The 115,343-nt window shown below is 41.5% G+C and carries 90 protein-coding genes and 3 pseudogenes (1 of these 93 cut by a window edge); 51 read left to right on the top strand and 42 right to left on the bottom strand.

The annotated features are described in order from the left end of the window. The first annotated feature begins 359 nt into the window (after positions 1–359). Positions 360–668 (top strand): NIL domain-containing protein, encoded by a 309-nt coding sequence (locus ACFG4S_RS22595; RefSeq protein WP_392531233.1) that lies wholly within the window; start codon positions 360–362, stop codon positions 666–668. A gap of 77 nt (positions 669–745) precedes the next feature. Here the strand turns inward: ACFG4S_RS22595 and ACFG4S_RS22600 are convergent, their stop codons facing one another. Together ACFG4S_RS22600 and ACFG4S_RS22605 are read right to left on the bottom strand one after the other, a co-directional pair. Continuing rightward, complete coding sequence (locus tag ACFG4S_RS22600; protein WP_012407592.1) at positions 746–1,423, bottom strand: response regulator transcription factor; 678 nt, start codon at positions 1,421–1,423, stop codon at positions 746–748. A 173-nt stretch (positions 1,424–1,596) separates the two neighbouring features. Continuing rightward, positions 1,597–2,238 (bottom strand): ferredoxin, encoded by a 642-nt coding sequence (locus tag ACFG4S_RS22605; protein WP_392531234.1) that lies wholly within the window; start codon positions 2,236–2,238, stop codon positions 1,597–1,599. A gap of 247 nt (positions 2,239–2,485) precedes the next feature. Between ACFG4S_RS22605 and groES the strand changes: the two genes are divergently transcribed. The 4 genes from groES to ACFG4S_RS22625 all read left to right on the top strand — a co-directional run bounded on the left by groES (position 2,486) and on the right by ACFG4S_RS22625 (position 6,158). Continuing rightward, entirely contained in the window at positions 2,486–2,797 is a 312-nt protein-coding gene (gene groES / locus ACFG4S_RS22610) for a co-chaperone GroES (RefSeq protein ID WP_392531235.1), read from the top strand. Positions 2,798–2,877: 80 nt separating this feature from the next. After that, complete coding sequence (gene groL / locus ACFG4S_RS22615; RefSeq protein WP_392536057.1) at positions 2,878–4,515, top strand: chaperonin GroEL; 1,638 nt, start codon at positions 2,878–2,880, stop codon at positions 4,513–4,515. 92 nt (positions 4,516–4,607) lie between these two features. Beyond that, positions 4,608–5,411, top strand: coding sequence for an Rpn family recombination-promoting nuclease/putative transposase (locus ACFG4S_RS22620; protein WP_392531236.1), 804 nt, complete (start codon positions 4,608–4,610; stop codon positions 5,409–5,411). Positions 5,412–5,537: 126 nt separating this feature from the next. Continuing rightward, positions 5,538–6,158 carry an SMI1/KNR4 family protein gene (locus ACFG4S_RS22625; protein WP_392531237.1) on the top strand — a complete coding sequence of 207 codons (621 nt, stop codon included), beginning with the start codon at positions 5,538–5,540 and terminating at the stop codon, positions 6,156–6,158. 133 nt (positions 6,159–6,291) lie between these two features. Here the strand turns inward: ACFG4S_RS22625 and ACFG4S_RS22630 are convergent, their stop codons facing one another. After that, a complete protein-coding gene (locus ACFG4S_RS22630) occupies positions 6,292–6,522 on the bottom strand; it encodes a type II toxin-antitoxin system HicB family antitoxin (RefSeq protein ID WP_100898366.1) in 231 nt (76 codons plus the stop codon). 122 nt (positions 6,523–6,644) lie between these two features. Between ACFG4S_RS22630 and ACFG4S_RS22635 the strand changes: the two genes are divergently transcribed. From ACFG4S_RS22635 to ACFG4S_RS22650, 4 genes are read left to right on the top strand one after another with little or no spacing between them, the layout of a single operon-like run. Next, the gene (locus ACFG4S_RS22635) at positions 6,645–7,427 is read left to right on the top strand and encodes a methyltransferase domain-containing protein (RefSeq protein WP_392536058.1); all 783 of its coding nucleotides are present in this window, start codon (positions 6,645–6,647) and stop codon (positions 7,425–7,427) included. Then, a complete protein-coding gene (locus ACFG4S_RS22640) occupies positions 7,428–8,267 on the top strand; it encodes an urease accessory protein UreD (protein WP_392531238.1) in 840 nt (279 codons plus the stop codon). Between the two features lie 42 nt (positions 8,268–8,309). Further along, positions 8,310–8,612, top strand: a complete 303-nt coding sequence (gene ureA / locus ACFG4S_RS22645) for an urease subunit gamma (RefSeq protein ID WP_392531239.1) — start codon at positions 8,310–8,312, stop codon at positions 8,610–8,612. A 14-nt stretch (positions 8,613–8,626) separates the two neighbouring features. Further along, positions 8,627–8,932, top strand: coding sequence for an urease subunit beta (locus tag ACFG4S_RS22650; protein WP_392531240.1), 306 nt, complete (start codon positions 8,627–8,629; stop codon positions 8,930–8,932). Positions 8,933–9,060: 128 nt separating this feature from the next. On the opposite strand, the gene ACFG4S_RS22655 is transcribed toward ACFG4S_RS22650, so the two are convergent. The 3 genes from ACFG4S_RS22655 to ACFG4S_RS22665 form a co-directional block, all read right to left on the bottom strand. Beyond that, complete coding sequence (locus tag ACFG4S_RS22655) at positions 9,061–9,948, bottom strand: IS982 family transposase (RefSeq protein ID WP_392535975.1); 888 nt, start codon at positions 9,946–9,948, stop codon at positions 9,061–9,063. A gap of 81 nt (positions 9,949–10,029) precedes the next feature. Beyond that, complete coding sequence (locus ACFG4S_RS22660; protein WP_392531241.1) at positions 10,030–10,431, bottom strand: hypothetical protein; 402 nt, start codon at positions 10,429–10,431, stop codon at positions 10,030–10,032. A gap of 9 nt (positions 10,432–10,440) precedes the next feature. Further along, positions 10,441–10,680 carry a hypothetical protein gene (locus ACFG4S_RS22665; RefSeq protein WP_392531242.1) on the bottom strand — a complete coding sequence of 80 codons (240 nt, stop codon included), beginning with the start codon at positions 10,678–10,680 and terminating at the stop codon, positions 10,441–10,443. A 65-nt stretch (positions 10,681–10,745) separates the two neighbouring features. Between ACFG4S_RS22665 and ureC the strand changes: the two genes are divergently transcribed. After that, on the top strand, positions 10,746–12,461 hold the full coding sequence (gene ureC, locus ACFG4S_RS22670) for an urease subunit alpha (RefSeq protein ID WP_392531243.1): 1,716 nt from the start codon (positions 10,746–10,748) through the stop codon (positions 12,459–12,461). 235 nt (positions 12,462–12,696) lie between these two features. Here ureC and ACFG4S_RS22675 read toward each other — a convergent pair whose 3' ends face one another. From ACFG4S_RS22675 to ACFG4S_RS22690, 4 genes are all read right to left on the bottom strand, one after another. Next, entirely contained in the window at positions 12,697–13,677 is a 981-nt protein-coding gene (locus ACFG4S_RS22675) for a magnesium transporter CorA family protein (RefSeq protein ID WP_392531244.1), read from the bottom strand. A gap of 230 nt (positions 13,678–13,907) precedes the next feature. Next, positions 13,908–14,990, bottom strand: a complete 1,083-nt coding sequence (gene psbA, locus ACFG4S_RS22680) for a photosystem II q(b) protein (RefSeq protein ID WP_392531245.1) — start codon at positions 14,988–14,990, stop codon at positions 13,908–13,910. Between the two features lie 336 nt (positions 14,991–15,326). Then, complete coding sequence (locus ACFG4S_RS22685) at positions 15,327–16,826, bottom strand: MBOAT family O-acyltransferase (protein WP_392531246.1); 1,500 nt, start codon at positions 16,824–16,826, stop codon at positions 15,327–15,329. 139 nt (positions 16,827–16,965) lie between these two features. Continuing rightward, positions 16,966–19,980 carry a D-alanyl-lipoteichoic acid biosynthesis protein DltD gene (locus ACFG4S_RS22690; RefSeq protein WP_392531247.1) on the bottom strand — a complete coding sequence of 1,005 codons (3,015 nt, stop codon included), beginning with the start codon at positions 19,978–19,980 and terminating at the stop codon, positions 16,966–16,968. Positions 19,981–20,459: 479 nt separating this feature from the next. Between ACFG4S_RS22690 and ACFG4S_RS22695 the strand changes: the two genes are divergently transcribed. The 4 genes from ACFG4S_RS22695 (at position 20,460) to ACFG4S_RS22710 (ending at position 24,706) form a co-directional block, all read left to right on the top strand. Continuing rightward, a complete protein-coding gene (locus ACFG4S_RS22695; protein ID WP_392531248.1) occupies positions 20,460–20,696 on the top strand; it encodes a hypothetical protein in 237 nt (78 codons plus the stop codon). A gap of 102 nt (positions 20,697–20,798) precedes the next feature. Then, entirely contained in the window at positions 20,799–23,876 is a 3,078-nt protein-coding gene (ppc, locus tag ACFG4S_RS22700) for a phosphoenolpyruvate carboxylase (RefSeq protein ID WP_392531249.1), read from the top strand. A 129-nt stretch (positions 23,877–24,005) separates the two neighbouring features. Beyond that, positions 24,006–24,260, top strand: coding sequence for a hypothetical protein (locus tag ACFG4S_RS22705; RefSeq protein WP_392531250.1), 255 nt, complete (start codon positions 24,006–24,008; stop codon positions 24,258–24,260). A 140-nt stretch (positions 24,261–24,400) separates the two neighbouring features. Next, the gene (locus ACFG4S_RS22710; protein ID WP_392531251.1) at positions 24,401–24,706 is read left to right on the top strand and encodes a DUF4090 family protein; all 306 of its coding nucleotides are present in this window, start codon (positions 24,401–24,403) and stop codon (positions 24,704–24,706) included. A 57-nt stretch (positions 24,707–24,763) separates the two neighbouring features. On the opposite strand, the gene ACFG4S_RS22715 is transcribed toward ACFG4S_RS22710, so the two are convergent. The 7 genes from ACFG4S_RS22715 to ACFG4S_RS22745 all read right to left on the bottom strand — a co-directional run bounded on the left by ACFG4S_RS22715 (position 24,764) and on the right by ACFG4S_RS22745 (position 29,877). Continuing rightward, complete coding sequence (locus tag ACFG4S_RS22715) at positions 24,764–25,228, bottom strand: hypothetical protein (protein WP_392531252.1); 465 nt, start codon at positions 25,226–25,228, stop codon at positions 24,764–24,766. Between the two features lie 153 nt (positions 25,229–25,381). Then, positions 25,382–25,873 carry a DUF3368 domain-containing protein gene (locus ACFG4S_RS22720; protein WP_392531253.1) on the bottom strand — a complete coding sequence of 164 codons (492 nt, stop codon included), beginning with the start codon at positions 25,871–25,873 and terminating at the stop codon, positions 25,382–25,384. Further along, entirely contained in the window at positions 25,870–26,130 is a 261-nt protein-coding gene (locus tag ACFG4S_RS22725; RefSeq protein ID WP_392531254.1) for a UPF0175 family protein, read from the bottom strand. The genes ACFG4S_RS22720 and ACFG4S_RS22725 overlap by 4 nt, the downstream gene beginning before the upstream one ends. Before the next feature lie 72 nt (positions 26,131–26,202). After that, positions 26,203–27,609, bottom strand: a complete 1,407-nt coding sequence (locus ACFG4S_RS22730) for a DUF3370 domain-containing protein (protein WP_392531255.1) — start codon at positions 27,607–27,609, stop codon at positions 26,203–26,205. 195 nt (positions 27,610–27,804) lie between these two features. Continuing rightward, positions 27,805–28,236 (bottom strand): NUDIX hydrolase, encoded by a 432-nt coding sequence (locus tag ACFG4S_RS22735; protein ID WP_392531256.1) that lies wholly within the window; start codon positions 28,234–28,236, stop codon positions 27,805–27,807. Between the two features lie 8 nt (positions 28,237–28,244). After that, positions 28,245–28,706, bottom strand: a complete 462-nt coding sequence (locus ACFG4S_RS22740; RefSeq protein ID WP_392531257.1) for a DUF3531 family protein — start codon at positions 28,704–28,706, stop codon at positions 28,245–28,247. A 235-nt stretch (positions 28,707–28,941) separates the two neighbouring features. Then, on the bottom strand, positions 28,942–29,877 hold the full coding sequence (locus ACFG4S_RS22745; RefSeq protein ID WP_392531258.1) for a Sll0314/Alr1548 family TPR repeat-containing protein: 936 nt from the start codon (positions 29,875–29,877) through the stop codon (positions 28,942–28,944). Positions 29,878–30,235: 358 nt separating this feature from the next. Here ACFG4S_RS22745 and ACFG4S_RS22750 point away from each other — a divergent pair, with 358 nt between their 5' ends. Both ACFG4S_RS22750 and rsmG read left to right on the top strand, forming a co-directional pair. After that, the gene (locus tag ACFG4S_RS22750; RefSeq protein WP_392531259.1) at positions 30,236–30,910 is read left to right on the top strand and encodes an ABC transporter ATP-binding protein; all 675 of its coding nucleotides are present in this window, start codon (positions 30,236–30,238) and stop codon (positions 30,908–30,910) included. 70 nt (positions 30,911–30,980) lie between these two features. Then, positions 30,981–31,718 carry a 16S rRNA (guanine(527)-N(7))-methyltransferase RsmG gene (gene rsmG, locus ACFG4S_RS22755; RefSeq protein WP_392531260.1) on the top strand — a complete coding sequence of 246 codons (738 nt, stop codon included), beginning with the start codon at positions 30,981–30,983 and terminating at the stop codon, positions 31,716–31,718. 149 nt (positions 31,719–31,867) lie between these two features. Here rsmG and ACFG4S_RS22760 read toward each other — a convergent pair whose 3' ends face one another. Both ACFG4S_RS22760 and ACFG4S_RS22765 read right to left on the bottom strand, forming a co-directional pair. Further along, positions 31,868–32,629 (bottom strand): superoxide dismutase, encoded by a 762-nt coding sequence (locus ACFG4S_RS22760; protein WP_392531261.1) that lies wholly within the window; start codon positions 32,627–32,629, stop codon positions 31,868–31,870. 218 nt (positions 32,630–32,847) lie between these two features. After that, the gene (locus tag ACFG4S_RS22765) at positions 32,848–34,269 is read right to left on the bottom strand and encodes an NADP-dependent isocitrate dehydrogenase (protein ID WP_392531262.1); all 1,422 of its coding nucleotides are present in this window, start codon (positions 34,267–34,269) and stop codon (positions 32,848–32,850) included. 328 nt (positions 34,270–34,597) lie between these two features. On the opposite strand from ACFG4S_RS22765, the gene ACFG4S_RS22770 reads away from it, so the two are divergent. The 3 genes from ACFG4S_RS22770 (at position 34,598) to ACFG4S_RS22780 (ending at position 37,750) form a co-directional block, all read left to right on the top strand. Further along, positions 34,598–35,326 carry a GUN4 N-terminal ARM-like repeat domain-containing protein gene (locus ACFG4S_RS22770; protein WP_392531263.1) on the top strand — a complete coding sequence of 243 codons (729 nt, stop codon included), beginning with the start codon at positions 34,598–34,600 and terminating at the stop codon, positions 35,324–35,326. A gap of 58 nt (positions 35,327–35,384) precedes the next feature. Next, complete coding sequence (locus ACFG4S_RS22775) at positions 35,385–36,491, top strand: ABC transporter ATP-binding protein (protein ID WP_392531264.1); 1,107 nt, start codon at positions 35,385–35,387, stop codon at positions 36,489–36,491. A gap of 287 nt (positions 36,492–36,778) precedes the next feature. Then, positions 36,779–37,750: a hypothetical protein gene (locus ACFG4S_RS22780; protein WP_392531265.1), complete on the top strand. Its 972-nt coding sequence runs from the start codon at positions 36,779–36,781 to the stop codon at positions 37,748–37,750. A 191-nt stretch (positions 37,751–37,941) separates the two neighbouring features. On the opposite strand, the gene ACFG4S_RS22785 is transcribed toward ACFG4S_RS22780, so the two are convergent. After that, a complete protein-coding gene (locus ACFG4S_RS22785; protein ID WP_392531266.1) occupies positions 37,942–41,550 on the bottom strand; it encodes an NB-ARC domain-containing protein in 3,609 nt (1,202 codons plus the stop codon). A gap of 335 nt (positions 41,551–41,885) precedes the next feature. Between ACFG4S_RS22785 and ACFG4S_RS22790 the strand changes: the two genes are divergently transcribed. Together ACFG4S_RS22790 and ACFG4S_RS22795 are read left to right on the top strand one after the other, a co-directional pair. Beyond that, positions 41,886–42,623, top strand: coding sequence for a CHAP domain-containing protein (locus tag ACFG4S_RS22790; RefSeq protein WP_392531267.1), 738 nt, complete (start codon positions 41,886–41,888; stop codon positions 42,621–42,623). Between the two features lie 206 nt (positions 42,624–42,829). Then, positions 42,830–43,417: a hypothetical protein gene (locus ACFG4S_RS22795; protein WP_392531268.1), complete on the top strand. Its 588-nt coding sequence runs from the start codon at positions 42,830–42,832 to the stop codon at positions 43,415–43,417. 95 nt (positions 43,418–43,512) lie between these two features. Here the strand turns inward: ACFG4S_RS22795 and ACFG4S_RS22800 are convergent, their stop codons facing one another. The 8 genes from ACFG4S_RS22800 to ffh all read right to left on the bottom strand — a co-directional run bounded on the left by ACFG4S_RS22800 (position 43,513) and on the right by ffh (position 50,780). Then, entirely contained in the window at positions 43,513–45,333 is a 1,821-nt protein-coding gene (locus tag ACFG4S_RS22800) for an ABC transporter ATP-binding protein (protein WP_392531269.1), read from the bottom strand. An 88-nt stretch (positions 45,334–45,421) separates the two neighbouring features. Beyond that, on the bottom strand, positions 45,422–46,222 hold the full coding sequence (locus tag ACFG4S_RS22805) for a DUF6816 family protein (RefSeq protein WP_392531270.1): 801 nt from the start codon (positions 46,220–46,222) through the stop codon (positions 45,422–45,424). A gap of 242 nt (positions 46,223–46,464) precedes the next feature. Next, positions 46,465–46,869 (bottom strand): ChuX/HutX family heme-like substrate-binding protein, encoded by a 405-nt coding sequence (locus tag ACFG4S_RS22810; protein ID WP_392531271.1) that lies wholly within the window; start codon positions 46,867–46,869, stop codon positions 46,465–46,467. 84 nt (positions 46,870–46,953) lie between these two features. Beyond that, positions 46,954–47,907: a PhoH family protein gene (locus ACFG4S_RS22815; RefSeq protein ID WP_392536059.1), complete on the bottom strand. Its 954-nt coding sequence runs from the start codon at positions 47,905–47,907 to the stop codon at positions 46,954–46,956. A gap of 266 nt (positions 47,908–48,173) precedes the next feature. Beyond that, positions 48,174–48,347, bottom strand: a complete 174-nt coding sequence (gene rpsU / locus ACFG4S_RS22820; RefSeq protein ID WP_392531272.1) for a 30S ribosomal protein S21 — start codon at positions 48,345–48,347, stop codon at positions 48,174–48,176. Positions 48,348–48,533: 186 nt separating this feature from the next. Continuing rightward, on the bottom strand, positions 48,534–48,968 hold the full coding sequence (locus tag ACFG4S_RS22825) for a KH domain-containing protein (protein WP_392531273.1): 435 nt from the start codon (positions 48,966–48,968) through the stop codon (positions 48,534–48,536). Beyond that, positions 48,931–49,191 carry a 30S ribosomal protein S16 gene (gene rpsP, locus ACFG4S_RS22830; RefSeq protein WP_392531274.1) on the bottom strand — a complete coding sequence of 87 codons (261 nt, stop codon included), beginning with the start codon at positions 49,189–49,191 and terminating at the stop codon, positions 48,931–48,933. Before rpsP ends, ACFG4S_RS22825 begins: the two co-directional genes overlap by 38 nt. 125 nt (positions 49,192–49,316) lie before the next feature. Further along, the gene (gene ffh, locus ACFG4S_RS22835) at positions 49,317–50,780 is read right to left on the bottom strand and encodes a signal recognition particle protein (protein WP_392531275.1); all 1,464 of its coding nucleotides are present in this window, start codon (positions 50,778–50,780) and stop codon (positions 49,317–49,319) included. A 321-nt stretch (positions 50,781–51,101) separates the two neighbouring features. On the opposite strand from ffh, the gene psb34 (ACFG4S_RS22840) reads away from it, so the two are divergent. The 8 genes from psb34 (ACFG4S_RS22840) (at position 51,102) to ACFG4S_RS22875 (ending at position 62,557) form a co-directional block, all read left to right on the top strand. Continuing rightward, a complete protein-coding gene (psb34, locus tag ACFG4S_RS22840; protein WP_392531276.1) occupies positions 51,102–51,272 on the top strand; it encodes a photosystem II assembly protein Psb34 in 171 nt (56 codons plus the stop codon). Positions 51,273–51,493: 221 nt separating this feature from the next. Continuing rightward, positions 51,494–51,664: a photosystem II assembly protein Psb34 gene (psb34, locus tag ACFG4S_RS22845; protein WP_392531277.1), complete on the top strand. Its 171-nt coding sequence runs from the start codon at positions 51,494–51,496 to the stop codon at positions 51,662–51,664. Between the two features lie 193 nt (positions 51,665–51,857). Continuing rightward, positions 51,858–52,655 carry a COP23 domain-containing protein gene (locus ACFG4S_RS22850; RefSeq protein ID WP_392531278.1) on the top strand — a complete coding sequence of 266 codons (798 nt, stop codon included), beginning with the start codon at positions 51,858–51,860 and terminating at the stop codon, positions 52,653–52,655. 639 nt (positions 52,656–53,294) lie between these two features. Further along, complete coding sequence (locus ACFG4S_RS22855; RefSeq protein ID WP_392531279.1) at positions 53,295–53,432, top strand: hypothetical protein; 138 nt, start codon at positions 53,295–53,297, stop codon at positions 53,430–53,432. 177 nt (positions 53,433–53,609) lie between these two features. Continuing rightward, on the top strand, positions 53,610–54,056 hold the full coding sequence (locus ACFG4S_RS22860) for a tellurite resistance TerB family protein (RefSeq protein ID WP_392531280.1): 447 nt from the start codon (positions 53,610–53,612) through the stop codon (positions 54,054–54,056). A 147-nt stretch (positions 54,057–54,203) separates the two neighbouring features. Then, a complete protein-coding gene (gene murF / locus ACFG4S_RS22865; protein WP_392531281.1) occupies positions 54,204–55,559 on the top strand; it encodes a UDP-N-acetylmuramoyl-tripeptide--D-alanyl-D-alanine ligase in 1,356 nt (451 codons plus the stop codon). Further along, positions 55,556–56,095 carry a GNAT family N-acetyltransferase gene (locus tag ACFG4S_RS22870; protein WP_392531282.1) on the top strand — a complete coding sequence of 180 codons (540 nt, stop codon included), beginning with the start codon at positions 55,556–55,558 and terminating at the stop codon, positions 56,093–56,095. Before murF ends, ACFG4S_RS22870 begins: the two co-directional genes overlap by 4 nt. A 396-nt stretch (positions 56,096–56,491) precedes the next feature. Further along, entirely contained in the window at positions 56,492–62,557 is a 6,066-nt protein-coding gene (locus ACFG4S_RS22875) for a lamin tail domain-containing protein (RefSeq protein ID WP_392531283.1), read from the top strand. 7 nt (positions 62,558–62,564) lie between these two features. On the opposite strand, the gene ACFG4S_RS22880 is transcribed toward ACFG4S_RS22875, so the two are convergent. Next, a complete protein-coding gene (locus tag ACFG4S_RS22880; protein ID WP_392531284.1) occupies positions 62,565–62,741 on the bottom strand; it encodes a hypothetical protein in 177 nt (58 codons plus the stop codon). 117 nt (positions 62,742–62,858) lie between these two features. Between ACFG4S_RS22880 and ACFG4S_RS22885 the strand changes: the two are divergent. The 4 genes and pseudogenes from ACFG4S_RS22885 to ACFG4S_RS22900 form a co-directional block, all read left to right on the top strand. Continuing rightward, positions 62,859–63,836: pseudogene (locus tag ACFG4S_RS22885) on the top strand (endonuclease/exonuclease/phosphatase family protein); the annotation flags it as partial. Positions 63,837–63,917: 81 nt separating this feature from the next. Beyond that, a complete protein-coding gene (locus tag ACFG4S_RS22890; RefSeq protein WP_392530294.1) occupies positions 63,918–65,246 on the top strand; it encodes an IS701 family transposase in 1,329 nt (442 codons plus the stop codon). 61 nt (positions 65,247–65,307) lie between these two features. Then, positions 65,308–68,562, top strand: a pseudogene (locus ACFG4S_RS22895) (phytase); the annotation flags it as partial. Positions 68,563–69,137: 575 nt separating this feature from the next. Next, positions 69,138–75,344: an esterase-like activity of phytase family protein gene (locus tag ACFG4S_RS22900; protein ID WP_392531285.1), complete on the top strand. Its 6,207-nt coding sequence runs from the start codon at positions 69,138–69,140 to the stop codon at positions 75,342–75,344. 207 nt (positions 75,345–75,551) lie between these two features. On the opposite strand, the gene tkt is transcribed toward ACFG4S_RS22900, so the two are convergent. The 3 genes from tkt to acpP form a co-directional block, all read right to left on the bottom strand. After that, a complete protein-coding gene (tkt, locus tag ACFG4S_RS22905; protein ID WP_392531286.1) occupies positions 75,552–77,564 on the bottom strand; it encodes a transketolase in 2,013 nt (670 codons plus the stop codon). Positions 77,565–78,079: 515 nt separating this feature from the next. Continuing rightward, positions 78,080–79,330, bottom strand: a complete 1,251-nt coding sequence (gene fabF / locus ACFG4S_RS22910; RefSeq protein ID WP_392531287.1) for a beta-ketoacyl-ACP synthase II — start codon at positions 79,328–79,330, stop codon at positions 78,080–78,082. A 292-nt stretch (positions 79,331–79,622) separates the two neighbouring features. Then, positions 79,623–79,877: an acyl carrier protein gene (gene acpP / locus ACFG4S_RS22915; RefSeq protein ID WP_392531288.1), complete on the bottom strand. Its 255-nt coding sequence runs from the start codon at positions 79,875–79,877 to the stop codon at positions 79,623–79,625. A 272-nt stretch (positions 79,878–80,149) separates the two neighbouring features. On the opposite strand from acpP, the gene ACFG4S_RS22920 reads away from it, so the two are divergent. Next, positions 80,150–81,055, top strand: coding sequence for a CoB--CoM heterodisulfide reductase iron-sulfur subunit B family protein (locus tag ACFG4S_RS22920; protein WP_392531289.1), 906 nt, complete (start codon positions 80,150–80,152; stop codon positions 81,053–81,055). A gap of 305 nt (positions 81,056–81,360) precedes the next feature. On the opposite strand, the gene msrA is transcribed toward ACFG4S_RS22920, so the two are convergent. Beyond that, positions 81,361–82,029, bottom strand: a complete 669-nt coding sequence (gene msrA / locus ACFG4S_RS22925) for a peptide-methionine (S)-S-oxide reductase MsrA (RefSeq protein WP_392531290.1) — start codon at positions 82,027–82,029, stop codon at positions 81,361–81,363. A gap of 139 nt (positions 82,030–82,168) precedes the next feature. On the opposite strand from msrA, the pseudogene ACFG4S_RS22930 reads away from it, so the two are divergent. Continuing rightward, positions 82,169–82,600 (top strand): annotated as a pseudogene (locus tag ACFG4S_RS22930) (YidH family protein); the annotation flags it as partial. A gap of 387 nt (positions 82,601–82,987) precedes the next feature. Here ACFG4S_RS22930 and ACFG4S_RS22935 read toward each other — a convergent pair. Then, positions 82,988–85,195: a recombinase family protein gene (locus ACFG4S_RS22935; protein ID WP_392531291.1), complete on the bottom strand. Its 2,208-nt coding sequence runs from the start codon at positions 85,193–85,195 to the stop codon at positions 82,988–82,990. 78 nt (positions 85,196–85,273) lie between these two features. Between ACFG4S_RS22935 and ACFG4S_RS22940 the strand changes: the two genes are divergently transcribed. Both ACFG4S_RS22940 and ACFG4S_RS22945 read left to right on the top strand, forming a co-directional pair. Beyond that, on the top strand, positions 85,274–86,608 hold the full coding sequence (locus tag ACFG4S_RS22940; RefSeq protein WP_392531292.1) for a proton extrusion protein PcxA: 1,335 nt from the start codon (positions 85,274–85,276) through the stop codon (positions 86,606–86,608). A gap of 59 nt (positions 86,609–86,667) precedes the next feature. Continuing rightward, complete coding sequence (locus ACFG4S_RS22945) at positions 86,668–87,999, top strand: murein transglycosylase A (protein WP_392531293.1); 1,332 nt, start codon at positions 86,668–86,670, stop codon at positions 87,997–87,999. Between the two features lie 170 nt (positions 88,000–88,169). Here the strand turns inward: ACFG4S_RS22945 and ACFG4S_RS22950 are convergent, their stop codons facing one another. The 4 genes from ACFG4S_RS22950 to ACFG4S_RS22965 all read right to left on the bottom strand — a co-directional run bounded on the left by ACFG4S_RS22950 (position 88,170) and on the right by ACFG4S_RS22965 (position 95,790). Continuing rightward, positions 88,170–88,403, bottom strand: coding sequence for a DUF3134 domain-containing protein (locus tag ACFG4S_RS22950; protein WP_392531294.1), 234 nt, complete (start codon positions 88,401–88,403; stop codon positions 88,170–88,172). Between the two features lie 127 nt (positions 88,404–88,530). Then, positions 88,531–88,953 carry a hypothetical protein gene (locus tag ACFG4S_RS22955; protein ID WP_392531295.1) on the bottom strand — a complete coding sequence of 141 codons (423 nt, stop codon included), beginning with the start codon at positions 88,951–88,953 and terminating at the stop codon, positions 88,531–88,533. Between the two features lie 727 nt (positions 88,954–89,680). Continuing rightward, positions 89,681–93,628, bottom strand: coding sequence for a DUF4114 domain-containing protein (locus tag ACFG4S_RS22960; RefSeq protein ID WP_392531296.1), 3,948 nt, complete (start codon positions 93,626–93,628; stop codon positions 89,681–89,683). 698 nt (positions 93,629–94,326) lie between these two features. Beyond that, positions 94,327–95,790 carry a substrate-binding domain-containing protein gene (locus tag ACFG4S_RS22965; protein WP_392531297.1) on the bottom strand — a complete coding sequence of 488 codons (1,464 nt, stop codon included), beginning with the start codon at positions 95,788–95,790 and terminating at the stop codon, positions 94,327–94,329. 1,070 nt (positions 95,791–96,860) lie between these two features. Between ACFG4S_RS22965 and ACFG4S_RS22970 the strand changes: the two genes are divergently transcribed. From ACFG4S_RS22970 to ACFG4S_RS23020, 11 genes are all read left to right on the top strand, one after another. Beyond that, complete coding sequence (locus ACFG4S_RS22970; RefSeq protein WP_392531298.1) at positions 96,861–97,487, top strand: hypothetical protein; 627 nt, start codon at positions 96,861–96,863, stop codon at positions 97,485–97,487. A 14-nt stretch (positions 97,488–97,501) separates the two neighbouring features. Then, a complete protein-coding gene (locus tag ACFG4S_RS22975; RefSeq protein WP_392531299.1) occupies positions 97,502–97,873 on the top strand; it encodes a hypothetical protein in 372 nt (123 codons plus the stop codon). Then, the gene (locus tag ACFG4S_RS22980) at positions 97,827–100,574 is read left to right on the top strand and encodes a hypothetical protein (RefSeq protein ID WP_392531300.1); all 2,748 of its coding nucleotides are present in this window, start codon (positions 97,827–97,829) and stop codon (positions 100,572–100,574) included. Before ACFG4S_RS22975 ends, ACFG4S_RS22980 begins: the two co-directional genes overlap by 47 nt. A gap of 367 nt (positions 100,575–100,941) precedes the next feature. Next, positions 100,942–101,724: a hypothetical protein gene (locus ACFG4S_RS22985; RefSeq protein ID WP_392531301.1), complete on the top strand. Its 783-nt coding sequence runs from the start codon at positions 100,942–100,944 to the stop codon at positions 101,722–101,724. A 242-nt stretch (positions 101,725–101,966) separates the two neighbouring features. Continuing rightward, positions 101,967–103,016: a hypothetical protein gene (locus tag ACFG4S_RS22990; RefSeq protein WP_392531302.1), complete on the top strand. Its 1,050-nt coding sequence runs from the start codon at positions 101,967–101,969 to the stop codon at positions 103,014–103,016. A 105-nt stretch (positions 103,017–103,121) separates the two neighbouring features. Then, complete coding sequence (locus ACFG4S_RS22995; RefSeq protein ID WP_392531303.1) at positions 103,122–103,946, top strand: hypothetical protein; 825 nt, start codon at positions 103,122–103,124, stop codon at positions 103,944–103,946. 81 nt (positions 103,947–104,027) lie between these two features. Beyond that, positions 104,028–104,720: a hypothetical protein gene (locus ACFG4S_RS23000; RefSeq protein WP_392531304.1), complete on the top strand. Its 693-nt coding sequence runs from the start codon at positions 104,028–104,030 to the stop codon at positions 104,718–104,720. A gap of 8 nt (positions 104,721–104,728) precedes the next feature. After that, positions 104,729–106,306, top strand: a complete 1,578-nt coding sequence (locus tag ACFG4S_RS23005) for a hypothetical protein (RefSeq protein ID WP_392531305.1) — start codon at positions 104,729–104,731, stop codon at positions 106,304–106,306. Positions 106,307–106,488: 182 nt separating this feature from the next. After that, positions 106,489–107,073 carry a hypothetical protein gene (locus ACFG4S_RS23010; protein WP_392531306.1) on the top strand — a complete coding sequence of 195 codons (585 nt, stop codon included), beginning with the start codon at positions 106,489–106,491 and terminating at the stop codon, positions 107,071–107,073. 110 nt (positions 107,074–107,183) lie between these two features. Then, a complete protein-coding gene (locus ACFG4S_RS23015) occupies positions 107,184–107,423 on the top strand; it encodes a hypothetical protein (protein ID WP_392531307.1) in 240 nt (79 codons plus the stop codon). A gap of 64 nt (positions 107,424–107,487) precedes the next feature. Next, positions 107,488–107,745, top strand: a complete 258-nt coding sequence (locus ACFG4S_RS23020) for a hypothetical protein (protein ID WP_392531308.1) — start codon at positions 107,488–107,490, stop codon at positions 107,743–107,745. A 76-nt stretch (positions 107,746–107,821) separates the two neighbouring features. Here the strand turns inward: ACFG4S_RS23020 and map are convergent, their stop codons facing one another. The 3 genes from map to ACFG4S_RS23035 all read right to left on the bottom strand — a co-directional run bounded on the left by map (position 107,822) and on the right by ACFG4S_RS23035 (position 110,215). Then, positions 107,822–108,649 carry a type I methionyl aminopeptidase gene (map, locus tag ACFG4S_RS23025; protein WP_392531309.1) on the bottom strand — a complete coding sequence of 276 codons (828 nt, stop codon included), beginning with the start codon at positions 108,647–108,649 and terminating at the stop codon, positions 107,822–107,824. 256 nt (positions 108,650–108,905) lie between these two features. Continuing rightward, on the bottom strand, positions 108,906–109,700 hold the full coding sequence (locus ACFG4S_RS23030; RefSeq protein ID WP_392531310.1) for a TIGR01548 family HAD-type hydrolase: 795 nt from the start codon (positions 109,698–109,700) through the stop codon (positions 108,906–108,908). Between the two features lie 47 nt (positions 109,701–109,747). Then, positions 109,748–110,215 (bottom strand): DUF29 domain-containing protein, encoded by a 468-nt coding sequence (locus ACFG4S_RS23035; RefSeq protein WP_392531311.1) that lies wholly within the window; start codon positions 110,213–110,215, stop codon positions 109,748–109,750. 352 nt (positions 110,216–110,567) lie between these two features. Between ACFG4S_RS23035 and ACFG4S_RS23040 the strand changes: the two genes are divergently transcribed. After that, positions 110,568–110,867 carry a 30S ribosomal protein PSRP-3 gene (locus ACFG4S_RS23040; RefSeq protein WP_392531312.1) on the top strand — a complete coding sequence of 100 codons (300 nt, stop codon included), beginning with the start codon at positions 110,568–110,570 and terminating at the stop codon, positions 110,865–110,867. Between the two features lie 10 nt (positions 110,868–110,877). Here the strand turns inward: ACFG4S_RS23040 and ACFG4S_RS23045 are convergent, their stop codons facing one another. Then, positions 110,878–112,659 (bottom strand): protein kinase, encoded by a 1,782-nt coding sequence (locus ACFG4S_RS23045; protein WP_392531313.1) that lies wholly within the window; start codon positions 112,657–112,659, stop codon positions 110,878–110,880. A 536-nt stretch (positions 112,660–113,195) separates the two neighbouring features. Between ACFG4S_RS23045 and infC the strand changes: the two genes are divergently transcribed. Beyond that, a complete protein-coding gene (infC, locus tag ACFG4S_RS23050) occupies positions 113,196–113,729 on the top strand; it encodes a translation initiation factor IF-3 (RefSeq protein WP_392531314.1) in 534 nt (177 codons plus the stop codon). A gap of 303 nt (positions 113,730–114,032) precedes the next feature. Further along, on the top strand, positions 114,033–115,343 hold the 5' end (the start) of the coding sequence (locus ACFG4S_RS23055) for an MFS transporter (RefSeq protein WP_392531315.1). 1,722 nt of this gene lie beyond the right edge of the window; the window shows 1,311 of its 3,033 coding nt (coding positions 1–1,311); the start codon lies at positions 114,033–114,035; the stop codon falls past the right edge of the window.

Raw genomic sequence — 115,343 nt, forward strand, 5'->3', positions numbered from 1 at the left:
CAACAGACCAAAGACCACCAATTTTTCTTGTTTTGTGCGGTGTTTTACTGTTTATTTGTTCACAAATCACTAACAGGACTTCTGAATCTTGAGGATTGACGCCTTTATCGTAAATAAAAAGGTTTAAAACAATTGCGTTCAGTCGAGGTTTAAATCACCATCTGAACGCCAAGAGAGACCGTAGGTAAAATGTCTTTAACTTTGAATTATAAATTATGAATTATTATTCTGCTGTATATCACAGAATCTTGATTATGAATCATTTGCTACCGCTTGCCTGTATGGGATGAGTAACGCTAGTCTTAAAAGAAATCTTGCTCAGCAAAACCCTCATCCAAGAAGTCTAATAGGAAGCTACAATGGCAATTCCAAATAAACATGTAAAATCTAATATTGATATTTTAGATAATAGACGCACCCAAACTCGCATCCAAGTTCGCATCCCTAAAGAGTTACATGAGGAACCAGTCATTTCACGACTGGTTTCTCACTATGGTATTACTGTAATTATTGCTGATGCTCAGGTAAGCGGAAACGTCCCAGAATATAGTTGTTTCGACTTGGAACTACGAGGAACAACTTCCCAGATTGAAAGCGCCTTAACCTACTTAGATGAACTGGATTTAGAAGTTTTGCATCAATCCATACCTGAAGAAGATGGTTGGTAAAATTGAGTGCTGAGTTCTGAGTACCGAGTGCTGAGTAAAAACACTCAGCACTCAGCACTCAGCACTCGGTACTGAGTTTATGCCATTTGATTTTCAATCGCCCACCGCGCTAGTTCAGTGCGGTTATGGAGATTGGTTTTGCCCAACATATTGGACACATGGCTTTCAACTGTACGCTGACTAACATTTAGTTCTTCAGCAATTTCACGATTAGCTAAACCCCTAGCAACAAACTGGACTACTTTCAGTTCAGTTGGAGTTAACTGCACATCAAAGGGAACTTGGATGCGGGAACCGTTTTCGCCTCCTTTTGCTTGGTGTTCTTTCCAACGGATAGTTTGTTTCAGCGAGGATTCAACTTGGGCTACGAGTTCTTCTGGTTCAAAGGGCTTGACCATATAAACATCAGCACCTTTGTTCAGACCCTTAACTCGGTCTGCACTTTGTCCCTTAGCTGAAAGGAAAAGAACCGGAATCCAACTGGTGCGTTCGTTTTGCCGGACTTGTTCCACAAAAGTATATCCGTCCATTTCCGGCATCATCACATCGCAGATGATCATGTCTGGAACATCTTGCTCTAAAATTTCCAGAGCTTCACGTCCATTTTCGGCGGTGATGACTTCATATCCCCGGAATTCTAAGTAATCCTTCACCAGCAAGATGAGGTTAGGGTCATCATCAATCAATAGAAGTCGTTTGTGATCTTTCATGCTGGGCTCTTTCATAGCAGTGGCACTTGTCGCGCTTCGGTCCATCAAGGTCTTGAATATTTATCCTCTATGGTGGTTTATTTCGAGATGTTGTCCTTTTTTGCTTTTTCCTACTTAACTTGCCTTTGCTGTCTCGAAGCCTCAAAAATGCCGGGCATTTTCAAGAGACTAGTAGCTCGATAGCAAAAGTCCAGCAAGGATACGTATAGCAGTAGTATCTATAATGCGCTATTATATATCGCTTTGAAAGTGGTGGGGTAAAAAACACCGATTAAATAATAATCCTTCTGACTTACAAGTAAGTATTGGCTTAAAGATGACCCTACCTCAAAACCAACCCGCACTTTCTTAAAGCTTACTGCCATACCATATCCTTCGGTTGTTAAGCCTCTATTGAGATGTTCACAAGAAACCAGGGATGTTTCTGGCAAAGGGTGGGTTAAAAATGCATATTCTTCTACCACCTTATTGCCTATTATGTGTTCTTGGACGATCCGCTCAATGACTTCTGGGTTTGCTTGGCGATACCAGACCCCATCAGGGTAGACCACCATTATGGGTCTAGAACAACAAATCTGCAAGCAATTGACTTTAGTTTTAAAGATGCAAATGGGATAACTAGTTTCTTGCTGCTTGTGGAGTTTTAACTCTTTAAGTCGCTTTTTTAAGTATTCCCAGGATTCCAGACTAGCTTTTTTTGAGCAGCAGTTAGCAATTGTCTGGTCAGCACAAATAGAAATATGCCGCTGAATTTTTGCCAGTTCTAAAATTTGTACACAATTACTCGGGGCTTCATGTTCAACAGACTTGGTAGTTTTGGGGATTTGATGGCTAGATTTGATTGCTGTATTGTTAGTCATCGAGCGGCTCCCTGATTACAGTTCTATAACAATTTCCAAGCTTTGCAAATAAATTTGACCATATAAAAATATTCGTAACTTCCGGAACAAAACCTGAAAAATAAAAATAAATAAGCATTTATACTTAAGTACACCGATGATCTGCTAGTTCGGGAACCCGTACTCAAGGAATTCTTGCCATTGGATGCTGTTTTTCGGTAAATTAGCACTCAGGAGTCGAGAGTGCTAAAGTCCGGAGAAAAACATTATGGCAGCTTTATCTCTAAGCGTTTCTACAGTAAAACCTTTGGGCGATCGCGTTTTTGTAAAAGTGAGTGCCTCTGAGGAAAAGACCGCAGGTGGTCTGTATTTGCCCGATACCGCCAAGGAAAAGCCCCAAGTAGGGGAAGTAGTCGCCCTTGGTCCTGGTAAGCGTAATGACGATGGTGGCCGTCAGGAATTGGAAATTAAAGTCGGCGATAAGGTGCTGTACTCCAAGTACGCTGGCACCGACATCAAGCTCGGCACAGAAGAATATGTACTGCTTTCTGAGAAAGATATTTTAGCAGTCGTTATCTAATGGTCATTGGTCATTAGTCATTAGCCAATGACAAAGGACAAATGACGAAGAATAAAAGACACAAAGGACAACTAACAATTATGGCAAAGCGCATTATCTATAACGAAAACGCCCGTCGCGCCTTGGAACGAGGCATTGACATTCTGGCTGAGGCTGTAGCTGTTACCCTCGGTCCCAAAGGTCGTAACGTAGTCCTAGAAAAGAAATTTGGCGCACCGCAAATCGTCAATGACGGTGTAACCATTGCTAAAGAAATCGAATTAGAAGACCATATTGAAAACACTGGTGTAGCTCTGATTCGTCAAGCAGCTTCTAAGACCAATGATGCTGCGGGCGATGGCACCACAACTGCTACCGTTTTAGCTCATGCGATCGTCAAAGAAGGCTTGCGGAACGTTGCAGCTGGTGCTAATGCAATTTCCCTCAAGCGCGGTATTGACAAAGCTACTGGCTTCCTCGTAGAAAAAATTGCTGAACACGCTCGTCCAGTGGAAGATTCCAAAGCTATTGCCCAAGTTGGTGCCATCTCGGCTGGTAATGACGAAGAAGTCGGTCAGATGATTGCTCAAGCAATGGACAAAGTGGGCAAGGAAGGCGTTATTTCCCTAGAAGAAGGGAAATCTATGTTCACCGAGTTGGAAATCACTGAAGGGATGCGCTTTGACAAAGGCTACATCTCTCCTTATTTCGCTACTGACGCTGAGCGGATGGAAGCGGTTTTTGATGAGCCTTTCCTACTGCTGACCGATAAGAAAATCGCTTTGGTACAAGACCTCGTACCAGTGTTAGAGCAAGTAGCTCGTGCTGGCCGTCCTTTGGTGATTATCGCCGAAGATATTGAAAAAGAAGCTTTAGCAACCTTAGTAGTAAACCGTTTACGTGGTGTACTCAACGTGGCTGCTGTTAAGGCTCCTGGTTTTGGCGATCGCCGCAAAGCACTACTAGAAGACATCGCTGTTTTAACTGGTGGTCAACTAATCACCGAAGATGCTGGTTTGAAGCTAGATAACACCAAGCTGGATAGCCTGGGTAAAGCTCGCCGCGTCACCATTACCAAGGACAGCACCACAATTGTTGCCGAAGGTAACGAAGCTGCCGTTAAGGCTCGTGTGGAACAGATTCGTCGTCAAATCGAAGAAACCGAATCTTCTTACGACAAAGAGAAATTACAAGAGCGTCTTGCTAAACTCTCTGGTGGTGTTGCTGTAGTGAAAGTTGGTGCAGCAACCGAAACCGAAATGAAAGACAAGAAACTGCGCCTAGAAGACGCTATCAACGCTACTAAAGCTGCTGTGGAAGAAGGTATCGTTCCTGGCGGTGGTACAACTCTGGCTCACCTGGCTCCTGAATTGGAAGTTTGGGCGAAGAGCAATCTTAAGGATGAAGAGTTGATTGGTGCTTTGATTGTCGTTCGCGCCTTACCTGCACCACTGAAGCGGATTGCTGAAAACGCTGGTCAGAATGGTGCTGTGATTGCTGAACGCGTGAAAGAGAAAGAATTCAACGTTGGTTACAACGCTGCAACAAACGAATTCGTCGATTTGTTAGAAGCTGGTATTGTTGACCCTGCGAAAGTGACTCGTTCTGCTCTGCAAAACGCTGCTTCGATCGCTGGCATGGTGTTGACAACCGAATGTATCATAGTTGACAAGCCTGAGCCTAAGGATGGCGCTCCTGCTGGCGCTGGTGCTGGCGGCGGCGGCGACTTCGATTACTAATACTTTGTAGTTACATAATTTGTTAAAACGGCTGCTTCCTTTATGGAGGCGGCTGTTTTTTTGTCACGCAGAGGCGCGGAGGGGAGGAAGAGGTGAGTTATGACAACGCTTGTAAGTATTTAGCTGAACAGTATCCGGCTGATTTTGTGCGTTGGTTACTTGGGATAGAGGTGCAAGAAATTGAAGTCTTAAAAACGGAACTCACGCTTGAACTAATTCGCGCGGATTCTGTGACATTTTTGCAAGCAGCTAACCAAATTTTGCACATTGAATTTCAAACTTTGGCGAAATCTAATCCGGCGCTTAATTTCCGAATGCTCGATTATTCTGTGAGGTTGAAGCGTCAATACCGTTGTCCTGTAGTGCAAGTGGTAATATTTTTGCAGGAAACTACAAACGAAATTGCTTTTATTCAAGAATATCGGGACAATACGACGATTCACCAATATCAAGTTGTTCGTCTTTGGGAGCAAGATTCAACACTATTTTTAGCTAATCCGGCGCTGTTACCTTTAGCAAGTTTGACGCGAACTGAGTCGCCGCAAACTTTACTGGCACAAGTCGCTGAACAAGTCGCTACAATTCCAGATAGGGAGGAGCGACAAAATATCGCGGGTTGTGTAGAAATTCTAGCGGGTTTGCGGTTTGACAAAGATTTAGTTCGGCAATTTTTACGGGAGGATATTATGAAAGAATCTGTAATTTATCAAGATATCGTTCAAAAGGAAGCGTTCAAATTGATAAGTCGTCAGCTTAAACGGCGTTTTGGTGATATTGATGAATCGTTAGTTGAGCAGGTTCGGAATTTATCTGCTGAACAGTTGGAAAATTTGGGAGAGGGGTTGTTAGATTTTTCCGAAGTTGCTGATTTAGTAGCTTGGTTAGAGCAGCATTAATAAGCTTAATGAAATTGTGAAAGCTACTATTTTATGGAGCGGTTGTTTTTATTTTAATTGCACCCTAAGTATAAAGAGAAGTTAATCTAGAGACAACTGTTTATAAAAGTAAAAATCTCTGGATCTATGTCACTGTTAACAGATGCTTTAGACAGAATTCTAAATTGGTTGCAGCAAAACAAACCCTCTTATGCTTTTTCTCTGCAACCAGGATTAGCTTATGAAGAAATTGAAGAAAAAGTTAAAAACTTGCCCTTTACCTTGCCAAGAGAAGTTTATGAACTTTACCAATGGCGGGATGGTATGCGTATATGTAAAGGAGAAAAAATAGCGCAGTTTTTTCATGGATACACTTTTCTTTCCCTAGAAGATGCAATTGATGAATACAACCAGCTAATAGGGTTGTGGGATGATCCTGAACTTGATTATGAGTGGGATAAAGATTTAAATGAAGAATTAGCTGAAATGGTTGATATGACAAATGGATTTATTATTCCAGAACTAAATAAAGAAGAAAATGAATTACAAGTAGAAATTCTTAATGCTGATATTTGGAAATCAGATTGGTTTCCTATTTTTTATCATGACCCTCAGTCATATATAATTGTTGCTTGTAAACATCAAGATTTTGCATTCATTTCACAAATATATCTACAGACGATGGAACATGGAGAACCAAAAACTATTTTTAATAGCCTCACAAACATGATGTTAGATATAGCAGAACGCTGTGATACAAGTAAATAAAATAGGGTTACTTTCAGAATTAAACCAGATTTCCTGACTCCCTGCGGCTTGACGATGAAACACAAAGCCAAAGGTTTTTAAGATTTTGATAATTTGTCTGTAGCTAAACCCAGCTAGCCGTCCCATGAATTGACTACTGACCTACAACTAAAGGATAGTTAAATTGTTCAGCTATTGGTTGCAAATAATCTAGTTCTTGATCCTGAGATTGTGCTTCTAATAACTTACGCGCTACATCACGAGCAATTTCTAAAGTTTCAGCAACAGTCCTTCCTTGAGCTACTAAACCTTGAAGCTCATCAGATGTTGCTAAATAAACGCCTTCAGGTAATTTCTCAATGTGGATGTTTAGCAATCTTTCCATTATTGTATGTAGATGTTACTGTTTAGAGCGGTTTAATTGTTATGATATCGCTTTTCTGAACTACAGCGATGTCTACGACGGGCTACGCCTACGCACTCACTTCTACTTTTCCATCAAAACCCATGAGCCAAATTAATCCTGAAACAACTCCCTTACATACCTTAAACCCACTCAATCGATTTTCTGATAGAGCAGAGGCTTATGTAAAATATCGACCAAGTTACCCCGCAGATGCAATTGATATTGTCTTGGAAGGATTAGGTGAAAGTTCACAAATCGTAGCAGCAGATATTGGTGCAGGTACGGGAATTTCTTCAAGATTGTTAGCTGAACGAGGAGTTAATGTTATCGCCATAGAACAGAATGCAGCGATGCGAGAAGCTGCTAAACCACATCCTTTAATAGAGTTTCGTGATGGAACAGCAGAATTTACCCAACTACCTGATAATTTCGTTGATTTAGTTACTTGTTTTCAAGCTTTCCACTGGTTCAATCCCGAACCAACTTTATTGGAATTCCACCGTATTTTAAAACCATCAGCACGCTTGGCTGTAGTGTGGAATAACCGAGATAAAGAAGATACGTTAACTACAGAATATAGCCGAATAGTCCGCGAAGCATCCAACAATCACCCAGCAGAATCACGGATGCAGTCAGTAGAGCCACTGTTAGTAACTCCCTATTTTATTAACATCCGCGAATATACTTTTACTTATAGACAACAGTTAGATTTAACTGGACTGATTGGTAGAGCAAAAAGTGTTTCTTATCTACCTAATGAAGGCTTGGCATACAAAAAACTTATTGACAATTTTCAGGAATTGTATCAGCGATTTCGTGATGAAAGTGGTTTTGTGTACCTAGTTTATTCCACTAGCGTACATCTGGGTGAAGCAATTAATTAAATGATCTCCAACTCACAAGCAGTAGAAGGTTGGCATGGAAAACTTAATTTAGTCTATGCCGATCGCCACGATAAAACCCAATTAATTTACGATCGCCAACAAGCACCCCTGAAGGTACAACGCCCATTTTATCCAGAAGGGAAAAAGGTTTGTCATAGCGTCATTTTACACACAGCTGGGGGAATGGTGGGAGGCGATCGCCTTTCCTCTAATATCCACCTCCAAACCCAAGCCCAAGCCTTAATCACCACGGCTGCTGCAAGCAAGATATATCGCAGCAACGGCTTACAAGCTAGACAAACCATTGAAATGCAAGTTGATGCTGGTGCTTGTTTAGAATGGTTACCGCAAGAGACAATTTTATTTAACGGTGCGATTTATCGGCAAGATTTACGGGTAGAATTAGCAACCGAGGCTAGCTTTTTAGGCTGGGAAATTACCCGGTTTGGTCGCAGTGCTAGGGGAGAAAAATTTTACCTTGGAGAATGGCGATCGCACACAGAAATTTGGCAGCAAGGTGTTCCTTTGTGGATTGATCGCCAATATTTACCAGGTAGTGAAGATGTTTTTCATAGTTCTCACGGCTTGGCGGGAAAACCAATAGCAGGTAGTCTAGTTTGGGTTGGTGGTGCAATTTCGGCAGAAATTGTAGAAAAAACGCGCAATTTATGGCATGGGGAAGGAGAAGTGGGTGTTAGCCGATTACAACATGGATTATTGTGTCGATATCGCGGTACTTCTACATCTGAGGTGAGAAACTGGTTTATTGATGTTTGGCAGCTGCTGCGAGTTTCTTTTTTGAATCGTGGTAATTGTATACCAAGAGTGTGGCAGGTTTAAACGAACCGCAGAGGCGCAGAGAACACAGAGGAGGAGGTAAGAATGCAACTTACGCCGCAGGAAAAAGATAAGCTATTAATTTTTACTGCTGCTTTATTAGCAGAAAGACGGAAAGCAAGGGGTTTAAAACTGAATTATCCGGAAGCGATCGCTTATATTTCTGCTGCTATTTTAGAAGGTGCAAGGGATGGGCAAACTGTAGCTGAATTGATGAGTTATGGTACAACACTATTGACGCGGGATGATGTCATGGAAGGGATAGCAGAAATGGTACATGAAGTGCAAGTTGAAGCAACTTTTCCTGATGGTACAAAGTTAGTGACAGTACATAATCCAATTCGTTAATTTTTGAATTTATTATGATTCCTGGAGAAATTATCACACCAGCAGGTGAAATAGAACTAAATGTTGGTCGTCCAACTGTAAAATTGCAAGTGTCAAATACAGGCGATCGCCCCATACAAGTCGGTTCTCACTTTCACTTTTATGAAGTCAACACCGCCTTAAACTTTGACAGAGAACAAGCACGAGGAATGCGCCTTGATATCCCCGCAGGAACCGCAGTTCGCTTTGAACCAGGCGACGAAAAAGAAATAACTCTAATCCCCCTCGTTGGTACTCGCCAAGTCTACGGCTTCAACGCCAAAATCAACGGAAACCTCTAAAAACCTCCGCGTACCTCTGCACTTCCCTCAGCGTCCCTACCCTGCGGGAAGGCGAAACGCCTATGCGTTTAAAAAAATTTATTGAATAGGTTTAATTTCAAACTCTAATTTACGTGAGTTCGACGAACCTAAAAAGCCGCAGCAGGCAAAGCAGGTAAACCTTTAGGGTTAATATCTAAAGAAGGTTTTTTCTCTTGGTAGGTGTAAGCGACCAGTCCAGCTAAAAGGTTAACCATAAAATTGAGTACACTGCGGTGTCTTGAGTGTTCGACTTGGCAAATGTTCTTAAGTTGGTCATTGACCGACTCAATTACAGCCCGCTTACGGAGCAAGATTTTATCCATCAAGGGAACCAACTTATTTTTCATATTTTTTTTGAGCTTTGTGATTAGCTGTAAACCTCGCTCGTAAAGCTCCTCAAAAAGTTTGTGTGAAATATAACCTCGATCACCGAACAATTTACCAACAATATTTTGTGTCATATCTGGAACTGGCGCACGGTCGTCAACATTAGCTGAGGTCAGTTTAAAAGCGATTAATTCCCCCTGTTCATTGATAATTAGGTGTAATTTGAAACCAAAATACCAATCAACAGAATTCTTACCCCAATGAGCATATTCCTTAAATACCTTGTGTGAGGTTGCACGACACTTATGGCAAACACTAATCGGAGTTGAATCAATGAAACTAATCCCAGTAGTATTTCCTCGACGGCTGTGTAGATAACAACACAATGCCATTAGACTCCAAGGCATGATTTCAACAAATCGGTTGTAGCTGACTAGATTCGGGAAGGCATTCTTCCAATGAGGTAGAACTTGCAATGTATAAAAATCTTTAAATGTGCGATACCCAGATCCATGAAATGCAATGACGATAGTCATGATCTCGCTCAAACACATTCGACACTTGCTTAATTTCTCTCCTGCCATCTGCGGTAGGTGTGCTTCCTTCCATCCTGATTCAAAAATTTGGCAGAAGTCGTCTAAGTCGCAAAAAACGTTTGTGATATCCAAGCGAGATTGTAGATACGCCATAACAGTATTACACGATCGCCACCTCTTTTATTGAAGCCCTAACCAGTAACTATGGTCAATTCAGCCCGTCGAACTCACGTTAATTTGGAACGATAAATAAAAACAAACATCGAATTCCAAGAAAAAATTTGTTTCTCCAAGAATTAAAGGAGCATTAAGACTGCTTACCCATGCAAATACTAACTCCACAGGTGGAAAATTGCTAATTTCAGCCCTTGCGAAAAATGGTATGGCAGGTTGATTGCGGAGATTTCCTGCCAATTGAATAATAGCTTTACGCTCATCCCAAATCCCACCCAACTGAAGCCCTAGTTCATAGGGCATAAAATTGACAGTAGCACTGCTATCAACTAAACCGCTTACTTCTATGCTGTGATTTTCTCGACTTAAAACTAGGGGAATTCGGGGTAAACTATCAAATTCGTTTTGAGTGGAATTTGTAGTGGAATAATTAAACCGCATCCAGGTTAGTTAATGACTGGAATCCTGTGATTTGAGTGCTTCCATCATGACTGCACCAGCCCCAAAGCTATTATAAGGAGTAGGTAAATCGTAGGTTTTGAAGGCTTCCAATGGAGAAATATCTTCGACTGTATCTAAATCTTCGGCAAGGATGCGAATTAGCTTGAGCTTTTTTGATGGAGAAAGCTTTCGAGCTATGGGAATTAGGTCTGCTAGGGTCATTCTGTCTAAGCCTCCAACAACGCTCATTTACAGCATAAACCCAAAGATTGCTGAAAAATATTAAAATCAACACCATCGTCAGGAGTAGCATTATGCCTTACAGAATGGATCGCCGCGCCTACGCCGAAACCTACGGGCCAACAGTAGGCGATCGCATCCGACTTGCAGATACAGAATTATTTATTGAAGTTGAACAAGATTTCACCACGTACGGCGATGAAGTGAAATTCGGCGGCGGTAAAGTCATCCGAGATGGGATGGGACAATCCCCCATTTCTAACGCCGACGGTACGGTAGATTTAGTTATTACTAATGCCTTAATTCTCGATTGGTGGGGTATTGTCAAAGCGGATATCGGCATTAAAGATGGCAAGATTTTTAAAATTGGTAAAGCCGGAAATCCTTATATTCAAGACAATGTAGATATTATTATTGGCCCCGGAACCGAAGCCTTAGCCGGTGAAGGAATGATTCTCACTGCTGGCGGTATTGATGCCCATATTCATTTTATTTGTCCCCAACAAATTGAAGTGGCGATCGCTTCCGGGATTACCACCATGATCGGCGGTGGTACTGGCCCCGCTACAGGTACAAATGCCACTACCTGCACCCCCGGACCTTGGAATATTTACCGAATGCTGCAAGCCGCTGATGCTTTTCCCGTCAACTTAGGATTTTTGGGTAAAGGGAACGCCAGTCAACCCCAAGGACTTGTAGAACAACTAGATGCAGGTGCAATGGGGTTAAAACTACATGAAGACTGGGGAACCACACCCGCAACAATTGATACTTGTCTCAGCGTTGCTGATGAGTATGATGTCCAAGTAGCGATTCATACTGATACCCTGAACGAAGCCGGATTTGTGGAAGATACGATCGCCGCTTTCAAGAATCGTACCATCCACACCTACCACACCGAAGGCGCAGGCGGTGGACACGCACCAGATATCATCAAAGTTTGCAGCCAAACCAATGTTTTGCCATCTTCCACCAACCCGACACGTCCTTACACCCTCAACACCTTAGACGAACACCTAGATATGTTGATGGTATGTCATCATCTCGATCCAGCGATCGCTGAAGATGTCGCTTTTGCCGAATCTCGCATCCGTCGGGAAACCATTGCTGCGGAAGACATTTTGCACGACTTAGGCGCATTTAGCATGATTTCTTCTGATTCCCAGGCGATGGGAAGGGTCGGCGAAGTGATAATTCGCACCTGGCAGACATCTCACAAAATGAAGGTGCAACAAGGAACTCTTAACCCATTTGGAACAGAGCAAAAAGCAGACAATTTTCGTGCCAAAAGATATGTTGCTAAGTATACAATCAACCCCGCGATCGCTCATGGAATTGCTCAATATGTGGGTTCAGTGGAAGAGGGAAAATTAGCAGATTTATGCTTGTGGCGTCCGGCATTTTTTGGCGTCAAGCCAGAGATAGTGATTAAAGGTGGAATGATTGCATGGGCGCAAATGGGCGATGCTAACGCCAGTATTCCCACACCGCAACCAGTGCATATGCGATCGATGTTTGGTAGTTTTGCTGGGGCGCGTCATGCCACATCATTAACTTTTGTTTCGCAAGCAGCTTTAGAGAAAGAAATTCCCAGCCAGCTAGGTTTACAAAAGTCAGCAGTTGCAGTTTCTGGAACACGCCAATTGAGTAAGCGCGATATGAAGCTGAATGATGCACTACCCCACATTGAAGTAGATCCAGAAACCTATGAAGTCAGGGCTGATGGTGAGTTGCTGATTTGTGAACCTGCGACAGTTTTACCAATGGCACAGAGGTACTTTTTGTTTTAATTCACAATCAATAACACACAAGTTATCCAATTACCCAATACGGTTTGGTTAAGACAACAGACGCGATAAATCGCCGTCTCTACGGTCTAGAATTTTTTCATCAAAAAACCTTAACCAACCCTATTGCACCCTCTCCTATCTTCAATCCCTCTCCTTATTAAGGAGAGGGACAGATTTTGCATAGCAAAATCAGGGTGAGGTATCTCAGGATCTGCGCGATAAATCTTAAATTGGGCTACAACCAACGTTGTTGTTTAGCATAGACAATACTACCAATCACAATTAATGCCATAACTGCGATCGCCGCAGGATAACCCCAAGGTTGCTCTAATTCCGGCATATATTTGAAGTTCATGCCATACAGACCAGCAATGAAGGTGATTGGTAAGAATACTGCCGATAGAATAGTTAGGCGGTTAATTCGTTCACTAGTTTCACTGGCAATATTATCACGTTGAATTTCCATTAATTCTGACATCCAGGCTCTTAGAGATTGATACTCTTGCCAGAGATTATCCACATGATGAATCAATTCTTGATTGAATAATACCTTCACTGGCTCGGAGATCCATTGGAAATCTTCGTAATTCATCATCGCTATAAGAGACTTAATGGTTTGAAAATTACGACGACCAAAACGAGTAGATTGCCTCATGCTAGCAATTTTATAGTAAGTTGATTCATTACCAAAATTTCCTAAAACTTCATCTTCTAAATCATCAAGTTGTCTAGAAATATATTCAAATACAGTATGGTAATTATTTAAAATATCTTTAAAAATGAGATATATAAGATAGTCAATTCCCCACTTTTGAAAGTCTATATTTCGCTTTTGAAGATTGTTAGTTAGTATACTAAATATTTTTACTTCAATTATTTCAAAGGTTATGATAAAGTTACTCCCCAGTAAAATACTCCCACGCGCTACCTCAAACTCGTGATTTTTTATTTGATTAGTTAAAATTTCATAGTTGTCAAATAAACAATCTTCTGTATCTTCATCCATTCCTATAGGGGTATGGTTGAAAATCATGTTCACACGAGATGGATTGAGTTCAAAGTGCTTGATAATTTTCGCCGTTCCAGTGCGGTCGCGAAAATGAACACAGCGCAACCAAATATTCTGAGAACGATCGATCCTTTTGAGTATCGTATCAACATCCCTACTAGTGAATAAATCTAGTTGATTCTCAGAAAAGGTCAGAAGAATTAGCATATAGCAATCCTGATTGAGTCGGTAGAAAAGACGGTGACTCAAAGTAATTGTATAGTTTTATTTCGCGTATTTTACTTATTTAAAACTCTTGCGTTTTTCTCTGCGCCGGTCACTGAGTTTATGGTGAACGCAGTCGAACTGAGTAGCCGAAGTGCTGCGCCTCTGTATGAGATAACAAAAAAGCGCCCTCCAACAATGGGGGGCGCTTTTTTATTTAGCTAGCTTCAGAATTAACCGTTGATAGCAGGAGCAGTCAAAGCTACAGGAGCAACATCACCAGCAGCCAAATCTAAGGGGAAGTTGTGAGCGTTGCGCTCGTGCATTACTTCCATACCCAAGTTAGCGCGGTTGATTACGTCAGCCCAAGTATTGATGACGCGACCTTGAGAATCAATTACTGATTGGTTGAAGTTGAAACCGTTCAGGTTGAAAGCCATTGTGCTTACACCCAAAGCGGTAAACCAGATACCAACTACAGGCCATGCTGCTAAGAAGAAGTGCAGTGAACGGCTGTTGTTGAAGGAAGCATATTGGAAGATTAAACGACCGAAGTAGCCGTGTGCCGCAACGATGTTGTAGGTTTCTTCTTCTTGACCGAACTTGTAACCGTAGTTTTGTGATTCGGTTTCGGTTGTTTCACGAACCAAAGAAGAGGTTACTAGAGAACCGTGCATTGCGGAGAACAAAGAACCGCCGAATACACCAGCCACACCTAACATGTGGAAGGGGTGCATCAAGATGTTATGTTCTGCTTGGAACACGATCATGAAGTTGAAGGTGCCGGAGATACCCAAAGGCATACCATCAGAGAAAGAACCTTGACCGATTGGGTAGATCAAGAATACTGCGGTAGCGGAAGCCAAAGGTGCGCTATAAGCTACACAGATCCAAGGACGCATACCTAAGCGGTAAGAAAGTTCCCACTGACGACCGAGGTAGCAAGCGCAACCGATCAAGAAGTGGAATATTACCAATTGGTAAGGACCGCCGTTGTACAACCACTCATCTAAGGAAGCAGCTTCCCAGATTGGGTAGAAGTGTAAGCCAATCGCATTTGAAGAAGGAACAACTGCACCAGAGATGATGTTGTTTCCGTAGATCAAAGAACCTGCAACTGGTTCGCGGATACCATCGATGTCTACTGGAGGAGCAGCGATGAAAGCGATTGTGAAGCAGACAGTAGCGGCTAACAGGGTAGGAATCATCAATACACCGAACCAACCCACATAGATGCGGTTTTCAGTGCTGGTGATCCACTCGCAAAAGCGATCCCATACGTTAGCGCCAGAGCGCCGTTGTAAGGTTGTGGTCATTGTTTTATGAGTGCTTTATGTTGTTAATAATTTAACAGGTAAATTTTGTTTTGCCTGTTGAAATATAGTCTACATGGATTTATTTGGATGCGACATGTAGCTTCATATTCTGTAACATTATTCTTGAATAAACTCATCGAAGTGTAAAGTTTATCTACTGAAAATAGCAGTAATCAAAAGACCTGCATTCATTGGCTATAAGCCTTTTGAACCGACAATCAACTAGTCTTTTAATCGTGATGAAAATGATGCGTTCGCCTAGTTAATTAGCTTTACACTTCTTTACAAAGAGTCTCAAAACTCTTCAATAAAAAATATTTAGTTACCGCCATTATCTTAAAAATCAAAGTATATGTAGGGCAAGCTACCTTCAGGAGCTAATAACCAAACGGCGTAGAAGCATAACGGCACGAAAACAAGCTTTACAGGCCAGTTGAACTCTAACTTCAACATCCGGTTGAAGCTATAGACTATAGCCATAAGAGAACCTAAAATCGCCAGTACCCAAGCGAGTTGATATTGGCTCATATTTAAAGCTTCCACATATACCTTTTGGGCAAACTGGGCGTCCGCAGGATAACCCCAAAGGTGTCGAGTTACCAAAAAAGAGTCTTGGAGATTGGGTAGGCGGAACCAAATCCAAGAAGTAAAAACCATCAGTTGGGTTAAAAGCCAAGCGACAAATATCCCCAAAGGATTTTGCCAGAAATGTTCTAGTTTTTCAAAGCGATCGCTAATAACATCTGTAAGTCGATGAACCACCAAAGCTAATCCGTGGAATATACCCCAAACAACATAACCTAAAGCAGCTCCGTGCCAGATACCAGCGATTAGCATCACAATAAATAAATTCCAACAGGTGCGAGTCAAACCCTGACGCGAACCACCCAAAGGAAAGTAAACATAGTTACGCAGCCAATCTCCTAAAGTCATGTGCCAGCGCCGCCAAAATTCCGCAATACTAGTACTGAAGTAGGGAAAGTCAAAATTTTCCGGGAGAACCAAACCAAAAAGCAAAGCACTACCACGAGCAATGTCTACATAACCGTTGAAATCTAGATATAACTGCAAACCGTAGGCAAATGTAGCTAACCAAAGATCTGTACTACCTGCTCTCTGGAGATTACCAAAACATAAATCTACAAAAACTCCCAGATGGTCTGCCAAAATACCTTTTTTGACTGCACCTCTAGCAATTAACCACAACGCTTCCGCAACTCTACTGGTAGTGGGTAATTGTAATGTATTGAATTGATTTGCTAAGTTGTGATAGCGCGTAATTGGGCCGGAAATCAGTTTGGCGAAAAATAATTTGTAGGCAGCAAATTTGAGAAACTGATCGGTAGCAGGGGCACCGCGATAGACATCTATTAAATAGGCAATACACTCAAAGGTGAAAAATGAAATCCCCAAGGGTGCAATTAATTTAAAAGAGTTATCTGGGGAGTTTGTTTGCACATGAAAAACAAACTTATAGAAAGGAGTGATATACTTAAAAGCTAATAACAGTAAAAGATTTAAAATTATACCTAACCACAAAACCTTTAGACGACGACGATTCCAATCAGTTTGGACAAATTGCCACTCTTCATTAGAAATTCGCCAGTCCAGAGAATGTTTTCCAGGTGATGTGTTTTTTCCAATCTCTAATCCCAAACGAAAATTAATAAAAGTCAATGCTAATAGCAATGGTATGTACTGGAGATGCAAAGAAGCGTAGAAAACCAAACTAGCAATTAGTAGTGTCCATAGCCGCAATTTTTGTTGTGCTAAAGACCAGTAAATTCCCAGTACACTCAACAAGAAAAGCCCATAGAAAATTGATATAAAGTTCATTTTTTAGTCATTTTTCATTTGTTATTGGGTATGGGACAAAAGAGTGCTGAGTTAGGAGTTTTGTATGTATCCTTGTCCCCTTGTCCCCTTGTCCCCTTGTCCCCTTGTCCCCTTGTCCCCACTCTCCACTTCCCACTCCCTACTTCACTATCCAAGGAATCATCGGGTCATTAGCTAGCTTTTTCGAGACTTCGTATGCGCCAAAACGGTTGAGGTGGCTGGGATCAGAAAAGTAATCATTTACTTTCAGCCACTGTTGGCTTAAATCACGATAAATAAAGTTGGGATTAGTTGCTAAACGCAACATATATTGCTGAAATTGTTGCTCATATTTTCTACGTACTGGATCTAAATATTCTCCTGTCAGAGGCATGTTGACAAACACTAAAGAAATTTTCTGAGATTGGGTAAAATTAAGGACTTGTTGAAAAGCAGCATCTTGTTCTCCTTCTACTTGGAAAGATTTATAGTCGTTGTCATAATTTCCTGGAACTCTAGAATATTTTTGATAATATCTAGCGGGATGGAAACGAACAGACAAAGCGAGGAATCCATCAAAGTCAACTGCTTGCTTGGAAGCATCTTCTTGTGAGCTACCATCTGTTAACTGTTTTTGCGATTCAACTGTCTCATTAGGACTAAGTTTTAGCAGTTGTTTTTGCAGTAAGCTTTTAATTTGGTCGCGGTTTTGATAGCTCGTAGAAACAGATGCTAGACTTTGATTCAACCAATCATTGACAGCTTGATAACCGTTAAGTTCCGGTTTTTCTTCTTTTATCTTTTGTTCTGGGGAATTTTTGTGATTTTCAGGCAAATCACTGCTATTAGGAGTTGTTAAGGTTTTCTGCAATGCTTGTTTATAGCCAGCTGATGAGGCGATCGATTTAAAGGTAATATCCTCGCGTCCACTATTGAAAGCACGGGCACCATCTGCCCAGATAATTATTTTGGGCAGTTCTGATGGTTCTAGAACTTCGCAGATCACGAAGTTGACAACTTGTGCAGTAGCACCATTAATTCCAAAGTTAAACACGTCAAGATTTGGATACCCCTGAGTTGCCAAAGCTTTAGAAAGTTCTGCTGGATCAACTCCTCTGAGGGCACGAGAGGAACCAATTATCAATATATCTGGTGGGCTACCAGTTCTCGCTAAACGTTGTTTATACAAAGCTAGTTGCTCGTCTAGCTGTCTAACATTGAAACTTGGGATTTGCGATCGCGCTGCTAAAAGAATAGCGGTAGCAGTTGCCTTTTCTTTCAGTGGTGCAGCTGCTAAATTTCCATTCTGGGTTTCATCAGTTTGGGTGAATTCAGAAGCATTAAATACAGAATTTTGATTTGACGAAGATTTTCTTTTGGAAGTAGTAGCAAATAATGTCGTTTTTTGACTCTGATTTTTACCAGAAATCAATGAGACTTTTTGCCCAGAAGATGATGCAGGGGAGACGCTGGCGACTGTTGGCGAATTCGGTGTATTTCGGGCAATAATTTGACCTAATACCCAATCACTTTGCAGGGTAAGTAATAAGCCCAGTGTTCCCCAAACTAAAGCAATCTTCATTCCTTGAGGATCGGAGTTTCCCTCGGCTGGCTGTTGGGTTTCGCTAAATAGCTGAGTTGCCAATAGGAATTTTTTGGCTGTTGTATTCGCCGTTACTAGCCAATTCCGTGCTATTTCGGTAACAAAAGTTTGAACTTCTTCTGTGGTTAAGTCTGGGCGTAAAATTGGTTCGCTAGTTTCAGAAGTAACCAAATCGTTAATGTATTGAGAAGTAGCAGCAAACTCTGGGGTCGCTTCTGGTACTAAACGCTGGCGAGAGCCTAAATCAATGCCATGATGCCAAAAAGGCTCCTTGTTGCCAGCACGGCGTCCATAGACACGTACACCTTTAATACCGGGAATTTTTAACTGGCGGATAAACTGCGTAACTTTGTTGGCTACTTGTGTCCGTGCTGGACAAACAGGTGCATCACACATGATATGCAATAAATCACCTTTGTTTAGGAGAAGTACGCGGATTCCACCTGTGAGCAAACGCCAATCGAGATCGGGATTAAGTAAGCGCTCTAGGAGAAAAACGATCGCTGGTTCATCGCCACTATTTGCTAAATCCAGCGCTGATGTCGCAAAAACAGGATATTTTTTCGCAGGTAAATCTAGCCAATCAATCCAAGTTGGATCGTTATCACCTGCTTTTTGTCCGTAGATAGTGGCGGCGAGAATGCCTTGGGGAGCGATCGCTTCTAACTGAGGTAAAATTGCCTCCAAGCACACTGTCTTATCTGGTACTGGGGCTGTGCCTAAGGCATCAAAAGCTGGCGTACAAAAAATATGTAGCGTTGATTCTTTGAGAGAAGCTTGAACAGCAACTTTTAACCCTGACAATACCTCAGTTAGTAATCTGGCGATCGCTTGCACATCGCCCCAACGCGCCCATTCTTTCAGCATTACCTCTGGCGGTGTCAAATCCACCCGCAGCAGCCAATCAGGCGCAGTTTCACCGCTTACCTGGGAAACAATCACTGCATCTTGGTAGCCAGAAAGCTTCAGATAACGCAACTTTTGGGCTATTGGTTCAGCCAGCAACGATGGATCGGGACTATAGCTGGACTGGCAAAATATCCACAGACGATTTTCTTCAGGTTGAGAATTTTTTGGCTTATGTAGCTTAATCTTTGCCTGTACTGACACACCCAACATACTTAGAGTTTCGCTGAGATAGCGAGCAATGGCATCTGGGTTTCCTTGCCGTGCCAAACTTTCATTAGAGACAATCAGCGCTCCACCCGGTTGTTTTGAGTTTTCCGAGTCTGCTAGCAAAGCTTGTTCTACTTGCTCTAGATGCTTTTCTATTTGATTCAAGTAAACTCGATGGCACCATTTGGGGCGCTGTTCGCCTTTTCTTCGACCATAGACAAATACTTGGTATATTGAGGGTTGTTCGTTGTTTGTGAGGTGATCCAAATCTGTTTGCTGTAGTGCTTGCAACAAATCAGACAGAGTACGCCAACGCTCCGGACATTCTGTCCCCTCACAAAGAATATGAAGGTCATTTCCCCGTAACCGGACTTTCACCCCGAAAGTGTTAATCCCTGTTGCTTGGCTTACCCATTGCACTAAGGATTGCTGGCGATCTAGTAATACTGTTTTCATGGGAAATTAACTTTACAGTCAACGATTATTGGGGAATAGTGCCTGCACTTGTAAACTAGAACCATAGGTCTATCACAGTTTGACGTTTTTTTTTAACAATTTTGTTACCTTTGAAGCTTGTAAAATCGGCAAAGATAGTCTTATACGGTTGCAAGTCAGACGAATGTTGAGTTTTGCGTTTATTTTACTCAGAGGTAGTCAGAATTCAGAAGTAGAGACGCGATTAATCGCATCTGTACAGGAGTCAAAATAATTTTATGTGACTAGCTGATAAATGTCTTCTCAAGCCATAAATCGTGTCTCACTGTGCTAACGCTCCTTGTAGGCAAAACAAATAACAAATCTTATCCAATTTAAACTCCATCTCTTTATATGTGAAGTCATCTTGACTTCTGAACTCCTGTACAAACACGATTAATCGGATCTCTTCTGAATTTTGACTCCTTTTGACTCATCTTTCCACAACCAAAGAATTAGCAATGTCAACACCCAACCAACAGCCCTCAGATAACCCCCCATCCAATTTGGATTTTTTTAGCATTCCCCAATCGTTCCTTTTGCAAATAGGTACAGCGTCTATAGTACTGCTGCTGATTACAGAAAAAGCTACAGTAAAAGCATTAGAAGCTATAGGGGAAGCAAGTGAAGAATTATTTCGAGGCAATCGCTTACCCATTCTTGACTTCCCAGACGATAACGAAACTAAACAAACTTAGAAAATATACGTCGAACATTTATTTGCTCAGGAAAAACATCGTGAGCATTTAGTGAAAACCCCAGAAGTGTAAACAGTAATTGGCTTTACAAGAATCGAGAATATGAGTTCCCTTTTATACTCTTCGTCTCAAACTGCGGATATATACCCGGTGTCGGAATTATTTTTGCGTCATCGTCTACAGGTAGTGGAGGAATTGTGGGAGTCAGTTCTGAGGCAAGAATGCGGACAAAACATGGTAGATTTGTTGCGGGAGTTGCGCGATCTGTGTTCGCCAGAAGGACAAGCAACAAATGACCAAGCCTCCTCAGCTGTCAAATTGATTGAACAACTGAATATCAACGAAGCAATCCGCGCAGCTCGTGCTTTCGCTCTATATTTTCAGTTGATTAACATCATAGAGCAGGAATACGAACAACGGCAGCAATTGAGTCGCTATGAAGCAGAAACGGAGTCAATAGAGCCGGAAACGCCACCAAATGTCAATTATTCGTCCAATCAAAGAGAAGACGACGCGCCTGTTAATCGGGGACTAGTAGCAGACTTGCTGACAAAGAATTATGTCCAAAAAGGGCAAGTCAAGCTAAAAGGTACTTTTGCCGCTTTATTTCCCTATTTATTTAAGCTGAATGTCCCACCCCAGCAAATTCAACGTTTGATAGCGCAGTTGGATGTCCGCTTAGTCTTCACCGCGCATCCAACAGAAATTGTGCGTCATACTATCCGCGATAAGCAGCGACAGGTGGTAGAACTGCTGCAAAAACTTGACGCCTTGGAAAATGGCTCTGGTAGCACCGGAGTAGGACATCCTTGGGAAGCAGTAGATATCCGCGAACAATTGCTCGAAGAAATTCGCTTGTGGTGGCGTACAGACGAACTCCACCAATTCAAACCCACGGTGTTGGATGAAGTAGATTATGCTCTACACTACTTCCAAGAAGTGTTATTTGATGGTATTCCCCAACTCTACAAACGTTTCAAATACACACTATCTGAGACTTTTCCTTGGCTAGAGCCGCCGAGTAAGAATTTTTGCTCATTTGGCTCTTGGGTGGGTTCAGATAGAGATGGTAATCCATCGGTTACACCCGAAATTACCTGGCAAACAGCTTGTTATCAGCGCAAAATGGTGCTAGGAAAATATATTCAGTCCGTGAAACACCTGATTGAATTATTGAGTGTATCGATGCACTGGAGTGATGTTTTACCAGACTTGCTTGAATCTCTGGAATTGGATCAGTCTCAGTTGAGTGAGGTATACGACGCACTGGCGCTGCGTTATCGCCAAGAACCCTATCGATTGAAACTGGCTTATGTCTTGAAACGACTAGAAAATACCCGCGATCGCAATTTAGCTTTATACAATCGGGAAACGCCAAAAAATCAAGATAGTCCCATGTATCGTTCGGGAGACGATTTTTTAGCAGAATTGCGGATGATTCAGCGGAACTTGAGCGAAACAGGTTTAAGCTGTCGAGAACTAGAAAATCTGATTTGTCAGGTAGAAATTTTTGGCTTTAACTTGACACAGCTAGATATTCGTCAAGAATCATCCCGCCACGCCGATACACTCAATGAAATTCTCGAATACCTGCAAGTACTACCCCAACCTTACAACGAACTTTCCGAGTCAGAAAGAGTAGCTTGGCTAACTGGAGAACTGCAAACTCGCCGGCCACTAATTCCTGCAGAATTGCCCTTTTCTGAAAAAACCAACGATGTGATTGAAACATTTCGCGTCGTGCGATCGCTACAACAAGAATTTGGCATCAACATCTGTAAAACTTACATTATCAGCATGTGCCGCGAAGTCAGCGACGTGCTAGAAGTCTTGCTATTAGCCAAAGAAGCCAGACTTTTTGACCCCGCCATTGCTGTCGGAAATATTCAAGTTGTCCCCCTATTTGAGACAGTAGAAGATTTGCAACGCTCTAGAAGCGTGATGCGACAACTATTTGAACTCCCCTTATATCGCGCTTTGTTAGCAGGTGGCTACGAACAGAAAAAAGCAGAGGATGCTGATGAAAATTCATTCTCCCCTACTCCCGCTACCTCACCTTCCCCCCTTACCCCTAACCTGCAAGAAGTAATGCTGGGGTATTCTGACAGCAACAAAGATTCTGGTTTTTTAAGTAGCAACTGGGAAATTCATAAAGCCCAAAAATCGCTGCAACAAATAGCAGAAGGATATGGCGTGGATTTGCGGATTTTCCACGGACGCGGCGGTTCTGTGGGACGAGGAGGTGGCCCAGCTTACGAAGCGATTTTGGCTCAACCAGGTCACAGCATCAATGGAAGAATTAAGATTACCGAACAAGGGGAAGTTTTGGCTTCCAAATATTCCTTGTTGGACTTGGCTTTGTATCACATGGAAACCATCACTACTGCTGTGATTCAAGCTAGTCTGCTGCGAACGGGGTTTGATGATATTGAACCCTGGAATGAAATTATGGAAGAATTAGCAGCGCGATCGCGTCAACATTATCGTGCCTTAATTTACGAACAGCCTGATTTTGTAGACTTTTTTCACCAAGTAACCCCAATTGAAGAAATTAGTCAACTGCAAATTAGTTCTCGTCCAGCGCGGCGTCCATCTGGTAAGAAAGATTTAAGCAGTCTTCGAGCTATTCCTTGGGTATTTAGCTGGACACAAACCCGCTTTTTGCTACCTTCTTGGTACGGTGTTGGCACTGCTTTGCAAGAATTCTTGAATGAAGAACCAGAAGAACACTTAAAATTGCTGCGCTATTTTTATATCAAGTGGCCTTTCTTCAAAATGGTGATTTCCAAAGCAGAAATGACCTTGGCAAAAGTAGATATGCAAATGGCACAGCACTACGTTCAAGAATTGTCAAAACCAGAAGATAAAGAGCGCTTTGCTAAAGTTTTTGACCAAATTGCTAGTGAATTCTATCTAACAAGAGATTTGGTCTTAAAAATCACCGATCACACGCGATTGTTAGATGGCGATCCTGTATTGCAACGATCTGTACAGTTACGCAATGGCACAATTGTACCCTTAGGATTTATCCAAGTTTCCCTACTCAAACGCCTACGCCAGTCCTTGAATACAAATGCTACTTCTGGAGTAATCCATTCCCGTTACAGCAAAGGCGAATTATTGCGAGGGGCATTGTTAACCATTAATGGTATTGCTGCCGGTATGAGAAATACTGGTTAATTGGGAATGGAAAATAGGGGAATGGAGTTAAAATCCTCGTTCACGAGTATTAAAAACTCATTGGCAAGTATCAAAGACTCATGCCCAATGCCCCATTCCCCATTCCTAATATCCCATTCCGAATAAAAAATGACTAAAAACAGAATTTTAATTTGCACATTTTTAGCATTATCATCAGGTTTTTTTGGTGCTTATACAAGTGGACAAATCACCCTGATGTTGCATAACCAGAAGTGTCAAAACCAATCTTGGGGTTTCAAGGTGATGTGCAACGTTTGGGTGACACCGGGAGCAATGTGGCAAGGTAGCACAACAGGACTATGGACAGGTACGATTTTAGGGGCGTTTGTTGGCGGTTTGGTGACGCGCCAAACTCAGAATTAACTATAAATTTTTCACGCAAAGACGCAAAGAATTGCAATTGATAATATTAAGCACCCAAAAAATGATCATAAAAGCCAGTAGATAGCTTGGGTGTCTGCAAGGCTGGTAAAATCTACCCATAGCCTTGAGACTAAATCGCCATGACTACTGAAACTAACCCAGGTAATCCAACTACTACAGGTGCTGACGCTATTGATGAAGCGATCGCCCGAGGAATTGATTTTGATGGTTCTCCGATTCCCCCTGCCAAACTAGAACTTTATGGCAAAGTTATGGGGCTAGAGAGCAATAGACAGCGCAGTGGTGTGTCTAATACGATGCGATCGCGCATTGTCAGAATCGGTGCAAAACACATCCCCCAAGCTGAACTCGACCAATTGCTTATAGATGCTGATTTCGCACCCCTCAAAGAGAAAGAAATTGCCTTTTATTACAGCGGCAAGTAAGTTTGAGCGTAGGTATAGCCTACGCATCATTTTGAGATATATTCCCATACTAATCCTTCATGCAATGCCCAATGAAACACCACACAAAGTAAATAATAAAACAAAAGCCGCAGCATTTACTAACACCCATTTTTCCCAAAAGCTCCAGTCAATTGGTTTGAGGTGAGTTGGTGCTGAAGTCGCTACCTTTGGTTGCGGTGTATTTACTGGTTGAGTTGGCGCAACTCCAGGCGGGTTTTTTCTCCTAACAACCTTTGGCGGATTCAAAGCCTGTTCAATCTCCGCCAACCTTTGCAAAATCACCTGAGTATTGGCTGGGCGTTGCTTAGGTTTATGCGCCATCATCTCATCTAACAAATCTGCCAAAAGTGGCGATATATGCGGCGCATGACTATGCCAAACTAGCTCATCATTTTGAGTGTCATAAATGGCTGAATCCAGAGGTTGTTTTCCTGTCAACAAATATACAAATGTGCGCCCCAGAGCAAAAAAATCAGATTGGGGTACAGCATAGCTCATCATCACGATTTTGGGTTTTTGAGCATTGAAAGTTTATGCAGGGGCTCATGGCGTCAGCAGGTAAAAGTTTTATCTGCTAGTTTACCAATATTGCTGTGTTTTCCAACAGTCAATAAATTAGTTAGTAAAATTACTAGAATAAATCTTATCTTTTATTTACTCTATTAATTCTCCTGCTTGCTGTAATACTTTTTCATAAAGAGATCGGCTTACCCAATATTGGGTAGTATTAATCATGGCATCCAGCAGGGGTTTTACTTGTGTAATTATGTTTTTATTTTTTGATAATAAAAGAATACCTAAAGTACCAATTACTTGTAATCCTAAACTTTGAGCTACTTGACGCGCTTCACGTTCATCTAACAAAATGCGCGTTTCTCCAGTTTCTATTGCTAAAGTAATTGCTTCACGTTCGCCCTTATCTAATTCTGGTGGTATGTTCAGCTCTATGCTTGAAATTGAGCGAACTTGCAACCATTCAGAAGCTATTGCTTGCAACACAAATTCCGAGCCAGGAAACCCTGTAAAAGTTGTTTTCTCATAGACAGCTTGAGGAATAACTATCTGACCAAATACAGCCCCCAAGATATCAAGACGATTAATAGCTGCAAAATTGATTAGAGGTGTAGCATTACAAACAACTGTCACAATCCCTCAAAACCTGCTTTAATTGTCTCAATATCTTGGGCTAATTCAGCTTCATTGTAATGGCGTTCAATTTTATTGTGCCCCAAAAGTTGCTGGAATTCCCATACAGACAAGTTTGCTAAGTGACGCGCTTGAGCAAAGGTAAAAACATTCTGTATATATAGCTGTAGGGCGAGTTCCTGACGGATAGCATCTTCACCTTGATTTAAGGAATCAGCTGATACTTTCAAGTTGATTGGCTGAATAAATTGACTCATTACCAACTCGTTTAAACAAAGGTTTGCTATAAAAATAGCAAATTGTGCTTTGTATCGACTATTAATTTGAATTTACAAAGTTCTCACAGTCAAAACCTGCGGTGGTGTCGAATCTGGTGGATAAATCACATCTACCTGTACTATCCGCTTGGTAGAGGGCGGAAGTACAAGTTGCACCAATGGTTCTAATACCTGACCAGTTCTGTGCCATAGATGCACGTAGCGCGTCTTTTGTTCACCTTGGTCATCGAAGTAGCGTAGCCGCACTGTACCACGGAAAAAAGGAAAATCTAGGGATGGTTTGCGGAAACGGACACCACCTTGAGATAATTTATCTTCCTTTAAAGGTGTTTCCAAAGTAACGGTTATGGTCTGGTTTTGACTAGTATTATTACTTAAAGGTAAGGTAAGTTTATATTCCACCCCATAATTACCATGTGCTTCGTATGCCGTATCTGGATAGCGTACCAGCATCTTAGCTGTTTGGATTTGTTCAGTGCCCAATCGACCACTCCGTAGTGTATCTAATGCATAGGAAATAGCTTTGCCACGGTGGGGAATAGTCAGATTTGTAGCTTGGGGATTATCCACCAGCTTGGCTTGCCACTGGGAACCTTGAGACACACCAGCTACACGCCCATAAATCAGTCCCCCACTGGTAGCATTTGGAGGAGTTGGAGTTTTGTCTCGCGGACCGGCGAAGTTGCCAGTATCTAGTAAAGCTTGCCATTCTGCGAGAGTAGGTTGGCGTTCTGTATTATCAAAATTTTTCTTGGCAAACATCGCTAAACTTGCCACATAAACTCGATCGCTACTACGCAACCGCATAAAGCTAGAACGCCCATTTACTGGCTTCTCGAGGTTTCGTACAGGAATGGGATGATTTAGTAACATTTGGCTTTTTCCTGGCGCAATTACTAGCTTTGCAGGAAAATCAGCTTGTCGAACACCTCGAAGCACATCCCCAACGGCGCGATCGCCTGGTCCTGAAAAAGCCTTACCGTCGTTATTTTCTATGTAAGGAGGTAAGGTAACAAAAGGCGCATCCTGCATCAAATAACTTGCGGCTTGCAATATATCCACTGTGACAGGATTTTTACCAGGATTATGCACAATTACACCCAAGTAAAGCGTTTGTAAATCCTTGGGAGTGTGGCTGTAGTGGTGCGCGAATAAGTCAAACCGTCCCTCAAAAGGGAAATTGAGGTGTGCTGCTGGAACTTTTTTACCGTTTGTCGGAAAGGTAGAAAGTAAAATGCCCTCAGTTTTAACCCATTCGGGGCTATTGCTGTTAAAAACTGGTATTGTATCTAACTTACCTGGTAAAGCTCGAACTTCCCCAGCTTGCACGATTTCTTGGGGCGTTGACTTTGGTTGAGCGATCGCTGAATTATCATTATGATTTGTACACCCAAAGGTTTGAGTTATAGTAATTCCTAATAAAAGTATGAATACAGGTGACGATAATTTAGCTAGCATTTAATTTTTCAGGAAGCTGTACGATGCACGATTATCAGTTATAAATACAAGTTCTTGAAGGAGATTTCGGAAGGGCGATCGCATCAACCATTATTCTTCAAGTAGAAAATTGCTAAATGAAATTTATAGTCTACTAATCTCGTTGAAAATTTAGGAATAGCAAGCTTTAGCTAGAATAATTGTTGTATATCAGATTTATAAATATTCAAAAAATGCCTCTGGTACTAGTTTTAACTCTCCAGATTTAAAGCGAGAAATATTTATCCATAACGCCCTATGTTTATGTTTTTCTGACTCATAAAAAACTAAACTTTCTAATTGATAAAACTTAGGATCGGCAAAATCACATTGATAAAGTTGAATAATTTCGTGTCCTTGCCTACCATTAAAGGTAAATAAATTTTCTATAGAACCTAAATAGCGAATATTATTTAATTCTGCTTGAATTTCCTCTTGAAACTCTCGTTCTAAAGCGGCGCGGCTGGTTTCACCAAAGTCAACTCCACCGCCCAATGCACGATAAAATATTTCTTGCTTAACTGGATCGTAGCCTTCAGAAACAAAAATGCGTTCGCCATCTCGAATTAGTCCTAAAGCTAATACCCGAATTTCACCAGGTTTACTCATTGTTCTAGTTAATTATCGGAATTATCGTAAATAGAATGAGGACGGCTTTCGCTATCTTCGATAGACCAATCTGAATTTTCGCCACCAATGTATAATTCTTCGATTGTGACATATTCTTCACTTAGTTGCGTGAGAGCATTGATTAAAATATCAAGAGCGATCGCATCACTGGTTCCCAAGTCAAACCAACAACGCGCCCATTGTCCTTCATATTCAAATTCGCCCATATTGTGCATCAGCGCTACTAAGCTTCTGTTGTAACCCTGTGAATCATAATTCATGTAGTTGATATCGAGTCCAGTTTCCTGCACCTGGAGATTTTCTGCATTAAATGCACCCAATTTACCCAGATAAAACCAAGAATCAAAAGCTTCTTCTACATACTGTTTTTCACGCTCAGAAGGATTTGTGCTGAATTTTAGCCAAATCCATACATCGAAAGGATTAATTTCGCGGAACTGAATTTCCATTTTGGTCAAATACCTTAATTATTCTGACTGAAACTAAGCATATCAAAGTTGAGAATGGGGCATCGGGAATAAATAAGCTGATGCACGTCTAAAGTATATAAACACTCTTGATGGTCGTTGACTGTTGACTGTTGACTGTTGACGGTTAACAAATGTACAAATTAAATGCGTAACAGCTTTGTAAATTAAGCTTTTACCAATCCCCAATCCCCAATCCCCAATCCCCAATCCCCAATTACCTACCCGAATTATTTAAGCTAATAGCATTTTTACGTTCACTCTCAATTTGTTTGACTAAATTACTTGGGAGTTGGGATTTTTTAGTCAATGCTTTATCAAAATTAGCGATCGCTTCCTGGATGAATTGCGAACTTTTTTCTTTTTGCCCTAGTTCTTTCAGAATTTGGGCTTTGAGATAATAAATTTCTGGATTATCGGCTGAGGTTTTCATCGCACGGTTAGCATACTCTAATGCTTGAGAGTACCGTTTTAAATCTCTGTAGGCAAGAGCAATACCCCGATCCACAAGATACTGAGGAGAAGCATTTTCTTCTAACCGTTCAATTGCTTGATCTGGGCTAGCAAAAGGCAAATTAACTGCCAATAATAAATCCATATAACCCTTGATTAAATTCAGTTCTGGATCGTTGGCAGAGATCGCTTCAGCTTTGTCTAAATATTCATAAACTTGGCGTAGCTGACCAAAAGCTTCTGGCACACCATTGACAGTACCTTTACGAGTGAGAATTACAGCCCCCTCTAAAAAATGACCGACAGCAGTATATAAATTACCACGGAGCGGGTCAGTAGAAATCAATTTTTGTCCATTTTCTAGGGTTTTCTGACTGTAGGTGTCTAGTTTAGACCAATCCTTATTTCCGTATGCTAAAGATGCCTTGATGGCATAAGCTAGAGGTTCATTTGGCTCTTTGGATATTGCTTGTTGTAAGTAACGCTCCGCCGCTGGATAATTGCCCTGTTGGAAAATTGCTTCAAAAGCTGCTTGAGTTTGCTCACCAATTTGATGAGGTTCTGTAGTCCGAAATGGGTCGCCAGCGAGTGAGGGATTTATGGAAATATTAAATGCGATCGCAGCTGCAAAAGCCACCTGAGCAAGGTTAGTGAGTCTAGCAAACACGACTAACCCAGGAGAAGAAAACTTTTTAGTCATTTTAACCCTCAGAATAATTGCGGTTGAAATAGTCGTATGTGTTACTTAGAATGCAAAAAATGGTTTATTTTAGCTTCCGTCTGCTTAGGCAAAAATTTTCTATAAAGCTTGACTTGAGTAATTTTTCCATGTTTCCAGGCTTGTTGTAACCATTGGTTAAAGGTTAGTCTGCCACAATGGAGAAAAGGTGTTTAAGCTCATCCCACCCCTGAAAGGGGATGGAATTTCACGTTGACTATTGACTGTTGAAGGTTAATAGTTAAAATTCAACAGCTATTAAAGGCTTTTTTTCAGAATTTTCCAGCTGCTCTTGGTGTAGTTAATCAGTAATTTGCTGACTTTTTGGTAATCTTAACAAATGCTCTATCTCAGAAATATAATTTATCACCCCACAGCGTGCCCAACAGCGATTCTCAAATCGATCAACTTAGAACTACCACCCCAACAGCTGGGTCTGATTATTGGTCCGAGTGGTTCTGGTAAAAGTACCTTACTAGAAATTCTCTCAGGACTAGCTGAACCGACTTCTGGCGCACTATTGTGGCGAGAACAAGAACTTATTCCTGAACAGCTGCAACAATTGGCAGGTTTGGTGTTTCAATTTCCAGAGCGGCACTTTTGCGGTAGTTCTATTTTAGAAGAATTGCGTTTAGGACATCCTGAGTTAGGGTCAGATCGAGTCAGACACGCCTTAAGTGAAGTGGGATTAGAGCATTTATCGCTCTCTACTGCACCCCATGCTTTGAGCGGTGGTCAGCAGCGGCGTTTGGCTTTAGCAGTGCAATTGATTCGCCAGCCAAATTTATTGTTATTGGATGAACCCACGGCTGGTTTAGATTGGTCAATGCGGCGGCAACTGGTAAATTTATTGGCGAAGTTGAAACAAGATTGGACGCTGTTGATAGTAACACACGATGCTGGGGATTTGTTAGCGATCGCAGATCGTTGTTGGACACTCAACCACGGCGAACTAGAATCAGTAGATCCAAAGACATTAGTCAGTAAAGTAAAAGAACCTCTACCGATAGTGTGAGTGGAGGGGCGGAGGGGTAGAAGAGCAGTGGAGGTAGGGGGAGAAATAACCAATACCCAATGAATGAAAAATGACCAACTCATTGCCTGAAATGGCAGAAATTTGGCAACAAACTCTGAATTGGCAACCAACTGTCCAACAGCAGTCGCAATTCCAGAGGCTTTATGAGTTCATCCTAGAAGGGAATCGCCAACTCAATTTAACTCGCATCACTGATCCCCAAGAGTTTTGCGAAAAACATCTTTGGGATTCACTGCGAGGAATTGCACCACAGGGGAAATTTATATCGTCTTTCCAAGACAGTGCATCTGTGATTGATATTGGTACAGGTGCCGGTTTTCCAGGTATTCCAGTGACAATTACTGCCCCTAATTGCACAATTACTCTGATGGATTCAACGCGCAAAAAAATTACTTTTATTGAAACAATATTAAATTCACTTGCTTTGACCAATGCTAAAACTCTCGTTGCAAGGGCTGAAGAAATTGGTCAGCAACCCCAACACCGTCAAGCTTACGATATTGCTCTAATTCGCGCTGTGGGGACAGCTTCGGTTTGTGCAGAATATGCGCTACCACTTCTAAAACGGGGAGGTTTAGCTATAATTTATCGTGGTAATTGGACACAAGATGAAACAACAGCTTTGAAAAATGCTGCTAACCAGTTAGGTGGTATTATTGAATCAATCGAAAAATTTACAACACCCTTGAGTCAAAGCATCCGCCACTGTGTTTATTTGCGTAAGGTAGCGACTACACCAATTCAGTTTCCCCGTGCTACGGGTGTACCCACTCAAAAACCTCTTTGAAAAAGTATGCGTTAGGCTAAAGCTACCTTACGGCTACAGATTTAGATCCCCGACTTCTTGAAGAAGTCGGGGATATGGGCATTAACTTTTGCTTAAATAAGTACTATTTGACCTTATTTAAGATTTATTTTTTTGCCATCTAACCTTATCTAAACAAACTTAAATTTTTTAGCGTCTGCAAACCGCTTGTTAATCTCATCCCAGTTAACCACGTTCCACCAAGCATCTAAATAATCAGCGCGGCGGTTTTGGTAGTTGAGATAATATGCATGTTCCCATACGTCATTGCCCATAATTGGGTATTTGCCTTGACTTAGGGGACTATCTTGATTAGCTGTAGAGGTTATTTCCAGCTTGCCATTTTTGTTATGAACTAGCCAAACCCAACCACTACCAAAACGACCAGCACCAACTTCGTTAAACTGTTTTTTGAAGGCTGCAAAACTGCCAAAATTTTGATTGATAGCCGAAGCTATATCTCCTGTTGGTTGTCCACCACCTTTTGGCTTCATAATTTTCCAAAACATTGAGTGGTTCACATGACCACCGCCATTATTTTGTACTGTTTTGCGAATATCTTGTGGTAGTTTGTCAAGTTTTTGCAATAGTTCTTCAATACTTTTGGTTTTGAATTCTGGATGTTTATCAAATGCCGCATTCAGGTTTTTCACATAAGTTGCGTGGTGTTTATCGTGATGAAACTGCATTGTTTTGGCATCGATATGTGGTTCCAGCCCTTCATAGGCGTAGGGTAACGGTGGTAGTTGGATAGTCCCAGTTGTGTTTGGTGTTGCGTCAGCAGTTGCAGTTTTTCCCTCAGGGGCTTTTTCTGCCAATACACAGGCATCTAGAGCAAAAGCACCCGCACCTGCTGTCAGTAAAAACAAGAAATGGCGTCGATTAAGAGTCATAATTTTTTGCAGCGAATTAATGTAAATTAATAGACCGTTCTCATTTTCTTAGATTCTGGCTGCAAAAAATTAGGGAGTGGGGAGATGAGGGGGATGAGGGCACAAGGGGACAAGGGGACAAGGGGGACAAGGGAGACAAGGGAGACAAGGAGATAAACAAAACTCCTAACTCTTAACTCAGCACTCCTAATGCCCCATGCCCCATGCCCTATTAATAATTAACCAAAATGCTGAATTATTGCTTCGGCAAATTCAGAACATTTTAAAGCTTCAACTGGCGGTTCTAGTAAGCGTGCTAAATCATAGGTGACTTGACTGTTGGCGATCGCATTTCCTAAACCTTTCTTAATTAGGTCTGCGGCTTCTTGCCAACCCATAAATTCCAGCATCATCACCCCAGACAAAATCACTGAACCGGGATTAATCCGATCTAAGCCGGCGTGTTTGGGTGCAGTGCCGTGGGTGGCTTCAAATATGGCACTAGCATCGCCAATATTTGCCCCTGGTCCCATTCCTAATCCACCAACAATGGCGGCTGCGGCATCAGACAAGTAATCACCGTTCAAGTTCATCGTCGCCAAAATCGAATACTCATCTGGTCTGGTTTGGATTTGCTGAAAAATACTGTCAGCAATCCGGTCATTCACCAAAATTTTGTCTTTCCATTTGCCATCACCGTGGGTTGCCCAAATTGAGTTAAGAACAGTTTCAACTTCCTTGACAATTTGCGCTTTTTTCTCTTCGGTAAGACTATCAAACCCCGGATCGATCTGGCGAGCATTTTCTTCTAAGGAAATATTGGGATTTTTTTCCTTATTACTCAAAATCCAAGATTCCCGTTCAGTGACGGTTTCTTGACGAAACTCAGTGGTTGCTAGTTCATAACCCCAATCGCGGAAAGCGCCTTCGGTGTACTTCATGATGTTGCCCTTATGCACCAAAGTCACTTGTTGTTTTTCTTTGGGTAATAGCAAGGCATGTTTAATGGCACGTCGAACTAGGCGCTGGGAACCAGTTTTACTGATGGGTTTAATACCAATGCCAGAATCGAGGGGAATTCGTTTTTTTCCATGTTCTGGGGTGGCGGGGATTAGTTCCTCATTGAGAATTTTAATTAAGCGATCGCCAATTTCGCTACCTTGTCGCCACTCAATGCCTAAATAAATATCTTCCGTATTTTCTCGATAAACAATTACATCCAGCTTTTCGGGATTTTTGTGGGGTGACGGTGTACCTGCGTAATAGCGGCAAGGACGCACGCAAGCATATAAGTCAAAAATTTGCCGTAGTGCTACATTTAAAGAACGAATACCGCCGCCAACGGGGGTAGTTAAAGGCCCTTTAATCGCTACACCATATTCTTCAATTGCGGTCAGAGTGTCCTGAGGTAAATACTGGTAAGTGCCGTATAAATCACATGCTTCATCCCCAGCGTAAACTTTGAACCAATTAATTTGACGCTGACCCCTGTATGCTTTAGCTACCGCAGCATCTAGTACCTTTTGCGTAGCAGGCCAGATATCTATACCTGTACCATCGCCCCGAATAAAAGGGATAATTGGATTGTCAGGTACAATAGGTTCACCATTTTTGAAGGTGATTTTTGCTCCAGTTGTGGGGGGGGTAATCTTGTCGTACATACTTCAAACACTCCTAAAAAATACGGTATTGAGCATGGGGCATGTGGCATTGGCTATGGGGCATTGGCTATGGGATCATTGACAAGAATTCAGTGCCTATTATTATCTAGCCCCTAGTCCCCAATCCCTAGTCCCCAATACACTGAAGCGCAGATTTTCCCCCTATTTTCCTTGTACATTATTTGCGGATTAAGTGTGGGATTGGGTGAAGCGATCGCAATTTTGTACGATCAAAAATAGTAAACTACTTTTCGCTATCATTGCTTTCCATTAGAGAATGTCCGATAGCTGACCGCTGTTTCACGCTCCCGCTAATACGAGTAATGGCATGACAGACCCAATGATTTTATCAGGCCTTGCTAATGACATCGACTCCCTCCGACAACAATTAATCGCTGGGTCTTTTCAAGTCCAACAACAAATCATCTCACAGTTAGCTGAGTTGGGTAATGAGGGACTAGATGTGTTGATGGAATTTTTACTGAAACGACGCGATCGCCCAGCGACTTGGGTTGATGGCAAAGCCTACCAAGTCCTCTACAACTCTGATGCACCTCAAGCCAAAGAATTTCTGCTTTCTTGGTTTCCTGAGGGAATTGTACCTCTAAAATCAGAGTGCGGGATTAATTACAATCCTTTGCAACAGCTTCTTGCCCTCCAAGACTTCCAAGCTGCCGATCGGATGAGCATAGAAAAAATGTGTGAACTATCGGGGCCAACAGCTGTACAGCGAAAATGGTTGTATTTTACTGAGGTAGAAAATTCCTCGGCTGTTGACTTGCAAACCATTAACAACCTCTGGTTAGTCCACTCTGAGGGCAAATTTGGCTTTTCAGTACAGCGAGAAATTTGGTTAAGCTTAGGCAAAAATTGGGAGAATTTCTGGCCGAAAATTGGTTGGAAACAAGGTAATAATTGGACTCGCTACCCCCATGAATTTACCTGGGATTTGAGCGCCCCTAGAGGTCATTTACCTCTTTCTAATCAACTGCGGGGAGTGCGAGTTTTTGCTTCTTTGCTATCTCACCCTGCTTGGTTAAAGAATCCAGAAAAATGATTTTGAGCTTACGTACAGTTTTCCAGCCAAATCAAATGCACAATCCTAAACCCCAATAATGGCAAACGTTCGTTTAGAAGACATTAAGCGTAGATTTAACAATGTCACGGCCATAGAGGACATTACTTTTGAAATTCCCGATGGAGAATTTTGGGTTTTAGTCGGACCATCAGGTTGTGGTAAATCGACAATTTTGCGAACGATCGCCGGTTTGGAAGCTGCCACATCTGGCAAACTCTTTATTGGCGATCGCTTAATGAATAATATCCCCGCCAGACAGCGAGATGTCGCAATGGTGTTCCAAAACTACGCTCTTTATCCTCACATGACGGTGGCACAAAACATCGCCTTTGGGTTACAAATGCGGAAAGTTGACTCGAAGATCGTTCAAGAGAGAGTTCAGGATGTGGCGCGATCGCTTTCTCTAGAAAACCTGCTAGATCGTAAGCCCAAACAGCTTTCTGGAGGACAGCAACAACGGGTAGCATTAGGAAGAGCGATCGCCCGTAAACCACAAGTATTTTTACTAGATGAACCCTTGTCTAATTTAGATGCCCAATTGCGAGATGATACCAGAGCAGAGTTAAAACAGTTACATCAAGAATTAGGAATTACCACAATCTACGTTACCCACGATCAAGTTGAAGCAATGACTTTGGCTGATAAAATTGTGGTGCTAAATCGGGGAAGAATTCAACAAATTGGCGATCCCCAAAGTATTTATGCGCGTCCAGCTAATCAGATGGTGGCAACTTTTTTAGGTAGTCCACCAATGAATATTCTGCCTACAATTTATCAGAATGATAGTTTTGATGTAAGTGGACAATTATTACCTATTCCCGCAGCTATCCAGGATAAATTACGGTTGCGTCAAGGACAAAGTTTAGATTTAGGGATTAGACCAGAACATCTAAAAATTAATACTGACTCCCCACTCCGTACTCAGCACTCAGCACTCTTATTAGTTGAAGTCAAGGTGGTAGAACCTTTGGGAAGGGAAACTTTGATTCGTGCGGGTTTACCTGGTTCGACAACAGTGCTGAATATCCAGACAACTGGGGATGTGCGTCCGCGTCCAGGCGATCGCCTTTCTCTAGAACTAGATTTAAATGAGTTATTTGTGTTTGACCCCAAAACCGGGGACAAAATTTTTCCTCATGAGTGACTATAGCTCCAAGGTAGCTTAGTTGAGTTAGAAATAAGAAGCAGGCCTACCCTGAGGGATCTTCCTACAGACTCCTATTTTATTTTTCCCTTACCCTAAAAAAGATAATACACTCTGTTACAGAGCTAGATGACTTAGCAGTATCTCCATTAAACTAACTAATGGTCATAGACCCTCTTGCCAAAGTCAAAAAGAAGCTTTATTTTATGATTTTATTTGGCAACTCATCTTTTTACTCGTAAAATCGAAGACAAGGTAAAGGTCAGTAGAAAAGAGTCCCTAAATTAATGAATCCGTCAATAACTCAGGGTGTAAGAGCTATCACTAAATCCCAGATGATGATGATAGACCGGATAAACGATATCGGTTGGCAAGCTCATCAAGGTAGCGTTGCGGCGATTATTCAGCTATTGAACGAAAAGTTGACTCAGTCAGGTGTTAGAACCAGAGCTATTTTTGCCGATGGTGTTTTACAACTGTTATGTGAGGCGGCTAAGGTAGAACAACTTGAGCAGTCTTCCATAGTAGAACAAATCCAGCAAATTCTGGAGTCCATTGCACCGCGTAACATTCGCCGAGTCAATATTAACAGTCGAATAGTTCGGGAAGAGCAATTACTTTGGTTAAAGGAGATATCTAGTGAACGTGAGAATCAATTGCTTTGGTCACAGGAGATTACATTAATTCAGCCTAATATCATAAAGCAACTAATTCAAGATTTGACAGAAGCCCAAGCTGAACTAGGAAAGGGAAAGCCAAATTTTCCTAAAACTCCAGTTTCTCGTCCTTTAGTACTTATTAATAACAAAGAAAAACACAAAAACAAATCTAAAGATAGGATATTAGTCGCGGCAAGTTTATGCTCATTATTGTTGTTAGGTTGGTTTGTTTATGCAAAATTAGGTAATAAACTCAAAAACCTTATACAACTAGAAACTTCCAAATCTCTAAGAACAGAAAATACTAACCAGAAACAAATCAAAACAGCCGCGATTACTCCTAAGAATAGTGTTTCTGATTCATCTGATGACCCATTTGGAACGGCTGTACGAATTGCTAACCAAGCTTCTGCATCTGGGAAAGTAGCCACAAGTTCAACTCAGTGGTTAGAGATAGCTGCTAAATGGCAACGAGCTTCAGATTTAATGAGTACGGTATCACCAAGTCATAACCGCTATCAAGAAGCTAAAATTCGGACTCAACTATATAAGAAATATAGTGAGGCCGCACAGAAACAAGCGCATCAGAGTAAATCTTAGTAGAGTTTGGCGTCTCTATTTCACTAATTGCTTAAACACTTTATCTGCGTACACTCTACATAGATGAAAAACATTGATAGGTGTTGAATCAATAAGGCTAATACCTATTATTTTACCTCTGCCTGTTTGTAAAAAACAAGATAATATCAAACACCAGTAAAAAATCCTGTTGGGGACAATTGGAAAAAAAGTTAATTTAATTCCACTGCACCTAAAGCTTTGAGCGTGGCTTTCAATGCTTCTGTTAAACCTGTCACACCAGTGATGTTCATTCCCTCGTAGTGTCTGGGCGCTTTTAGTGTTTGGCGACACTCACCTGTCTCTACATCCCACAACTTTATCGTCTCATCTTGACTTCCACTAACGAGCATTAAACCATCTGGACTGAAAGCGACTGAGAAGACCCAATTTGTATGTCCCTTCAGAACTTTCAGGCATTTACCTGTTTTAATATCTGATAATTTCACAGTATTGTCATCACTAGCACTAGCGATGCTACCACCATCAGGATTCAAGGCTATTTCTCTAATTCCACCGCTATGAACCTGCAAGATTTTCAAGCATTCACCTGTGGTAACATCCCATAACTTGATAGTAGTATCATCACTAGTACTAAACAAAATTTTATTATCTGGACTGAAAACTAGTGATGCAACCCACTGGGTATGTGCATTCAAACTCTTGAGACATGCTCCTGTACGAATATCCCATAATTTCACCATCCCTTCACCATTACCAGTAGCCAAGATTTGATTATCTGAACTGAAAACACTGGCTGTAAAATCGTTGTGTGTCATCAAAGTTTTAAGACATTCTCCTGTACGAATATCCCACAGCTTTACCACTCCTTTATAACCACCACAAGCTAAAATTTGACTATCTTGACTAAAACTAAATGCTCGTATTAAATCATTGTGTTTAGGCAAGGTGAGAAAGCATTCGCCTGTAAGAATATTCCATAACTTCACTGTTTGATCGCAATTACTGACAGCTATGATTTGACCATTTGAACTTAAGGCAACTGTTTTTGCTTCATAACAGTGTTTTTGTAAGACTTTAAGACACTCACCAGTGTTGATATTCCACACTCTAATCGTATAGTCATGACTACAACTAATTAGGGTAGTATTTTGAGGGTTAAAAATTACTGATTTGATACTATTGCAGTATCCTTGCCAAGTTTTTCTACATTCACTTTGGCTGATATTCCAAAGCTTAACAGTACAGTCATTACTACCACTAACTAGAGTCGTACTTTCAGGACTAAAAGCAACTGAATTAACAATATCATGATGTCCCAGAAAAGTCTGAATGCATTGATTAGTTGTGAGATTCCAAAGCTTCACAGTATAGTCTGAACTGCCAGTAACTAAAAGCGTACCTTCAGGACTAAAAGCAACTGAATTGACAAAATCATGATGTCCTTCCAAAGTTATTAGGGATTTTCCTGTACATATGCTCCAGATAATAACTGTTTTGTCGATACTACCACTAGCCAGGGTTTTGCCATCTGGACTGAAGGCTACTGAACTGATGAAATCATCATGTCCGTGCAAAGTTATTATAAATTTGCCAGTGCTAACATCCCATAACTTCACAGTTTTGTCATAGCCACCACTTGCTAAAGTTTTACCGTCTGGACTGAAGGCAACAGACATAACCCAACGTACATGTCCATGTAAAGTTTGTAGACATTCTTTCGTTTTAATATCCCATAATTTTATAGTCTGGTCATCACTGCCACTAGCCAGAGTTTTACCATCAGGACTGAAAGTAATTGACCTAACGCGTCCTGTGTGTGCTTGCCAACACCAAAGACAGTCGCCAGTCAGCTTATCCCATAAACATATCGTCTGATCTTCACTACCGCTGGCGATAATTTTACCATCAGGACTGAAAGCGATCGCTTGAACCCAAGCTTGGTCTTCTGTCAAGATTAAAATTGGTTTAGCTTCTGCTAATTGCCACAAATAAACCTTTCCATTGGTATCACTTGCTGCTACAAGATTTTCAGTGGGACTAAATGCTACTGATAAAATCATACTGATGGTGTCAGTAAAAACGCATTTAGAGAAATCAACGCCAGTAAAATTTACATGATGTAAGCTTTGTCCTTGTAGATAAGCTTGCTTAATAGTTAAATAAGAAAAATTATAATTACGTAAATTAATTTTTGCCCAACAAAGTAGATTTAAAATATTTCCTACTATATATCCTGTCTTAAATCGATTTTTATTTCGTACAGTTTCTAAACATATCAGTAGTTGTGTTTCTATATCATCTAGACTGTCTGCAACTGGTTTGAGAATAAGACGAATTTGTGTTTCTCTAACATAGTCTTTAGCTAAGGCTTTTATTAGGGCATGACTATTAAAATTTTCAAACTCGCCATTTTTAATTTCTTCACTAATTTGCACTATGAATTTGTCTATAAGATATTCCATAACGAAGTTTTGCAGAGTGAAGCATCCAGCAACTGATTCAATTAAAGAGCGCCGTTTCAAATACTCTAAAGCATTTTGGATTAATCTTTTTGAATTGGCTGATGTCGAGATAACATCCTCATCTAATTCTTTGATAGAAACTGGTTCTCGATTAATTGCTAGCCAATACATAATCGAATTTTGAATAGAAGATAAGCGATTACACTGTTTATCTAACATTTGAATGATTCCATTACATAGAGGAGTTCCTTGTAATAGAAAGTCGGCTATATTACCATCAAATAAATCTTTAATTTCATTAGTAACTATATTTAATGCTAAAGGATGACCATTATACATTTCTGTTAGTTGATTTATTTCCTCTTGTGAACCATACAGACGTTTTTCTCTAATAATCTCTCGTGCAGCATTTTGCAAACCTGTAACCTGTAATGAACGAATAGGTCTATTTATGCCTTCTATCGTGGTTACTTCCATAGGCTTTTCACGAGTAGTTATTAATAAACAACTTTCATGTCGTGACTCACCTATTCGACTAAACAATTGACCATATCCTTGATAACCTTCTCGATATTGCCCTGATTGATTACCGATTTGTAGAATTGACTCGACGTTATCTAGTACTAACAGACAGCGTGAGGAATTCAAGCAAGTAATCAGTAGAGAAATCTGCCCATCTAGAGAGTCTGGTAAATCGGTTATTTGGTGATTAGATAAGAATTTGATTGAGTCTGTTAGTATTTTTTTTACTGGTGGAGATTCCCGCAAACTTCGCCAAATCATGCACTGAAATTCATTTGAACTTTCTACTAGCTTCTCTACTAGTTTTTTAGATAGAGAAGTTTTGCCAATTCCCCCCATCCCCAAAATTACTACTAATTTGCATTTATCTGTAACAATCCACTGCTCAAGTTTAGTTAGTTCATCAGTACGTCCATAGAAAACTGGTACATCTGGAGCCTCACCCCAATCATGACGCACGTTTATATAGGTTTGGTTATTCTCTATCAGCCCAGATTGAGAAGGATTATGTATATTTACTGTTGACTTTAAAGGATCGGAGATTTGACTAGGTTGCGCTAGTTGTTCTTTTTGTAATCTTTCTAATACCCCTGGAAGTGTCTTGATAGTAACTTTTTGCCCAGTTAGTACCGATAACAGTTTCCATAATTTGTAAGCAAATACCTGTTGTATCGTGCTATTGGAATAGCCAGAAAAGTTGATCTCTTTAAGTCGTTTACCTGCCAAAGCTTCTTGAATTATTGCCTTTTGAACATCTTTCAAGCCTTCTCCAGTTTTTGAGCTTACTAATTCATCTGCAAATTTGATATAGCTCAGTATTTCTTCGGAATCCATAGAAAATAGTATAAATTGTTGCTCGATATTCTAGCCTGAATTTTATGAATTTTATGAATTTAATTGAAAAATTTGAATAAATCAGATTAATAACTTCAGTTTTTTACAAAAAAATACCTGATATTTATGAATTGCAATTATTTTAAAATTGCTGGATTATCAAATTACTGGAAGTTGCAACAACCAGTTAAATAAAAAGCTTAATCTCCAATTAATAAATACTAGTTGGAAAGGTTATGTTGCATTTTCCTCACTGCATGAATTAATCAGATTTAGTGAATTTTAATTCATGTAAGAATTCAAAACCTATTAATCAAATCAGGATTGTAGTGGATATGAAAATATTGAAAAATCGGGCGAGTTTAAAAGCGATCGCAGGTATAACCATCATTGCAGGAACACTGACTACAAGTTTTTCTGTTACTCCAGCTTTTGCTCAAAGAGCGTGTCAATGTACTGATTATGTTGCAAATCGTTTTGGTCTTTCTGGGTATCCCAACGCTGGCGACTGGAACGATGGATATCTCCAGCGTAATGGTTTTGTTAGCGTTCAACCTCAACCTGGCGCTATTGCAGTTATGGAACGTTCTTTTCCTGGTTCAGACCCTACTTATGGTCATGTCGGTATTGTTGAGAGTATTTCTAATGGAAAGGTTTCTCTCCGTGGTGCAAATCAATATGTTGGTAGTTCTCTGATTAATGAGGCTGGTTGCTCTAATGTGCGAATCACTAGTTTCGGGGCTAACGTGAATGGTAGTCCTATTTCCTTCTGGATGCGGGGAAGTAGCTCAAACACAACTCCTCCTTCTAATATTATCGTTGTTAATTTCAGCGCTATTGCTGCGCCTGAAGGTGTTAACATCCGGTCTGCTCCCTCTTTAAATGCCAGCATTGTTGGGCGTGCTGCTCCTAATCAACGCTTGAACTTTAATGCTTGGACTTATGGTGATACCGTTCTAGATCGTTGGATTAATACTCCCGATGCTCGTTGGTATCGGATTGCTGGTACAAATAATTGGGTAGCTAGTGCAGTAGTTAACGGTAACGCCCCTGGTTCCCGTCCAATGCGCTAATTTATTCTAATTAGTCTCTCACTTTTCTAGTAGTCTGTCGTCAAAATGTTGAGAGATTTGTAGTAAGTATTTTAGTGTTTAAAAAATCAATGACTAAAGTCCTTACTACAAACATGTATATCAAAATTAATGAAATAGACTACTAGTTTCCCTGCTGAATATAGCAGGTTTTCTTCTCAAATTGCTAGATTCTAGAGATGATATATATGTCCCGTTATTTCTTTGGCTTTGCCTTTGTACTTAATATTTTATTATTAATTTTTCCTAAAATTGTTTGGGCAGGTAGCGCTAGCAGTGACTCTACAAATATTAATTCAAATCCTGTTGATACTTCTCAAACCTCAACATCAACTTCCGAAATATCGGCTTCCCCAGCATCAACTACACCTACTCAATCTGCAAGTATTTATCAAAACTATGGTTATGGCTCTAACCCTCTGAATTATCCTAATTGTGGTGGAGTTTGTGCATTTGGTATTGTAAGATTGTCTCCCAATGGTAATGGGACTACTAATCAAGAAGCTGTGATGGGTGTTGTAGTTGAGTTTGATTCTCCACAGAAAAGATTAGCTATAGCACAAGAGAATTTATCTAAGGCTCAGAGCGATCGCATGATCCAAGAAGATGAAGTATCATTACTAACTAAGATTGCAGATGCTGTAGAACAGTGCAAAGACTCTCACGTGAATCTTCTTGCTCTTTCAGCAGCGAAGAAGCTAGGAATGACTCCCGAAGAAATCTTATCTCGCGCCTACAAACAACCCCGACAATGTAACTCACATAGGGGTAACTAGTACATCTGACTGGATATGAAGCATGAAAAATCGGGCAGTGCGATCGCTTGTAGGGTGGGTATGATAATACTCACCCTACTTCTGCTTTATGTCCCCTAACTTAAAAGTTCTCCGGTTTCTTGGAGGGAGTGCAAGCGGCGATAAATACCCTCGTGACGCAAAAGTTCATCGTGGCTACCGACTTCTACAATCCTTCCTTGTTCTAGAACTACAATCTTATCGGCTTCCCGCACTGTACTCAAACGGTGGGCAATGACAATGGTGGTGCAAGTACCCTGAATCGATCGCATCGCTAGCTGAATTGAACGTTCAGATTCATAATCTAAGCTAGAGGTAGCTTCGTCAAAAACCAACACGTCTGGTTGTACTAGCAACGCCCTGGCAATTCCTAAGCGTTGTCTCTGTCCTCCAGATAATCTAACCCCTCGTTCCCCCACGACGGTGTAATAACCTTGGGGTAGGTGCTGCACTACTTCATCGACTCTAGCAATCCTACAGGCTTCTTGAACCTGCGCTAAACTGGCATCCCGTCTGCCATAGGTGAGGTTATCCAGTATAGTACCGTTAAAAATGTCTACTTCTTGGTGAACGATCGCTAATCTTCGTCTATATTTACCCACATCTAAAGTGCGAATATCTTGACCATCAATCAAAATTTCACCTGATTGAGGTTCAAAATATCGCAATAGCAACTTCACTAGAGTAGACTTTCCAGAACCAGAACGCCCTACTAATGCTACTGTTTGATATGGCTCAATCAACAAGTTGATATCTTGCAAAACTTGACGGTTAGTATCATATCCAAAACTGATATGAGATAACTCCAGTTTTCCAGTAAATTTGTAACCTGATTCTGCCTGATTATTCTCTTCTAAAAGACCAGCAGATTCAGATCCAGTTGGTTCTTGAAGAAATTCGTGAAACCGCAACATAGAAGAATAACGACGGGCAAAATTTTCTGCCAAGGTACTAATAGGTTCTAGTTCGGCGTATGCCATGCTGGAGAGAGTTAAGGTCATGATAAAGTGACCGAGAGAAATTCTCCCGTCTACTGTTGCTGCTAAAGTCAAACCCAGGATTGTAAATACGCAAAACTGAATTACAGTCCTTTGCCAAGTAGCCAGTTTTGTATAACCTTTGTGGATGCGATGCTCAACCACCGTCAGTTCGCGAGCCAAACGTTGTTTTTGCCGCTTTAATTCTTTGGCTTCTGTAGCAAATGCTTTCACCGTTTTAATATTACTGATCAATTCGGAAGTGCGGCTTTCCGTATCTTCACCATATTTATCCAGAATAGTTTCGTACCCAATCAATCGCTGTAAATCCTTCAAACTTAAGCTAAGGATAACGACAAAGGAGATTAGATATAAAACCGCAATTCGCCATTCAATCACTAAAATAAACAAGAAAATTCCCAGCACACGAACTAGTTTAGGAATTAACTGTCCAGCTACTTCAGGGTAGGTAAAAGTGTGGTTAGAAATACCTCTTGCTATTCGTCCAGCAATACGTCCAGGGTTATTTTCATCATAAAATTCCAGTGGCAAAGTGAGAATTTTTTCTATGGCTGTTTGGGCTTTATCCCGACGCCGCCTTAAGGGTATAGCCCAATGAAACCAATGTGTTAACAACGTTTGTGTTGGGGCTTTCACTACCGTGACAAGAAAAATTAAACCCAATAATATACTCAAAGATAGAGATTTATTAACTGGGTAATTGGTAATGTCAGAAAAAGTGGCGATCGCACTTTGAAGTGGTTTATCCAAAGGTTGACCAGACAAAACGTTTAAAATCTGCCCGATCGCATAAGGTACAACTAAATCAATAATTTCGTAAATGCTAGATGCTGTAATACTGAAAACACTCAGCTTCCAGTCAGCGCGAAAGTAATTGACAATATCTCGAAATTTTGCCATGATGCACACCTTCCAAGAGCGCGATCGTTAGCTTGGAATATTTATACTACAATTGTATTACAAAACAGTCAAGTGCTAGCCGTCGAAATCACTCCTTTGAAGTAATAGATATTTCTCTGGTGAAAAATTCCAGGTGATAGCGATAAAGAGCGACTGGACGAGAACCTGCGCTAAAATAATTTGGATCTTGCGGCGAAAGATAAACAGCAGTAACTTGATCTGCTTCAATTGTTGGCCGATCTGTGGCAAGTTGATGATAAGCCGTTGTCGATTCTACAGAGTTGAAATACGGGCGTGAACCGCCTTTAAATAATTGCTGAAATACTTCTGTAGTGATGAACTTATTATCAGGAGTAGTTTCCGTAGTCCGTGCAGTAACAGTGGAAACTAGTTGAAGATTGCTACGCAAAAATGTAATTTGGCGATTAGGCGAATCTGGATCTACTTTAACTCCTAACACTGCTTCATTTCCTAAAGAAGCCCGTGCCAAATTCAAGCTATTAAATGCTCGATCTGCTACTAAAATTGGCGATTTGTTATCTATCCAAGGTAATATTTTTAGCCACGTGGGATGTGGTTGCTCTTTTATAAATCTTACTAGAAAACTCACAGGTTGATTTAATTGTCGGCGATTACCTTCAAACCCTGGCGTGACAATATCTGGTGCTAAAGGTGCCACCAAATCTACTAAGGTACTTGTAACTTCCCAAGTACCAGCCATCCATTCAGGGTAAACTAAATCACCCGAAGCTGGTTGCACAGAGGTTAATTTTTCCCACTGGGGAAAGTTGCTTAACCTTTCAGATAACTCTCCGGCTTCAACTTCTCCACTCCATAGCAGGAAAAAAGCAATTAAGCAAAAACTCCAAATCGCTTTTATAAAAAACATCAGCAATTTTATATTTAACGTTTATGATTTCATTGATTAAAAATTAATCTTTCTTCGCAAATTTATGGTACTGCTTTAGGGGTTCAGAAATACACAAAAACTCATGTTAGTGGTGGTGGTAATAGCTCTGTAAGCTATAGCATCGAAACAATCACATAATTCTAGCTTCAAAAAGAGAATGCAAAGGAAACTCCAATAAAATTGTTAGGGAATAATATTTTTCAACATACCAATGAGCAACATTAAATTTCTGCTGGTAAAGGTTGCCAAATCTCCCCATACTGTTCTTTCAAAGCCAACCAAGTTTCCACCTGACCCGGTTCATATTCTCCCGGTTTACCCCATTGTAAAAATAGGCTCAAGGCAGATTCTTGTTTCTCATCTAAAAAACGAATTGCATAGGTAGTAAAGTTACCTCTTTTTGCCTCACCAGTTTCAAATTTAACTTGAATAATTTTATCCATGTTCAAGTGAAACTCAAAGCCTTCGGTGTGCATATTTGCATATTTACCTTTGGGTAATTCTGCATAAAATAGCTTTTCTAACTTACCCCTTGCTTCTAAAACAGCCGCACTGCTAGTAACAATTAAACGCAAAGTTCCTAAATTTTCACAAGCCGCTAAAAATTCTTTTAATGTTGTGGTCATTTGTCATTTTTCCTTTGTCATTTGTTCTTTGTCATTGGTCATTTGTCCTTGCTTAAAAGATGAGTCCTAACAAATACCCAATCCCTATTTTTCATATTGTTCATAAGCTGCAACAATCCGCTGAACTAGAGGATGGCGGACGACATCTTTTTGGGAAAATTCGCAAAAAGCAATGCCCTCAACATGTTTTAAAACTTGTAAAGCTACTCCTAAACCTGATTGTTGGTTAACTGGCAAATCAGTCTGTGTCATGTCGCCTGTAATCACCATCCTTGAACGGAAACCCAAACGAGTTAAAACCATTTTCATTTGGGCGGGTGTAGTATTTTGGGCTTCATCCACAATCACAAAGGCATTATTAAGGGTACGTCCCCGCATATAGGCGAGTGGTGCAACTTCAATCACGCCGCGTTCCATCAAACTAGGTACTTTTTCGGGATCGATGAATTCATAAATAGCATCGTAAAGTGGGCGCAGGTAGGGGTTAACTTTTTGCTGTAAATCTCCAGGTAAAAAGCCGAGTTTTTCTCCGGCTTCCACGGCAGGGCGAGTTAAAATTAGTTTTTCAACTTGATTGGAAAGTAGTGCTTGGACGGCGACAACTACAGCTAGATAAGTTTTGCCAGTACCAGCAGGCCCAACGCCAAAAGTGAGGTCACGCTTACGGAGTGCCTCAATATATTTACGCTGGCGAAAGGTTTTGGCACGGATTTCTTCGCCCTTGCGACTTTTGGCGAGGATATCTCGCTGTAAATCTTGCAGTTCTCCTTGGCGATCGCTATCCAAAGCTTGACGAGCTGTTAAAATATCGGCATTAGAAATCGCATTGCCTTTAATCCACAAATCTTCAAGCGATCGCACTAATTTCGTAGCCAGGTCAATTTGCTTCTCTGTACCAGAAATCAATAATTCTTGTCCGCGCAGCACTAAACCAGCTCCTGTTTGCCGAGATAGGAATTTGAGATTTTCTTCCCCATCTCCTGCTAGAGCGATCGCACTAGAAACATTCGGCAACTGAATTGTTAAAGCACCTACCATAGTATTTATTAATTGCTGAGGAGCAGTTTCCGACAAAGATTAATGTTTTCTCCCCAACCATCGAAGTGCGTTCTGATTGCTAACATTTTGTTCGATTTTATATACTTGGACAACTAATACTAATCCGTAATTCGTAATTCACAAAATAATTTTGGTAGGGTGGCGCTGTCTACAATTGGCTCAAAGCATGATTTTTAGATTTTTGACAGTGCCACCATACAATTGTTAAGAAAGCTATTAAGATATCAGGACATTACCCTGATTCCTTAACGACCACCTCTACGTGCGAGTTCCGCTTTCTGTTTACGGCGCAAACTGGGTTTTTCATATCTTTCCCGGCGTTTGACTTCGGATAAAATTCCAGCTTTTTGAATTTTCTTTTTAAAACGTCTTAGTGCCGAGTCAATCGACTCATTTTCACCCAAACGAACTTCAGCCACTCTCTAGTTTCACCTCCTTATAGAGATTGTTTAGAGTTGCATCGGATTATTTCTAAGCATTAACAAGCACGAGATTGGTTAAAAAGCTCAAAAAAGATCCAAAAATTCTTTTGCTACTTTTCCATCTCCAGAAAAATTCTGAGCGGAGGTAAACACAACCGCTCAGAGTTTCTCCCTAATTTTAATCTAGCGGATGCGGGGTTTAACAATGGGTTTAGGACCATCATTTCCGCGTGCTTCTCTGGTTTTTGGTGGTGGCGATCGCTCTTCTGTGTCTTCATCAAAAGACATGCCCTCCCGACCTGGAGTAGTACTGCCGTAGATATCCAGGTATACTGATTGCCCGGCTGCGGCTGCGGCTGCGGCAATTACTGTACGAATCGCCTGAATATTGCGTCCCCCTCGACCAAACACTTTCCCTTTATCTGTGCTTTCAAAGGCGATACGAATCCAAACCCGATTGAGGGTGTCAGAAATCTCACTATCGACGCTTAAAGTTTCTGGAGATTCTAAAAACGGTTGCACCAGAAATCTTACCAGCCCAATATAATTGGGACTAGCTTTTGGGGATTTTGTTCCTAAATTATGATGCGGCTGTGGCACTGACCTGTTCAAAAACATTGGCTTTTACTAAGATGCGACGTACCGTGTCAGTGGGTTGAGCGCCTTGTTGTAGTCGCTTGACGATGCTGGGAACGTCCAGTCGCACTTCATCGGTTCTGGGGTTGTAGAATCCCAACTCTTCTAAGGGACGACCATCGCGGCGAGCGAGGCTGTTAATGGCGACGATGCGGTAACTTGCTTCCCGCTTTTTACCGTATCGCTTCAAGCGCAGTTTGATCATGTTGAAGAATCATTCTCCTAAATTGGTAAGTATGCCGAAATGCTAATTTTAGCACTCGTCTAGCATTTGGTGCTATTAGTCATTTGTCATTAAGCAAATAATGCCCCATACCTAATTCCCAATGACTAAAGATTGCCAAATCCTTTTTTCTTTTTCTCTTTCTTTTTCTTTTTCGTGGCACTTGGGGCACCACTATTGTAACCTCGCCATCCGGGGGCAGGTGGACGATTGCCTCCACCTGCAAAGGCATTGTCCATGCCACCACCAAACATTCCCCCCATACCAGGGAAGCTACCTTGACCCATTTGCTGCATGAGCGATCGCATTTTTTGGAAATCACCCACCAGTTTAGTTACATCGGATTCTCTGTAGCCTGAGCCAGAGGCAATCCGTCGCCGCCGACTGGGAGAACTGGCTAATAAATCGGGGTCGTGGCGTTCTTGGCGAGTCATGGAGTTAATCATCGCTTCACAGCGCTTGAGTTGGGTTTCTCCCTGCTTGAGCTGATCGTCTGAAATCTTGTTCATCCCTGGAATCATCTTAATGAAGCCTCCCAGCGATCCCATATTCTTCAGCATTCGCAGCTGCTTGAGAAAGTCCGTAAAGTCAAACTTCGCCGACAGGATTTTCTCCTGCATTTTCTCAGCATCTGCTAGATCGAACTCTTCCTGAGCTTTTTCTACCAAGGTTAAGACATCACCCATTCCCAAAATCCGCGATGCCATACGATCGGGATAAAATGGTTGCAGTGCCTCGACTTTTTCACCAACGCCGACAAACTTAATCGGCGCTCCTGAAATCTGCCGCACTGATAGCGCCGCACCACCACGGCTATCACCATCCAGTTTGGTGAGAATTGCTCCAGTAATTCCGATCTGGTTATGGAAGGTGCGAGTGAGATTTGCTGCCTCTTGACCAGTCATGGCATCCACCACCAACAGAGTTTCGTGGGGTTGGACAGTTTCTTTGATGCGGGCTAATTCCGCCATCATCTCTTCGTCAATTTGCAGACGCCCAGCAGTATCAATAATTACTGTATTAACGCCTTCTGCTCTGCCGCGTTCTACACCTTGTCGGGCAATTTCTACTGGGTCTGCATCGCTTCCTAGTTCAAAAACTGGCACGTCAATTTGCTTACCCAACGTCAGCAGCTGATCGATCGCTGCTGGGCGATATACGTCTGTCGCCACTAACAAGCAACTACGGTCTAATTTCCTCAGATGTAAGGCTAACTTAGCGGTAGCTGTGGTTTTACCAGTACCTTGCAACCCAGCCATTAAGACAATAGTAGGCTGCTCCTGGGCTTCTGCGAGGGGAACATTCTCTTCTCCCATCACCTGCACCAGCTCATCATGAACAATTTTGATGAACTGTTGGTCAGGTCGCACGCCGGAGATTACCTCAGCTCCCTGTGCCTTGGCTTCAACTCCGCTAATAAAATCTTTGACTACCTGGAGATTGACATCTGCTTCCAACAAAGCGCGGCGTACTTCCCGCAGAGCATCTTGAATGTTGGATTGAGAAATTTTGTCTTGTCCTCGCAGTTTTTTCCAGGCGGCTTCTAAACGATCGGATAGAGCATCAAACATAATGTAATTACAGGTAGTTCGCCAACGAGGAAATCTCAATCGCCGATGAATGCGATTCAAAATTTCCGGTAAAGTTTAAACGTGCTATTTACCAGCTTAGTAGTTTTCACCCCGACTGTAGCAACCAGATACCTCCTTTTATTGGGCATGAGGTGTGAGAACTCTAATGCTGGAATACTTCCGACTGCTATCTATGGCCGCGATCGCTGATAAGTGATTTTTATGAAAGCTATCAGTATTATTTTGTCAAGCCTTATTGACAATTTGTAACAAACTTGTTAAATTTATTTACATAAGTTAATAAACAACCAGAAAAAAATTATGTACACAACTGTAAATGAAGACGGCATTCTCAATAACTACGCAGCTGAACCCAAAATGTACTACGCTGACTACCCAGCAATCTGGGAACAACGTAAATACGTTATCCAAGGTTTTTTTGCAACTTTAATCGTTACTACTTTAGTTTTGGTTGGTTTTGGCGTTAGCTAAGATTTTTTGACTTCCATATCGCTGTATCATCGTCGCCATTTGTACTTCTCCTTTTACCTCAGCTATTTGGCTGGGGTTTTTTGTGTTTTAGCCCTGTGCGATCGCTGATAAGTCAGCGTTATGGCTCGCATAAATCTTTTTTTGTCAAGTCAGATTGACAATTTGTAACAAACTTGTTAAAATTATTTACATAAGTTAATAAAAAACCAAGAGAAAAAATTATGTACACAACTGTAAATGAAGACGGCATTCTCAATAACTACGCAGCTGAACCCAAGATGTACTACGCTGACTACCCAGCAATCTGGGAACAACGTAAATATGTTATCCAAGGTGTTTTTGCTGCTTTAATGGTCACTACTTTAGTTTTGGTTAGTTTTAGCGTTAGCTAAGATTTTTCGATTTTCGTATCGCTGTATTTCATGGTCATTCATACTTCTCTCTCAAACCTCGGTTAGTTTCGCCGAGGTTTTTTGTGTTTTACCTGCAAGAGAGGAAAAAATAGTGTTTTTGATGAATCAAAAACTAGAATTATTCGTCACTTAAACTATCAATTCCCTACCTATTTTTACTGGAGGATGATTTATGTCATCACAACTGCTGAGATTTGTCTTTTTGAGTGGTCTTGGCTTATCTTTGTGTCTGGGAAATTCCGCAGCAATGGCGCAATACGATCCTTCTACAAACGATGGTGTGGTAGTACCAACAGTGCCATCAGGTGGAACATCAGGTGGAACATCAGCGCCAGTACCAATAGATACATCGACGGGTATACCATCTTCACCCTCAGGTGACACGACAACTCGCTTTAGCTGTCAGAATAACAATGGCCAGTACACAGTTATGTATCAGCCACAAAGTCAATCGGGACAATACTTTCCTTGGGCCGCGCCTGCGGCTTTGGGCGGTGGTTGGGATGCACAAAAGCGTTGTGTAGCAATTGCTAGCCGCTTGGAACAGTATCGCCCAGACGGTTTACAAGAACTCCAGACATCTGTACAAAATAACGAAAACATTGTCTGCGTCACAACTGAAGCTAACCCAACCTGTCGAATTGTTTTGACAGTACCACGAGGGAAAGATCCCTACGTTATCCGCAATAGTATTTTTCAAAACCTGACTACTGCTGACAGCGGACAACAAACTATAGCTGTTAACACTTATGGCGATCGCGGTATTGCAGGAAGTGACGTATACAACTTAGGCCGCACACTTCTGGGTCGTGGCAATAATCGCATTAGTTCATCTAGAAGTGGGATTGATTTGAAACCTTTCCTCGATCGCCAAGATGGTGGTACTGGAAGCAATTTGCGGAATGGAGTAGCAATTCGTCGTCAGTCTCAGCCTAGTGGTGTTCGTCTAAATCCTGGTAATTTCCGTTAAGCAATAGTGGTTTTTAATACAAAATGGCTTTCAAATAAAAATATCCAACTACTTATTGTGGAGCGGGCATCTTGTCCGCTTTTTTGTAGGGTGGTGCGTCGCAATGTTTCTTTACATCAATCGGATGCGATCGCGTGCAAACAACTTCCATCATCGTTGGAAGAAAATAACCTTTTTTATTTGAAACTCTTTTAGGACTTTCTTTTTCTCCGTGGAAGCTCTGAATCATCGATTGGTTAGCTTTTGTAGATGCACTGATATAGATGCCTGTAACTGATAATTTTCTCAGTAAATTCTCTAAAAATCTCTTCTGTAAATTTGACGAAATTATTAGGAAAAATCAGCTTTTTGTCGATATTTAGTTTCATAACTATTTTTAACTCAGTTTACGAATTGAACAATGATACTTGCGTAAGTTTCAGGTGACAGAACTTTTGCTTTAACTTCAGCCTCAGTAAATTCTTTTACAATTGCTTTCTAAAATTCATCAAATCTTCAGAAATAAAAACTTTGAGCAATGTCCTGAAAGAGCTAAAGTTTTGTTAAGATGCAAGAGCTAGCATTTTTTGAACGAAATTCACCCATCAAAGTGTGGAGAAATAAAAAGTACTAGCAGCACAAAATTCTCAAGGTGAAGCTATGACCACCTACATTTTTTTCGATGAAGCCCTACGAATGCTGACCAACGCTTTTTTGATATCAGCAGTACTGTTAATAGCAGCTTCTGGTATAGGTTTGGCAGTAATAGAAACAATAGAAAAGACAGGAGAACGCTAAGTTCGCGGATAGTAGTTTACTTATTGTCAAAAACCATTGAGTGTAAGTGTTCGCCATGAAGTAATCCTGGGAACACTAAACTATGAAAGTCTCACAGCGTTGCAGTATCACCTGAAAGTCTAGCAAATACACAGGTAACTGTATCGCTATTGAGACCTTAACTAAGGAGCTACTACAATGGGTCTATTCGACGCTGTATTGGTTACAGAAAGCCAAACCCAAACAGCACTCAATCCAACAGAAGCTTTTGCTGTTATAGTTTTGATGGCAACAGCGTCAGACGGTTACCTTTCTGTTGAAGAAATAGATTCTATCACTTTTGTGCTATCTCGGATAAAACTTTTTAAAAGTTATCCGCATGAGAGTATGAAGAGTCTATTTGAGAAGATTTTATCTATTCTCCAGGGGGATAATTTTAATACTTTATTTAATGCTGCAAAAGATTCTCTATCTCCAGACTTGCGCGAAGCAGCTTTTGCAGTAGCAACTGATTTAGTCTTAGCTGGAGGTATAGTCGGGGAAGAAGAAAAAAATTTTTTAAATGATTTATATCAAGCCTTAGGCATTTCTAGAGAGATAGCAATACAAATTATGCAAGTAATCTTGATTAAAAACCGGGGATAGGACATTAACAAGATATGCCTAATTAAACTATATAAATAGCTAATAAACAAAGAGTGCCAAAGAAGTTAAGCTTCTTTGGCACTCTTTTTTGGTGTTAAACCTGACATTGTGTCATAATTCGATTTTATAATTTTAAGTGAATTATTTATGCCTTGTTCTGCGACCTTAACTCAACTGATTGAAGTTCTTTTAGCTCATCCTGTAAATTTACGTGAAACTGCTCTCACACAAGTAAGTAGCGGTATACAAACAGATACTCGTATCATCAAGCCTGGTGAAGTGTTTGTAGCTTTACGAGGTGATAAATTTGATGGACATGAATTTGTGTCAACCGCGATCGCTAAAGGTGCGATCGCGGCGATTGTAGATTTTGAATACGAAAATCCTGTATTTCCGGTATTGCAGGTCAAAGATACCCTCAAGGCATATCAAAAAATTGGCCGATGGTGGCGCGATCGCTTTAATATTCCAGTAATTGGTGTTACCGGTTCCGTGGGTAAAACTACAACCAAAGAGTTAATTACGGCAGTTTTAGGCACAAAAGGGGCAGTTCACAAAACTTATGGAAATTTCAATAACGAAATCGGTGTCCCGAAAACTCTGCTAGAACTGGGTACAGAACATGACTACGCCGTGGTTGAAATGGCTATGCGGGGTAGGGGACAAATTGCCGAACTGACAGAAATAGCGCGTCCAACTATTGGAGTGATTACCAATGTGGGGACAGCGCATATTGAGTTACTGGGTTCCGAAGAAGCGATCGCCGAGGCAAAATGTGAATTATTAGCCGAAATGTCTGCTGATAGTGTGGCAATTCTGAATTACGATAATCCTCTATTAATGACTACAGCGGCGAAAGTTTGGCACGGAGAAGTTGTGAGTTATGGGTTTTCTGGTGGGGATATCCAAGGGGTGCTGATTGATAGCGAAACTGTAGAAGTAGCAGGAATCCAATTACCATTACCCTTACCCGGTCGTCATAATGCGAGTAATTTCTTAGCAGCTTTAGCGGTGGCAAAAGTCTTGGGAATTGATTGGGTAAGCTTGAAAGCAGGTGTAGCGGTGGATATGCCCACAGGGCGATCGCAACGGTTTAATTTGCCCAACGATGTAGTAATCTTAGATGAAACTTATAATGCTGCACCAGAAGCAATGTTAGCAGCATTGCAATTATTGGCAGACACACCCGGAAAGCGGAAAATTGCCGTGTTAGGTGCAATGAAAGAATTAGGAGAGCGATCGCAGCAGTTGCACCAGCGAGTGGGCGAAACAGTGCGAAAGTTGAATTTAGACGGCTTGTTGGTTTTGGTAGATGGAGAAGATGCCGAAGCCATCGGTACAAGTGCTGAGGGTATACCATCAGAGTACTTTGGAACTCATAGCGAATTGGTAGCGAGATTAAAGACATTTGTGCAACCAGGCGATCGTTTATTATTCAAAGCCGCCCATTCAGTGGGACTAGATCGGGTAGTCAATCAGTTACGTGCAGAAATTCCCAAATGAATTTACCGCTAGAAACCGAACGTCTCATACTGCGGGACTTTATAGAATCAGATTGGCCAGCGATTCATCAATACGCTGGCGATCGTGAAGTTGTGCGTTATTTGATTTTTGGTCCTAATAGCGAAGAAGATACGAGAAATTTTTTGCAAAGAGAGATTTCATTGCAAAAGGAAGAACCCCGTCAGCATTTTACCTTGGCGGTAATTTTAAAACCCCAAAACCAATTAATTGGTACCTGTCGAATTTCTACTTTAGATACTGTCAACAAAACTGGCTCTATTGGATACTGCTTCACTAAGCAATTTTGGGGGCAAGGATATGCAACTGAAGCTGTAAGAGCAATTATATCCTTTGGTTTTCATGAGTTAGGCTTACATCGCATATTTGCGACTTGTCACCCAGAAAACATTGCCTCAGCAAGAGTTATGCAAAAAATCGGAATGCAACAGGAAGGATATTTGCGAGAACACCATTGGATTAAGGGAGAATGGCGAGACTCATGGCTATATGCCATCCTTGAGCATGAATGGACATAGGTCAATTAGATAGAGATGATATCATGTCCGTTTGAATACTTATCACTAGGGTTAACGCGGGGACGCGAAGAGATTTTAATAACAAGTGATTACCCGGTTTTGATCTGAGATAACAGACATTTTGAATTTTGAATTTACGGCGGTACTAGTGTATGTCCGAGTGCAGCTGCATACCAAATATTTGTTGTTTTAACCTTTTGCTAGCGGTTTCTTAATGTGACTGAGATAGTTTAAGGTTGCTAAATACCGATTAATACTAGCAAAATATGTAACTTTTTTTACTAATAATTTACTTCTTGGGCGAAGTAAGTTTTTGCATACATTCTTTTGTGTTTGATTAAACAGCCACTGTGCTTGAACACAAATTTTTCACTAAATCGTACAAGGTAAAAATAAATGCCAGCAATTAATTTCACTGGGACTATTTACACGCAAGATTTTGACACCTTAGCGAATTCTGGAACATCTACAACTCTGCCAACTGGATGGGAGTTTTTGGAAACTGGAACGAATGCCAATACAACTTATACTGCTGGTACTGGAAGCTCTAATACAGGTGATACTTACAGCTTTGGGTCATCTGGTAGTACAGAGAGAGCATTGGGTGGATTGCAATCTGGTAGTTTAATACCCACCATCGGAGTAAGTTTTAGCAACAATACAGGCAGTACAATTACTTCATTAGCAGTTAGTTATCGTGGTGAAGAATGGCGTCTGGGTACAGCAAGTAGAACTGATAAGTTAGATTTTCAATACAGTTTAGATGCAACTTCTCTGGCAAATGGCACTTGGACAGATGTTGATTCCTTAGATTTTAGTTCACCCAATACATCTGGTTCAGTAGGTCTTCGTGATGGCAATGCTACTGGTAACTTTACTAATATTTCAACAACAATTTCTGGACTGAATATTGCCAATGGGGCAACATTTTATCTCCGCTGGCAAGATTTTAATGCTAGTGGTTCTGATGATGGTTTAGCGATCGATGATTTTTCTTTGTCAGTACCTGTTCCAACTTCAGCAGGTGTCACCATTACTCAATCAGGGGGTAGCACAGATGTAACTGAAGGTGGGGCTACAGATTCTTACACAGTGGTGTTGAATAGCCAGCCAACAGCGGATGTTACCATCAATATTATTAATAATGGTGACCCTCAAACAAAAACCACAACCGATGTTAGCAGCCTCACCTTCACTACTGCTAACTGGAACGTAGCCCAGACCGTAACTGTAACAGCTACAAATGATTCCTTGGTGGAAGGAAATCATATTAACACGATCGCTCATACAGCAACTAGTACAGACACTAACTACAACGGCATTACAATTCCCACCCTCGGAGTCAACATTACTGACAATGATTCGGCTTCCTCTACTATCCGAATTACCGAGTATATGTACAGTAGTGCTGCTACTGGCGAATTTGTCGAACTAACTAACGTTAGTAATACAGCCATAGATTTAACGGGATGGAGTTTTGACGACGACACTCGCACCCCCGGCTCATTTAACTTAAGTGGTTTCGGAACCGTTGCGTCTGGGGAGTCCGTAATTATCACAGAAGTCACTGCTGCGGCTTTCCGCACAGCTTGGAGTCTTCCTGCTTCTGTAAAAGTTCTCGGTGGTAACGCCAACAACCTCGGACGTGCTGACGAAATCAATATCTACAATGCTTCTAATACTCTCATCGATCGCCTCACCTATAACGATCAAACTATTGCAGGTAGTATTCGCACCCAAAATGTTAGCGGCTCCACTAGCAATGCAAACCTTGGCAGTAACGATATCACCAAATGGCAGCTTTCCGCGGTAGGTGATGCCAACAACTCTTATTCAGCTGCGGGGGACATTGGCAGCCCAGGCATTTACATCATTAATACTACAACTCCCACAGCGCCAACTATTCAACTGGACACAGCCAGCACCACAGACTTATTAGATGCTAATGGGGCTTTGTCTGCTACAGGAACGGGGGCAATTAGCGGTGTAATTGGCAACGCTAACGACCCGGCAAAGACACTGGGTGTAAACTTCACGATCGCTGATTCCGATACCCCTGTAGATAATTTGACTGTCACAGTCACCAGCAATAATGCCGCAGTGGTTCCTAACGGGAATTTAACCCTAACTGGGAGTGGAAACAGCCGCAATCTGAAAATTAATCCAGTAGGCGTTGGTACTGCCAACATTACAGTGAGTGTCAGTGATGGTAGTAGTACTGCTAATTATGCCATCGCCTACGCCGCATCGGCCAATGACGGGACTGCTACAACTCAATTTTTAACGGGTACAAGTGACGCTTCTACAGCTATTTCTGTAGGTGGGACATTTTTCTTAGAAGCCGATGACGAAAATCAACTCTTGCGCCTCTACGATTCCAGCAAATCGGGACTGCCGATAACTGGCTTTGACTTCACAAGTTCTCTGGGACTGACTGAAAATCGAGAAGTGGATTTGGAAGCTTCTACCAAAATAGGCGATCGCATTTTCTGGTTAGGTTCTCAAAGCAATAGCGATGATGGGAAATCTCGCCCTAACCGCGATCGCCTTTTTGCCACAGACATTAGCGGTACGGGAGCATCCAGCACACTCAGCTATGTTGGTCGTTACGACTTTTTAAAAGAAGATATCATCAACTGGGATGTCACCAACGCTCACGGCAAAGGAGCCAATTACTACGGCTTGGCTGCCAGCGCTGCAATTGGTGTCGGGTCAAAACAAGCAAACGGCTACAATATTGAAGGCTTGGAAATTGCCCCCGATAACACTACAGGTTATATCGCCTTCCGCGCCCCCCAAGTTCCCCCTTCTGAACGATCTAATGCACTTATCGTTCCGGTTACCAATTTTGCTAGTCTGATATCAGCTAGTAATGGTGGTACGCAAGGCTCAGCACAATTTGGCGCTCCCATCGAATTAGATTTAGGCGGTCGAGGTATTCGAGAAATTCGCAAGAATGCCAATAACCAGTACGTGATTATTGCTGGTCCAGCAGGAGACGCAGGAGTAGCACCTAATGATTTCCGTCTCTACACTTGGGATGGCAACCCTAACAGCGCTCCACAATTGCGGGCGGCAACATTCCTTCCTGGCTTCAACCCAGAAGGAATCATTACCATCCCTGACAACTTAACAGATACTTCTCAAATTCAATTCGTCAGCGATGATGGCAACAGCGTTCTTTATAACGACGGCACAGCAGCTAAAGATTTATCACAGAACAACTTCAAAAAGTTCCGTACCGATAGCATTACACTCGGCGCTGTAGTCCTAACTCCTCACATTCACGACATCCAAGGTGCATCTCACATCTCTCCATTAAATGGGCAAAAAGTCGCAGATGTCGCGGGAATTGTTACAGCCCTAAAATCTAATGGCTTCTATTTGCAAGACCCCAACCCAGATAACGACGATCGCACTTCAGAAGGGATTTTTGTCTTTACCTCAACAGCACCAACTGTCCAAGTCGGTGACTCAGTACTAGTCGGCGGTACAGTAACAGAGTTCCGTCCTGGTGGCGCTACTGGTACTAACAACCTAACAACCACAGAAATTACTAGCCCGACAATTACCAAACTCTCCAGTGGCAATGCTTTACCAACTGCCACGATTCTAGGTAATGGCGGCAGAACCATTCCCACCTCAGTAATCGATAACGATACTACTGGTAATATCGAAACTGGAACCACCACCTTTGACCCTGCCCAAGATGGCATTGATTTCTACGAAAGTTTAGAAGGAATGCGAGTACAGGTAAATAATCCTGTGGCAGTTAGCCCCACTAATTCTTTTGGGGAGATTTGGGTACTGGCAGACAATGGCGCTAATGCCACCGGACGCACAGCCCGCGGTGGTGTGGTGATTAGTCCTAATGATTTTAATCCAGAGCGTATCCAAATTGATGACGCCCTGTTTACTTCTGGTAACTCACCCCAAGTTAACGTCGGTGCTACTTTAGACACGATTACAGGTGTGGTTGATTATAGTTTCAGCAATTACGAAGTTCTGCCAACTTCGGTGACTGTAACTTCCAACACACTAACTAAGGAAGTTACTAATTTAACTCCCACCACCGACCAACTTACAGTTGCTACCTTCAATGTCGAAAACCTGGATACAAGTGATGGTGCAGCCAAGTTTAATAACCTTGCCACCCGCATTGTTAATAACCTGAAATCGCCAGATATCATTGCTCTCGAAGAAATTCAAGATAATAACGGGGCGACGAATAACGGTGTGGTTGATGCTAGCATCACCTTCGAAACATTAATTCAGGCGATCGCTGCTGCTGATGGTCCCACATATGAATATCGGGAAATTGACCCAGTAAACAACCAAGACGGGGGAGAACCTGGTGGTAATATTCGCCAAGGTTTCTTATTCAATCCTAACCGAGTTCAGTTTGTAGACATTGCCGGTGGCGGTTCCCTAACTAACACCACAGTCAGCGATGTCAATGGTGTACCCACACTTTCTGCTAGCCCTGGGCGGATTGACCCCACAAACTCGGCCTTTACTAGCAGTCGTAAGCCGTTAGTTGGTCAGTTTACTTTCAATGGTAAAACTGTTTATATAATTGGCAATCACTTTAATTCTAAGGGCGGCGACCAACCGCTATTCGGGGTAAACCAACCGCCAACCCTCAGCAGCGAAGTGCAACGTCGGCAACAAGCTACGCTGGTGAAAAACTTTGTTGATAGTATTTTAGCGATCGACCCCAATGCCAATGTAGCAGTAGTGGGCGACTTGAATGATTTTGAGTTTTCCAACCCCGTCAGCATTTTAGAAAGCGCTGGGTTGACTTCTTTAATTGAAACCCTACCTGCAAATGAGCGTTACACCTACGACTTTGAAGGCAACGCCCAGACACTTGACCATGTTTTAGTAAGTAATGGTTTGCTCAACAAGCTAGATGGATATGATGTAGTTCACATCAACTCAGAGTTTGCCGACCAGGATAGCGACCATGACCCCAGCCTAGCGCGGTTTAATCTACCTGCAAACAATGCTCCCACAGACTTATCACTAAATAGTACCACTGTCAACGAAAATGTTCCAGCCAACACAGTGGTAGGTACATTTAGTACTACTGACCCTGACACAGGCAACACTTTCACTTACAGCTTAGTTGCTGGGACTGGTGATGCAGATAATGCTGCCTTCGCGATCGCCAACAACACCTTGCAAATAAATGCTTCCCCGAACTTTGAAACCAAATCTGCTTACAGCATTCGGGTACGTAGCACCGATAATGGTGGACTTTCTCTAGACAAGGTGTTGACGATCCAAGTTAATAATCTAAATGAAGCACCCACAGCCGTAGTTGATACAGTCAGCATTGCCGAAGACGCAACTACATCTAATCTCTATGCAACCTTGCTGAGTAACGATACTGACCCCGACAGTGGAGACACTAAAAATATCATTGCGGTTAACACTATAGGTACAAAAGGCACAGTCACTTTTGACCAAAACACGCAAAACTTGACTTATAGTGCCTCCAGCTTTAACTCTCTATCCCAAGGACAAACTGCAACTGATAGTTTTAGTTATGCAATCGCCGATAGTCAAGGTTTACAATCTACAGCGATCGTTAACCTCACCATCACTGGTGTCAATGATGCTCCCACGGTGCAACCGCTTGACGACCAAATCATCTCTACCAATAAACCCTTCTCTTTCAACGTCAGTAACAAGTTTGCTGACCCAGATCGAGCTGACACCCTGAGCTACAGCGCTACGGATTTACCCACTGGCTCTAGTATTGTTGCTAACACAGGTGTAGTCTCTGGTACTATCTCACAAGCCGGGATTTTTGCAGTCACAGTCACCGCTGCTGATGGTAAAGGTGGCAATGTTAGCGATACTTTTGACCTGACTGTTGCTAACAACAAGGCAACATCTGGCAACGACATCATCTTTGTCAGCGAACTTACTGGACTCAATCAATACATAGTCAATGCCTTGGCTGGGAGCGATCGCGTCATCGGCACTAATACCAGTGAGTTAATTGACGGTGGATCGGGCAATGATTACGTTGATGGCAAGGGAGGCATAGATCTACTCCTTGGCGGCGATGGCGATGACACAATCTTAGGTGGACTTGGCAGTGACGCACTTTTTGGAGGCAATGGCAATGACCGCCTCATTGGTTGGGGAGGTGATACAAACGAAATTGACCTCCTCAGCGGCGATCAGGGCGCGGATACTTATGTCTTGGGTGATGCCAGTTCAGTTTTCTATACCAGTTCTGGTAACAGTGACTACGCCGATATTCTCAATTTCCAAACAAGCGATAAGATTCAACTCAAGGGAGTTGCTAATAATTACTCGTTGGGGTTAGTTAGATTATCGGATGTAGGCATTTTTACCAACAATGGAACGGAATTGATTGCTGTTGTAGAAAACGGGTTAAACCGGAATACCAATTTGGCAACAGATACTCGGTTCGTTTTTGTTTAACGCAGATTTAAGCGATCGCTCTTGAGAAAACTTGAGAGCGATCGTTTTGTTCGCGCACAGACACAGCACTTCGGCTCATTTCGGCTACGCTCAATGACCAACGCTCAAATCGAGCGACTTGCACTGAGCAGCGTCGAAGTGAGTCGAGATTTAATGACCAACGCTCAAATCGAGCGACTTGCACTGAGTGGCGTCGAAGTGAGTCGAGATTCAGCGATCGGCGCAGAGAGTAAGAGTTAGAAATGAACGCTTCTGTTAAGAAATGCCCATTTAGTACTCCCAGTTTTTCTGAAATAAAAGTATGGTAACTACAAGCACAATTCGGTTTTCTCAGTTCAACGCTTCTTTGAATCGCAACGCTGAAGGTCAGTTAGTCAGTGATTTGTCTACCCCTAACAATGCTCAAGCAAAAGCGGTTGCAGAAATTATCCAGCGTAATAACCCCGATGTCCTGCTGATAAATGAGTTTGACTACTCCCCGGAAGCCGTTCAGCTATTCAAGCAAAATTATCTTGCAGTCAGCCAAAATGGCGCCACTCCTGTTGATTACCCTTATTTTTACATTGCCCCTTCTAATACAGGTATTGCCTCTGGGTTTGACTTGAATAACAACGGTGCAGTGGTTACAACCCCAGGTGCAGCCGGATATGGTGATGATGCCTTAGGATTCGGGAATTTTCCTGGTCAATACGGGATGTTGCTGTTGTCTAAATATCCCATCGACACTGCCAATGTCCGCACCTTCCAAAATTTTCTCTGGAAGGATATGCCCAATGCTTTGCTTCCTGATGACCCGACGACACCACAGCCCAATGATTGGTATTCTGATGAAGAATTGGCAGTTCTCCGCCTCTCTTCTAAAAGCCATTGGGATGTACCCATTGAAGTAAACGGCGAGACAATTCATGTCCTCGTCAGCCACCCCACACCCCCAACCTTTGATGGCGCCGAAGACCGGAACGGCAAGCGCAACCATGATGAAATCCGCTTTTGGGCAGATTACATAACCCCTGGTAAAGGCAATTACATCTATGATGATGCAGGGAAAACAGGCGGTATTGCTGCTGGTTCAGACTTTGTGATTATGGGCGACCAAAATGCCGATCCCTTAGATGGTGATAGTTATGACAATGCTATCCGCCAATTATTGCAAAATCCGAATATCAATACTAATGTCATCCCTACCAGTCTTGGTGCCCCCCAACAAGCAATTTTGCAGGGTGGTGCAAACTCTAGCCATACGGGCAATCCGGCTTTTGACACCGCAGATTTTGGTGATGATACTACCCCTCTTCTGTCACTTTCCGGTTATTCTAAATAAAAGAATAAAAAAAGAAAACCCTGAAAGGTAAGTAGGGCAATGGATGTAGAATTACAAATTTTGAAACATTTGGCAAGAGATGCTCACCCAACAGTTGCGACCATAGATGAATATTGTGCAGAGTATAAAGACCTGTTTAAAGAAGTAAGAAATTATGAATGCTTCAAATATTTACATCTGGGAATAATGTCACAAATTAAAAGAAAATCATTACCAGAGATAGCGAAAGTCGTAAGTATAAACTCCGCACAGTCATTACATCATTTTTTAGCCAATTCAGACTGGTCAGTAGATAAATTAAAACAACTAAGATTAAATAAACTTAAAAAAGCACTAAATGGAAATGCGATTACAGTAGTAATAGATGAAACCGGAGATAGAAAAAAAGGTAAAAAGACTGATTATGTAGCCAGGCAATATCTAGGAAGTGTAGGAAAAGTCGATAATGGAATAGTTTCAGTCAATGCCTATGGAGTTTATTCTAATATAACGTTTCCATTAACTGTAAAAGTATTCAAACCCAAAGGAACGTTAAAAGAGGAGGATAAATATAAAACTAAAATAGAGTTAGCGTCAGACATCATTACAGAATTAATTGAATCAGGTTTTAACATTAAACTGGTACTGGCAGATAGTTTATATGGTGAAAGTAGCCAATTTATTAGAAAAGTAGCTGAATATAAATTAGATTATGTCGTAGCAATAAGAAGTAATCATGGAGTCTGGTTGCCAGCAGGACAAAGCGTTAGGGCTAATAAGTGGTGTAAATTTGAAAGAACATTTAGCAATCAAAAATCAGAAACCCGATACATTAGGGAAATAATTTATGGTAAAAAAAGAGCCATAACTTACTGGGAAATAACTACTGACCCAGAAACCATGCCAGAAAATTCTACAACATTTGTGATGACAAATCTTCAAGGAAAACTCAAAAAAACTTTAGGCGATTTATATGGATTAAGAACCTGGGTAGAATATGGATTTCGACAGTGTAAACAGGAACTCGGCTGGACAGATTATCGGTTCACAAATTTTCAACATATAGAAAGGTGGTGGGAAATTATTTTTTGTGTGTACACAATGATTAGTTTAAATTCTCCAGCCTTCTTAAGCTTAAATAAATCTCGTCAAATTGAAGCTGAGGTTCAAAAAAATAGTGATGTTGATTTTTCTAATCATCAACAATGGAACCATGAATGCGGATGGAAAAATACTCTAAATAATCTGCGTCTCATTGCCCAACCACTCTTACTATTTTGGTTAATTTATCCCTGGATACATATTTTCCCAAATTCTAAATTATTGCTGGGATTCAATCAATTAATTAGTGCAATGAATCAATTTAAAACCTGTTATGCTTCTGGATAATTTCACTTTGTTACTACTTGCTTATCTCGGAGAGTGACAGAAGAGGGCTACTCTCGGAAATCCCGGAAACCTGCGAACAGACTATGTGCTACCATCTGCTGACCTTCAAATTGCTGACTCAGGAGTATTTTGGCCGCTGAATACTGACCCAACATTCTCCCCAGTCGGTACTTTTCCCTTCCCCAGTTCTGACCATCGTCTAATATTTGCAGATGTCCAAACCAGGGCAACAGAACCAGGTGAAACTATTCCCAATGTTGGGTTTGTGAAGCAGAGTATTTTTGCCACAGGCTTTATTCCTGCTGGTGTAGCGGGAACGGTCAATGGGGTACAAACTCCTGTGGGTGGGCTTTCGGGTGTCACCTACGATGCTGCGAATAACCGCTATTATGCTATTTCAGACGATCGCTCCCAAGTTGCACCCGCCCGCTTTTATACTTTTACTGCTACCGATTCTGGGGTGACTTTTACTAATGTCACCACCCTCAAAGATACCAACGGCAACTTCTTTCCTCTTAACAGCCTCGACCCAGAAGGTATCGCTTTAACCAACAATGGTACAGTTTTTATCTCTTCCGAGGGTGAAGTTAATCCTGGTGCAGGTCGTGTTACCAATCCCTTTATTAAAGAGTTTTCCTTAGCTACAGGGCAAGAAGTACAATCGCTACTTGTCCCCACTAAATTCCTACCAGTAGTTCAAGATACCAATAACGACGGCGTTGTAGATGCAGGTGATACGCAGACATCAGGCGTGTATAATAACTTAGCCTTTGAAAGTCTTACCATCACACCCGACCAGAAAACTTTATTCACCGCCACCGAAAACGCCCTTTCCCAAGATGGATTAATCCCTTCACTCACCAGTGGCAGCCCTTCCCGGATTCTGCAATACAATTTGGTGACTGGACAACCAGAAAAAGAATATCTTTATATTACCGATCCGATCGCCGAAGCGCCCAACCCCACCACAGGCGCAAGTAATAATGGTTTGGCAGACTTACTAGCGATCGATAATCGTGGCACTTTCCTGGCGTTGGAACGTTCGTTTGCCCAAGGTGTAGGCGACACCATCAAAATCTACGAAGTTTCTTTGCAAGGTGCAACTGACATTAGTTTCTACGATTCTCTCAAGAATTTGAGTGCTGAACAACTAGCAGCTATTAAACCCGCCGAAAAGCGTCTGCTGTTGAATTTAAATGACCTGAATCTCCCAACTGACGCCAATCATCCCACTGGATTAGATAACATTGAGGGTCTTGCCTTCGGTCCGAAACTAGCAGATGGTCGTCAGTCCATTGTGCTGGTGAGTGACAACAACTTTGGTACAACTCAATATACCCAAATCCTGACCTTAGGTGCAGACTTAGTTCCCACTGCTGCACCCACAGTAGAAACCAGTCCTGGTTTATTTGACGATGAAGATCCGACACTACCTGCTGTAGATCGAAATGCTGATGCTGATGACCCTGCCATCTATGTTAATGCCACAAACTCTGCTGATAGTTTAGTACTAACTTCAGTGAAAAATGCCGGATTGCGGGTTTATGACTTATCTGGTAATTTGTTGCAGACAGTTAATCCTGGTGGCATTCGCTACAATAACATTGACCTGCAATACGGTTTTAAATTAGGCGGTCAATCTATTGATATTGCCGTAGCTAGCGATCGCCAAAATGATAAACTAGCAATCTTCAAAATTAACCCCAACCCCACCACCTCCGGACAATACCTGGAAAATATCACCGATAGCAATATTGGTACTATCTTCCAAGGATCGTCTTTTGAACCTCCTTATTCTGCATCAACTCGCAGTTCTTACGGACTTACTTTATACCGTAGCCCTGTAACCAATGATTACTATGTCTTTACCAGTCGCCGCCAAACTGGAGACATCGCTCAGTTCAAATTGATTGATAAAGGTAATGGCCAAATTGGGGCGGAACTGGTGCGGGAGTTCACCATCCCCTCACCCACCGCACCAGAGCGTTCTGCCCAAACAGAGGGTATGGTGGTTGACCAAGAAACCGGTTATCTTTACATAGCCCAAGAAGATGTGGGCATCTGGAAATTCCAAGCAGAACCGGATGGAGGCACAACAGGTAAACTCATCGATCGCGTTCGTTTTGAGGGTGGTTCTCACCTCACCGACGATGCCGAAGGTTTAACCATTTATTACGGCAAAAACGGCACAGGTTACCTCCTAGCATCCAGCCAAGGCAATAGCACCTTTGTTGCTTACACTCGTGAAGGTAATAACCAATACGTAGGTAACTTTGCCATTGGTAACAATGGATCAATTGACAGTGTGCAAGAGTCAGATGGTGCTGATGTCATTAACGTGCCACTGGGTTCTAACTTCCCATTTGGTTTATTTGTCACTCAAGATGGCTCCAACGAACCGGCCAAAACCATTGATGGCGAAAATGTCAACTCTAACTTTAAGCTGGTGCCTTGGGAAAATATAGCCAATACCTTCCCCAATTCTCTAAATATCGACACCACTAGTTACGATCCGCGCCATCCTGCAAACCTGACAACTTTCTCCGGTAGTTTTGGTTCTAGCAACGGCGATAATGTTACAGTTCAGCCAGGACAAACATTCTTAGCAGGTGACGGAGCAGATTTTGTCGAGGGTACTAAAGGTAACACCATCCAAGCCGGAAGCGGTGATGATACTGTACTTGTAGGCAGTGACTCTTCAGTATTGGGTGGAGACGGTGGCGATCGAATTGTAATTGGTCAAAACGGTGCGGCTAAAAATACCAAGGCTGATGGTGGTAATGGTGATGACGAAATTACCGTAGTAGAAGCTAATGGTAGTAATAATTTGTTTGGCGCAGCTGGTGCTGATACTCTCAAAGTAATTGAAGGTTCTCGCCAATTATCCTTCGGTGGCTCAGGTAATGACACTCTCACCAGTAACGGCAGCAATAACCGACTGTATGGTGGTTCCGGTGATGATAAACTTTTCTCCAATGTCAATGACTCGCTGTTTGGTGGCGATGGAGATGATGTGTTATTTGCCGGTCAACAAGGTACTAATAGTCTGACTGGTGGTACTGGTGCAGATCGGTTCTGGATTGCTAACGCTAGTCTGCCAAGTAGCAAGAACATTGTCACTGATTTTGCGATCGCTATTGATAAAATCGGGCTTGGCGGTATTGGCGTCACTCAATTTAGTGCTTTAACCCTACTACAACAGGGTAGTGACACCTTAGTAAAAACGGGAAATACAGAGTTAGTTTCATTGCTGGGAATTACATCAACTAGCTTGACAGCCAATGATTTCGTTTTCTCTGCTAGTGTCGTAGGTTAGTTTGTTGCCTAACTTCTGATAAAAAAGTCTTCCGTAGGGACGTATATCTATCTGTACGTCCCTACAGCCTAATGAGTTTGAGACAAAACTTGCACAACTTCCATATCATAGACGAGCGTTAATTTGCATACAAAATATATTATTTTTTGATAAATTTAACAAAAATTATTTTTTCAATTAAATGCATTTTAATTATTTCTTCTGTTTAACTTATTCTTTTCTTAATCTTCCAATGGAAACATCTTTAATAATGGTCAAGTTCTCTCATAACTACTATCGACAAACTTAAATTCGGAATTTAGTTGCACACACTTAATTTGCTAACACAGATTAGTAGTTAACATATGACCATCATTACTGCCTGAAAAAGACTTTGGTTGTAGATGTATTCTCGGAATTAATGGCAAAATTTGGACTAGACCAAAATATATTTTTGTAATTCGGAAATAATCCGATAATTCCGGTTACTAAAGTTAGAAAATGATTGATTTTTCTCACAAGTGATGTAATTAGAGAACTTGAATAGCTTGTGATGCAGCTAAATCCAAATACTCACCCAAAAAGCATTTCTAATTATGGCAATTGAGAACGGAAGAACAACAGCACCAGCTTACGTTGACACAGTAAATAACTCCGACAATAGAATAATCGTGCCTTTGTTGACAGTAGGGGATGAAGTACCCCTACTGACTAACACCTTTGACATCGACCAAGCACCCCAAGTTGATGCCACCCAAAAATATGCCTTCACTGGTATTCCTGATGGCACAGGCGCTACTCAAGTAACGATCGCGGGTAAAACCTACAACTATGTATGGTTGAATCATGAACTAGGCGGTTCTGTTACCACAGATATTTCTAGCACATCTCCTGGTGAAAAAATCACTGGTGCAAGGGTGTCGCTGTTTGTATTTGACGAAAACTGGAAGGTCATCGGCGGTAAAAACCTAATTGACACCATAGTAGACTCAACGGGAACTTATACCTTAAATACCCAAACTGGCTTATATACCAATGAAAGTGGAGCAACCATTAGTCCTTTCGATCGCTTTTGCTCATCTTATTTAGCCCAGTCTGGTTTCGTAGACGCTACTGGTACAGAGGTTCCCGTCTACTTTGCTCCCGAAGAAGGCAGTGATACAAGTCGCGGTTGGGCAGTAACACCAGATGGCACAGCTTTAGCACTTGATGGTTTAGGTCGCTACCGAAAAGAAAACGTAGTTGCAGCCTCCCAATATCGGGCAGAAAACTCTGACAAAACAGTGCTATTTGCCGCAGAAGATAATGATGATGGCGAACTGTACATGTGGGTAGGTCAACAAACTACAGATGACCCCAATGGCTTTAAGAACGGAGATTTGTATGTTCTGAAAGTCGATGGTGCAGAGTTCGAGGGTCAAGTTAACGAAGGTACTCAAAAAGCGGCAACCTGGACAAAGGTTGATAAATCAATCGTCTTCAATGCAGACGGTACACCAAAAATAAATGGTACTGATCTGACAACCTTCGTTAACTCTACAGGCAATTCCACCAGTTTTCAGCGCATTGAAGATTTTGCCGAAGACCCGAATAATCCTGGAACCTTCTATTTCGTTACTACAGGCACCAAAAATAAACAAGGTCAAGGAACAGCAGCCGGAGCCACTGATAATCCAGCTGAAGCAGAAGACCCCTATGGCAGACTCTACCGCTTTAAATTAAATACCTCTGACCCCACAGCCGGAATCAGTGACTTTGAACTGTTGTTAACAGGCGGTCCTGGCAAAGGTGTCAGCTATGACAACATTACAGTTGATAAATCTGGCAAAATCTTGCTTCAAGAGGATGAAACCTCTTTTGGTGGCGATGTGATGAAAGCAGAAAACCGAGAAGCTTCTGTTTGGTCTTTCGATCCCACCACCAAAGCTATTACTCGTGTGTTTGCTCTCAATGAAGATGCTGCTGGCACAGTGTATAACAACCCTGATGCTAAAGGACAGTGGGAAAGTTCTGGGATTATCGAAATTCCCTCAGAATCCTTACCGGGTAGCGGTGCTTACCTATTTGATGTCCAAGCTCACACCATCAAAAATAATGTAGCAGGTGCGCCAAACCAGAATATTCTCAACGGCAATCATGCAGAAGGTGGACAACTTTTAGCTGCAATTCCCCAACTTGCTCAAAAGCCAGTTCAAGATGGCAGAACGACCGACCCCGCTTATGTTAAAGCTCTGGATGGGTCAAATTACAGACTGAATCAACTCCTGACAGTTGGTGATGAAATTCCCTTACTACAGGGTGAATTTGGTTCCTTTGTCCCCAGTGGTACTGAAAAGTATGCTTTTACAGGCATTCCTGATGGTTTGGGCATTTATGAGACTGACAATGCTTACTATGTGTTTGTCAACCACGAGTTAAGCAACACTACCAAAACAGATTTCTCCAGCACAATTTCTGGACAAATTACAGGCGGTAGAATTTCGCTACTCCAGTTTGACAAAAACTGGAAGCTAGTAGGTGGTAAAGATTTAATAGAGAAAGCAGTTGACAGCAAAGGTAACGAGTTAGGCAAAATTACAGTTACATCTGATGCTGTAACCCAAACAGGTATTAACTTCGGTCGATTCTGTTCAGCCTACTTAGCAACCTATGGCTTTGAAGGTGGCCCCATATTCTTTACCGCTGACGAGCAGAGTGGTGATAGTTTGGGTTGGGCGGTGACAACTGATGGTACGGCTCAATCTATAGATGGTTTGGGTCGTTTCTCCAAAGAAAATGTCCTAGCAGCATCTCAATATCGCGCCACAAATTCAGGTAAAACAGTCCTAATCTCAACTGAAGACAATGGTGATGGCGAACTGTATATGTTCGTCGGTAATCAGACAGCAGAAGACCCCAATGGCTTGAAAGATGGAGATTTGTATGTCCTCAAGGTAACAGGATATGACAATGAAACCTTAGCAGAAGGAACAAAAGTAAAAGCTACCTGGACTAAGGTCGATCGCTCCGCAGTTTATGATACCAAAGGTACAGAAGACCGTGCAGACGATGAACTTCTCAATAGTGGTACTCCTCTGAGTGATTGGGTAAATGGCAGTGATAACGGAATACTCCGTTCGACAAACTTTCGTCGTATTGAAGACATAACCGAAGACCCAAATAATCCAGGCACTTTTTACTTTGTTACCACAGGAACAGAGGATCGACTAGCTGATGGCACTTTTGAAAATCCTTACGGTAAGGCTTATCGCTTTAGCCTAAATGCAAGTGACCCAACAGCAGAGATTAGCAATTTTGAATTAGTGCTAACTGGAGGACCGAATACAGGAGTAAGCTACGACAACGTAACTGTCGATCGAAATGGCAAACTCTTACTCCAAGAAGACACAGCTGGTCGCGGTGGAGAAATCATAGATTCTCAGCAGCGTAACGATCGCGTTTGGTCTTACGATATTGCCAGCGATACCATCAAACCTCTGTTTGAAATTGACCAAAATGCCCAAGGTACAGCCTTTAATGGTGGCAATGGTTCTTGGGAAACCTCTGGTATTATAGAAGCCGCTTCTAATCCTCAACTAGGTCGCAGTTCCTACTTATTTGATGTCCAAGCTAGTGGTGTAGTCAATGGCGTCGATCCCAACCAGTTGAATGTACTCAATGGCGAACACAGCCGGGGTGGTCAACTGATACTTGCGACACCTGTACCCCAAGTTGAGTTAGTTGGTTTTGCTTCCTTACCTGCTGATACCTTTAGTGATGGGCCGCCTTCTGGTGCAGATGTTTCCGCCAATGGCAGAACAGGACCTTTCCCAGGACAGCCAATACAGGGTTTCAGTGGTGTCCAATTTGCTAACAGTAACTCTTTCTATTTCCTCTCAGACAATGGTTATGGTAGCAAAAATAATAGTGCAGACTTTCTATTGCGAATCAATCGTCTAGACCCGAATTTTAAGGGAACAGAGAATGGCGATGGCAGCGTTAAAGTTTTAGACTATATTCAACTCTCTGACCCTAACCACAAAGTTCCTTTTGGAATTGTTAATGAAGGAACTAATGACAGATTACTAACTGGTGCAGACTTTGATGTCGAGTCATTCGTCTTTGGTAAAGACGGGACAATCTGGATTGGAGACGAATTTGGCCCTTATCTACTGCATTTTGATGCCACTGGTAAGTTATTAGAGGCTCCCATCGCTACACCTGACCATTTCAAAACTTTAGATGGAGAAGCACCTAAAGTTATTGGTCATAGGGGTGCAAGTGGCTATCGTCCAGAACACACCTTAGAGTCTTATAAGCAAGCCATTGCCAGAGGCGCTGACTTTATTGAGCCTGATTTAGTTGTTACAAAAGATGGCGTGCTAATTGCTCGCCACGAACCTGCTTTAGCAATTTTGAACCCTGATGGTACTGTCAATTTCGGCAATACAACCACAGATGTTTACAAACATCCAGAGTTTGCCGATCGCCTCAAGACGGTAAGCTTAGATGGAAACACAATCACAGGTTGGTTTGCGGAAGACTTCACCTTAGCTGAAATCAAAACTTTACGCGCAGAAGAGCGTTTACCTTTCCGCGATCACTCCTTTGACGATCGATTTGAAATTCCCACCTTTACGGAAATCATCAACCTAGTTAAACAAGTAGAAGCCGAAACAGGTAAAAAGATTGGCATCTACCCGGAAACGAAGCATCCGACTTATTTTGCTCAAGAAGCTACCTATGTAGGCACCACAGACAAAATTAACAGAAACATCAGCCAGTTATTAATTGATACCCTCAAGGCAAATAACTTCACTGACCCCAGTCGGATCTTCATCCAGTCCTTTGAAGTAGGCAACCTGAAGGAACTGCATGATACCATCATGCCAGCGGCGGGTGTGGATATTCCATTGATCCAACTTCTAGATGCAAGTGACATTGATATTAATGGCAAAATCATCGAAAGTCAGCCCTATGACTTGAAGGTGAGTGGTGATACTCGCACCTATGGCGACTTGCGGACTCCAGAAGGCTTGGCTGAAGTTGCCACCTATGCTGATGGCATTGGTCCTTGGAAACGGATGATTGTTAGCGTCAAAGGTACTGATGCTAATGGTGATGGCAAAGCTGATGATATCAATGGTGATGGAGCAGTCAATGATGCTGATAAGACAACATTACCTCCCTCTACCTTAATTCAAGATGCTCATAACGCCGGGTTGCAGGTTCATCCTTACACCTTCCGCGCCGAAGACCAATACTTAGCAGCAGATTACAAAGGCCAGCTAGCACTAGAAATTCAGCAGTTCTATCAATTAGGGGTAGATGCGCTATTTAGTGATTTCCCAGATATCGCGGATGGAGTACGCGATCGACTCAGAGACGATCCTCAGTATAATGTAGTGCGATCGCCACAAAATCCTGATGTTCTTTCAGGTGATGCTTTTGCTAACTTGGGTAGCTCTAAAGGTTTTGAAGGTGGAGGAATTAACGCCAGCAAAACCAAGCTCTATTTATTGCTAGAAGGCACGGTTCAAGGCGATACTCCTGGCGCTTTGCGGATTAACGAATTTGATTTAGCCAGCCACGAGTACACCGATAAAAAGCTGTACTACAGATTAGATAACCCGTCAAATTCCATCGGAGATTTAACAGTTATCAATGACAATGAGTACCTAGTCATTGAACGGGATAACGGTCAAGGAGCTGCTGCTAAATTCAAGAGAATCTACAAAATAGACTTGTCTAAAACAGATTCTCATGGCTATGTAGCTAAAGAAGAAGTTGCAGACTTGTTAAACATCAAAGACCCCAATGACCTGAATGGAGATGGTAAGACTACCTTCGACTTTCCATTCCAAACCATTGAAAATGTTTTGGTTATTGACAAAAACACCATTTTGGTAGCTAATGACAACAACTATCCCTTCTCAACAGGTCGTCCGGGGAACGATCCTCAGAATCCAGTTATAGACAACAATGAGATTCTAGAACTGAAATTAGAGAAGCCTCTTAATCTTGCACCTGGCTTAGGTCAACTTCAAGCTGAAGAAATTAATTTTGGTTCCAGTACTAGCGATGATATTACTGTTGAGCCAAATCAAACCTTATTGACAGGTGACGGAGCAGACTTTGTAGAAGGTACTACTGGTAACACCATCCAAACTGGAAACGGTGATGATACTGTACTTGTAGGCAGTCAATCTTCAGTATCCACAGGAGACGGTAACGATCAAATATTTATTGGTCAAAATGGTGCTGCTAGCAAAACTAGCGCTGATGGTGGCAATGGTGACGATCAACTTACTGTAGTTGAAGCCAATGGTGCTAATAACCTGTTTGGAGGCGGAGGTGCTGATACTCTCACAGTAGTTGAAGGTTCCCAGCAATCATTATTCGGTGGTTCAGGCAATGATACCCTGACCAGTAACGGCAGTAATAATCGTCTGTATGGTGGTTCCGGTGATGACAAACTCTTCTCCAGTGTCAATGATTCCCTATTTGGTGGCGATGGAGATGATGTGCTATTTGCTGGTCAACAGGGCGGTAATCGCTTGAGTGGTGGTACTGGTATTGACCAATTCTGGATTGCTAATGGCAGTCTGCCAACGAGTAAGAACATTGTGACTGATTTTGCGATCGGCACCGATAAAATCGGTCTTGGCGGTGTTGGTGTCACTCAATTTAGTGCTTTAACACTGTTGCAACAGGGTAGCGACACTCTGGTGAAAACTGGAAATACAGAGTTAGCTTCATTAGTTGGAATTACATCAACTAACCTCACAGCAAATGATTTTGTTTTCTCTGCTAGTGTGATTTAGTTGAATTCAACATTCAAAATTTGTTAATCTGTAGCAATTTTGCTAATGCGGGGGAGTGATACTCCCTCGCTTTTTATGTATTAACCTAAGAGACTTCCAAATAAAAAAATATCCCACTGTTCACAGTCAACAGTCAGCAACTTCAACCGTAAAAAAAGGCGGGCAACATGCCCACCCCACAAAAATGTTGAGAATATTCTGTTGCTACTAACCCAATAATTGCTTAGCTTTAGCTAATACATTATCAACGCTAAAACCAAACTTCTCTAGACAAACATTGCCTGGAGCCGAAGCACCAAAGCGATCGATACTAACGCAATCGCCTTCAGTACCGACATATTTGTGCCAGCCGAAACTGCTAGCAGCTTCTACAGACAAACGCTTGGTAACAGCTTTAGGTAAAACAGATTCCTTATAAGCTGAATCTTGTGCTTCAAACAAATCCCACGCTGGTAAGGAGACAACACGGACTTTTTTGCCTTCGGCCTTAAGTTTCTCGGCTGCGGTCACAGCGAGGCTTAATTCTGAACCAGTGGCAATTAAAATCAACTCTGGTGTACCTTCAGAATCCACCACTGTGTATCCACCCTTAGCAACACCTTCAATGGATGTACCTGCCAAGTTAGGGACATTTTGACGGGTGAACGCCAACAGAGACGGAGCGTTTTCTTTTGCTCTTTCGATCGCTATTTTATAAGCGCCAGAGGTTTCATTGCCGTCTGCGGGGCGAATCACTGTCAAGTTAGGAATCGCTCGCAAGGAAGCTAGGGTTTCAATGGGTTGGTGGGTTGGGCCATCTTCACCTTGGCCAATGGAATCGTGAGTCATCACCCAAATCACGCCAGCTTGGGAAAGGGCGGATAAGCGGATGGCAGCACGCATATAGTCTGTGAAGATCAAGAAAGTAGCACCGTAGGGAACTAATCCCGAACTGTGCAGGGCGATGCCATTACAAATGGCGCCCATAGCGTGTTCCCGGACACCAAAGTGAATATTAGGGTTTTGGTATTCTCCTTTTTGGAAGTCGCCTTTGCCCTTGATTTCCGTCAGGTTGGAGTGAGTTAAGTCAGCGGAACCACCAATCAATTCAGGTAAAACTGCTGCTAATTTGTTGAGGCAGTTTTCCGAGTGTTTACGGGTGGGTAGTGCTTTGTCTTCAGCAGTATAGCTAGGTAGTACTTTATCCCAACCGTCGGGTAGTTTGCCGCTAGTGTAGCGTTCAAATTCAGCCGCTTCTTGAGGATACTTAGCTTTGTAGTCGGCGTATGTCTTGTTCCATTCGGTTTCGTAACCTGCGCCGCGCTCAACTGCTTTACGTGTATGATTGAGAGCGTCTTGGGGAACTACAAAAGGTTCGTATTCCCAACCTAAATTTTTCCGAGTTAATGCTATTTCGTCTGCACCTAAGGCAGCGCCGTGAACTCCAGCGGTGTTTGCTTTGTTGGGGGAACCGTAACCAATAATGGTTGTTACCTTGATGAAAGAAGGCTTATCGGTGACTGCTTTGGCTGCTTCAATTGCATCAGCGATCGCTTCTAGGTCAGTATTACCTTCCTTGACGTGTTGCACGTGCCAACCGTAAGCTTCAAACCGCTTAGAAACATCTTCGGTGAATGCCACATCTGTGGAACCGTCGATAGATATGTGGTTGTCGTCATACAGAGCAATGAGTTTACCTAATCCCAAGTGTCCTGCGAATGAACAAGCTTCACCGGAAATGCCTTCCATGTTGCAACCATCACCTAAAATTACGTAGGTGTAATGGTCAACAATCGTGGTATCGGGTTTATTGTATTTAGCGGCAAGGTGTGCTTCCGCGATCGCCAAACCGACTCCATTGGCAATTCCTTGACCGAGGGGCCCGGTGGTCACTTCCACGCCTGGGGTCATGAAGTTTTCGGGGTGTCCAGGGGTTTTGGATTCCCATTGACGGAATTGCTTGATATCTTCAATCGTTACGCTGTCGAAGCCTGCCAGGTAGAGCAGGGCATACTGCAACATGGAGCCATGACCAGCGGACAAGACAAAGCGATCGCGGTTAAACCATTTAGGATTTTTGGGATTAAACCGCAAAAAGCGATCCCATAGTACAAAGGCCATGGGAGCCGCGCCCATCGGCAGCCCTGGGTGTCCCGATTTTGCTTTTTCTACGGCATCAACAGCCAAGAAGCGAATCGAGTTAATACAAAGTTCTTCGAGGGATTGGGTTGCAACAGCCATAATAAGATTGTTTTTAACGACGGGTTAGCACTCTTGGTAGCTCTCACTCTTGCTGGGGTTATTTTTCACAGTTAACAGTTTTATTTATTGGGTTTGAGTTTCCCATTCCCATATAAATATAAATATGGTAACTGTTGATTGATAACTGAACTCTCATTCAAATTCCCCAGAGTATCTTTATCATCCCATTGTCGATTGTCGAAGGACAAGCGGGATCTTCTGAGTTTCTGGTGATAAATCAACCTGATAATTGGGTCATGCTGAACGCTTAGCTCATATCAGAATGATACTTATAGTACTTTTGGCACTTTCTTTCCTTGGGCATGGGGCATCCCTTCTCTGCGAGACGGTACGCGAACGACTTACCTCGGCTACTTCGGCTACTTCGGCTTGCGGTAGTTGAGCGTAGTCGAAACTCAGTACAAGTCCGCTCGGCAAGAGTCGCTCAGGGCAAGTGGGTATGGGACAGAGTGGAATAAAGCTTACTGGATTTTGCCTCCTGCTTCTAAATTCTTTTAGAGGTATTTCTTAAAGGCTAGTGTGACATTATGACCGCCAAAGCCGAAAGAATTGGATAGTGCCACTTCAACTTTTTGAGAGCGGCTAGAGTTAGGCACATAATCTAAATCACACTCTGGATCGGGATTTTCTAAATTAATTGTTGGTGGAATTTTGTCATTAGCGATCGCCAGTACTGTTGCTACTGCTTCAATGCCTCCTGAACCCCCCAGTAGATGACCTGTCATGGATTTGGTGGAGCTAATTGCCACTTTATAGGCATGTTCTCCCAAGGCTTTTTTGATGGCTGAGGTTTCAGTTGAATCGTTAGCTGGGGTGCTAGTGCCGTGGGCATTGATGTAGCTGATTTGTTCGGGAGTGACTCCTGCATCTTTGAGAGCTAATTCTATGGCTCTCGCTGCGCCTAATCCACCAGGTACAGGGGAAGTTATGTGGTAAGCGTCACAGGTCATGGCATACCCGATCATTTCGGCATAAATGTGAGCGCCACGACTTAGGGCGTGTTGGAGTTCTTCTAAAATGAGAATTCCTGAACCTTCACCCAAAACAAATCCGTCGCGATCGCGGTCAAAGGGACGGCAAGCATGAGTAGGATCGTCATTGCGAAAAGAAAGTGCCTTACAGGCGGCAAATCCAGCCACCGACAATGGTGTGACAGCCGCCTCTGTGCCACCGCAAATCATTGCTTGGGCATATCCCCCTTGAATTAAGCGAAAAGCATCTCCAATGGCGTTGGAGCCAGCGGCACAGGCAGTTACAACGCAGGAATTTGGTCCTTTAGCACCTGTGTGAATTGCCGTTAACCCTGCTGCCATATTGGGGATCATCATCGGTATCATGAATGGACTACAGCGATCTGGCCCGCGGTTGAGGTAGATTGTTTGCTGGTCTTCTAATACTTTGATGCCACCAATCCCAGAACCGATAATCACACCGATCTGTTCCGCATTTAGGTCATTGATAACTAACTGCGCGTCAGATATAGCCTGTTTTGCTCCTGCAACCCCAAATTGGGAAAATCGATCCATACGCTTGGCCTCTTTACGGTCCAAGTAATCATGTGGATCGAAGTTTTTCACCTCACCAGCGATACGGCAATCATGGCGAGACGCATCAAAAGATGTGATGTAGTCAATGCCATTGCGTCCACTCAATAATCCATCCCAATACTCTGTTGCTGTGTTACCAATAGGTGTAATCGCGCCAACACCAGTTACAACAACGCGTTTACGTGTAAGATCTGTCATGATTCAGTTAAAGGTGGCGAAAAAGCGAAAAGTCGGAGATAAAGCTTGCTGATATCTGTTAGCGCAGCGTTAGCGAAGCGGTAGCGAGTACTCGAGCGTCCGCCGGAGCGTCACTTTATCAAGACAAAGTAGGCAAAAAACTTGAGACTAGCGACTAGCTACTTGTGAGCCAGCATGGTCTTTTTGATTAACAAAACGATCCACTTGGCTGCGTTTGTAGCATTAGCTACGCAGGAGGGTCACTAGGTGTTGGAGAAAAATTTTCCCAATCCCTATTGCCCCCAATCTCCAATTAAGCTGATGCGGTAACTTTGTTGTTGATGTAATCTACTGCGTCTTGAACTGTTAGAATTCCTTCGGCAGCTTCGTCAGGAATTTCGATATCAAATTCTTCTTCCAAAGCCATCACAAGTTCAACAGTATCTAGGGAATCAGCGCCTAAATCTTCCATAAAGGTAGATTCTGGTTTGATTGTGCTATCGTCTTCAACGCTGAGTTGTTCGGCGACGATGCCCTTCACTTTCTCAAAAAGTTCCGCTTGGCTCATAGATATAAAGTCCTCAACTAATTGCTAGGATCTGCTCATTACGGGAGACATTGTTTTGAGCATATACATCTTATCGTCAAGCGCGATCGCCCAGTACACTGCCAAGTATTTTTCTGTTAGAAAACTTCTGCCCTTCCTCAAAAGAATTGCTAAGTTTTCTTTGGATAATTGAGCAGTGGAGGGCTTTACGCTATAACCGACACTGTATCAATGCTTCTCTTTTTCAATTAATTTTTGTCTAGAGCGATCGCTCTAACCCAAACTATAGTTATATGCTATCTCAGACACTGAAATACGCTTACTTTCCTGGTTGTGTTGCCCAAGGAGCATGTCGGGAACTTTACCAATCAACTCAAGCCCTTACCCAAGCACTGGGTATTCAACTGATTGAACTTAAAAAAGCTGCTTGCTGTGGTTCTGGTACGTTTAAAGAAGATTCCCAACTCCTGGAAGATACTGTCAATGCCAGAAATATTGCCCTAGCAGAAGAATTAAATCTTCCTTTACTTACCCATTGCAGCACTTGTCAAGGTGTTATCGGCCATGTCAATGAACACCTGAAAGAATGTCAGACAACTAATCCTGACTACATTCAACAGGTAAATGGCTTGCTGCACAAAGAAGGCTGTTCGCCTTATCGTGGCAGTACTGAAGTTAAACATCTCCTCTACGCCTTGGTCACAGATTACGGTTTAGAGGAAATTACCAAACGTGTTACTCGAAAGTTAACTGGATTAAAATGCGCGGCTTTTTATGGCTGTTATCTTCTGCGCGCCCAAAAGTCTATGCCCTATGACGACCCGTTCCAACCCGAAGCGATGGAAAATATGTTTCGGGCGGTGGGTGCAACACCAATTTATTACCGAGGTCGGACACAATGTTGTGGTTGGCCGCTGGCTAGTTATGCCACTACCCAATCGTTTAAAATGGCAGGGATGCATATTCAGGACGCTTTGGCATCTGGTGCTGACTGTATAGTTACACCTTGTCCTCTGTGTCACTTAAATTTAGATTCGCGTCAGCCAGAGGTGGAAAAGGTCATTGAGCAGAAGCTAGGTTTACCAGTATTGCATTTACCCCAGTTGATTGCTCTAGCTCTTGGAGTAAATCCAAAAGAACTAGGTTTAGAACGTCACATTGTTTCTACAAAGACAGTACTGGAGAAATTAGGCTTTTAATTTATGGAGTGAAATGGGCGGTTAAAAATCGCATCTAGAAAAATAAAACCTGCCTCCGCAGGTTCCAAAACCTTAATTTGACAGTAGTCCGCGGAGCTGACTTTTCACGGTATCTGGAAAACCTCTCTCTAAATCTCTCTCCTAAAAGGAGAGAGACTTTGAAATTTGCCCCTTCCCTCGTAGGGAAGGGGGTTAGGGGGTTAGGTTTTTCGTGACTTTTCCACATAACGTGAAAAGTCAGGTCCGCGGAGGCGGACTTTGCCTGTGTAGCCGCGAATTCCATTCGCTGAGGCTACGTATGCTTTCTAACCGCTCACTTGGGATTCAACTACACCCACAGGACAAGATACGTTTGTTCCTCCCAAACCACAATAGCCGTTGGGATTTTTAGCTAGGTATTGCTGATGGTAGGCTTCGGCGTAGTAAAACTCAGGTGCATCCAAAATTTCTGTAGTAATCTTGCCATAACCTGCGCTGTTGAGAGCTTGCTGATAAGCTTCCCGCGATGCTTCTGCTAGCTGCTTTTGAGTTTCAGAGTATACATAAATTCCTGAACGGTACTGAGTGCCAGTATCATTACCTTGGCGCATCCCTTGAGTGGGATTGTGGCTTTCCCAGAAGACTTTGAGCAGTTCGGAATAACTAATTACTTTGGGATCAAATACAACCAAGACCACTTCATTGTGGCCGGTTCGCCCACTACATACCTCTTCATAGGTGGGGTTAGGTGTTAATCCAGCAGCGTAACCCACTGCAGTGGTGTAAACTCCTTGAAGTTGCCAAAATTTGCGTTCTGCACCCCAAAAACAGCCCAAGCCAAAAATTGCCTTCTCTAATCCATCAGGATAAGGAGCTTTTAAGGTATTCTTATTGACATAATGAGCAGCGGGTACTGACATAGATTGTGCCCTTCCTGGCAAAGCTTCCTCAGCCGTGGGCATATGTTGCTTTTTGCCAAATCCGAATAGTGCCATTGATTTTGACTCTGATATATATCTTTACCTTGTTTACTATTGTAAAGATTTTGGCGATCGCTTGGGGTCTTCTGAGAGTCCTTACTGGACTTTGTTGAACGTTTTAGATACAGCTTTGGGTTTTTTCTTTCACCGAAGAATGGATAAAATACCGAAAATTGACCGTCAAAGGGAACATCAAGCCAACGAACGTACTTTTCTGGCTTGGCTACGCACTTCTATTGCATTGATTAGCTTTGGAATTGCTATTGCCCGATTTGCTATATTTTTGCGCCAGCTTAATCTTGCCATTACTCAACAAGAAACTCACGTAAATCCATTATCTAATTCCGAAAATTTAGGTCTGGCTTTAGTAATTTCGGGAATTTTCACAATTGTGTTAGCTGCGTGGCGATACAATCAAGTTTTCTGGCAAATTGAACGAAGCGATTATCAACCAAATAGATTAATTGTTTGGATTATGACTGTAGTCGTAATTATTTTGGGACTTTTCTGTATTCCTTTGCTGCTATGGCGTAGCAAATTACCTGCTAGTTATCCTGTCCCAAGTCAACCACAGTCGCTAAATTTGCCAAGATTAAGCCCAAAAGTAAATCTGAGAAAAGAGATAATTACTACTCGATATAAACAAATATTTTTGTTAGTTAAATTTATCATTAAATAATATTTATATCATGTTCTCTTGATTACTGATTAAACCCTACGGTGTATAAATAACTTGGGATAACCTAGAAAACCCTTTAAAGACTACCATGTTAGAGAGACGCGATAAATCGCCGTCTCTACAGGAAATTTACTTGTCAACTATTTATTGATGACTTTTGTGTAAACCCTAATTACTAAGAGGATGGGAGACAAAACGTACCTTTGGCGAGCCGGGTTAATTCTCCTTGATATTAACTAAGTCATAATAGAGGCTGTAATTGCAGATTTTTGGGTAGAGAAATTGGCTATTTAATTAATTAACAGTAGCCTCAGAAATAACATTTACACAGGCATTCACTAAAGGTAAGAGTGGTCCTAGTTGCTCTTGTCCATTTACGGCTAAATCACTGTGACACAAATAAACTCTTTCGGATACACGAGAGAGTAAATCTGCCAAAATTCTTCGCAGTCGTTGTTCTTCTGCTAATTTCTCGTCTTCTGCTGTCCAAGGTTCGCCTAACCTGTCTCGCAGGAAAAACGGCGCACCAAATAATGTGGCCGCACCACCTTTAGACCATAGAGGTGAACCAGCATCTAGCCAAAAATGCCAACGATGCGATCGCCTACTAGATCGATATTGAAATATAGTTGCTAGTGTGACAGCCTTTCTCGCTCCACCGATGGGACGGATTGGGTAAGGATTGGCAGTAATCGTACCACGTCGCAGTAATTGAATAAATTCAATAATAGTTGTGTGAGGCGTTGTCTCAACTGAAGCAATTTGCCGTAATCTTGTATCAATTTCCCAATAGTGTTGAGCGGTTTCTAATAATTCGCGCAATGCTGCTAGTTGTTCATAGGGAAGATTACTACCATTCCATAAAAAACGCTGAATTGCTCGATCTAAAAGAGAAATGGGACTAGGAATTAAACGCAGTTCTTGTTGCGATCGCTGTTGTTCTAACCACTCTAATATTTCACCATAGGCTTTGGTAGCTGCATAACCGATTCTATCCCAACGTTCGAAGGCTGACACTGGGAGCAAGTTGGGGCGATCGGGATGGGGTACAAAACAGTAATCTGCGATCAAACCAGCGCGTACCGGATCAATATTTGTAGAGAGGCGATTCATCGCGTCTGTATTAGATACACGATTCATCGCGTCTGTAGAGTTTTCTGATAGTTGCTGTTTTCTGCTCAAAACAACCAGCATTTCTGCCACGGCATCCCGATCTACTAGGCGTCCCAAGCCAGGATAAACTAGTGCCAACATGGTGAGCAATGCCCGAATCACTGGCGAACTAATTAAAGGACGTTGGTCGTTAAGTGATTCTACTTGGATGTTTTGCTTGACGAGGATTTCTACTAGGGTATAACGAGCGATCGCATCTAAACCAGGTGCAATAATCGCCACTTCTTCTGCTTCTACTTGCTGTGATTGGATCGCATTGGCAATTACCTCGGCTGTTTGCCGCAAGAGTTGGGCGCGGGAGGTAGTTTGAATTGAGTGTACAATTTCTGGTAAACTCAACGGCATTATCGATTCTGTGACTAATTCCACCATTTGTCTAGCGAGTTGTTCTTTAAGGGATTGTGGAGGCGGCTCAGTCAAGGTTTCTATCCGACAACGTTCTGCTAGCCCTTCTAGGTACTTTGGATCTGCTCCCAATCCCAATCGCACTGCACCATCGGGATTGTAGGTAAATGCCCCTACAGCGCCTCGATCTAACAGCAACTCAAACAACAGACGGGCTATGGCGGGATAATCATCCACATCATCTGCGAGTACTGCTTGATAGCGTTTAGTTAAATGCTTTTGGTAATTGCGATCGCTTAACAAATGCTGACTATAAAGTTCAGTAATAATCCCATAAGTCAGTAATCCTGTCTCTAGACACCAATTACGCCAATCTAGGAGCAAAGACGCCAGAAATTCTGGCTCTAAATTTGTGGTATTCTCCCCCAAACCCCTAGCTAAAATCTGGGCAATATCTTCGCAAGGTGTACCACTATAAGCTGCTAATTGTAATAAATCTAGGATGCGTCTCACTAAACGAGATTCATTCACTCCCGCAAGACGTAAAGTTTCTTCGTCTAATTGGGGACGCCAAAGTTTTGTTGCTAACTCTTGCTCGGTTTCTGGCCGCAATCGTACTGGAAACTGTGCCTTTAGATTTAACGAATTAATTAGCAATGGCCAGAATAAAATAACTTCATCCTGAAAAAAACCTAGCGGCGTCTTGGCACGAACCGGATATTTTCCTAAGGTAGATGTAACAATTTTATCACCTAACTCTCGACGATTATCGTCATTGGCAGCTAAGACTAAAACTCCTGGTTCTGTTGGCTTAAGTTCTAAAAATTTGGGGACATTATCACTTTTTTCACGCCCTTGTTTTTTAGTATAAAATGATTCAGTATAGGTTTTTTTCGGTTCTACCCAACTACAAAATTGCTCTACTAAGCGAGCTGTCTTACCACTGCGACTAATGCCAACAATCCAAACCGAATGAGAAACCACAAACTTTCTCCTTGTAGATTTGCTAGTATACCTCGTGCGTTAACTTAAGGTTAATAATCACCAAATAATGCTGAACCATTGTCTCCAATGAAAAACTCTATTCTTAGCCAAAAAATCTATTCTTTCTTACTTGCTGCTTATCGATGGTACTTACAGACTCCTGAACGTTCTTTACATGAGGCTTACGAAGCAGCATTAAAGATTCAGGAAATAGAAGACAAGCATTTTAATGGTAATAAAATAGACACTCGGTCAGCTAAGTATAGTAATAGTGTGATGGATTATTTTGAATCCGACTTAAACAAGCTATTAAAACTTGTCAAGATGCGGCTTACAGAGTTTAAAGCAAGTCGTTGGTTTCTCAATGAAGAAAATCAAGAAGCTGCTCAGAAAACAGGTATAGAATACCTAAGTGCTTCCTTCGTTTTAGAAAGGCTCAACTTTATCGATCGAGTTATATCTAAATACACAGTACTTCCTGAACAAATAACTTCTAAAGCTATAGTAGTCAAAGCTCCAAACGCACCCGTTGATTCAGCAATTACTCCAACGTTACCTCCCAAAATACCGACTAAAGATTTAGAGATAAAATCGGATAAAAAACCAAAGGGTAAAACCGATACAACAGGTGTTTTACCCCGCTCTATTTTAAGTACAATTAGTCGTTTGCAAGTTGAATTAGACCCTAATTCGGAAGAAGAAGTCATTCAGACTTTTCGTCAAGCTCAAAGAAGAACAATAATATCAATTAGATTTATTTTACTTTTAATTATAGTACCACTTTTGACGCATCAAATAGCAAAATCTTTCATCGTCGGACCATTTCTTGAACGTTTTAGAAACACCGAGCAGGTGCAAATATTTATCAACTCAGAAATGGAAGAGGAGGCGCTAGAAGAAGTACAAAGATTTGAAGAAAGAATGAAGTTTGAAAATCTAATTACAAATGCCCCTCCACTGTCGCCGGAAGTGATGGAAACAGAACTGAAAAATAAGGCGATGGAGGTTGCTGAAGAATTTCGGAGTGAAAGCTCTAATGCAATTCAAAATGTTTTTGCAGATGTTTTCTCGGTGGCTGCTTTTATCTGGCTGATGGTCGTCAGCAAGTCTTCTATTGCTGTAATTAAAGATTTCTTCGATCATATTGTCTATGGACTTAGTGATAGTGCCAAGGCATTTATTATCATTTTGTTTACCGATATATTTGTTGGATTTCACTCTCCTCATGGCTGGGAAGTACTCCTAGAAGGTATATCACGCCATTGGGGATTACCAGCAAATCGAGATTTTATTTTCTTATTTATTGCGACATTTCCAGTGATTTTAGATACCATTTTCAAATACTGGATCTTCCGCTATTTGAATCGCATATCACCTTCAGCAGTTGCGACTTACCGTAATATGAATGAATAGGTAATGGGTATGAAGCATTGCACATGAGCAATTTATCGCTCAATAAGATTTGCATTTTCATGAAAAAGATATTTGCCTCGTTACCGATCGCACAACGTTCTGTAGGAAAATTGAGCAAATTTATTCCTATCAGCCTACTTGTGGTTCTGTCAATTTCTTGCTTGAAGATAAAACCTTTGGCGCATCGTGAACTCAGTCCGCCAGAATGTCGGGTAAAAAAGTGGGATATACCAGTGTCTTTGACAGCTGAAAAGCAAAAAGCAGTATTGTTGCAGAGAACACCCGTTACTTGTTGTCAAAGTGATGCGTCTTGTCTGGATGAAGCTCTCTATGGAGAAATAGCAGATAAACAATTCAAAATTCAAAATGAAAAATTCCCAAATGAAGTTCCAGATAAGCAGGAGTTATTGACAGCGATCGCTCGCAGTTTACAATATCTACAAACAGCTAATGCTGTGGCTGCTTATCAAAACTATCCGGTAGCTGGAATTAACCGCGATCGCGTAATCAAAAGTTTGCAAAGATTCCGAGAAATTCTCTTAAAAACTAATTCTGCAAGAGAATTGCATACAGCCATAGAACGGGAATTTATTTATTATCAATCAGTTGGTAAAGATAACAAAGGTAATGTTTTATTTACCGCTTATTATGAACCGCTTTACGCAGCCAGTCGCGTCCCCACATTAGAATATCGCTATCCTGTTTATCGATTACCTCCTGACTTCGACTCTTGGTCTAAACCTCATCCTACACGCCTAGAGTTAGAAGGAGCAGATGGTTTACAAGGTGCAAAAGGTAAATTGCGAGGATTAGAATTGTTTTGGTTGCGCGATCGCCTGGAACCATATTTAGTTCAAATTGAAGGTTCAGCTAGGTTGCAATTAACTGATGGTACTCAAACAACCATAGGTTATGCAGGGAATACTGCTTATAATTACAAAAGTATTGGCAGAGAATTAGTGGATGATGGAAAATTACCGCTAAAAGGCATAACTATGCCAATTATTCTCGAATTTTTTCAAAAACATCCCCAAGAATTAAATACTTATATTCCCCGCGATCGCAGCTTTGTTTTTTTTCAAGAAAACCACGGTGAACCAGCTCAAGGTTCTATCAACGTACCACTAACAGCAGAGCGTTCTATTGCTACCGATAAGTCTCTCATGCCACCTGGTGCTTTAGCGTTGATTCGTGCTTCTATTCCCTTTGTTAATCCTACCGGAAAAATGGCTGAGCGCATTGTTAGCCGCTATGTTCTTGACCAAGATACCGGAGGCGCAATTAAAGGCGCAGGTAGAGTAGATTATTTTTTAGGTACCGGTAAAATTGCTGGCGATCGCGCCGGGATCACAGTTAGTAACGGACAGTTATTTTATCTATTATTGAAATAGGGTAGCAAAGCAGTGCTACCCGATAAATTATCTCTATTTATTTCCGGTATGGTAATTAAGAATTACAAATTACCGAAACTGCTACTAGTCCTGCACGGCGTAAATAAACCACCCATTTGAAATGTTTAGAACCCTTACGCAATCATAATTACGAATTACGCCTTGCAGTACTAGGCTTCTAAATCCATCTCCGCATCGTCATCATCATGATCGTAAGGAATATCATCAAGATCTATCATTTCAGAAATTTCTTCTACTTCATTTAAATACTCAGATTCTTGATGTTCGCGCTCTATGAGACGACCAGTTGACTTTAACCATTCCAAAAGAATAAATTCATTACTTGTACGAATTACGGGCGCTCGTTGGTTACGAGGTTCTTCATGTAAAGGACTTGTAGGCATAAAAAAACTCACTTTGAATTACGAATCACTAGCACAAACAGGAAAATTGTCCAATTCCGGTTAAAAGTCTTGAATCACAAGCCTTGAATCATCGGATTAAATATGAACAATTAAGTTTTTACTTAGGCTAATTTGCCACTTTGACGACAGTTTCATACATGTTTGAGGGTAAGGCAGACAATCTGTTAGCTACAGCTACTGCATCAGCTAAGTTACTAAATTGACACCTGACAATATCTTGTCCATTTCCTGAAGGAAATCGCTTTCTAGCTTTGTTAGCTACAGCACAAATAACTCCTAAAGCTTTGGCAAATCCGTCTTTTGTCAATATTGTTTCCTTAGCGAACCCTTCAACAGGGATAAGACAAACCTCAAATCGATAGCCAGGTCTAGGAGAAACAGCTATGTCGATATAAGGTTTATCTTCTTTCCTAATTCTGCGTAAATATTGGGCTGTGCAATTAGTATCATGCAAATCAGTCCCAAGGGCATAAGTAAAAAAGCAATCTTCTGAAAGTGACTCAGGACGGGTAATTATATCTGTTGGCATAAGTTCAAATCTTATCCGTATGTCTATCTACGTTGTTGACACTATTTACCCTCAAGTCTGGAATTTTTTTTACATACAGCTAAGATGTATCCGTTTTTAAGAAGTATTCCAGTACAGTTCAGTTAGCTAAAAATTTTAATTTTCGGAATGCTCGAAAGTAAATTTTCCAGGTCAATTACTGACATAAAATAGCTCCAGAATCAAAGGGTGTAGAGATTTAGATTCGGAGAGGTGTCTATCTAGTCAGTAAGATGACCGAAAATATTTCTCGACATATTTCAATGATAGCATAGTTGGCGGTTGAACATTTTACAACCCTTCTCACAGAGAGATATTCGGTCACCAAGGACAATAAGATTATATTCGATGATGACTTTTAGTTAACTAAGTATGCCTCTTAACTAGTTTTAATTGTTACTGAGGTTAGTTATAGTTAATGCATCAATACAGATGGCGATCGCATCATCTCATAAACCAGGGTGGGCATTGTTTACCAATAGCTCAAATTCTCTTCGGTCATAATCTAGAATTCTGGGAAAATCAAGTCTGCTATGGTCTGTTGATTTTCTAATTGATTATTAAGCTTGGATAAGGTGTTGCACCTTTAATTTGCACTAATATTTTTTCAATATATATTTATATTGTGGGGCGAGCATCTTGCTCACCCTCATAATGCAAATTGTATACAGAACAAGTTATCCAAGCCTTCTGAATTCTGAATCCGTACCTAGACAATACTCAAATTAGCTCGGATCACAACATCATTAAAATCCTTGTCACCCCCACCTGCTAAATCTTCAAAGCCAAAGGTATTATTCCCTAATAGACGAATATGATCTACTTTGTCAGTGTTAGCACCCAAGTATGGGAAGTAAACTGCTGGATCGTTATTAGGATTGCTATCTAAAATGGTATCTGGCTTGCCATCAATAATAATGAATGGCGCAAAGATAGAGCCTGGCTCGAAAGTGCCAGTAAAAGTTGCCGTACCTTGGTTGTTCACTGACAAGTCAATCCCTGCAACGCGCTGACGCACTGCCGCTTGGGTATAACCAGCTTGCCCAACCAGAATATCTGCCTTACCATCCCCGTTGGTATCAATACCACCATTTTCATCAGCTACTTTATAGAATCCGACGAAATTGTTGAATGCAGCTTCTCGGTTGACAACAAAATCAGCTCTCACCCGTTGTTGAACATCCCGTAAATCAATCAATTCTCCTTGTGGCTTACCTTGTAGATTTGTACCCAAAGGTAATGGATCGTTTGTAGACTGAATTTTTACTACGAGATTCTGGAAATCATTAGTGCTATTACCTGAACCATCCTTCCAAGCCAAGGAAAATCCATTGTTATTTAAACTCGTAATCTTCTGGTTTGACGGATCGGAAAACAATACATCAGTGATTGGTGTGACATTGCTTAGCACATTTTCCGTTGTACTGTTTTTGACTAAATAAAATCTCAGGTTAGTATCAGATGAAAACTCTAATGAACCATTTAAAGCACTGTTGCTGAACCCATTAGGTGCATTGGCAATAGCTGAGAGAATTACCTGTCCTCGTTCTAAAGCTTTGCGGGCATAACCTGCTTCCCCCGGAGCAATACCGTCAATTTTGCCTGTAGCATCATCAACACTATATACACCCAATTCATTCACCAACGCAGAATTGTTGCCTGTGATAGAGACCTTGAGTGTTACGGTATCATTGTCACCTTTGATATTAAAGACATCATTACCACTGTTTGTCAGTTCTAGAGATTGTGGAGTTTCTGGAGGTTGTGGAGTTTCTGGAGGTTGTGGAGTTTCTGGAGGTTGTGGAGTTTCTGGAGGTTGTGGAGTTTCTGGAGTACCAAAGATGACATAGGTTTGCCCAGCCCCAGACACAGCACTAGGTGCGCCAACCAGCAAGTCATCCGCACCATCGCCATTGATATCCCCAGCAGCGCTAACTGACGTAGCCAATAAGTCATTGCCATTAATACCATTGATAGCAAAGCCCTGGTTGGGGTCAAGGTTGGAGAGGTCAAGGCTAGCATTAAAACCACTGGTGCTGCCAAACACTACGTAGCTCTGCCCGGCATTAGATAAGGCAAAAGGCGCACCAATAATTAGGTCAGCAATGCCGTCGTCGTTGACATCTCCAGCAGCGCTGACTGAATAACCAGAGGAGTCAGTACCATTAATGCCGTTGATGGCAAAGCCGTTGCTACCGTTGAGATCTGAAAGATTGAGGGTGGCACTAAAGCTACTACTGCCAAACACCACGTAGCTCTGTCCAGCACCCGAAGCAGCATTGTATGCGCCAATAATTAGGTCTGAGATACCATCATTGTTAACGTCTCCAGCATTGCTAACTGAGGCGCCGGAGAAATCACTCGCATTACCATTGATGACAAAGCCGTTGCTGCCATCCAAGGACGAGAGGTCGAAGTTGGCATTAAAGCCGTTAGTGCTACCAAATACTATGTAGCTCTTTCCTGTACCCTCTGCCCCAATAATTAGGTCTGAGATACCATCATTGTTAACGTCTCCGGCATTGCTAACTGAGTAGCCGGAGAAATCACTGGCATTACCGTTAATAGCAAAGCCATTGCTACCATTCAAGGACGAGAGGTCGAGGTTGGCATTAAAACCATTGCTGCTACCAAATACTACGTAGCTCTGCCCTGCACCCAAAGCCGCACTCGGTGCGCCAATAATTAGGTCTGAGATACCATCATTGTTAATGTCTCCAGCACTACTGACTGACTTGCCGGAGGAGTCGGAGTTGCCATCTGAGTTAACACCATTAATACCGTTAATGGCAAAGCCATTGCTACCATTCAAGGACGAGAGGTCGAGGTTGGCATTAAAACCATTGCTGCTGCCAAATACTACGTAACTCTGCCCTGCACCCGAAGCCGCACCTGGTGCGCCAATAATTAGATCGTCAATACCATCATTGTTAATGTCTCCGGCATTACTGACTGAGCCACCTGAGAAGTTACTGGCATTGCCGTTAATAGTAAAACCATTGCTGCCATTCAAGGATGAGAGGTTGAGGTTGGCATCAAAACCATTGCTGCTGCCAAATACTACGTAGCTCTGTCCGGCAATTGGTGCGCCAATAATTAAGTCCTCAATGCCATCATTGTTAATGTCTCCGGCATTACTGACTGATGTCCCTGAGGAGTCATTGGCATTAATGCCGTTGATGGCAAAGCCGTTGCCACCGTCCAAGGACGACAGGTTGAATATACGTTGTGGTTCTGGTTGTGGAGTTTGTGGAGTACCAAAGATGACATAGGTTTGCCCAGCCCCAGACACAGCACTAGGTGCGCCAACCAGCAAGTCATCCGCACCATCGCCATTGATATCCCCAGCAGCGCTAACTGACGTAGCCGATAAGTCATTGCCATTAATACCATTGATAGCAAAGCCCTGGTTGGGGTCAAGGTTGGAGAGGTCAAGGCTAGCATTAAAACCACTGGTGCTGCCAAACACTACGTAGCTCTGCCCGGCATTAGATAAGGCAAAAGGCGCACCAATAATTAGGTCAGCAATGCCGTCGTCGTTGACATCTCCAGCAGCGCTGACTGAATAACCAGAGGAGTCAGTACCATTAATGCCGTTGATGGCAAAGCCGTTGCTACCGTTGAGATCTGAAAGATTGAGGGTGGCACTAAAGCTACTACTGCCAAACACCACGTAGCTCTGTCCAGCACCCGAAGCAGCATTGTATGCGCCAATAATTAGGTCTGAGATACCATCATTGTTAACGTCTCCAGCATTGCTAACTGAGGCGCCGGAGAAATCACTCGCATTACCATTGATGACAAAGCCGTTGCTGCCATCCAAGGACGAGAGGTCGAAGTTGGCATTAAAGCCGTTAGTGCTACCAAATACTATGTAGCTCTTTCCTGTACCCTCTGCCCCAATAATTAGGTCTGAGATACCATCATTGTTAACGTCTCCGGCATTGCTAACTGAGTAGCCGGAGAAATCACTGGCATTACCGTTAATAGCAAAGCCATTGCTACCATTCAAGGACGAGAGATCGAGGTTAGCATTAAAACCATTGCTGCTACCAAATACTACGTAGCTCTGCCCTGCACCCAAAGCCGCACTCGGTGCGCCAATAATTAGGTCTGAGATACCATCATTGTTAATGTCTCCAGCACTACTGACTGACTTGCCGGAGGAGTCGGAGTTGCCATCTGAGTTAACACCATTAATACCGTTAATGGCAAAGCCATTGCTACCATTCAAGGACGAGAGGTCGAGGTTGGCATTAAAACCATTGCTGCTGCCAAATACTACGTAACTCTGCCCTGCACCCGAAGCCGCACCTGGTGCGCCAATAATTAGATCGTCAATACCATCATTGTTAATGTCTCCGGCATTACTGACTGAGCCACCTGAGAAGTTACTGGCATTGCCGTTAATAGTAAAACCATTGCTGCCATTCAAGGATGAGAGGTTGAGGTTGGCATCAAAACCATTGCTGCTGCCAAATACTACGTAGCTCTGTCCGGCAATTGGTGCGCCAATAATTAAGTCCTCAATGCCATCATTGTTAATGTCTCCGGCATTACTGACTGATGTCCCTGAGGAGTCATTGGCATTAATGCCGTTGATGGCAAAGCCGTTGCCACCGTCCAAGGACGACAGGTTGAATAATGGATCAGCCATGATATTTTCGTATGTTAGTTGTTAGGAATTGTAGATGTAAAACTTTTAAACAAATAACATTAGGATTAGTTAAAATTTGGGTTAAGAAAATTATTTTTGCATATCTCATGTTTTGATTATATGGGTGCTTAAATAGCCTTTTCTTTGTACTTTTTCAACAAAAATACTATCTTTATATAGGAAATGTGTGGTATGAGAAATTCATTAATTTCCCCTGCCAAACAATAATTACCAAAAGTCTAAAAAGACTTATTTTGTCAATGCCTAAATAATTAACTTTTAGATTATATAAGCCCTAAAATGCTGATTTTCTTTCCTAAACAAACCCAGAATTAGTATTGCCAAGTAAATAAAACCTCAGGATTGTAAATATAATCCTAAGGCATAATTTTCATATCCTTATCAAGACTTTTAGCAAACCCAGAAATAGGACGTTACTGATTAAGAGTATGAATTTGGTTTTGCACAAAGGTACAAAAACAAAGGTTTCCAGCATTGAAGGTTGAAATTTCATATTTATTTGCCAACTCGCTTAAAAAGAGGGGAGTTTTAGAGTTTCCATTTTTAAGGAATATCAGGCTTTGAGGTTTCAATGTGTAAATCCTAATTAAATTCAGCAACGTCCTAGCGATCGTTAATATATGCCAAGAGAATTAACAACTGAATTCTCCAATAGCTTGGTAGGTCGATTTATAAACCTAAGGAGTGCAAGGAGAAGAACCAGAAGTAGTATTTACGCAAGTATTCACAACAGTTGTCGACACAGTTTTAATGGTAGTGGGAAGAGGAGCATATCCACGAACTGTAGCTATGGCGTCCGCAGTGGGGTTAGTGGTAGGTGTAGCTCCTAAAGCCCAGTTGATGAAGCCTCTAATATTAGTTGATATGGCAGTACCGTTAGTACCTCCATATACGTCATAAAATAACAAATAACTTGCTGTGGAAATCGGGTAAGCAGCTGCGGCGGTTGGATCGGCCAAACCATCAATTCTAATCAGTCTGTTATTGGGAGCAGTACCATATTTTACGATGGTTCCAGCACTTAAAGCGGCTTGAATTCCAGTTACTACTGGAGTGTTAGTTCCTGATGTTAAACCAACGTAAGCACCTGATTTGTTTTTTAAGAATGCAGCAGGTAGACTTCTAGCCAAGCGTGTAGCACTATCTACATAACCAATTGCACCAGAAGTCGTTGAGATCGTAGTAGCTACACCTCCACCTCCTGAGGCTGAGAGGAAAGTGGTTGGCCAAACAACTGTATTGGCTGGTGGTGTTGGGGGTACAGTGCCTGAAGTACTTATGGAACCCACTCCTCTATTCCATACTGCAGCGGTTGGAAGCCCTGGAGTCCCAGTAGTTTTACATGCAGTATTGAGATGAGTACTTAAAACAAAAGTGCTACCACTATTGTCACTACGACGTACAAATTTGAGGGGTAAATTGGCTGAAATTACTGCGCCACCGTTATCTGTTCTAATTCTGGCATCGTTCCAATTTGTCAGCGTGCCGTTCAAAATAGCACAGTAAGTAGGTCTGGAAAACTTAAGTCCTGTTGCTGGTACATTAAGACCAGTACGGTTGAAAGCTAATGCGATTCCAACACCTATTACAGGTACTTGAATGGCTTTTCCGCTATTGGGGGTGCCAGTAGCTATTCGTTCTATGTCTGTTCCTGCTAAGGGGTCGTCAGTACCTGCAAAAGAGACTGGGGGTAAAATGGTAAGATTATTAAGAGCTGGTGTACCAGCGGGTACTGATGGTGGGGTTTGAGTGAAAAAAGCTGTTACACCTGCGCCACTACCAACTGGAGCATATCTAAATGTGGAACTCGTAGTTGCTGGACCATAGGTTCCAACTGGGCAATTGTTGGTGATTGCAGCTAAATCGTTATTGAGGGATGGAGGGTTACCAACACCGTAAACGTTTAACCATGAGCCTTTTGAGCCAAAAGGACATGGATTCGTCTCTCCTGTACCAACAAACAAAGTATTTAAAGTGCTTGCACCTGCACCATTTACAGAGACTGCTGGTGCAATAGCAGGACTGGTGGCGAACTGAGCTAGAGATTTCTGAGTAGCAGATTGACCTGCTACTAAAGCAATTGTGATGGCAAGTACAGAAACTGAACTTGTCAATTTATTTGATGTGCGATATAAAACCATGTCAAGCTCCTGGAAATTAATTTAGGTTTCAACACCCAGAACAATCAAAATCAGTTGTGAAACTGACGACTTATCAATGACCTTTTATAAGCACAAGAAAATGGCGTTATTAAGGATAATTAATAACTCGAAAGTTACACTAAAGCATGAGTAATGTAGGGCAAATAAAATATCTTGCTACAGATTCAAACAGTAGAAGGTAAAGGTAATGATTACATTATCAATAGATTAAAAATTTTAACCATATTTTGGGTATTTAGAGTACTTTTAAAAATGGTTTTGTAGTGGTATTTATTAATCTCGTCAGAGTAAAATATCGCCATTTTTGTCCATACCATATTTTTGGTTACTAAAGCCTTTGATTAGATGGTTAAATGGATATTTAAATTTCACTTCTATGCTTGACAAATGAATCATTATAGATAACGTTTCCCAAGCAACTGAGGTTAAGCTCTAACTCAGTTCCTTAGGAAGCGCTATAAATCAAAGGATGAAACCCACCCTATTTCTTCATTAAGACCGCAGAGTGATTAACTGAACATGAGTTTGCTCATACTGTTGACAAAATCCCTAACTTATCGGATGAAAGAGCGCTGCTTTCCCAAACGGAGATGCCAAAGGCAAACGAGCATCTAGCGTTAGCAACATTAGAAATGTCACCCCTGAAACCGATCGCACACAATGTTAGCGATTCATCAAGCGTCATGATTTGGCAGACGTATCAAAGGTAATTCAAGACAGAGGTCAAATTCTAGCTATTAAACTCACGTTGATACAATAGACATCTCCAGAAATTAAATATGCGTTATCTAGAAACCTACCAGTGCTAGGTCTCTACATTCTTTTTCACTCCTATGTCTAATTCCCAAAAGCTTTGCGAAATGCAATGTATGAGCAAGTGCTTAAAGAAACATTAATATTGTGTTAACTTAAATTGATCGAACTTATGTATAATTAAAAATTTACAGAACTTTATAATTCGATGAAAAATAAATATTAAATCATGTAAAATTATAACTGTAAAATTTTAAACAACCAATACTCATAGTACACCAGAGGGAAATTAGCAAATGTTTAGACAAAGTTCTCATGAGAGAAACTTTTTCAAAGCTTTAACTGGTAGTGCAGCCAAAGGATCTCATAAGTTTAGACTGGCACTGGAATCCGGTCTGGTTATTCTGGTTGAATCTGTACCTTTTTTGATTGCTTGTGCTGTATTTATAAGCGTTATCAGCCTAAAAAGTCCTATACTGCTATTTTGTTTACTAGTTGGTAGTTTAATTGCAGTCATCACACATAAAATTGGGCAGCAGGTGAATTTACCAAGGCGATCGCTAATATTATTACAAATCTTAGCAACAGCGATCGTCCTGAGTTTATTTTGGTTAGACTACTTTGCAAGCCCTGCACAAGCACAGTTTTTCGGGGAAGCTGAAAAGTTTTTCAAAAAAACTTTAGCAAATAATGATGGTTCAACAGGAAATAATGATGGTGGAAATGCCGCAGTAAGTTTGATATTTAATATATTACGGGCGCTTTTCTTGCTATATATTGCAATTTCGCTGGTTGGCGTGATTAACGCCGTGCGTAAAGATGAAGATTGGCAAAGCATTGCCAGAACTCCCCTATTAGTCGTTGTAGCTGTTACCATTGCTGATGTACTCACACGCTTTGTAATTGGCGATAGCAGTAAATAATTAAGATATTTCCAATGTCTGAAGAGCGGGAACAAGAATTTCGTCCAGTTAATCAAGTTCTGGGAAGTCAACCTTCATTAGGACCAATTCCGGCCGATCAAATTCTTCCTTGGACGGTAATTGCTTTATCCTCCTACCTGATTATCAATGGCATTTTTGGTGGTCTTTTCCAAGAAGAGTTTCAAAAATGGTTATGGATAGTACTAATGACTGGTTGGGGAATCGGAACTTGGTGGATATTAACTGGTGGTAGAAGTTGGAGCTTTTTAAGCAAGTTTATTGGCGTTCCCGCTTGGACAAGAGGCTTTGCTCGTTATCAAAGCTTATTAGAAGTTAACCATGAAGCAAAAAATCGGAAAACAAAGCGTCGGCGTCGCCGGAAATGAAACTAGATTAACACCATTTGAAGATGCCTTACATCTGGCGACAATGTTGCGCGTCTCCATGAATGGACGTGATATTGGCGCTTATCTGTTGACAAAAGGCATCCAAAAGGATCGCTTCTGCTTTGTTTTTGGTTTTGACTGTAAGGGAATTCATACCACTTTAAGAGCGGAACAAATCGATACGCTTTTTAATAATATTGAAGCCGGATTAAAAGACATTCCTAGCGGTGAAAGAATGACACTGCATTTAGGATCTTTTAGTACAGACAAAGAACGGCAAAAAGAATTAGCATCACTCATTAGAAATGCGCCATCACGAGATATTAAATATTTGTTGATGGCAGAAAGAGCCAGAATTAAAGAGCTTACTAGTACTGGGATTCGGAAGCCCAAATTTTTGCGGATTTATGTTACCTACACAGTGGAAGGAAATTCCAAAAATGCTGATGATTGGATCGAAAAACTTCTAGTTAGAGCAGAATCATGGTGGTTGAAATTTAAAGGGGAACTCTCAGAAGCAGAAAACCAACGCCTGGAAACTGTCATGACCAATGCTTACAAACAGGGTTTTTCGCGCTGGGAGCAAATTTTATCTAACAAAATGGGTTTAGATGTCAAAGCTTTGAGTGCTGATGAACTCTGGGAGGACATTTGGAAAAGGTTTAATGATACGCAGCCAATAGAGATTCCTCAGCTAATCACTTTAGATGAAAATGGATTGCACGAAGAAGTTAATTCTGACTTAGCTAGTAGTAAATTGTTGATAGAGAATATCCACGGTACAACTTTGTTGATGGAATCTAATGTACCTTGTGCCGATCGCCGTTGGGTTAATGTGAACAATCGTTATATTGGCGCACTATCATTTCTGGAAAAACCCGGAGGTTGGCCAAATAAATCTGCTCAACTGCGCTACCTGTGGGAATTGTTAGCTAGAGAAGCAGTAGTAGATACAGAGATTTTTTGTGAATTGACTGCCGCCAATCCAGCAGTAGTCAAAACTACTCTCCAACGAGTGCTGAAGCAGTCAAACATGACGACAATTTTGGCTCAAGAAAAAAGTAAAACTATTGATGTCAATGCTCAATTAAAGTTAAAGAAATCGGTAGCAGCACAAGAACAATTATATGAAGGTGCAGTGCCGATTTATACGAGTGTTGTCATTTTGGTACATCGTCCAACTGTCGAGAAATTAGATGAAGCCACAAGATATATTGAAAACTGTTTTCAACGTCCAGCCAGGGTAATTAGGGAAACAGAGTATGCCTGGAAAATTTGGCTACAAACTCTACCAATAGTTTGGGAAGGCTTGTTAGCAACACCTTTTAATCGTCGCCAACTATATTTAACCAGTGAAGTTCCTGGATTAATGCCTTTAGTTTTAACTAAACGGGGTGATAGACAAGGCTTTGAATTGATTGCCGAAGAAGGCGGAACACCAGTACATTTAGACTTGTTTAACCAACACAAAAATTTAGCTTTGTTTGCGACAACTCGTGCTGGTAAATCGGTATTGGTATCAGGAATTTTAACTCAGGCTTTGGCGCATGGTATTCCGGTAGTGGCACTAGATTTCCCTAAACCCGATGGGACATCTACGTTTACCGACTATACCCAGTTTATGGAGGGGAATGGGGCGTATTTTGATATTTCCAAACAATCGAATAACTTATTTGAACAGCCTGATTTACGATCGCTAGATCCAGAACAACAACGCGATCGCTTAGTTGATTATACCTCTTTCCTAGAATCAGCTTTAATGACAATGGTTTTAGGATCGTCTACCGAAAGTCAAATTTTATCGCAAACAGTGCGATCGCTCCTCAACCTAGCTTTAGAAGTCTTCTTTGCTGATGAAGGTATACAAGAGCGATATCGACAGGCGATGGCGGGGGGATTTGGTTCTCTGGCTTGGCAAAAAACCCCAACCTTAAGAGATTTTCTGGTTTTCTGTTCCCCGGAACATTTGGAGTTGAAATCACTCAGTGGCAGAGTCGAAGACGGCCTCAGTCAAATTCAGTTGCGCTTGCGATTCTGGCTTTCTAGCCGCGTTGGACAAGCCATTTCTGCACCATCCAGCTTTCCCACTGATGCCCAACTTTTGGTTTTTGCTCTCAGAAACCTCTCCGATAGTGAAGATGCAGCCGTACTATCCTTAAGTGCCTATTCAGCCGCACTACGACGCGCCTTAAGTAGTCCAGCTTCTATATTCTTCATTGACGAAGCCCCAATTTTATTTGAATTTGAGCAAATTTCTGACTTAGTTGGTCGAATTTGTGCCAATGGCGCCAAAGCCGGTATCAGAGTCATCTTATCAGCACAAGATCCTGATACCATCGCCAGATCTAAAGCTGCATCTAAAATTTTGCAAAACTTAACAACACGATTAATTGGACGCATTCAACCAGTTGCAGTGGATAGTTTTGCAGACATCTTAAAATATCCCCGCAAAATTATTGCTCGTAATGCCTCAGAAAGCTTTTTTCCCCGCAAAGAAGGCATTTATAGCCAATGGCTACTAGATGATAACGGTGTTTATACATTCTGTCGTTATTATCCAGGTTACGAACAATTGGCAGCAGTTGCTAATAACCCTTACGAACAAACTGCACGTAGCCAAATGATGCAACTTCACAGCGATAAATATGAAGCAATTTCTGCATTTGCGCGTCAGTTAGTGGCTACACTACGTAGTAGTTAATTGGGGAGGGTATCCGTGAACAGTTAATACTGATTTAAAAGCTTAATCAGGGACTAGCAAATAAAAAAAAATCTAAAAACTGATTGTGGGGTAGGCGTCTTACCCATCGGTAAACAAAGGTGGACAAGAATCCACCCCACAAAAGTCCCTACATAAAACTTAAGCAAACGTTGCGTGCAACTTTCTCTCAAAGCTAACAGCATTGGGGAGCAAAAATTAAAGCCTCTCTCTACTTGTCTAACAGCAGACTAACATCAAGAAAGAAAACAATGAAGCGGGGTTTCAAAAATAAATCACACATAGCGTTCAGCACACTAAATTCCTGACTCATTACACAAATTAATCTACTTTTTTGAGGTAGAAAAATATGCAAAAAACTGCCATTTTGACTTTGAGTTTGGTACTTATGGGAATCCTACCTGTAGCAGCACAATTAGGTCAGGTTTGGACTGATTTTCAATCATATTCCACAGATTTGCAAGATTACTTTCAATATAATAATTTGAGCGACAACTTAAAACCTATAGAATCACAGAGTCGAGATGCTATCAATAACGCAAATGGAGTATTGAATATACCTAACCCCGTTGCTGCGGGTAAAAATGTTCGTGATAACTTGATTAACTTCTCTTATAATTTTGACTCTAGAGCAAACCGCTTTGAGAATAATGCAGCAGTGCAGGGAAATTTACTTAGTAATGAACTCAATCGTGTAATTACCCGTGGAGCAGTGGTAGGCATTCTGGGTAAAAATGGACAAATTCGTTTAAAAGAGAAGTTACAAAATACTGAAGAATCTTTAAAAAATATTGCTACTGATGACAGTAAAATTCAAACAAAGATAAATTCTCTTGTTAGTAATGCCGCTCTTGTAACTAGTGGTATTGCCGGATTAGCAGAAGTGCTAGGTCTGACTCAATCACAAAGTACTCAAATTCAACAGGAGCAAGCAAAAATTGTCGCCGAAACATTTGCTCAGACAGTACAAACTAATGAGTTTTTGCAATATTCTAACTTAAATTTAGCAAATATTTCTCAACAGGCAGAAGAGGCAAATCGCGCTCGCAGAGTAGAAACATCTACCGAGGCAGCACGACTTTTGCGAGCTACTTCTCAAATCGATTTATTTGGTAGAAAATTTGACAAGTAGACTTTTACGATTCAAACTTTGGTGTTGCTGATTAACAGGATGAATTTAGTTGCATGCAATTTTGCTTCACTATCTCTAAGAGTAGACGCCAATGTAAAATTTGGAAATACTTCAGCAAAACCAAAAATTCTCATATTGTTGTGATCCAATACACGGTAATTTGGTAAGGGTGTATTAGCGATAGCATCAATCACCCTGCGAAAAAAAGAGTATAAATCTAAAAAACAACCTATAAATTTAAAATGCAACTTGCTATTCAACTAATTTTTGCCGAAGTAGGCATTGATAATATTCTTAATAATGGTGCAGAAACTTCCCAAAGTATTGCCGAAGGTTGGGACAAGGAATGGCTAGATTTATTACAAAATAATACTAGTAATAACTTGTATGGAGCGCTGACAAATGTTGGCATTTTCTTTGCAGTCGGAACCCTGTTGTTTTTTGTGGTACAATTCCTCAAAGACTTATTATCCTACGAATATACTCGTCCAATATCGGCTTTAATTTGGCCTTTTGTAGTGGTGACACTCTTAAATAATTCAGGGAATGGAAGTATACTTTCTAATCTGACCCTGGGATTAAGAAATTTTATCGGTACTGCAAATCAGCAAGTATTGTTAACAGCAGATGCCGATAAAATGTACCAGCAAGCACTGAACATGAGTGTTGCGGAAGAAGTAGCAGGTTCCTTCTTACGTCCTTGTCAGTCACTTACTGGCGAACAACAAAATCAATGTTTTGCTAAAGCTACCGAAAAAGTCAATATTCTCTGGCAACAATACAGAAATTTATACGGAAATAAAAACTGGATAGTTAGACTACAAACTAAGGTGGATAATATTAGATATGGCACTGGTATTGTATCAGAAACCTCATTTAATTCTTTGTTAGGTTCTACAGTCCAAACGAGCATCAAAAACTTTTTAGTTTCCTTACAATATGCCTTTCAAAATTTGATAGAAGCAACAATGTTACTGATAGCAGCTTTAGGTCCCATCGCTTTAGGTGGATCTTTATTGCCTGTAGTTGGTAAACCCATTTTTGCATGGCTCACCGGGTTTTTATCTATTGGAATTGCCAAGATATCATTTAATATTATTGCCGTTCTGACTGCCGCAGTGATTGTCAATGGCCCAGGTCAAAATCCTAATGTCGATCCAGATTTAATGTGGTTCATGATTTTTCTAGGAGTTTTAGCACCAATTTTATCGTTAGTTGTAGCTGCTGCTGGAGGGTTTGCAGTTTTCAGTGCTATCAGCAATACGGCTTCTTTAGTCAGGGATAGAATATAAAAAATTTAAAATTAATGATTGAGGATTGGCGAATATAGTGAGTGTTGAATATATGCAAATTATGACACATAATAAATGAAGTTTTTTAGATAAAAAGGTGAGTGAATGGTACGTTTAATAGAGAAAAGACAAAGAACAGCAAGTGTTTTAACAATTTTCGCGATCGCTACCTTCGGCTTGCATATATTAGTGTTACTTTTATTTTTATTCCAAGGGATAACTATTCGCCAACTGAGTCTCAGAAAACCTCCCAACTTTGTGCAATTAATAGATGGTAAACAAGTAGCTGAAATTGATGATTTAAAAAGAGAACCAGAAGCAATTCGCCAATTCATCAGCAAAACGATGATAGAAATGTTTAACTGGTCTGGAACTTTACCGCCACAAAAAATTGAAGAAGTTGCAAGTCCTAAATCTGACTTAGGAATATTGATTAGAACACCTCAAGGCGGTAGCCAAAAAATTACTACCAGCAGTTGGATAGCTAGTTTTGCCCTATCAGAAGATTTTCGCAAAGGTTTCTTAAGTACAATTGCCGAAATTACACCGCCAGAAGTTTTTGCAGAAAATCCCAGACAAGCTATGAGATCGCAGTTAGTAATTAAGCGGGTTTATCCACCAAAAGAAATTGCACCAGGTAAATGGCGAGTCGGTATGGTAGCAAACTTAATTCAACAAAATCGAGGGGATGGAAGAAAGGTTATAACTCCTTTTAACAAAGATTTTCTGGTGCGTGCAACAGATTATTTCGCTAATCCAGAAGTTGAGACTAGCACCGACCTGCAAAAAGCAATTTATAGTATCCGATCTGAGAAACTCGAAATTTATGAAATTCGTAACTTATGTTTAATAGATAACTACAACAACTTAAATGAAGCTCAATTAAAAGAATGCCAAACTCAACGAAAAACTGATAGCTTTGTCAAATAATCGCTTTTTAATTTACTAAACAATCTGACTGCTCAATTCTGACACTCATACTGAAATTACTATAAAAATAAAAAATTATTAATGCAAATATTTAAATCAGAAAACAAGAAAAGTAACGCCTTGCCACTCTTGGCAGTAGGAACATTTGGTTTACATCTATTTACCTTAGTTCTACTAATATTTCATGGGTCTATGTTACAACAGTTAGGCCGGCAACTGACACCTCAGAGTTTAGTACAACTTGTTGATGGTCGTGTGATTACAGCAGACCCTCAAGAGAATTTAGAGCGACAACCAGAAACCATTCGGCGCTTTGTAGGTGAAAGTATGAGCTTAATGCTTACTTGGTCACAGCAACAGCCACCCACAACAGTCTGGGAAATTAGCTCTCAACTAGTAGCTGATAATTTTAAGCAAAAACTGAAGTCACAACTAACTAACTTAAATCCAGATAGCCAATTTGAAAATGTTAATAGAGGAAGTGAAAATGTATTAGTCATCCAAAAAATTTCTCAGCCAACAAAAATAGGCGATGGCAAATGGAAAGTGGAGATGCTTGCTAACCAATTAATTTTTAGCAGTTATGATAAATTGGGAAAATCGGTTTCATTTAATAAACAAATTTTAGTTAGAGCAATAAATCAACCAGCAACTTCACTGCCAAATGCACCATTGCCATCGCACCTGGCAGTTTACCGCCTTGGTGAAGCCAGACTAGAAATTTATAATGTCTGTGAAATCCAAGATAAAAATTGTTCGGGAAATCCCAACTAAGCTTTACCATGACTCAATATTCAATTCCGACAGAAACTCCTCCACCAACTCTATTTCCTCTCACCCCCGACGATCGCCAACTAGAAGTAGAATCTTTAGATTGGGAATCACGGATGGCGAGGTTGGTTGGCTTTGAAGAAGAATCTTCTAGCCATCGCCAAGCATCAGAAGACTCGGCAATATTAGAACCGTCGTCTGAACCGGAAGAAGTTAAGACAGAACAACCCCTCTCATCTAACCCCTTTGCCAAGTTGGGTTTAGTCGGCGCTGTGACATTAGCAGTAGTTTTGGTGGCTGGTGTGTTTTTGTCACAATTGATGGGTAGCAGCAGTCAAAAGCCCAAGAATAATCTTGTTTCCCCACAAGTGCGATCGCAGCCAACTAATCAATCAACCTCTGAACAGCTAGAAGGGGAAATCGATACTCTCAAAACTAAATTAGCCTTGACTGAACAAACAGAGTTAGTCAAAGCCGCCCAAGAACAGCTGAGAATTCCAAAATCAACGACTACAGTAGCCTTGGTAGAACCATCAGTTTCTTCCAGAAGGAGACCACAAGTGATCCCAACACCTGCACCAACAGTTTACGTCCCTCAACCAGTTACAGTTGAGCGTATCGTCAGAGTACCTGCTACTCAACCTTTGCCAATACCCCAACTACCAGTTCTCAGGCCAAACACTCAACCGGTAGTTAACATCACTCCACCATCCCCACCAAGCCCCCTTGATGAGTGGGCAAGGTTGGCAAAGTTAGGTAGCTATGGTCAAGTCAATGTCACCGAACAACCTAATAACATCGCAGCTGTACCTCAACCTCCTGCAAACGAGATGCAGCCACCTCAAGCTACACCAAACCCCAATCCCGATCAAACCCAACAACAGGGAACTCCTGTAATCGGGCAAGCACAACCACAAGGACAGAAATCTGTAGCGGTAGGAACTAGTGCTAAAGCTGTGTTAGCGACAGCGATATTTGGAGAAACAACTAGAGGAGGCAATAACAATAACAACAACGAAGGAGAGGGAGATAAAAACGTATTTGTAATCCGATTGAAACAACCGCTCAAATCTACTGATGGTGCGATCGCTCTCCCTGCAAACACTGAATTCCTGACTGAAATTCGTTCTATTTCCGAACAAGGTCTTGTGCAGATGAACGTAGTCAAACTGATCTCCCAAAATCAGGGTAACCTTACAGAACGAAGCTTACCCAACAATACAATTATTGTTCGCGGTACCCAAGGTAAACCTTTAATCGCCAATAGATTTCCTAGCCAAAGTTCGTCTATAGCATCAATGGATTTAGGGCTATTCGTTTTGGGAGGTATTGGTAAAGCCGCAGAGCTAGCAAATCGTACTGATGGACAAGTTGTCACCATCAATGGTGGTAGCACAGTTGTTAGCAATAGCAACACCAAAGACAATCTTGCGGCTGGAGTCCTGGAAGGTGGTTTGAACTCTGTAGTACCTCAGATTGCCCAACGCAATCAACAGGCGATCGCCCAAATGTCGCAACAAACTAACGTTTGGTTTTTGCCAGCAGGTACAAATATTGAAATATATGTTAATCAAGCAACACAATTTTAGGAGTTAGGATTTATCCCTATTTGAGATTTGTGATTGAGTAACATAGGACTAATATTTGATTTTTACCAAGCTAAATATAACTCAAAGAGCCTTCTTTCAAATTGCCTATTTAAAAGTTCAATAGCTTAAATAGTTTTTGCCTTCTACCCCCGTTATATCTACCAATCTTCCCAATTGCAACCATGAAAAATAATAATAAGTTACCAGGAAATAATCCAGATAATTCTTATTTCCTACCTATAGCTTCCTTAATTTTCTCGGTTAGTATGTTCTTATTGGTAGGTCGTGCAATAGCTAATAATGCGGTTCTTCGTTCCATGTTTTCTTGCCAAGCACAGGGTTTAGGAGGAGTAATACCTACACTCAATGTTTCCTATCAACAAGGAACAAACTTAAGTTTTATTCCATCTGGAGAAGTAATTAAGAAAGTTTGGTTAAACGATCCATCGCAAGTAACCATCGATTTTGATGGGCCAGTATGTATGCAATTTGGTGCAAAACCCAACACTAATACTGGAGATTGTAAAAACTCAGCAGCGAATGTAATTCAACTTAGGCGAATTCCCAAACTCAACATTCCTGGACTTCCTACTACAAGCAATACACTTTTAACAGTTGTTACGGAAGGTCAAGGTCAAAACAAGTTGTATACTTTTCGAGTGATATATGAACAAAATAGTCCGGATTATCACACTTTAGCAATTTATCCCGATCCTCCTTCTGCTAAGCAACCATCTTGTGCCATAGATTCTCGGAATAAGCCATAGGGGTGACTCAGAGGTTTTTAGGTTACATCTTTACAAATATTCAGATCAAAACCAACCATAAATTCTAAATTCGTGCAAATATAAAGAAAAGCTTAAGAGGTTACAGACTCATGATCACTGCGAAAATGATGCAACAGCTCTGGGCTGTAATCGAGTCTACCCAGGTCAACACACTGCTTCAGTTTGACGATGCGGCTTTAGTACAATTGCTTCTCCAGCAGTTAAAAGCCAAGCAAGGACTTGACGCACAAGTAGATAGCACCCTCAATACTTATATAAAATCTAAACTGCCTCTAATACGCGATACGGCTGAAGGTAGATTATCATTAGGGCAAGGCGGCAATCATTGAGACGAGAAACCAAAATGATTGTTTACTGCCAAGAATACGCTCACAGTTCAAATAGTGCAACATAATGAATCACTGGCTAATAATTGCCCTGGTAGCTTATCTAATTGGAGCGGCGATTGAAGGGGTGAGTACAGCCAGTCAGCTATCTCATTCTGCGCCAGAACTAGTTAAAAATACACAAGCTCAACCCTTGGAGTCTGGCAATTCCCCTAGTTTTAGTTGGCGAATTATCGTTGCTATTGCCTCAGTAAGTATTTGTGGAGCTTTCTTTTGGCCTTGCCGTCTGATTCACCGTTTAATGAAAGGGAACGTTAATTCATAAACTCGAACAAGAAGAGGCAAATCGCCTTGTTTTGGCGTTTCACCTCCCTCAACCACATCTAAATTTGAATTACTGATTAAACCTGAGAACGGTCAGTTAAAATCTCATAACCAGTCTCAGTCACCAATACTGTATGCTCAAACTGAGCCGACAAAGCATTATCTACAGTCACAGCTGTCCAACGATCGGATAATGTCCGTGTATGTCTAGAACCTGCATTCACAATTGGCTCAATTGCTAGAGTCATCCCCGCACGCAGTTTAACATTTGGCAGTTCACGGGTACGAAAGTTGAATACAGAAGGTTCTTCATGCAAGTTACGACCGACACCATGTCCGGTAAACTCTTCAACTATACTAAAGCCGTTAGCTTTCACATGGTCTTCAATTGGCCCAGCCAAGTCCAGTAGGTATACACCAGCCTTAACTTGTTCAATGCCCTTATATAAAGCTTCTTCTGCTATACGAATTAGTTTTGCGGCTAGTGGAGTCACTTCACCCACAGCAATTGTAATGCAAGAATCACCATGAAAGCCTTGATAATAAGCGCCTGTATCTACTTTTAATACATCCCCCACGCGAATTACTTTCTTAGGACTAGGAATACCATGTACTACTTCATTGTTAATGCTGGAGCAAATAGAACCTGGAAAACCATGATATCCTTTAAAACTCGGTGTTGCGCCCATTTCGCGGATGCGTTTTTCTGCATAAGCATCTAAATCAGCCGTGGTCATTCCTGGCTTTACTAACTCGGAAATTTCTTTGAGTACAGTTGCCACAATTTTCGCTGATTGTCGCATGATTTCAATTTCACGCGGCGATTTAATTTCAATTCCTCGGCGTTGTTTTTTCGCAGGTGTAGGCTGAGTTGCTTGAGAAAGTAAGTTACTGAAAATGTTCATGGGAAATTAATAATTACTGGCGCTTTGCAGCTTAAGTGTGAATGCTTTTCTAAATTAGGACTTATGGAAAACTAAAAGCTTTAGGTAGAAGCAATTGATGAATAATTGTCTCTATCTGCAAACAATGGTTTTGGCTATTGTTTGGGTAAGCACTGTTGGTTAATTGAGAAATAATATCTATATTTAAATTAGCTTATTTTCACCCACATAATCTGTTATGGCGATCGCCCTTATCTGAAAACAAAGAGCCTATACATTAGCTAATTAATTTGTCAATCTGTTTTGGGGTCAATTGTTGTACATTAGGCAAAACGATCGCGGCTCCAGCTGCTAGCAGTGTTTCAGCGTAAGCATCACCCCGCGCGGCTGTTTCCTGTACATGGGGCGGTAAAACCCCTACACCAATCCAAGTACGACTAGAATCTAGATTTCGTGCCTTCTCGATAGTATACATATCTGCTACTGTATCTCCCACATAGACGATCGCTAATTTTTCCTCAATTCCATTTTCTAATTGACGGACTGTGGTAAAAAGTCCAGTGGGATCTGGTTTACCTGGTGCATCTTCCATTGCAATCAACACTGGAGATTGCAAGCCCAGGCGTTTTTCTAAGACATAGTTAGCCGAAACACGAGTAGCCCCGCTAAAAAATCCCCAAGGAATCCCTGCTTGGCTAAGTTCCTCTAAATAGCTAGGTTGTAATAATAACGGTTCTTGACAAATATACCCCGTCAAATTGTTGGGATCTGTCCCTCGGTAACGCGATTGAAAAAAAGCAACGATCGCATTGTAATCTAGTTGCAGTTGCTCGCGGGTCTGTTCTTGGGTTTCAAAGTAGCGATAAATTAATTCCTGGGATGCTTCCCAATCGTTATTCCACACACCTTCCGATTTTAGTTGGTCAATATCTACGGGTGTTGGACGATATCCAGTATTTGTAAAGTATTCTACAGTATCTGCGATCGCTCGGCGATAGGAACCACTAACATCGCGGACAACGCCATCAATATCGAAAACAACGATCGCTTTTCTAGAAGTTTGTTGAGTCATGCGGTATCAAGAAAAATAATTTTACCCCATCATAAGGGGTGCGCTCTTCACTCAGGTAAAAAATCAGATTCGAGAACTTGCTCTAGTGTAAAGGGAGATTGTTCCGGGAAGATAGCTAGAGCCAATTCAGTTTCATCGGCAGCTAAGAGTTTAGCATCCTCATAACACTGCCCGAAAACCTCATCTAAATAGGGCTTAAGGCTAGGACTTTCTTCCAAGGCTTGTCTGATGCGTTTACGATGCTCCCGAATTGTTGCTCGCCAACTACCAGAGCGTTTCTCGGCTTGATATTTATACTTTAATAGATGCATCAGCACCACTTCCAAATTGCTTCTGAGTGCTTTCTTTTCACTCCTACCCATTGTTTGAATTTCTTCAATCAGGTTGTCTAAATCCAGTTGTGTAAAATTCTTTTGCTTGAGCAGTTCTGCCGTGGTTTGAATCCACAGGTAAAAGTCTTGCTCATATAAATCTGAATCAGATGTGATTGGAGATTGGGGTAGTTGAGCAGTCATGTCACTTCGCTTTGAAATCAAAATGAACAGCAAAATCTTTTACGGAACTTAGGCACTGAAAACCTAAAACCTAGTCCCATAAATTGCGAGAACGCTAAGAGCTAATTTTTTAACGAGGTTGGGAGATTGATTCAGCGTCAGTCCTATTTTAGATCGGGTGCGATCGCCATTTTGTTCAAAAACCAGAGTCAACACCCTAGCTCTAGCCTCAAGGGAGATTATTCCAGAAAGATAACTGCTACTACTCAATGCCCCATCCCCCATTAGTATTTGGTCATTTGATAGAGTATTGCGTTAAAATAAGCGATCGCTATCCTAGTTAAGTAATGCCCGGAAATTCCCGGAGGTGTGATTGACCAAGTTTATTTTGAAAATTCTGTGGTTAGACGAAAACGTTGCTCTAGCAGTCGATCAAATTGTCGGTAAAGGCACCAGCCCTTTAACCAAGTACTTTTTCTGGCCTAGACATGATGCCTGGGAAGAGTTAAAAAAGGAACTAGAGTCCAAACATTGGATTACTGACCTCGATCGCGTCGAGTTGCTTAACAAAGCAACAGAAGTGATTAACTACTGGCAAGAAGAAGGCAGAAACCGCCCAATGGCTGAAGCCCAGTTGAAATTTCCGGAAGTTGCCTTCACTGGTAGCGCTTGATACTACAAAATTAGCTCCCCTGCTGTTCTACAAGCTGCCAGAGTTTGATAGTTTTATCCCTGCTGCCACTTGCTATTAGTTGTGCAACAGGGTTAACAGCAATGGCAGAGATTGAGTCTGTATGACCAGATAGAGTAATAATCTCTTCTGCTGTATTTACTCTCCAGAGTTTAACTGTCTTGTCCCAACTTCCACTAATCAGGGTTTCGCCATCGGCAGTGAAAGCTAAAGCGACTACAGACCAGGAATGGCCTAGAAGTGTACTAATTAGCTGACCAGTGTTCACTTCCCACAATTTAATAGTGTTATCGTCACTACCCGTCGCTAAAATTTTTCCATCAGGACTAAAAGCGACTGTTAGAACTGCCCATGCATGACCTGAAAGGGTGCCTAACAAGGTATAGCATGGGCAGTTTTTAAATTCTCTCTCGGAATTGTTCTGCCACAGGCGAATTGTTCTGTCATAACTAGCGCTGGCGAGAATCTCTCCTTGGGGACTAAATGCTACTGAATTTACCTTTAATTGATGTCCAGTTAAGGTACAAATTTCAGCACCAGTATTTACATTCCAAAGTTTTATTGTTTTATCCCAGCTACCACTAGCAAGAATCTGCCCATTTGCACTGAAAGCAACTGATTTCACAGCGTGAGAGTGTCCCAATAGAGTGCAGATTTCTTTTAATGTGCTGATATGCCACAATTTAATAGTTTTATCATCGCTAGCAGTCGCCAAAATTTTCCCATCAGGACTGAAAGCAACTGATTTTACAGCTTGGCGATGTCCCGATAAACTAGCTATAAGTTTTTTCTTATTTAAATCCCACAATTTGATATTTTTGTCATCATTAGTACTCGCTAAAATTTTACCTTGAGGGTAGAAGGCAAGAGCGTTCACGCTACTCAATACAGCAGCATGTCCAGTCAAAGTATATGAACAGTGCCACAGATGATTTTGTAATTCCAAACTTTCATTTTTACATTGTATACCCATTGCTTGCATGACTTCATTAGCTGATTTAAAGCGCTGGCTAATCGTATTTTGTAATAACTTTTCGAGTATTTTTTTCAAGTGAAAAGACTTTGTATCTTGTCGCCAAATATCGTTTTTATTAGTCAGATAATCTTGCCAAACCCAGCAATTATTAGCAATATCAAATAAATCAAATGGAGAAATTTGGGTAAGTAGATAAATGCAAGTTACGCCAAGACTATAAAGATCGCTAGCAAAAATAGCTTGTCCTTTGGTTTGCTCTGGTGCAGCATATTCTGGACTACCAATAGTCTTTTCGTCTGTTAGCCAATCAATTTGTGTGACGATTTTTGCGCTGCTAAAATCGACTATGACTAAATTTCCTATACCTTCAGAGTTAGGGGGTGTTCTACGAATGATATTTTGGGGTTTAATATCGCGGTGGATAATGTTGCGATCGCTAATAAACTGAAAAACTGGCAACAAATCCGCTAAAATCTGCCAAATCTGAGTTTCATTAAAAGCACCCTCCTCTTCAACCACCTGAGCTAAATTTGTACCCGCAATAAACTCCTGCACTAAATAAAAGCGCTGTTTTTGGTGGAAATAAGTCAATAAAGTCGGAATTTGGCGATGTTTTCCTAATTCTTTTAACTGCTGTGCTTTTTCCTCAAAACAGTTTGATATTTCGTGTTCTGGCGAGAATTCCTGAACGACGCAAGCAACCGGAGGAAACTCACCTTCATCTACAGCCGCAAAGGTTTTGCAGAATTCCCCTTTACCAATCCGTTTAATTAAACGATAACGTCCTTGTAAAAGCAAAATTTTCCTGATAGTTACAGCGTGGGCAATTTTACCGACCCCACAAAAACATCGCCAAGGGTTAAATTGACACAGAACAGTAATACTCTGTCATAGTCCTGTATCTAAGGTTGTTGTACACTTCTTAAAGATAACTAAAAAATATATTTAAGTAAGTTTGTCAATACTCTTTATTATAAAAATTATTAATATTACCCTGCGTAACTCAATATCTTACATTATGATTTGTTAGATCCTCTGTATCTATAATCTTGCTATTCTAGAGATCCATCTGTTCAAATCAATGTTCTAGGTATTGACAAATAATTTTCACAATACTTAACATTCAGCGAACATGTGTAATTTAGATTAACTCTTGCCGGAAGTTCTCTCAGAATGAGTAGAATGACAAATACAAGGACGCAACTATTTTATGGATTAGTTACCCTAGAACTGTAGACTATGTTTTCAGTTCTAAGTTATTTCAGTATTTTGCCTCAAAGGCATACCAATCAAAACCACCCCAAATCCTTCATTAAGAGCTCCTACAAATCATAATGTCTGTGATTGAGAAAAAAAGAACTCGCGATCTGCCCCAAATTAACGAGCGAATTCGCTTCCCGAAAATTCGGGTCATTGACACTGATGGCGCCCAATTGGGAATTATGACCCCACAAGAAGCAATACAACTAGCAGAAGAAAAAGAACTAGATTTGGTGCTACTCAGTGACAAAGCTGACCCGCCAGTTTGTCGGATTATGGACTACGGGAAATACAAGTTTGAGCAAGAGAAAAAGGCGCGGGAAGCCCGGAAGAAGCAGCACACGGCTGATGTCAAGGAAGTTAAGATGCGCTACAAGATAGAAGAACACGACTATAACGTGCGTGTTAAGCAAGCAGAGCGCTTTTTGAAAGATGGTGATAAAGTCAAAGCTACTGTGATGTTTCGGGGTCGAGAAATTCAACACAGCGATCTCGCAGAAGATTTGCTCAAACGAATGGCAACAGATCTTGAGCCATTTGGTGAACTTCAGCAAGCGCCTAAAAAAGAAGGGCGAAATATGATGATGCTGATATCGCCCAAAAAATAATCTTCTCAACTGAATCAATAAACGAAGTTTGAAAATCCCTTGACTAGAAGTCAGGGGATTTTTTGATTTTTCCTTTGGATATGTTCCTACCTCTGAAGTGATTTAAATTTATCTCAAATCGATAGTCCTGAGGGGAGAGTGGGAAACATAATACTCAGTTGCTCAGAACTTTTGTCATGTCCAGGGGATGAGGGGGCTGAGGAGGCAGGGGGACAAACAAAACTCCTAACTCTTAACTCCTAACTCAACACTCCTAATGCCCAATGCCCAATACGTGGTGATACTACCAGAAACTAAAACTGCATGGAACTGAAAAATCACTGGTTGGCTGCAAATAGAGTTGCTTTACCACGACTTCTACACTGGGTAAATCTCCGACCAGAGGAGAGCAAACGAACTTGGATGATGTTCGTATTTTACACAACTGTATCTGTAGGATTGCGGTGGGCAGAGGACAGTACAGTGGCACTGTTTTTAGATCAATATGGGACTAATCTACTACCTTGGATGTATGTTGCTAGTGCTGTGATGAGTACAGGACTGGTTTTTTTATATTCTTGGCTGCAAAAGATTTTTCCTTTACGCCAGGTGATTGTGGCGATCGCACCTTGTATGGTAACGCCATTAATTTTATTAGTTTTATTACGTTGGGGAGTCCATGTTTCATACCTAGCAGTTATTTCAGTTTTTCTGCTGCGGCTGTGGGTAGATGCACTTTATGTAGTCAATGACCTCAATACCTCCATTGTTGCCAACCAACTATTTAATATTCGAGAGATTAAGCGCACTTACCCACTGGTTAGTAGTGGTCTACTAGTAGCAGATGTCATCAGTGGTTTTAGTTTGCCTTGGTTGGTGCAGTACGCCAGACTGAATAAAGTGATTCTTATTGCCTGTGTGGTGATTTTATTGGGATCGGCGGTTTTATTCTATTTAACTCATCAGTATCGAGCAGCTTTTCCGGAAACTCCACAAAGAGTAATTTCTGAAGAACAAGTTTCACGACAGCGTTTTCTCAAAAGTCCTTTGAAGCGTTATGTTTGGCAGTTGTTTGCCTTTGTGGGTTTGTTGCAGGTTATTGGATTATTAGTAGATTTTCAATATCTGCGCGAACTCAAATTAAATTTGAGTGACCGAGAACTAGCTAGTTTCTTGGGTCTATTTGGTGGCATGTTGGGATTGTGTGAGTTATTGCTACAGTGGTTTATTTCCAGCCGACTCATTGAACGGATGGGAGTATTTTTCACCGCTACGCTTTTACCAATCACCATAGGCTTTTTACTACCAGGGGTGCTGGTATTGCTGCATTTAATTCCAGCCATACAATCACAAAGTTTTTTCTGGGGTCTGATAGTTGTCAAATTTTGTGATGAACTTTTGCGCTACACGTTTGTCATGAGTAGTGGTCCCATCCTGTATCAACCAATTCCAGAGGCAATTCGCAGCCGGATGCAGACTTTATCGGGCGGAACCGCCGAAGCGATCGCTACAGGATTGACAGGCTTAGTAATTTTTGGCACTTTATTATTCTCTGGGCAATTTGTCCCTGAGGCACTGCAAAAATGGGTCTTAGTAGCAGAAACAATGCTGATAACTGGCACCTGTTTGAGGGTA

It is taken from the genome of Nostoc sp. C117, assembly GCF_043099735.1.
GTDB lineage: Bacteria > Cyanobacteriota > Cyanobacteriia > Cyanobacteriales > Nostocaceae > Nostoc.

Bases quoted from the DNA above. Each gene is read 5' to 3' on its own strand.
- ACFG4S_RS22595 (WP_392531233.1), top strand. From the start codon at position 360: ATGGCAATTCCAAATAAACATGTAAAATCTAATATTGATATTTTAGAT.
- ACFG4S_RS22600 (WP_012407592.1), bottom strand. From the start codon at position 1,423: ATGGACCGAAGCGCGACAAGTGCCACTGCTATGAAAGAGCCCAGCATG.
- ACFG4S_RS22605 (WP_392531234.1), bottom strand. From the start codon at position 2,238: ATGACTAACAATACAGCAATCAAATCTAGCCATCAAATCCCCAAAACT.
- groES (WP_392531235.1), top strand. From the start codon at position 2,486: ATGGCAGCTTTATCTCTAAGCGTTTCTACAGTAAAACCTTTGGGCGAT.
- groL (WP_392536057.1), top strand. From the start codon at position 2,878: ATGGCAAAGCGCATTATCTATAACGAAAACGCCCGTCGCGCCTTGGAA.
- ACFG4S_RS22625 (WP_392531237.1), top strand. From the start codon at position 5,538: ATGTCACTGTTAACAGATGCTTTAGACAGAATTCTAAATTGGTTGCAG.
- ACFG4S_RS22630 (WP_100898366.1), bottom strand. From the start codon at position 6,522: ATGGAAAGATTGCTAAACATCCACATTGAGAAATTACCTGAAGGCGTT.
- ACFG4S_RS22635 (WP_392536058.1), top strand. From the start codon at position 6,645: ATGAGCCAAATTAATCCTGAAACAACTCCCTTACATACCTTAAACCCA.
- ACFG4S_RS22640 (WP_392531238.1), top strand. From the start codon at position 7,428: ATGATCTCCAACTCACAAGCAGTAGAAGGTTGGCATGGAAAACTTAAT.
- ureA (WP_392531239.1), top strand. From the start codon at position 8,310: ATGCAACTTACGCCGCAGGAAAAAGATAAGCTATTAATTTTTACTGCT.
- ACFG4S_RS22650 (WP_392531240.1), top strand. From the start codon at position 8,627: ATGATTCCTGGAGAAATTATCACACCAGCAGGTGAAATAGAACTAAAT.
- ACFG4S_RS22660 (WP_392531241.1), bottom strand. From the start codon at position 10,431: ATGCGGTTTAATTATTCCACTACAAATTCCACTCAAAACGAATTTGAT.
- ACFG4S_RS22665 (WP_392531242.1), bottom strand. From the start codon at position 10,680: ATGAGCGTTGTTGGAGGCTTAGACAGAATGACCCTAGCAGACCTAATT.
- ureC (WP_392531243.1), top strand. From the start codon at position 10,746: ATGCCTTACAGAATGGATCGCCGCGCCTACGCCGAAACCTACGGGCCA.
- ACFG4S_RS22675 (WP_392531244.1), bottom strand. From the start codon at position 13,677: ATGCTAATTCTTCTGACCTTTTCTGAGAATCAACTAGATTTATTCACT.
- psbA (WP_392531245.1), bottom strand. From the start codon at position 14,990: ATGACCACAACCTTACAACGGCGCTCTGGCGCTAACGTATGGGATCGC.
- ACFG4S_RS22685 (WP_392531246.1), bottom strand. From the start codon at position 16,826: ATGAACTTTATATCAATTTTCTATGGGCTTTTCTTGTTGAGTGTACTG.
- ACFG4S_RS22690 (WP_392531247.1), bottom strand. From the start codon at position 19,980: ATGAAAACAGTATTACTAGATCGCCAGCAATCCTTAGTGCAATGGGTA.
- ACFG4S_RS22695 (WP_392531248.1), top strand. From the start codon at position 20,460: ATGTCAACACCCAACCAACAGCCCTCAGATAACCCCCCATCCAATTTG.
- ppc (WP_392531249.1), top strand. From the start codon at position 20,799: ATGAGTTCCCTTTTATACTCTTCGTCTCAAACTGCGGATATATACCCG.
- ACFG4S_RS22705 (WP_392531250.1), top strand. From the start codon at position 24,006: ATGACTAAAAACAGAATTTTAATTTGCACATTTTTAGCATTATCATCA.
- ACFG4S_RS22710 (WP_392531251.1), top strand. From the start codon at position 24,401: ATGACTACTGAAACTAACCCAGGTAATCCAACTACTACAGGTGCTGAC.
- ACFG4S_RS22715 (WP_392531252.1), bottom strand. From the start codon at position 25,228: ATGATGAGCTATGCTGTACCCCAATCTGATTTTTTTGCTCTGGGGCGC.
- ACFG4S_RS22725 (WP_392531254.1), bottom strand. From the start codon at position 26,130: ATGAGTCAATTTATTCAGCCAATCAACTTGAAAGTATCAGCTGATTCC.
- ACFG4S_RS22730 (WP_392531255.1), bottom strand. From the start codon at position 27,609: ATGCTAGCTAAATTATCGTCACCTGTATTCATACTTTTATTAGGAATT.
- ACFG4S_RS22735 (WP_392531256.1), bottom strand. From the start codon at position 28,236: ATGAGTAAACCTGGTGAAATTCGGGTATTAGCTTTAGGACTAATTCGA.
- ACFG4S_RS22740 (WP_392531257.1), bottom strand. From the start codon at position 28,706: ATGGAAATTCAGTTCCGCGAAATTAATCCTTTCGATGTATGGATTTGG.
- ACFG4S_RS22745 (WP_392531258.1), bottom strand. From the start codon at position 29,877: ATGACTAAAAAGTTTTCTTCTCCTGGGTTAGTCGTGTTTGCTAGACTC.
- ACFG4S_RS22750 (WP_392531259.1), top strand. From the start codon at position 30,236: ATGCTCTATCTCAGAAATATAATTTATCACCCCACAGCGTGCCCAACA.
- rsmG (WP_392531260.1), top strand. From the start codon at position 30,981: ATGACCAACTCATTGCCTGAAATGGCAGAAATTTGGCAACAAACTCTG.
- ACFG4S_RS22760 (WP_392531261.1), bottom strand. From the start codon at position 32,629: ATGACTCTTAATCGACGCCATTTCTTGTTTTTACTGACAGCAGGTGCG.
- ACFG4S_RS22765 (WP_392531262.1), bottom strand. From the start codon at position 34,269: ATGTACGACAAGATTACCCCCCCCACAACTGGAGCAAAAATCACCTTC.
- ACFG4S_RS22770 (WP_392531263.1), top strand. From the start codon at position 34,598: ATGACAGACCCAATGATTTTATCAGGCCTTGCTAATGACATCGACTCC.
- ACFG4S_RS22775 (WP_392531264.1), top strand. From the start codon at position 35,385: ATGGCAAACGTTCGTTTAGAAGACATTAAGCGTAGATTTAACAATGTC.
- ACFG4S_RS22780 (WP_392531265.1), top strand. From the start codon at position 36,779: ATGAATCCGTCAATAACTCAGGGTGTAAGAGCTATCACTAAATCCCAG.
- ACFG4S_RS22785 (WP_392531266.1), bottom strand. From the start codon at position 41,550: ATGGATTCCGAAGAAATACTGAGCTATATCAAATTTGCAGATGAATTA.
- ACFG4S_RS22790 (WP_392531267.1), top strand. From the start codon at position 41,886: ATGAAAATATTGAAAAATCGGGCGAGTTTAAAAGCGATCGCAGGTATA.
- ACFG4S_RS22795 (WP_392531268.1), top strand. From the start codon at position 42,830: ATGTCCCGTTATTTCTTTGGCTTTGCCTTTGTACTTAATATTTTATTA.
- ACFG4S_RS22800 (WP_392531269.1), bottom strand. From the start codon at position 45,333: ATGGCAAAATTTCGAGATATTGTCAATTACTTTCGCGCTGACTGGAAG.
- ACFG4S_RS22805 (WP_392531270.1), bottom strand. From the start codon at position 46,222: ATGTTTTTTATAAAAGCGATTTGGAGTTTTTGCTTAATTGCTTTTTTC.
- ACFG4S_RS22810 (WP_392531271.1), bottom strand. From the start codon at position 46,869: ATGACCACAACATTAAAAGAATTTTTAGCGGCTTGTGAAAATTTAGGA.
- ACFG4S_RS22815 (WP_392536059.1), bottom strand. From the start codon at position 47,907: ATGGTAGGTGCTTTAACAATTCAGTTGCCGAATGTTTCTAGTGCGATC.
- ACFG4S_RS22825 (WP_392531273.1), bottom strand. From the start codon at position 48,968: ATGTTTTTGAACAGGTCAGTGCCACAGCCGCATCATAATTTAGGAACA.
- rpsP (WP_392531274.1), bottom strand. From the start codon at position 49,191: ATGATCAAACTGCGCTTGAAGCGATACGGTAAAAAGCGGGAAGCAAGT.
- ffh (WP_392531275.1), bottom strand. From the start codon at position 50,780: ATGTTTGATGCTCTATCCGATCGTTTAGAAGCCGCCTGGAAAAAACTG.
- psb34 (WP_392531276.1), top strand. From the start codon at position 51,102: ATGTACACAACTGTAAATGAAGACGGCATTCTCAATAACTACGCAGCT.
- psb34 (WP_392531277.1), top strand. From the start codon at position 51,494: ATGTACACAACTGTAAATGAAGACGGCATTCTCAATAACTACGCAGCT.
- ACFG4S_RS22850 (WP_392531278.1), top strand. From the start codon at position 51,858: ATGTCATCACAACTGCTGAGATTTGTCTTTTTGAGTGGTCTTGGCTTA.
- ACFG4S_RS22855 (WP_392531279.1), top strand. From the start codon at position 53,295: ATGACCACCTACATTTTTTTCGATGAAGCCCTACGAATGCTGACCAAC.
- ACFG4S_RS22860 (WP_392531280.1), top strand. From the start codon at position 53,610: ATGGGTCTATTCGACGCTGTATTGGTTACAGAAAGCCAAACCCAAACA.
- murF (WP_392531281.1), top strand. From the start codon at position 54,204: ATGCCTTGTTCTGCGACCTTAACTCAACTGATTGAAGTTCTTTTAGCT.
- ACFG4S_RS22870 (WP_392531282.1), top strand. From the start codon at position 55,556: ATGAATTTACCGCTAGAAACCGAACGTCTCATACTGCGGGACTTTATA.
- ACFG4S_RS22875 (WP_392531283.1), top strand. From the start codon at position 56,492: ATGCCAGCAATTAATTTCACTGGGACTATTTACACGCAAGATTTTGAC.
- ACFG4S_RS22890 (WP_392530294.1), top strand. From the start codon at position 63,918: ATGGATGTAGAATTACAAATTTTGAAACATTTGGCAAGAGATGCTCAC.
- ACFG4S_RS22900 (WP_392531285.1), top strand. From the start codon at position 69,138: ATGGCAATTGAGAACGGAAGAACAACAGCACCAGCTTACGTTGACACA.
- tkt (WP_392531286.1), bottom strand. From the start codon at position 77,564: ATGGCTGTTGCAACCCAATCCCTCGAAGAACTTTGTATTAACTCGATT.
- fabF (WP_392531287.1), bottom strand. From the start codon at position 79,330: ATGACAGATCTTACACGTAAACGCGTTGTTGTAACTGGTGTTGGCGCG.
- acpP (WP_392531288.1), bottom strand. From the start codon at position 79,877: ATGAGCCAAGCGGAACTTTTTGAGAAAGTGAAGGGCATCGTCGCCGAA.
- ACFG4S_RS22920 (WP_392531289.1), top strand. From the start codon at position 80,150: ATGCTATCTCAGACACTGAAATACGCTTACTTTCCTGGTTGTGTTGCC.
- msrA (WP_392531290.1), bottom strand. From the start codon at position 82,029: ATGGCACTATTCGGATTTGGCAAAAAGCAACATATGCCCACGGCTGAG.
- ACFG4S_RS22945 (WP_392531293.1), top strand. From the start codon at position 86,668: ATGAAAAAGATATTTGCCTCGTTACCGATCGCACAACGTTCTGTAGGA.
- ACFG4S_RS22950 (WP_392531294.1), bottom strand. From the start codon at position 88,403: ATGCCTACAAGTCCTTTACATGAAGAACCTCGTAACCAACGAGCGCCC.
- ACFG4S_RS22955 (WP_392531295.1), bottom strand. From the start codon at position 88,953: ATGCCAACAGATATAATTACCCGTCCTGAGTCACTTTCAGAAGATTGC.
- ACFG4S_RS22960 (WP_392531296.1), bottom strand. From the start codon at position 93,628: ATGGCTGATCCATTATTCAACCTGTCGTCCTTGGACGGTGGCAACGGC.
- ACFG4S_RS22965 (WP_392531297.1), bottom strand. From the start codon at position 95,790: ATGGTTTTATATCGCACATCAAATAAATTGACAAGTTCAGTTTCTGTA.
- ACFG4S_RS22970 (WP_392531298.1), top strand. From the start codon at position 96,861: ATGTTTAGACAAAGTTCTCATGAGAGAAACTTTTTCAAAGCTTTAACT.
- ACFG4S_RS22975 (WP_392531299.1), top strand. From the start codon at position 97,502: ATGTCTGAAGAGCGGGAACAAGAATTTCGTCCAGTTAATCAAGTTCTG.
- ACFG4S_RS22980 (WP_392531300.1), top strand. From the start codon at position 97,827: ATGAAGCAAAAAATCGGAAAACAAAGCGTCGGCGTCGCCGGAAATGAA.
- ACFG4S_RS22985 (WP_392531301.1), top strand. From the start codon at position 100,942: ATGCAAAAAACTGCCATTTTGACTTTGAGTTTGGTACTTATGGGAATC.
- ACFG4S_RS22990 (WP_392531302.1), top strand. From the start codon at position 101,967: ATGCAACTTGCTATTCAACTAATTTTTGCCGAAGTAGGCATTGATAAT.
- ACFG4S_RS22995 (WP_392531303.1), top strand. From the start codon at position 103,122: ATGGTACGTTTAATAGAGAAAAGACAAAGAACAGCAAGTGTTTTAACA.
- ACFG4S_RS23000 (WP_392531304.1), top strand. From the start codon at position 104,028: ATGCAAATATTTAAATCAGAAAACAAGAAAAGTAACGCCTTGCCACTC.
- ACFG4S_RS23005 (WP_392531305.1), top strand. From the start codon at position 104,729: ATGACTCAATATTCAATTCCGACAGAAACTCCTCCACCAACTCTATTT.
- ACFG4S_RS23010 (WP_392531306.1), top strand. From the start codon at position 106,489: ATGAAAAATAATAATAAGTTACCAGGAAATAATCCAGATAATTCTTAT.
- ACFG4S_RS23015 (WP_392531307.1), top strand. From the start codon at position 107,184: ATGATCACTGCGAAAATGATGCAACAGCTCTGGGCTGTAATCGAGTCT.
- ACFG4S_RS23020 (WP_392531308.1), top strand. From the start codon at position 107,488: ATGAATCACTGGCTAATAATTGCCCTGGTAGCTTATCTAATTGGAGCG.
- map (WP_392531309.1), bottom strand. From the start codon at position 108,649: ATGAACATTTTCAGTAACTTACTTTCTCAAGCAACTCAGCCTACACCT.
- ACFG4S_RS23030 (WP_392531310.1), bottom strand. From the start codon at position 109,700: ATGACTCAACAAACTTCTAGAAAAGCGATCGTTGTTTTCGATATTGAT.
- ACFG4S_RS23035 (WP_392531311.1), bottom strand. From the start codon at position 110,215: ATGACTGCTCAACTACCCCAATCTCCAATCACATCTGATTCAGATTTA.
- infC (WP_392531314.1), top strand. From the start codon at position 113,196: ATGTCTGTGATTGAGAAAAAAAGAACTCGCGATCTGCCCCAAATTAAC.